The following is a 103,248-nucleotide window of genomic DNA, read 5'->3' as shown; positions in this document are numbered from 1 at the left end:
GCCTCGATCTGGGGCAGGTTGTCAAAGTAGGCTTGGTCGGGCGTTCTGCCGCCATGGCTCGAATGCGGCCTGTGGCCGTTGTAGAAGTCGAAGTAGCGGCCGAGCGAGGCGCGGGCCTCGGTCACGCAGAGCTGGCCGGCCTTGCTGAGCGCGCCGGATAAAAAATCGTTCTCCAGCGTCAACTGCCCGATCTTGGCGTGCAGAACCTTCAGGTCCACCGGCGCTTCGCCCGACGCCTCCCCCGATGTCGCGCCGAACACCCCGGCCGCTCCCTCCAGCAACTGCCCCCGCCAGATCGTGATCTGATTGGGGTGCACGTCATACTGCTGAGCCAGCTCGGCCAGCGTCTTGTCGCCCTTGATGGCCGCAAGGGCCACCTTCGCCTTGAAAGCCGGTGAATGGGTCCGGCGCGCACGTTTCGCCATGGTCCTTCCTCCTGCGCGGCATCGTCGCCGCTTTCAGGCGGGAAATCCACTTATCGTCCTGTCCGAATTTCCCAGGCCGGCTCTATTCCCGCCTCACATACGCTTTCGTCCGTTACCTATGCGTTACCTGTGCCGGAACGGGAACGCGAAAAAGGCGTTAGCCCTGGCAACAGGGGCAAAATCCCGGGCGCTCAGGGTTTGAGGCGGGCGGCGACTAGGGTTGGAAGGCTGGGGACGGGGCTGACGACATCGGCCCCGAGGCGGGTTCCGAGGAACTCCCAGAACGAGACGCCCAGCTTGCGGCAGGTTTTGGCGAGACCGAGAAAGGCGTCGCGGCAATCGCGGCCAGGATCGCTGCGGGTGGTGCCGCTGACCTTGCGGCGGATGACCTGGCAGCGGATGTCGTTTTCCGATCCGTTGGTGTGGAGCGGGATTTCCGGCCGGTCGAGGATGCGCAGCAATTCCGCCTTGTTGGCGTGAAGGCGGGCGAGCAGACGGTCGAGGGAGGCAAAGCCGGTACGACGTTTGAATAGGCGGTCGAAGCGGGGCTTCAGTTCGGCTTTGCGGTGGGGATCCGGTGCGGCGCGGTAGGCCTTGAGGTCGGCATAAAGCCAGCAGATCAGCGCACGGACGATTTCCTTGGCCTTGCGAGCGGCCTCGGTGAAGGTGTCGAGCTTGTAAACCAACCGCTCGGCATGGACCCAGCACAAAGCGTGCTCGCCGACATTGAATTGGCCGGCGTCGTCGGAGACGATCACCGTGCCGTCGATGAAGCGATGGGCGGTGATGGCGCCCCACAAGGCGCCCTCCGTGGCGACCACCACCGGGTTGGGGTGGGCCTTCATGGTGGTGATGCCCAGCGCCGCGAGGTGGGCGTTCCACGCCGCCTGGTCGGCGAAGTGGCGTGCGGGATGGGCCGCCAGCAGGGCGATGACCGGCCCAGCCAGATGGCGGCGGCGCAGATAGGAGAAAGCTTGGTCGTTAAGGACATAGTCGCCGTGGCCGGCGCGCAGCAGGCCGAGGAAATTGGCTCGGCTCTTCGATCCGGTGGTGGCGAAGAAGGTGAAGGCATCGTTGCCGATCTGGGTGCAAAAGCCGTTCTTACCCTGATGGCGGGCCCCGGTATCATCGACCGAAATCCAACGGCCATGGGTCAAGCCAGCGCGTAGCACGTCGCGGGCCTCGGCGATGAAGGCGTCGTTGGCCTCGGTCAGGATGCGCACCACCTGCCGCTTCGAAATATCGACCCCAAGCATCTGCAATAGTTCGACCAAGCGCGGCACCGTGGTCTGGCCCTGGTGATACTGGGCGAGGATGAAGCGCTTGATCTCGGGGCCAAAGTGATCGCTGACCCCGGCCGGCAACGGGGCCAACACCGTGCGCCCGTCGGGCGTCAGCCAGCGCTCGCGACGATAGCGCACCACCTGAGGCTCGATCTTCAGATCCTGGAGGGTGAAATCCTCGTACCCCTTGAACCGCGAGCCGGGGGGAATGTCGACGCCGCTGACCACCCGGTCCTCAATCGGAACCGACGGCTTTTTCGGACCCCGCCGAGGCTTCTCACCGCCCCGGGACCGCTTCTCTGTCGCCGTCTCCATCCCCGACGGCTTTGACGGGGGCTTGATGTCCGGCTTGCCCTTCAGCCCCTTCAACCGCGCGATCTCCTCGCGCAACGACGCGTTTTCCGACGTCAGCCGCGCATTCTCCTCCAACAGCCCAAGCGTCAGCGGCTTCAGCGTGAACGGCGGGAACGCATCAAGATTGAAGGGCGGCTTGACCATGCCTCACAGAATCATGGATTGGACAGCGGGGCAACCGAATGTGAGACAACCCTCCGCCGCCCGGGATTTTGCCTCTGTTGCCAGGGGCTAACGCCTCTTTCGCGTTCTATCCCCGCTGCAGGTAACGCATAGGTAACGGACGAAAGCGTATGTGAGGCGGGAATCCTCCCGCCACCCGCGCTTGACCCCGTCTCATCTCCGCTGCCGCGGCGGTTGATTGGAGCCGCAGAGGAAGAGGGGCAGGGACCGGTCGCCGCCGTCACCGGTGGTGCGGGCCGGATCACTATCGTGAACCCCGCTGCTTGATCAGGCCGTAGAGGGCCGGAATGACGATCAGGGTGAGGATGGTGGACGAAACCATGCCGCCGACCATGGGCATGGCGATGCGGCGCATCACCTCTGATCCCGTGCCGGTGCTCCACATGATGGGCAGCAGGCCGGCCATGATGGCCACGACCGTCATCATTTTGGGCCGCACCCGCTCCACCGCGCCCTCCATGATCGCCGCGTGGAGGTCGGCGCGGGTGAACGGCTCGCCTTCGGCGGTGCGCTTGGCCTTCCGTTCGTTCAAGGCATGGTCGAGGTAGATCAGCATCACCACCCCGGTCTCGGCGGCGACGCCGGCCAGGGCGATGTAGCCTACCGCCACCGCCACGCTCATGGGGTAGCCCAGCCACCATTGCAGCCACAGCCCGCCCACCAGGGCGAAGGGCAGCGACAGCATGACGATCAGTGTCTCGGTCACCCGCTTGAAGTTAAGGTACAGCAGCAGGAAGATGATGCCGACGGTCAGCGGCACCACGATCTTCAGCTTCTCGATGGCACGCTCCAGGTACTCGAACTGGCCGGACCAGGTGATGAAGGTGCCGGGAGGCATCTTGACCGAGTCCTGCACCGCCTTCCTGGCCTCGGCGACGTAGCCGCCGATGTCGCGGTCGCGGATGTCGACGTAGATGTAGGCCGACAGCAGGGCGTTCTCGGTGCGGATGCCGGCGGGGCCCTTGGACAGGCGGACCTTGGCCAACTGCCCCAGCGGCACCTGGGCGCCGTCCATGCCCGCCACCAGCACGCGTTCGGCGATGGCCTGGGGATCGGAGCGGAATTCGCGGGGATAACGGACGTTGACCGAGAAGCGCTCGCGCCCCTCCACCGTGGTGGTCACCGTCTCGCCGCCCAGCGCGGTCAGGATCACGTCCTGGAGATCCCCGATTGTGACGCCGTAGCGGGCCAGTTGGGCGCGGTCGGGCTCGATGTTGAGGTAGAAGCCACCGCCGATGCGCTCGGCGTAGGCCGACGTGGTGCCGGGAACGGTGCGCACCACCGCCTCGATCTGCCGGGCGATCGCCTCCATCTCGTTCAGGTCCTTGCCGAACACCTTGATGCCGATCGGGGTGCGGATGCCGGTGGAAAGCATGTCGATGCGGGCGCGCAGCGGCATGGTCCAGGCGTTGGAGACGCCGGGCATCTGCAAGGCCTTGTCCATCTCGGCTACCAGCCTGTCGGTGGTCATGCCGGGGCGCCACTGGCTTTCCGGTTTCAGGTTGATCACCGTCTCGAACATCTCGGTCGGCGCCGGATCGGTGGCGGTGGCGGCGCGGCCCGCCTTGCCCCACACCGAATCCACCTCGGGGAAGCTCTTGATGATCTTGTCCTGGGTCTGGAGCAGCTCGGCGGCCTTGGTGATCGACAGGCCCGGCAGGGTGGTCGGCATGTAAAGCAGGGTGCCTTCGTTCAGGGTCGGCATGAACTCGCTGCCCAGCGTTGACAGCGGGTACCAGGAGGCCGCCAGGGCCAGCAGCGCCGCGGCGAGGGTGGCGCTCTTGGCCTTCATCACCCCGGTGATCATCGGGCGATAGGCCCAGATCATGGCGCGGTTGATGGGGTTCTTCCGCTCGGGGATGATGTGGCCCCGGATGAACAGCATCATCAGCACCGGGACCAGGGTCACCGACAGGATGGCGGCGCCGGCCATGGAGAAGGTCTTGGTGAAGGCCAGCGGCTTGAACAGCCTCCCTTCCTGCGCCTCCAGGGTGAAGACCGGCAGGAACGACACGGTGATGATGAGGAGGCCGAAGAACAGGCTTGGTCCCACCTCGATCGCGGCGGCGATCAGCGCCTCGGCGCGCGAGTCGCCCGGCTTCATGCGCTCCAGGTGTTTGTGGGCGTTCTCGATCATGACGATGGCGGCATCGACCATGGCCCCCACCGCGATGGCGATGCCGCCGAGCGACATGATGTTCGACGTCATGCCCAGTGCTTCCATCACCATCACGGCGATCAGCACGCCGACCGGCAGCATGACGATGGCCACCAGGGCGGAGCGGACGTGGAGCAGGAACACCACGCAGACCAGGGCGACGATGACGCTTTCCTCGATCAGGGTGTGCTTCAGGGTCTCGACGGCGCGCAGGATCAGGTCGGAGCGGTCATAGACCGCCTTGATGGAGACGCCCTCGGGCAGGCCGGAAGAGAGTTCGGCGATCCTGGTCTTGACCCGCGCGATGACGTCGAGCGCATTCTGGCCGAAGCGTTGCAGCACGATGCCGCTGACCACCTCGCCCTCGCCGTTCAGCTCGGCCAGGCCGCGCCGTTCGTCGGGGCCCAGTTCGACGCGGGCGACGTCACGCAGCAGGACGGGCGTGCCGCGCTCCACCTTCAGCACCAGGTGCTCGATATCGGTCCCGTCGCGCAGATAGCCCCGGCCGCGCACCACGAACTCGGTTTCGGCCAGTTCCACCACCCGGCCGCCGACATCGATATTGCTGTTGCGGATCACCTCGGTGACCTTGGCCAGCGGGATGTTGTAGGCCTGGAGGCGCTGAGGATCGACCACCACCTGATATTGCTGGACGAAGCCGCCCACGCCCGCCACCTCGGCGACCCCCTCGGCCTTGGCCAGTTGGTAGCGCAGGTACCAATCCTGGATGGTGCGCAACTCGGCCAGGGTGCGATCCTTGGCCTGCACCACATACTGGTAGACCCAGCCGACCCCGGTGGCGTCGGGGCCCAGCGTCGGGGTCACGCCCGCCGGCAGGCGCTTGGCGGCGAAGCTCAGATATTCCAGCACGCGCGAACGCGCCCAGTAGATGTCGGTGCCGTCCTCGAAGATGAGGTAGACGAAGCTGACCCCGAAGAACGAGAAGCCGCGCACCGTCCTGGCACGGGGCACGCTCAGCATGGCGGTGGTCAGCGGATAGGTGACCTGATCCTCCACCACCTGCGGCGCCTGGCCGGGAACCTCGGTGTAAAGGATCACCTGCACATCCGAGAGGTCGGGCAGGGCGTCGAGCGGCAGGTGTTTGACCGCCACGAGACCGGTCCCGGCGATGAACAGGGTGGCCAGCACCACCAGGAAGACGTTCCTGGCGGACCAGCGGATGATGGCGGCGATCATGGTCGGATCCTCTCCGCCGTTAGGGATTGTGGAAGCTTTGCAGGGCGGCCCGCAGATTGCTTTCCGCGTCGATCAGGAAGTTGGCGCGGACCACTACCTTCTCGCCCTCGGCCAGCCCGTCCCGGATCTCGATCAGCCCGTTGGCACGAATGCCGGACTTCACGTCGCGCGGCTCGAAGCGGCCCTCGCCCTTCTCCACCAGCACCGTCTGCCTGGTGCCGCTGTCCAGCACCGCCGAGTCGGGCACGGCCAGCACCGGATGGTCAGCCACCGGCGAGGCCAGTTCCACCGCCCCGTAAAGGGCCGGCTTCAGGCGGCCCTCGCGGTTGGGCAGCTCGATGCGCACCTTGGCGGTGCGGGTCTGCTCGGTGACGGTGGGGGAGACGAAGGTGACCTTGCCGGTGAAGGTCTGGCCGGGCAGGGCGTTGAATTTGACCGTGGCAACCTGTCCCAGGCTGACTTGGGCCAGGTCCTGCTCGAACAGCTCGGCCACCACCCAGACGGTGGAAAGGTCGGCGATCTGGTAGAGGATCTCGCCCGGCATGAAACGCATCCCCTGCACGGCGCGCTTCTCCAGGACGATGCCGCCGGCGGGCGAGGCGAAGGAGAGGGTGCGGCTGGGCGGCCCCCCCTGGCGCAGCCGTTCAATCTGGGGGGAGGGGACGTCCCAGTTCCGGAGCCGCGCCAGGGCGCCCTCGGCCAGCGACCGGGCGGCATCCCGGGCCTCCGGGCTGGCGTTGTCGAGCGATTGCGCCCCCTTGGCCGCCACCAGATATTCCTGTTCCGCCAGCACCAGATCGGGGCTGTAGACCTCCATCAGCGTCTGGCCCCGCCTGACCGTCTGACCGGTCTGATTGACGTGGAGACGCTCGATGTAGCCTTCGAACTTCGCGGTCACGACATGCAGGTTGCGCTCGTCCACCTGGACAGAACCGACGGCGCGGATCGACTTGACCAGGGGGGTCATCCGCGCCGCCTCGGTCCGCACCCCCAGCTTCTGCACCTTGTCCGGGCTGACCTTGAGCGTGGCGCCATCATCGTCGCCTGCATAGACCGGCACGTAATCCATCCCCATGCCGTCCTTCTTCGGCACCGGCGAGGTGTCGGCCAGACCCATGGGATTGCGGTAGTAGAGGATCCTGCCCTTGCCCGCCGGCCCGGTGCCCGCCGGTCCGGGTGGTGGCGCCGGTTCGGGTTCGGGGTCGGCATAGACGGGGGTATAGTCGCGGCCGGTGTTGTCCTTCTTCGGGACCGGGGAATAGTCGGGGGTGCCGTCCGGGTTCTGGTAGAACAGGATCTGGCGTTCCCTGGCGACCTGGGCGGCGGCGTCCTGGCCGGCATGGGACGCGGATGCGGTGGCGGCCGGCGCCGCCGGTGGCGCGGGCTGGGTCTGGCCGGTCCGGCCGAGCCAATAGCCGGCGCCCAGGGCGGCGACGATTGCGGCCGCGCCGAACAGGATCGGCCGGGGGGTCACAACGCGCCTCCAACCAGTTTTTCCAATTCAGCCAGGCGTATCTGCTGTTCGAACTGCACCTTGATCAGGTCGATGTTGGACTTCCACAATTGTTGTTCGGTCAGAAGGACGTCGATCAATTCGGTTCGGCCCAGTTCATAGCCTTTGGCGGCGGCCTGGAACCCGATCTCCGCCTGGGGCAGCTGGTTTTCACGCACCAGCGTTTCGACGTCACGGGCCGATTTCAGGCTGATCCAGGCGTCGGCGACCTCGTTGCCCAGTTCAAGCGACCGCAGCTCGCGCCGGGTCCGCGCCGCCCCGGCCAGGGCCTTGGCCTCGCCGATTTCGGAATCGCGCAAGCTCCATTGCAAGGGCACGCTCATGCTGACCATCGCCTCGTAGCCGCGCCAGTCGCCGTCCCTCTTCACCGCGCTGACCCCCACCTCGACGTCGGGATACCAACCTTTCTCCGCCAGGGCGCGGGCCTTGTCGGCGCCTTCGATCGTCGCCTGCTGGGCGACGATGTCGGGGTTGGCGCTCTGGGCCCGCGCGGTCAGGGAGTCGAGGTCCAGCGCCGCCATCGGGGGAAGGGCGCGTGGTGCCGGAGCCTGGACCAGGGGGGCGTCGAGGGGGCGGGTCAGCAAGCGGTTGATCCGGACCCGGGCCTTGCGGCGTTCGGCCTCGGTGCGGACGATCTCGGCATCCATCGACGCCTTCTCCACCTCGGCCCGGGTGACGTCCTGCTGACGGCCCAGGGCCTGGGCATAGCGGGCGCGGGCCAGCCTGGCCAGGGTGTCGAGCCGGGCCCGCAGGTCCCGGGCGACCGTCGCGATCAGATGGGCCGCATGGTATTCGGCATAGGCCACCTTGACCTTGGCCACCAGATCGTTCTCGACCTGACGCTTGAGGATCGTCGCCCTGCGGGCGTTGGCCTCGGCGATCTCGCGTTTCAGATCCCGTTTGCCCCAGAACGGCAGTTCCTGGCTGACCTTCAGCTTCTTGGTGGTGTTGGAGGCCGGATTGGACGGGAAAAAGCCGCCGGTGCGGTTGGTGCCCCAATCCTCCACCGACAGCGACACCTTGGGGTCGGGCAGCGAATCCGAGCCCGCGACCCTGGCCTGGGCGGCGTCGGCCTCCAGCGCGGCGATCTGAAGCTCGGGACTCATCGCCTTGGCGAGGGCGACCAACTCCTCGATGGTCCCGCCCACGGCCGCAGCTTGGGGGCCGTCCTGTGGGGGATCGGCCTCCTCAGCCCGGGCAGCCTGCCCCAGGAGGGCGGTGACGAGCAAGAAGGCCCCCGTGGCGATCCGTCGTGTCATCGCCCAAGCTCCCGTCAGTGGCTATGCCCGTGGTCGGTTGGACTCTGAGCCGCCTTGAGCGCAATCGTCCCGCTGATGGTGGCCGTCTCCCCCTGGACCTTGGCCGACACGGACAGGGTCCACGGCCCCGCCATGGGGATGTCGGCGATGAAGGGATAGAGTCCCTTGCCGTCGGGGGTGCCGGGGGTCACCTTGGTCGGCATCGGGGCCATGCCGCTCATCGGCATTTCCAGCTTCGGCTGGAAGACGATGGCGTCGCCCACGGGTTTGCCGTCAGGCAGGTGGACCAGACGAACCGCCACGGTGGCGGTGGGAGAGACCGCGACCTGAGGCTCCACCGCCTCGAAGCGGTAATCCTTGGGATCGGCCTGGGCCGTGCCGGACAGTCCCAGCAGGATGGTTGTGATCGCCAAACCGGCGATTGGACGGGCCTGTATCCCCATGTCATGCTCCGTGATGAGATTACGCTCGAGTCCGGTATACCTCCCGATCGGCCGCCTCTTGTGTAAATTTATGTAAACAGAGGGACATGATTCTTTACCGAAGGGGCCTCGACGGCCGCCATGCGGAGAGGTATTTCTTCGAAAGAAAGTCTGGGTGGCTTGCGCGCATGAAATCCGTTCTTCCAGATTCCGTTTCCGGGCGAACGATGATCGTCCTGCTGGTTGGCCTGACGCTGTCGCACCTCGCCAGCACCTATTTCCTGTCTTTCGGCAGCCACGACACCACCATCGCAACCAGCGAGCGCCTCTGCGCCGATCATGTCGCGGTGATCGCCCATCTGATCGAGAAGGTGCCTTCGGCCGAGCGGGCTGCCCTGCTGGGCGACTTGGCTGGAACACTCACCGATATCTCGCTCTCGACCCAGCCGAAGGTCGGGCTTACCCCTCAGGATGAGGACGAGTTGTCCCTGGTGCAGGCGGCGCTCCGGCCCCATTTCGGCGCCGTCGGGCCTTCCCGCCTGCATGTGGCGCATGGCCGAACGGCAACCGAGGGCGACGGCAGCTGGTGGCGCAATCTGCTCGGCGGCTTTCCCCATGACCGGATCATGCAGGTGTCTCTCCAGCTCAAGGATGGGCAGTGGGTGAACTTCGACATGGCGATGGTCCGCGGCGTCCCCCTGTGGTCCCCTCATACCGTCCTGTCGACCGTGGCGATGATGGTCGGCGTCCTGGTGTTCGGGGGATGGGCCACCGGTTGGGTTGGCCGTCCGCTGGCCACCTTCGCCGCCGCGGCCGATCGGTTGGGGCGTGACGTCAACGCGCCCAGGCTGCCCGAGAACGGCCCGCGCGAGGTCCGTCGGGCGGTGGTCGCTTTCAACGAGATGCAGGACCGCATCCGCCGCTTCGTCGATGACCGCACGCAGATGCTGGCCGCCATTTCCCACGACCTGCGCAGCCCCATCACCCGCCTTCGCCTGCGGACCGAATTGCTGGCCGAGGGGGAAGGCCGCGACAAGATGCTGCGGGATCTGGACGAGATGGAGGCGATGGTCGCCTCCAGCCTGGACTTCGCCCGCGACGAGGCCGCCGACGAGCCCGGCCAGGATATCGATCTCGCCGCCACGCTGGAGGCCATTTGCGACAACACCAGCGACATCGGCCTGAGGGCGGCATTCGAGTGGGACGGCCGGCTGGTTTGCCATTGCCGTCCGGCGGCCATCAAGCGGGCGCTGTCCAATCTGATCGAGAATGCCGCCCGCTATGGCGGCAAGGCCATGGTCAGAGCCCATCGCCTGGAGCGGATCGTCGCGGTGGTGATCGAGGATTCCGGGCCGGGTATTGCCGAAACCGAACTGGACAAGGTGTTCAACCCGTTCTACCGCGTCGAAGGCTCGCGCAACCGGAAGACCGGCGGAATCGGCCTGGGATTGTCCGTCGCCCGCAGCATCGTCCGCTCCCACGGCGGTGATATCCGGCTGGAGAACCGGGTCGAGGGCGGATTGCGCGCAACCGTGACCATTCCACAGGGGGCATGCCATGACCCACATCCTGATCGTCGATGACGACCCGGAAATCTGCGCCCTGCTCACCCAGTTTCTGACCGCGCAGGGATTTGAGGTCACGGCGGTGGGGGACGGGCAAGCCCTGCGGCACCGCCTGGACGCGGGCGCTGTCGATCTGGTCATCCTCGATCTGATGCTGCCGGGTGAGGACGGCCTGTCGCTTTGTCGCCATCTGCGGACCATCACCGGCACGCCCATCATCATGCTGACCGCGATGGGGAGCGAGACTGACCGGGTGGTGGGGCTGGAAATGGGAGCCGACGATTATCTTGCCAAGCCGTTCAGCACCCGCGAGCTGCTGGCCCGCATCCGGGCGGTGCTGCGGCGAACCGGGCAATCGAACTCTTCGCCCCCAACCGGCCCAACCGATGACTCGGCCCAGGCCGGAGACGTTCTTGATTTCTCGGGATGGACGCTGGACGTGCTTCGGCGCCGCCTCTCCTCACCGGATGGGGTCCTGGTCGAAGTGACCAGTGGTGAATTCGATCTGCTGCTGGCCTTTCTGCGCCACCCTCATCAGGTTCTCAGCCGTGATCAGCTGCTGGACTTGTCCCGAGGCAGGGTGTCCGGTCCCTTCGACCGCACCATCGACGTGCAGGTCGGCCGGCTGCGCCGGAAGATGGAGGCAGATGCCAGGAACCCGGAACTGTTCAAGACGGTGCGCGGCGGGGGATACGTTCTCGCGACCGACGTCCGAGGGCGGCATGACCCCAGGCCGAAAAAATAATGTATGTTGTCAACCAATATCAAAGTCCATGTGTTGTAATGAGATGGATTATACGCAACCTGCGTTGACCGCGACTCATGTATTCGGATTCCCAAGGCGGTCTCAATATGAATCATACCGGCCGCCGGTTGAACCGATCCATTCGGCGGTCGGCCAGCCCGCGCGGCGTTTGAGTCACCATCTCGGCCTGAACGGACCCAACGGGTCAGGTCATGGGCCGGGCGGTATAAGAGACGCGACTCAGGCGGCCGCCTTGGTCGCACTCGTTTGGTCCCGTTTACCCTCAAGCAGGCGGCGGGGCCAGCCTGAGCCATGACGGCAACGGCAACCTGACCGGCGATGGTTGCCAGACCGATGCCGATGACGCGGAGAACCGGCTGGCCGCAGAGGCTCAGTGGATCAAACGTCTCTGCCTCTCCCCATGGTTCAGCGACGTCATTTCATGGGAAGGTCGGCATTAGATCCATATTCCTATAGACTTTTGTGATTGAAATTGGCGAGCGTGGCGCTTTGATTCCTGTCGCGGGAGAGAGCATGTCCCCGTTGCGCCGTCCGGCCGGGCTGATCGGCCGCGCCCTGCTGCTGCTGGCAGGGTTCCAGGTTCTGCTGCTGGGGCTCGCCACCCTGGGCAGCGGCCTGCCGCCCACCACCATCCGGATCCATTCCTGGGCCGACAATGTCCGCATTGTGCTGACCCATACCCCTCGGTTCGGGCTCGCCGTTCCGGTGGCGTTGCGCGAACCGCTGCTTGAGATCCGCCACGTGCCGGTGGATTCGCCGGTGCCGGACTGGAGCCTGCATCTGGTTCCGGCCCACCTCGCCGCCGAGGCCGCCCTGGCCCTGCTGACCGTCGGCTATTTCCGCCGCCGCCGCGCTCCGCTGCCGGCCACCCTGATCGGGGGCGGGATCGCCGCTGCCGCGCTGGCCAGTTCGACCCTGGCCTGGACCGTCTGCTGCGCCAGCCCGAGCTGGGCGGTGGCCCTGGCCCTGGCTGGGCTCGACCCGGCCATCGCCCTGGTCCTGGTGCCGTTCGGTCCGGTCGTGGCCGGCGCCGGCCTCGCCGCGATCGCGATTGGGTTCGGGGTTGATGCGGTTTCGCGGCATAAAAAATACACCAAACCACTATTCTATTGACTCAGTAGATTTATGCGCCGACATAATCCGGCTGATCCGCCGGCCGGTCCCGCCGGGCTGTTTTCGCACGGGAGCCCCCAACCATGACCTCCCCCTTCATTTCGCTGTCCCGCCGCGCCGTCCTGTTCGGCGCCGCTGCTGCCGGTCTGGCGGCAGCCCCCCTCGGTGCCGCCGCCCTGGCCGCTCCGATTCCGCCCGCCGCCGCGGGGTTGAAGCCGTTGCGCTTTGCCTGGAATGCCAATGCCGCTTGCCTCGCCCCGGTGGCGCTGGCCAAAAGCAGCGGCCTGTTCGCCAAATACGGCCTGGATGTCGAGTTGGTGAATTATTCCGGCTCGACCGACCAATTGCTGGAAAGCCTGGCCACCGGCAAGGCCGACGCGGCGGTCGGCATGGCGCTGCGCTGGATCAAGCCGCTGGAGCAGGGATTCGACGTCAAGCTGATCGGCGGCACCCATGGCGGCTGCCTGCGGATGCTGGGGGTGCAGGGCACCGGCGTTACCGCGGACATCACCAGTCTGAAGGGCAAGACGGTCGGCACCCCCGACCTGGGCGGCCCGGACAAGAATTTCTTTTCGCTGCTGGCGCAAAAGCGCGGCCTCGACCCGGTGAAGGACATCGCCTGGCGGCAATATCCCGCCGATCTGCTGCCGGTGGCGGCGGAAAAGGGCGAGATCCAGGCCTTCAGCCATTCCGATCCGCTGACTTGGCTGTTCCTCAAGCGCCATTCCTTCCTGTTCGAGGTGGCGACCAACCTGACCGGCGAATATCTCAACCGGCTGTGCTGCCTGATCGGGGTGCGCGGTTCGCTGCTGCGGCAGGATCGGGCGGCGGCGGAATCGGTCTATCGCGCCCTGCTCGATGCCCAGACCCTGACCCACGCCGAGCCGCGCCTCACCGCCGAGGCGTTCCAGCCCTATTCGCCGAAGGCCAGCGTCGAGGATCTGATCGCGATGCTGAAAAGCCATACCCACGGCCACAGCCCGGTCGGGACCGCCTTCCGTCAGGAAATCGTCGCCTATGCCGAGGAACTGAAGCAGATCAACGTGTTGAAACCGACCACCGACCCGCAGAAATACGCCGACCGGGTCTATGTCAACGTGCTGGCGGGCTGAGACGATGAGCGGCACCGACACGCTGAGCCTGACCGCCTCGGCCGCGCGCGCGCCGGCCCCGGCGGAGCCCTGGTTCGCCAGCCTGTGGGGCGGCGGGATCGCCGCCGGGCTGGCCTGGCTGGGCGCCGCGCTGCTCACCAGCCGGTGGGACGACGTCAATGAATGGACCTACACCGACCGTCTCGCCGGAATCGAGGCGGCGGTGGGCGCCGTCCTGATCGCCCTCGGCCTGATCGGCCCGATCCTGAGCGGCCGGTTCGACCGCCTGCGTGCCGCCGGGGCGTGGCTGGTGGCGCTCGGCCTCGGCCTCGCCGGCTGGGAGGCGGTGACCGCCAAGCTGATGTGGCTGCCGCCGCCCTTCTTCGTTCCGCCGCAGGGTCTGCTCGAATCCTACCTCGACGACTGGCCGCGCCTGATCGAATGCGCCGCCCACTCGGTCGCGCTGCTCGGTACCGGCTTCGTCTTCGGCGCGGTTTCCGGCTTCCTGTTCGGGGTGGCGATCGGCTGGTCGCGTCAAGCCGCCTATTGGGGCCATCCGGTGCTGCGGCTGATCGGCCCGCTGCCGCCGACCGCGTGGCTGCCGGTGGCGTTCTTCCTGTTTCCCAGCAGTTGGAGCGCCAGCGTGTTCCTGATCGCGCTGGCCACCGGCATCCCGGTGGCGATCCTGACCTGGTCGGGCGTGGCCAGCGTCCCCTCCAGCTATTACGACGTCGCCCGCACCCTCGGCGCCAATGCGCGCTTCCTGGTGTGGCGGGTGGCGGTGCCGGCCGCCCTGCCGCATGTCTTCGTCGGCCTGTTCATGGGCCTGACCAGCGCCTTCGTCGTGCTGGTGGTGGCGGAGATGATGGGGGTCAAGGCCGGGCTCGGCTGGTACCTGCAATGGGCCCAGGGCTGGGCCGCCTATGGCAACATGTATGCCGCGCTGCTGGTGATGGCGCTGGTGTGCTCGTCGCTGGTGACGCTGCTGTTCCGCGTGCGCAACCGGCTGCTCTCCTGGCAGAAGGGATTGGTGAGATGGTAGGCGCCGCCACCGCGCTCCGGACCGGGACCGAGCCCTCCCCCGGCATGGCCCTGTCGGTCGAGGCGGTCGATCACGCCTTCGACCTCGACGGCCAGACCCTGCCGGTGCTCGATCAGGTCTCGCTCGATATCGCCCCGGGCGAATTCGTCGCCCTGGTCGGGCCAAGCGGCTGCGGCAAATCAACCCTGCTGCGGCTGGTGGCCGGTCTGGAGCCGCCCCGTTCCGGCCGCATCCTTGCCGATGGGGTGCCGATCGGCGGTCCCGACCCGTCGCGGGTGGTGGTGTTCCAGGATCCGACGCTGTATCCGTGGCGCACGGTGCGCGACAACGTCGCCCTCGGCCTGGAGGCGCGCGGCCTGCTGAAACGCCATCAGGCCCGGATCGGCGACGCGATCAACCGGGTCGGCCTCGCCGGGTTCGAAACCGCCTTCCCGCAGCAATTGTCGGGCGGTATGGCCCAGCGCGCGGCCCTGGCCCGGGCCCTGGTCAACGATCCGCGTCTGCTGATCCTCGACGAACCGCTCGGCAAGCTGGATTCGATCACCCGCCTGTCGATGCAGTCGGAAATCGTTTCGCTGTGGCAGCGTAGCGGCTTCACCACCCTGCTGGTCACCCACGACATCGAGGAAGCACTGTTCCTCGCCACCCGGGTGGTGGTGTTCAGTGCGCGCCCGGCCCGGATCGTCGCCGATTTCCCGGTCGAGCGCCCCTATCCACGCCATCGCGGCGATCCGGTGCTGTCCCAGTTGCGTCACCGCACCTTGGGGCTGCTCGGCCTCGCCGACAGTTGGTGAGGCTCCCTCGATGGTCGGCCGTGGCGTCGTCTTTTCCTCCCGATGCCCCGTGCCGCCAGAGTCCCGGCCCTGTTTTCGAAGAAAGGCCCGTCGGATGATCCGCCGTCTGCTTTCCGTCGCCGTGCTGGCGCTGTTGTCCTTGCCGGCCCATGCCGGCGAGATCGAGATCGTTTCCCCCGTCCTGCGCCTGCCCGCGATCAGCGGCGGCAACGGCGCGGTGTTCCTGACCATCGTCAACCATGGCCCGGCCGACCGCCTGACCGCCGCCAGCCTGCCCAATACCCGGGCGACCGAGCTGCACACCCACCAGCGTGACGGCGCCGTGGTGCGGATGCGCCGGGTCGAATCGATCGAGGTGCCGGCGAACGGTCGCGCCGAGTTGCGCCCCGGGGGCGATCACATCATGGCGATCGGCCTCGATCCCGCCCCGGCGGCGGGGGAGGAGGTCACGCTGACCCTGACCTTCGCCCAGGCCGGCACGATCGAAACCAAGGTCACGGCAAGCCCGGCGGTGCCGCAGGAACACCGGCACGGCGGCAACTGAAACGCCCCCGCCGGCCCCTGTCGGGCTGCCGCCCGAACCCGCCCGGGGCGAGGCCCCGGCCCCCCTTTGTTTTGAAAATAAGGGGGTTTGGGGCATCGCCCCAAGCGGGCGCGGGCGGCAGCCCGCTGGCGAAAGCCAAAATGAGCCAAGCCGCCTGATGTTGATCCGGACGCCGAGGAGGCGTTTCCCGTGTTGCGAGACAACCACGCCATGCATGATTTCGCCATTCCCAGCCGCGATCCGGCTGAATACCTCGCGGAGATCAACCGCCGCCGCTTCGTCCGGCTTCAGGGGCAGATCCGCCGGTTGTGGGGCAACACCGATTATTTCCAGCCGCGCTTCCGCGCCTGCGGCCTGACCAGCCCCGACGATATTCGCAGCCTGGAGGATTTCCGCCGTCTGCCCGCTTTCATGGACAAGGCCAGCCATCGCGCCTCGCAGGAAGAGTCGCTCGAACGCCACGGCCATCCCTTCGGCCTGCATCTGACCGTCCCACTGGAGGAGGTCATTCACCTCGCCGCCACCTCCGGCACCACCGGCCAGCCGACCTGGTACGCCTTCACCCGCCACGACCAGCATTTGACCAACACCGTGCTGGGACGAATGTTCGCGGTGGCGGGGATCCGGCCCGGCGACACCACCTTCCACGCCTTCGGCCTGTCCCTGTGGCTGGCCGGGATCACCTACGTCCAGGCGCTCGAAGCCTACGGCGCCCGGCCGGTGGCGGTGGGAGCCGAGGGCGGCATCACCAAGATCCTGCGCTACATCGCGATGACCCGGCCGCGCGCCCTGTTCGCGACGCCGTCGTTGGCGACCCGGCTGATCGAGCGCGCTCCGGCCGAGATCGGCCGCGAGGTCGGCGACCTGGGGATCGAGATCCTGTTTTGCACCGGCGAGCCGGGGATCGGGATCCCCGCCGTGCGCGAGCGGCTGGCCGATGCCTATCGCGCCCGGGTGTTCGATGCCACCGGCGGGGCATGGCATAACGGCACCATCTCCTGCGGCCAGGGCTGGCACGGGATGCACTACCTCGCCGAGGATCTGTGCTTCCGCTACGACCTGGTCGATCCCGAGACCCGGGCGCCGCTCGAACTGAAGGACGGCGCGGTCGGCGAGGCGCTGCATACCGCGCTCGAGTATCAGGCCGCGCCGGCCTTTCGTTACGCCACCGGCGACATCCTGCGGCTGCATGTCGGCGAATGCCCCGGCTGCGGCCATTTCGGGGTGCGGATGGAGATCATCGGCCGTGCCGACGACATGCTCAACGTCAAGGGGGTCAAGGTTTATCCCTCGGCGATCCAGGATGTCGTCACCGCGTTCCAGCCCCGGGTGTCGGGCCATCTGCGGATCCGCCTCGACGGCCCGCCGCCCCGGGTCGAGCCGCCGCTGAAGGTGGTGGTCGAGGCGGCGGAAGGCGTGCCGGCCGAGGATTGGCCCGGCCTGGCCCGCGCCATCGAACAGCGCAGCCGCGACCTGCTCGCTTTGCGTCCAGCGGTGACGATCGTGCCGTTCGGCGCGCTGGAACGGTCGAGCCAGAAGACCAAGCTGGTCGAAATCGCTCCCGCCAGCGCCGCCTGACCGGAAGGAAGACCGCCATGTCCGCCTCCGGCACGAACCGTCCCGACCGTGGCTTTGCCAGCCGGGCCATCCATCACGGCTACGATCCCGCCAGCGAGCACGGTTCGCTGACCCCGCCGCTGTTCCAGACCTCGACCTATGCCTTCGAATCGGCCGAGGCCGGGCGCGAGATGTTCCTCGGCCAGCGCGAGGGCTACGTCTATGGCCGCACCCGCAATCCCGGCCAGAGCCTGCTGGAGGAACGGCTGGCCTCGCTCGAGGGCGGCGAGGCCGCGCTGGCGGTCGCCTCGGGGATGGCGGCGATCAGTGCGCTGGCCTGGACCCTGCTCGCTGCCGGCGACCGGGTGCTGGTCAACCACACCCTCTACGGCAACAGCTACGCCCTGTTCACCCGGGGGCTGTCCCGGTTCGGGGTGGAGACCACGGTGGCCGACTTCACCCGGCCGGACGAGGTGGCCGAGACGATCGACCGGCTCCGCCCCCGGCTGGTCTATTTCGAAACCCCCGCCAATCCCACCCTGGCGGTGATCGACATCGCCGCGATTGCCGCCCTGGCCCGGGCCGGCGGGGCGCTGACGGTGGTCGACAACACCTTCGCCACCCCGGCACTGCAACGGCCGCTGGGGCTGGGGGCCGATCTGGTGGTTCATTCCGCCACCAAGTTCCTCGGCGGCCATGGCGATCTGATCGCCGGCGCCCTGATCGGCCCGAAAGCGATCGTCGAGCGGGTGCGCGGCCACGGCCTGCGCTATCTCACCGGCGCCACCATCGCGCCGCTCTCGGTGTTCCTGCTGCTGCGCGGCCTCAAGACGCTGGAATTGCGGATGGAGCGCCATTCCGCCTCGGCCCTGGCGCTGGCGCGGCTGTTGCGCGGCCATCCCAAGGTTGCCTCGGTGGCCTATCCCGGCCTGCCCGATCATCCCGGCCATGCCCTGGCCTGCCGGCAGATGGATGGGTTCGGCGGGCTGGTGGCGTTCGAACTGGCCGGCGGGCTGGCCGCCGGGATGCGCTTCATGAACCGGCTGGCGCTGGTGACGCGGGCGGTCAGCCTGGGCGACGCCGAAACCCTGGTCCAGCACCCGGCCAGCATGACCCATTCCCCCTATTCGCCCGAGGAACGGCGCCGCCACGGCATCGGCGAGGGGCTGATTCGCCTTTCGGTCGGTCTGGAAACGCTGGCCGACCTCGAAGATGACATCCTGCAAGCGCTGGAGGAAGCCTGACCCCATGACCGAGCCTGTCGTTCTGACCCGTTCCGAGAACCGGGTGTTCATCATCACCCTCAACCGTCCGGACAAGCGCAATGCCTTGACCAAGGAGGTGGTCGAGCAGCTCAACGCCGCTTGGCGCGCGTTCGAGGCCGGCGACGACCGGGTCGCGGTGCTGACCGCCAGCGGCGACCGCGCCTTCACCGCCGGGGCCGATCTGGAGGATATCCCGCACGATCTGTGGCGGGCGATTCCCGGCATCGGCGTCGAGGTCACCAAGCCGGTGATCGCGGCGGTGTCGGGCTGGGTGGTCGGTGGCGGCCTGCTGTTCGTTCAATATGCTGACCTCGCCGTCGCCAGTACGACCGCCAAATTCGTCTATCCCGAGGCCAAAGTCGGCTTTGCCGGCGGGCTGATCGCCTCGCTGGCGGCGCGGATTCCGCATAAGGCGGTGATGGAACTGGTGTTGCTCGGTGAGCCGATCGATGCCAACCGCGCCTATGAACTGGGGCTGGTCAACAAGGTGGTGCCGGAGGGGCAGCAGCTTCAGGCCGCGCTCGATTACGCGGCCAAACTGGCCGACAATGCGCCCAAGGTGCTGGCGCTGCTGAAGAACTTCATCGGCCAGACCCTGCCGAAAGGCCCATCCGAGGCCGCCGGCATCGCCCGCCGCGCCGTCGATGGCGTCACCTTCTCCGAGGACATCGCCGAGGGGCTGGCCGCGTTCAAGGCCAAGCGGCCACCGCTGTTCGTGGGGCGCTGAGGCGATGACCGCGCGGGTCGGGCTGGCGGCGCTGGCCGCCACGATCGCCCCCGGCAGCCTGCTGGCGATTCCCGCCGATTATGCCGGGCCGGCGATCGCCGCCACCCTGGCGCTGATCCGGCAGGGGACCGGCGGCCTGCGTCTGGTGACGGCGCCGACCGCTGGCTTGCAGGCCGATCTGCTGATCGGGGCCGGGCTGGTGGCGGAAATCGAAACGGCGGGCATCAGTCTGGGGGAATGGGGCTCGGCCGAGCGCTTCCGCGCCGCAGTCGCCGCCGGCCTGACCGTGCGCGACGCCACCTGCCCGGCATTGCACGCCGGCTTTCAGGCGGCGGAAAAGGGAGTGCCGTTCCTGCCGCTGCGCGGCGTGCTCGGCAGCGACCTGCTGAAAGTGCGGCCGGACTGGCGGGTGATCGACAATCCGCTGGCCGATGCGCCCGACCCGATCCTGCTGGTGCCGGCGATCCGGCCCGATGTCGCGCTGTTTCATGCCGCCCTGGCCGACAGCGCCGGCAATGTCTGGATCGGCCTGCGCCGCGAACTGGCGACCCTGGCCCATGCCGCCCGCCGCACCCTGGTGACGGTCGAGGCGCTGCATCCCGGCAATCTGCTCGATGATCCCCTGCGGGCGCCCGGGGTGTTGCCGCATCTCTATGTCGATCAGGTGGCGGTGGTGCAGGGCGGGGCCTGGCCGCTGCCGTTCCCGGGGGTGGAGGGCGATGAGGACGCCCTGGCCCGCTATGCCGAGGCCAGCCGCGACGCCGCCGCCTTCACCCACCTGATCGGAGCATGGCTCGATGGCCGCGATTGAGCTTCTGGTGTCGGCCCTGGCCCGCACCCTGGCCGGGGCCCGCACCATCGCCATCGGCACCAATTCGCCGATTCCCGCCGCCGCCGCCCTGCTGGCCCAGGCCCGTGCCGCCGCTCCGGTCGAGGTGATGATCATCGGCTCGGCCCGGCATTGGCCGTTCACCGATGGCGGCCGGGAATTGTTCGATTTCGCCGCCCAGGGCCGGCTCGACGCCTTCGTGCTCGGCGGCGGCCAGATCGACCGAACCGGCGCGATCAATCTGGTGCGGGCCGGCAAGGCCCGCTTCCCCGGCAGTTTCGGCTCGGCCTATCTCTATCCGCTGGTGCCGCGGATCGTGCTGTTCCGCGCCGAACACACCCCGCGTGTCCTGGTCGAGCGGGTCGAATTCGCCAGCGCCCGGGGCCGGCCGGCGGCGTTGGTGACCGGCAAGGCGGTGTTCGGCTTCGCCGAGGGCGGGTTCACCCTGTCCTCGGTCCATCCCGGCGAAACCGCTGACGGCATCCGGGCCGCCACCGGCTTTGCGCTCCCGGCTGCCGCCGGGCCGGTGCCCGAGACGCCCCCGCCCGACGCGGAGGATCTGGCCCTGCTGCATGGCCCGATCGCCGAGGATCTCGCCGCCCTCTATCCACGTTTCGTCGCCCAGTCGCTGCGGGCGGCATCCCGTTAAGAAAGGTGGGCGCCGCCCCCCAGGAATTCCGCGAGGAGAAGCGTCATGTCGGTCCCCCTCCCCACCGCCATCGAGGCCGATTTGGTGATCGTCGGCGGTGGTTCGGCCGGGTGTGTCCTGGCCAACCGCCTGTCGGCCGATGGACGGCACAAGGTGGTGCTGATCGAGGCGGGCGGCGCCGGGCGCCATCCCTCGTTTCACATTCCGGTCGGTTACGTCTGGAACCGCACCCATCCGCGCGGCAACTGGCTGTATCGGACCGAACCCGAGCCCGGCACCGGCAACCGTCGCCTGACCTGGCCGCGCGGCAAGGTGCTGGGGGGATGCTCGGCGATCAACGGCCTGCTCTACATTCGCGGTCAGGCCGAGGATTACGACGCGTGGCGGGCGCTGGGGCATGACGGCTGGGGCTGGTCGGATCTCCGCCCCTATTTTCTCAAGGCCGAGAACCAAGCCCGGGGCGCCGATGCCCATCATGGCGTCGGCGGGCCGCTGGCGGTCAGCGACATCGTCGAGCCTTATCCGATCTCCCAGGCGATGATCGACGCCGCCCGACAATGGGGGCTGCCCGACAATGCCGATTTCAACGGGGCGGCTCAGACCGGTGCCGGCTGGTTCCAGGTTACCGTTCAGGGCTGGCGGCGCAGCAGCACGGCGGTCGCCTACCTCAATCCGGCGCGGCGGCGGCCGCATCTTGCCATCCTGACCCGCGCCCAGGCCGTCGGTCTGGTGTTCGAGGGCCGTCGCGCGGTGGGGGTGCGGGTTCGCCGCGAGGGGCGGGACGAGGTGATCCGGGCCCGACGCGAGGTGATTCTCTCCGCCGGGGCGGTCAATTCTCCGCATCTGCTGCTGCTGTCGGGTCTCGGTCCGGCCGCCGCCCTGCGCGAGCACGGGATCACGGTGGTGGCCGACCTGCCCGGTGTCGGCGCCAATCTGCGCGACCATTACATCGTCGATCTGAAATACCGGGTCAAAAATGCCGTCACCGTCAACCAGCGCACGCGCGGCTGGCGGCTGGCCTGGGAGGTGGCCAAATACGCGTTCGCCCGTCGGGGTCTGCTGACGATGAGCGCCTCCCAGGTCTGCCTGTTCCTCGACAGCGGCCTGAGCGGCCCGAACCGGCCCGACCTCCAGTATCATTGCATGGCGGCAACGCTCGATCCCGCCACCAACGCGGTCGAACACGCGCCCGGCATCACCCTTGGCCCGTGCCAGCTCCGTCCTGAAAGCGCCGGCACCATCGGCCTCAAATCGGCCGATCCGTTTCAGCCGCCGGCGATCCGGCCCAATTACCTGGCCAGCGCCCTCGACCGCGACGTGACGGTGCGCGGCCTGCGGATCGGTCGCGCCATCGCCCGCCAGCCGGCGCTGGCGCCGTTTCTGGTGTCCGAACTGCAACCGGGTGACGCGCTGCGCTCCGATGAGGATCTGCTCGATTTCGCCCGCCAGTGCGGCCGGACCCTCTATCATCCCGTCGGCACCTGCGCGCTCGGCCATGTGGTCGATTCCCGGCTGCGGGTGATCGGAATCGACGGTTTGCGGGTGGTCGATGCCTCGATCATGCCGACCCTGGTTTCCGGCAACACCAACGCCCCGGTCATCGCCATCGCCGAGCGCGCGGCCGATCTGATTCTCGGGCGGTGATGAATTTTCAAGCCCGGGGCGGTCACCGCTTCCGAACCGGGGGGCTGGAGCGCGTTGACATTCTGATTCCCATGGGCTCGAAAATCTGGTTCAAGGCTCCCTTTCGAGAAGGGGACTTGAATGGACGAAGTTCGCCTGATCCTGAAGGATCCCCAATGGGATCGGCTGTTCACCGCATTTGCCGGGCAAGGATGGTGTGTGCGATCGGCCGCTCACGTCGCGGACTGACCACAAAAATCCACGCCGTCGTCGACGCCTTGGGCAATCCACTCCGCTTTATCCTGACGCCGGGACAAGCGAGCGATTACACCTCAAGCGGAGGCCCTGATTGCCGACATCCCCGCCGGCTATCTCCTGGGCGATAAGGGATATGATTCCAAGGCTTTCCGCGATGCCATCGAGAGCCTGCTTGCGGCCTATCGCGGCCCCCCTCTCTTGCCGTCTGCCCCTGCCCCAAACCGAAGGGTTCCAAGGGCCTTGCGGCCCTTGGCGGGTGCGGGCAGCGCCCGCGTCTTTCTTCTTTTACAACCGCCCCAACCGGTCGAGCAGCCCCTGGAGGATGTAGGCGGCGGCCATTTTATCGACCACCTCGGCGCGGCGGCGGCGCGACGAATCCGCGTCGAGCAGGGTTCGGGTAACGGCGACGGTGGACAGGCGTTCGTCCCACAGCACGATCGGGAGGTCGCGCAGCTTCAGCAGGTTGCTGACGAAGGATCGGGTGGACTGGCAGCGAGGGCCTTCGCTACCATCCATTTCGACCGGAAGGCCAAGCACGAGGCCGCCGACCTCGTGGCGATCGACGATCGCCAGCAGGGCGGTGGCGTCGGCGGTGAATTTGGCGCGGCGGAGGGTCTCGAACGGGGTGGCGACGGTGCGGCTGACGTCGGACAGGGCAAGGCCGATGGTCTTGCTGCCGAGGTCGAGTCCGAGCAGGCGCTGGTCGCGGCCGAGGACCGCCGGCAGCGCCGCCACCTCGATCAGGCTCACAGGCCGTAATCCCGGGCGCGGTCGGGGTCGCGGGCGGCGACGGCGCGGGCGAGATCGACGATCACCTTGGCCTGTTTCCAGGTGGCGTCGTCCTGCATCTTGCCGTCGATCATCACCGCGCCGCTGCCGTCGGGCATCGCTTCGAGGATCTTGAGGGCGAAGCGGACCTCGGCGGCGTCGGGGCTGAACACCCGTTTGGCGATCTCGATCTGGCGGGGGTGGAGGCTCCAGCCGCCGACGCAGCCGAGCAGGAAGGCGTTGCGGAACTGGGCCTCGCAGGCGTCGTCGTCGGAGAAATCCCCGAACGGCCCGTAGAACGGCTTGATCCCGGCCGACTGGCAGGCATCGACCATCTTCGCCACGGTGTAATGCCAGGGGTCCTGCTGGAACAGGGTGCGGTGGGGGCGGTCGGGGGCGGCATCTTCCAGCACGCCGTAGAAGGGATGGCCGCCGCCGACCCGGGTGGTCTTCATCCCGCGCGAGGCGGCGAGGTCGGCCGGGCCGAGGCTCATGCCGTGCATGCGCGGGCTGGCCTGGGCGATGGCGGCGACGTTCTCGACCCCGAGGGCGGTTTCGAGGATGGCGTGGATCAGGATCGGGCGGCGGACGCGGTGGCGCGCCTCCAACTGGGCCAGCAACTGGTCAAGGTAATGGATGTCCCACGGTCCCTCGACCTTGGGCAGCATCACCACATCGACCTTGTCGCCGGCGGCGGCGACGATCTCGGTGACGTCGTCGAGGAACCAGGGCGAATTGAGACAATTGACCCGGGTCCACAGGCCGGTGTCGGGATTGTCCCAGCCGCGCGCGACCTCGATGAAGCCGGCGCGGGCGGCTTCCTTGGCCTCGGCCGGGATGGCGTCCTCGAGGTTGCCGAGCAGCACATCGACCTGCCGGCCGATTTCCGCCGCCTTGGCCCGCATCTTGTCGAGATGGGGCGGGAAGAAGTGGATCATCCGTTCGAGACGGGTGGGCAGGTCGCGCCAGGGCGCCGGGGCGCCGATGGCCAGCGGTTCGAAGAACTTGCGAGGCGGTCTGCTGCTCATGAGGGGATCCCGCGCCGGAGGGCGTCCACGAACGGACGGGGGCGCCGGGGCGGCGCCACCGCTTCCACACATACCCCAGCCGGCGAACGGGCGACAAGCCGGACCAGCCCCGCCTTTTGCGAAAAAAAGGGGGGTCGGGGCTCGCTCCGGGCGGGTTGGCGGGCGGCGGCCCGCCCGAAACGCCGCCCGGATCGCCATTCATCGCCCGCGACGCGCGGACGGGTCAGGCGGTGATGTCGAGCGCCTGTCCCAGGCTGCCCTGGCTGTCCTTGCTGTCGCTCAGCGGCTGGACCGGCTGGCTCTGGGCCTGCTGGGCCTGTTGCAGGGCGGCGGTGGGCAACTGGGTCTGCACCTGGGCCACGGTCTGTTGCAGCTTGTCGGGGCTGTACGGACCCTCGAGCCCCTGCTGGGCCTGGGGGAGGTAAAGCTGGGTGTTGGCGTTACCGGGGGAGGAAACGTCCATGGCGAATGGCCTTCTGGCTACTATGCGATTCGTCATGATACCACCGGTGACGGTTCCGGGTCATCATCTCCCGCTCGTCCCCCGCAACTCTCCGTTTCGTCACGATGGATCCGATCACCAGCCAAGGTTTGCTGTTCACCGCCGCCCTGGCCGCCGGCGCGATCAACGCCGTCGCCGGCGGCGGCTCGTTCCTGACCTTTCCCGCCTTGGTGTTCACCGGGGTGCCGTCGCTGATCGCCAACGCCTCCAGCACGGTGGCGCTGTTTCCGGCCAGCCTCGCCAGCGCCTGGGCCTATCGCCGCCGCTTCACCGGCTTTGACGGGGTGCCGTTCCGGGCGATGCTGGCGGTCAGCCTGCTCGGCGGGCTGTGCGGGGCGCTGCTGCTGCTGTTCACCCCCCAGGCGCTGTTCGACGTGGTGATTCCCTGGCTGCTGGCCTTCGCCACCCTGGTGTTCGCCTGGGGGCACCGGATCACCCCGTTCCTGCAACGGCGGGTCCGGCTCGGGCCGGGCAGCCTGCTGGCGGCGCAATATCTGACCGCCTTGTATGGCGGTTATTTCGGCGGCGCGGTGGGGATCATCCAATTGTCGGTGTGGACCCTGTTCGGCCAGCGCGACATCCACGCGATGAATGCCAGCAAGACCCTGCTGACCGGGTCGATGAACGCGGTGGCGGTGGTCTGCTTCGTCATCGCCGGCAAGGTGTGGTGGGCGCAGACGCTGGTGATGCTGGCCGGGGCGGTGGCGGGGGGCTATCTCGGCGCCCGGCTGGCGCAGCGGCTTGATCCGCGCCGGGTGCGGGCGGCGATCATCCTGCTCAGCGTCGGGATGACGGTGGTGTTCTTCCTGCGGGGCTGAGTCGGGGCGCGGGTAAGGCGGGGGGCTCAGAACACGGCGGTGGCGACCACCACGGCGGCGACCGCCAGCGCGATCAGCAGGCCGACCACCGCCGCGGTCTGGCGGCCGGTGCGGTCGGCTTCGGCGGCGCGTTCCTCGTTGTCGCTCTGGAGCTGGCGGATCTCCTCCTCGGCGGCGTGGTACTGGGTCTGGGCCCAGAGGAATTCCTTCTCGTCCTTGACCCGCTCGTCGGCGTTCTCGACCTGATTGTACAGTTCGACGATCGAGCCCTTGCGCACCAGCTTGGGCAGTTCGCGTTCGAGATCCTTGCGCTTCTCGCGGCTGTGGTAGGAGGCGATCACCGGGGCCAGCGCCGAGGCGATCCAGCCGGTCAGCGCCGGCAGCGATTCCGGCCCCAGCCGGTATTGCAGCACGGCGTAGAGATTGACCACCGCCATCAGCATCACCGCCGGGTCGGGGTCGTTGAACAGGGCCAGATTGCGGTCGATGTCGGTGCGCATCCGCGCGCCGAGGAAGGCGGCGATGTGGCGGTCGAGCGGCATCTCCTTGTTGCCCTCGGCGCGGTGGGCGGCGGCGCGGTTGAGCGCCGGCAGCAATTCGCGCACCTCGACCACGTAATCCTCGGCGGTCAGCGGGCTCTGCAACGGCAGGGCGTCGTTCAGCTCGTAGAGGCAGCGTTCCAGGCCGAAGCCGATCCCCGGCTGGGCGAGATAGCCGCGCAGCTCGCGGAAATTCGACTTCATCAGCGAGGTGTCGGGCTGATAATCGTCGCCGCGGCATTCGAACCACAGCTTGGGGATCTCGCGCAGGATCATCTCGGCCAGCAGGCGGGTGTCGCCGTGGTTGGCCATCACCGCCGCCAGCGCCGAGCCGACCCCGTCCGGCATCGCGGCGAAGCCCTTGTAGCGGATCGGGGCGGCGGTATCGATGGTGATCAGCACCTTGCAGAGCATCACGTCGGTGGCGCTCTTGCGGTCGGTGGTGGCGTTGAGGGCGTAGCGGACGGCATCGGCCACCGCCGCCGCCTTGTTCTTGTCCTCGACGGCGCGGCGCAGCCACAGTTCGAGCTTGCCGTCGATCACCGGCGGGATCGCCTGCTCCCAGTTGCGGGCCATCGCCTGGCCCAGTTCGCGGCAGTTGAAATATTCCTTGCCGAGGAAGGGGAAGCCGCGCGCGGCGCGATGCTCGCCGCGCGGCTGGAGCGGCGACATCCGCCGCCCCGAGATCCACAAATCGAGATCCTCGGTGGTCCAGCGCTGCTCGCCGTCATCGCACAGCAGGCCGCGCAGCAGCTCGATCATCGCCATCGGCAGGCGTTCGTCACCGATCAGGGTGTTGTAGCTGCCGAACTGGATCTTGGCGGTGAGGATCGCCTCGTCGGGCATGTTGGCGACCGGGTTGCGCCCCATCAGCAGGATCGCCACCGTCACGCCGAGCGAATAGAGGTCGTCGGCATAGGTGCCGCTGCCCCGGGCGATCGGGTTGGACATGCCGGATTCGATCGTCTCGAACAGCGCCGGCTGGTCGAAGGCGGGGGGGGCGGTGACGCCGTCGCCGAAGGCGAGCCGTTCGCCGTTGGCGTCCATCGCGAACAGGTTGGTCGGGCGGATCGAGCGGTGGGTGACGCCGCGCGCGGTCATTTCGCGGATCGCGGCGGCCAGCGGCTCGACCACCTTGCGGCCGATCTCGTATTCGTCGATGCGGCGGACCTCGCCGCGGATGCTGGTCATGATCCGGCGCCCGGCCGGGCGTTCGTAAATCACCGCCATGCATTGGCGGCCGGCCGGGGCCCAGTTGACCGCCCCCCATTCGACCAGTTGCTGCAAGCCGGGCGAGGACACGCCCTTCAGCGCCCGCATCACGGTGACGCGCGGCGGCAGTTCGGGCTTGCAGATCAGGGCGTAGAGCGAGCGGTTGGGGTCGCGCTTGTCCTCGGCGAGGTAGGCGTCGGCCGAGGGGGTGGACAGATCGGGCAGGGGATGGGTCGAACGGATCAGGTAGCGGTCGCGCAGGGTGCCGGGCGGTCCGGCCGGCCGGGCCTCGTCCTTGGTCGGCGCGGGGGCCGCTTCGGCCACTCCGCTCGCTTTGTCGCCCTCCGCCATCGTCCCCACCCGGTTGTCGTCCGCTCGCAGCCCGGGCGGCCTCGGCAGTGTAAAGGCGTTGCCGGCGCCTTCAAACCGGAAACCGATCCGCCCCTTTCCCCATCAGAACCGCACTCTGCTTTACAAAACGTTTCGCGGCCGGGGCCGGAGCGGCAGCTTTTTGCCGCTCCGGGCGAAATTCCGGGTTCCGCCCCGGGGTCAGGCCGCGAACGGATCCTGGACCAGGATGGTGTCCTCGCGCTCCGGGCTGGTGGAGAGCAGGGCGACCGGGGCCTCGATCAGTTCCTCGATGCGGCGGATGTACTTGATCGCGGCGGCGGGCAGGTCCTTCCACGAGCGGGCGCCGTTGGTGCTCTCGCTCCAGCCGGGCAGGGTCTCGTAGATCGGCTCGACCCGGGCCTGGGCATCGATCGCGGCCGGCAGGTGGCTCAGCTCCTCGCCGTCAAGGCGATAGCCGATGCCGATCTTGAGGGTCTCGAGCCCGTCCAGCACGTCGAGCTTGGTCAGGGCGATGCCGTTGATGCCGCCGACCTTGACCGCCTGACGCACCATCACCGCGTCGAACCAGCCGCAGCGCCGCCGCCGGCCGGTGACGGTGCCGAACTCGCGACCGCGATCGCCGATCCGCTCGCCGATCGAATCGAACAGCTCGGTCGGGAACGGCCCGGCGCCGACCCGGGTGGTGTAGGCCTTGCAGATCCCCAGCACGTAGCCGACCTGACCCGGCCCGACCCCCGAGCCGGTGCCGGCATTGCCCGACACGGTCGAGGAGGAGGTGACGAACGGATAGGTGCCGTGATCGACGTCGAGCATCGCCCCCTGGGCGCCCTCGAACAGGATGCGCTTGCGGGTGTGGCGCAATTCGTCGAGCCGGCGCCACACCACGTCGGCGTAGGGCAGGATCCGCGGCGCCACCGCCAGCAGCTGGTCGAGCAGGCCCTGGCCGTCGATCTCGGCGGCACCGAGGCCGCGCAGCAGGGCGTTGTGGTGGCGCAGCAGCACCTCGATCCGCGCTTCCAGCGTCGGGCGGTGGGCGAGGTCGCAGACGCGGATGGCGCGACGGCCGACCCGGTCCTCATAGGCCGGGCCGATGCCGCGTCCGGTGGTGCCGATCTTGGCCGCGCCGCTCGCTTCCTCGCGGGCGCGGTCGATCTGGGCGTGCAGCGGCAGGATCAGGCAGGCGTTTTCCGCCACCTTCAGCAGATCGGGGGTGACGGCGATGCCCTGGGCGCCGAGGCGGTCGATCTCGTCGAGCAGGGCCCAGGGATCGACCACCACGCCGTTGCCGATCAGGCTGAGCTTGCCGCGCACCACCCCGGAGGGCAGCAGCGACAGTTTGTAGGTGGTCCCATTGATCACCAGGGTATGGCCGGCATTGTGGCCGCCCTGGAACCGCACCACCACGTCGGCGCGTTCGGACAGCCAGTCAACGACCTTGCCCTTGCCCTCGTCGCCCCACTGGGCGCCGACCACCGCGACGTTCGCCATCGTTCTTTTCCGCCTTGCTTGCTTTGCTTAAACCACGTCGATCAGGCCGGCCGGCCCGAGCCGGCGCCCGCAGCCGAGCCGCTTCGCCTCGGCCGCCTCGTCGGCGACCGGATCGAGTCCGGCAACGGTGACCAGCCCCTCGGCCCGCAGCCGCTCGGCCTCGGCCCGCGCCGTGCCGGCCGGGACGAACACCCGGGCGGGGCGCGGCGCCGACGGCACCGCCGCGATCACCGAATCGAGGAACAGGGTGGCGCCGACCGCCGGCTCGGTGCCGCCGGCGCGATAGCGCCCGCCCCGGCCCAGCTCGGCGCCCAGGGCGCGGGCATAGAGGGTGAAGCCCACCCCGCAATGATATTCGAAGCCCCGGCTTTCGACCGGATCGACCGTCAGCGGCAGGCCGGGCAGGGCGGCGGCGACCTGCGCCACCACGGCGGCGAGGCGGTCGCGCTCGGCGGCGGCGGCGGGCGGCAGATCGAGCGCGGCCAGCGCGGCCAGGGCGCGGTCGGCCGGGCCGGCGGCGGCGATCAGCGCCTGCAACAGCGGCGCGGCCGGGCCGTCCAGCGCGGCGACGGCGGCGGAATCCTTGTGGTCGAGGGCGTGACGCAGCCGCTCGGCGGTGTCGCCCTCGATCCCGAAGGCGGCGAACAGGGTGGCGGCCAGGGTCGGCAGGGCCAGATCGGCGGTGACGCCGTCGATCCCCAGCCCGATCAGCCCCTCGGCGGCCAGGGTCAGCACCTCGGCGTCGGCGGCGGCGGACTCGGAGCCGATCAGCTCGATCCCGGCCTGGGCGAACTGGCGGTCGGCGCGCAGCTGGCTGCCCTTCACCCGCAGCACCTGACCGGAATAGGACAGCCGCAGCGGGCGCGGCCGGGTCGCCAGCCGGGTGGTGGCGATGCGGGCGACCTGGGGGGTGATGTCGGCGCGCAGGCCCATCAGCCGCTGGCTCAACGGATCGAGCACGCGGAAGGTCTGGCCGGCGGCGGCGGCGCCGGGGCCGTCGAGCAGGCTTTCCTCGAATTCGATCAGCGGCGGCTTGACCCGCTCGAACCCATGGGCGGCGAAGGTGCGCAGCAGGCGTTCGATCACGCCGGCTTCCTCGGCGGCATCGGGCGGGAGCATGTCGCGCAGGCCGGCGGGCAGCAGGGCCCGGTTGGCGAAATCGGTCATCGACGCGGTCATAACCTGGAACGGGGGCGGCCAAGCGGCATCGCCCGGCCACCCGTTGGTCGGGTGATGCCCGATGTACCGCTTTTACCCCGGCGCGGCAAACGGGAAATGCGCCGGCGGCGGCAAAACCCCCCGCCACCCCCGCGCCGGAGCCCGTCCGCGCCCGTTCCGGCCCGGCCGGCGGCGGCGGCGGGCGGTGCCTGCCTCCGGTTTATGTCTTTAGGTCTGGTTCGACTTGGGCTAAGGTAACAAATCCCCCAAACGGGAGGCGATCGATGACCCTGCAACGGTCGGTTACGGCGGTGCTGGCGGTGATGCTGGCGGGGATTCTGTTGTGCGGCGGGGTGATCTTCGCCGCCTTGTCGGCGCAGCGGCCGCGGCTGGCCGAGGCCGAGGCCGGCGCCCGTCATACCGGCGAGGTGATCGTGCCGCTGCTGCGCGCCACCACCGCGATCCGGCTCGACGTCACCCAGGTGCAGCAGTACCTCACCGACGTCGCCGCCACCCATCACGCCGACAGCTATGACGACGCCGAACGCTGGGCCCAGGCCTTCGCCAAGGACATGACCGAGGCCCGGGCGCTGGCCGCCCGGCTGGGCCAGGCCGACATCGCGGCCGAACTCGACGCCATCGCCACCCGCTTCCCGTCCTATTACCAGTCGGGGCGGGCGATGGCCGCGCTCTACGTCTCGGACGGAATCGAACGCGGCAACGAGGCGATGGAGGATTTCGACCAGGTCACCGACGACATCTCCAATCGCTGCGCCGCCCTCAGCGACCATATCGCCGCCCTGTCCAATCGCGAGACCGCCGCCACCCTGACCGCCGCCGCCGCCGCGCGCAGCGGTGCCGACGGCGCCTTCGTCGCCATCGCCGCGATCTTCGTCGCGGTGCTGGTGCTGACCCTGGTGGTGGCGCAGTGGCTGCGTCGCGCGATCGGCGGGGCGTTCGCCCTGCTCGAGGGGGATCTCGACGTCATCGCCGGCGGCGAGGACGCGCCGCTGCGCCTCAGCCCCGACCGGCGCGACGAATTCGGCCGCATCGCCCGCACCCTCGCCTTGTTCCGTGACGAACAGGCCCAACTGGGCGAGGCGACCGCCAGCCGCCGCCGCGACGAGGAGGAGCGCCGCCACAAGGCCGAACGGATCGAGCGGCTGGCGCGCGATTTCTCCGGGGTGGCCGATGACGGGCTGGGCGGGATCGCCCTGTCGCTGCGCGGGCTGCGCAGCGCCGCCGACGGGATGGAGGGCAATGCCCGCGCCACCGCCGGGATGGTCGGCGAGGCGGCGATCGCCGCCGAGCGCGCCGCCGCCAATGTCGAGGCGGTCGCCACCGCCGCCGAGGAACTGACCGCCTCGATCGACGAGATCAAGCGGCAGGTCGGCGAATCCTCGCGCATCGCCGCCGCCGCCGAGGCCGAGGCGGAGCAGACCAACGGCAAGGTGCGCGGGCTGGCCGAGGCGGCCGAGCGGATCGGCACGGTGGTGGCGCTGATCAGCGACATCGCCAGCCAGACCAACCTGCTGGCCTTGAACGCCACCATCGAGGCGGCGCGGGCGGGCGAGGCCGGCAAGGGCTTCGCGGTGGTGGCGGGCGAGGTCAAGGGGCTGGCCAGCCAGACCGCGCGGGCCACCGAGGAGATCACCCGCCAGATCGCGGCGGTGCAGGCCGCCACCGGCGAGACGGTGGGGGCGATCGACCATATCGGCGCGATCATCCGCGAGATCAACGCGATCGGCGGTCAGGTCTCCGCCGCGGTGGACGGCCAGGGCAGCGCCACCGCCGAGATCGCCCGCAACGTGCTGGAGGCGGCCGGCGGCACCCGGGCGGTGACCCGCAATGTCGGGGGCGTGTCCGAGGCGGCCGATCAGACCGGCCGTTCGGCGCGCGAGATGCTCGACGCGGTGCTGGCGCTGGCCGAACGCTGCGACTCGCTGCGCGGCGAGGTCGATCGTTTCGTCGCCGACATCCGGCAGGCCTGATCCGGCGCCCTCTGGTCAAGCGGGCCGAAATGGCTTAGCACCATCCGGGCAATGCCAGCGAAGGGGAGGGCGAGGATGCATTTCGGCCGGGTCCTGATCATCGCCGGTTCGGATTCCGGCGGCGGTGCCGGCATCCAGGCCGACATCAAGGCGGTGACCTGCCTGGGCGGCTATGCCGCCACCGCGCTGACCGCACTGACCGCCCAGAACACCCTCGGCGTGTTCGGGGTCGAACCGGTGCCGCCGGCCTTCGTCCGCCGCCAGATCGAGGTGGTGCTGGGCGACATCGGCGCCGATTGTCTCAAGACCGGGATGCTGGTGTCGGCCCCGATCATTGAGGCGGTGGCCGACGCCCTGGCCGCCGCGCCTTCGGTGCCGCTGGTGCTCGATCCGGTGATGGTCGCCAAGGGCGGCGCCGCCCTGCTCGATCCGGCGGCGGTGGCCACCCTGACCGCGCGGCTGATCCCGCGCGCCCGGCTGCTGACCCCCAATCTGCCCGAGGCCGAGGCCCTGCTCGGCCGCGCCATCCCCGACGCCACCGCGATGGAGGCGGCGGCGCGCGACCTGCTGCGGCTGGGGGCGCGGGCGGTGCTGCTGAAGGGCGGCCACCTGCCCGGCGACGATCTGGTCGATCTGCTGGTCGATGCCGACGGGGTGCGCCGGTTCGCCGATCGCCGCCTGCCGACCCGGGCCACCCACGGCACCGGCTGCACCCTGGCCTCGGCGATCGCCGCCGGGCTGGCCCAGGGGCTCGATCTCGACGCGGCGGTGGCCCGCGCCCGCGCCTATCTGCGCCGCGCCATCGCCGCCGCGCCCGGCTTCGGCGCCGGCCACGGCCCGCTCGGTCACGGCCACACCGTTACCCCGTTCGGCGGCGACTGACCCCTTCCCGATGCGATTATGCGCTTTGGGAGGAGCCGTCTCTGGGCTATAGTCATAGGAGTAGGGGTGGCGCCTCCTCTCGCTTCGGTACCAACCATCACCATGGCTCGCGGTCGCTTGTCCTCACGGGAGGCAGGGACAGCGGCGTGGCAAGCGGGAGAGACAGGATGCGCAAGATGCTGCTGGGGGCCGCCCTGATCGGGGCGGTGGCGGGGCTGCTGGCGACGCCGTCGGCCTGGGCCGGCGATACCTACAAATTCAATCTCCACAACAAATCGTCCGAATACACCATCATCGGGTTCTATACCTACGAGGATGGCAAGTGGAGCAAGAACTGGATCAACTTCACCCTCAAGCCGGGCGAAGAGGCCGAAATGGATTGGGGCAGCGACGAAGGAAACTGTGTCGTGCCCTTCAAGGTCGGCTGGCAGGGCTACGAAGCCGAAAAGTTCTCGGTTGATTTCTGTAAGGTACATAACCTGTACATGAAGGACCAGGGCTTCAGCTTCGACTGAAGTCTCTCGGTGGGGTCCCGGCCACGCCGTGGGCGCGAGAGCGCGATGTTGCGCGGGCTCCGCCCACGGACCCGGCCGGGGCGATGCCCCGGACCCCCTTTGTTTTCATCGATAAAGACAGGAGGGGGGCGGGGAACTTTGCTCCCCGCGCGGGGCGGCAGCCCGCCTAATCGAGCGGCCGGGTGGCCTGGTCGAGCCAAGCGGCGGTGGCGGGATCGAGGTCGGGTCCGATCTCGGCCCGTACCCGGGCGTGGTAGGCGTCGAGCCAGGCCCGTTCGCTCGGGTCGAGCCCGGCCGGGTCGATCAGGGCGCGGTCGATCGGCACCAGGGTCAGGGTGTCGAAGCCGAGCAGCGGCCGTTCCGCTCCGGGCGGGGCGGGCAGTTCGACCACCTGGACCAGATTTTCGATGCGGATGCCGTAGGCCCCGGCCTTGTAATAGCCGGGTTCGTTCGAGACGATCATCCCCGGCTGGAGGGCGATGGTGTTGCCGAGCTTGGAGATCCGCTGCGGCCCCTCATGCACCGACAGGAAGCTGCCGACGCCGTGGCCGGTGCCGTGGTCGTAATCGAGCCCTTCCTCCCATAGCGGCCGCCGCGCCAGCACGTCGAGCTGGCTGCCGGTGGTGCCGACGGGGAAGCGGGCGCGGGCCAGGGCGATATGTCCCTTCAGCACCAGGGTGAAGCGGGCGCGGGCCTCGGCCTCGACCGGGCCGATCGCCACGGTGCGGGTGACGTCGGTGGTGCCGTCCTGGTACTGGCCACCGGAATCGACCAGATACAGCTCGCCCGGGGCGAGGCGGCGGTTGCTGGCCGGGCTCGCATGGTAATGCACCACCGCGCCGTTGGGGCCGGCGGCGGAGATGGTGGCGAAGGAGAGGCCGCGATAGAGCGCGCCCTCGGCGCGGCAGCGTTCCAGCATCGCGGCGGCGCCGATCTCGTCGGTGGCGCCGGCCGGGCCGGCCTGGGCCAGCCACGCCAGGAACCGGGCCATCGCCACCCCGTCGCGGCGGTGGGCGGCGCGGGTGCCGGCGCTTTCCGCCGCGTTCTTGCAGGCCTTGGGGCCGAGGCAGGGATCGGCGCCGCGTTCGATCCGCGCCCCGGCCTGCCGCAGCCGTTCGACCACCGCGCAGGCGGTGGCGGCGGGATCGATCCGCACCCGCAGCCCGGCGGCGCCGAGCCGGTCGAGTGCCGCGTCGAGATGCTCGGGCGGGGCGGTCCGCACCGCCGGGCCGAGATGGTCGGCCAGCCCGGGGGCGCCGAGCTTGGCCGGGTCGATCAGCCATTCGACGGTCGCGTCGGCGGCGACGATAGCGAAGGACAGCGCCAGCGGAGTGTGTTCGACGTCGCCGCCCCGGATGTTGAGCAGCCACGCGATCGAGTCCGGCGCGGTCAGCACCAGCGCGTCGCAGCCGGCCTCGCGCAGGGCCTGGGCGATCCGCGCCCGCTTGTCGGCCGAGCTGGCCCCGGCCAAGGCCTCGGGGTGGATCTCGACCGGGGCGCAGGGCGGGGCGGGGCGGTTGGTGGTCCAGATCGCGTCGAGCGGATTGGCGGGGCAGGGCAGCAGCAGCGCGCCGGCCCGTTCGCAGGCGGCGCGCAGCGGCTCGATCTGTTCCGGGGTGTGCAGGCGCGGATCGAAGCCGAGCCGGTCGCCCGCCGCCAGCGCCCCGGCCAGCCAGCGCGCCGGCGGGGTTTCGGTCTGGTGCAGCGGCTCGATCCGGCTGGTGTCGATTTCGGCCCGCATCTGCAGGGTGTAGCGTCCGTCGCTGAACAGGGCGGCGCGGTCGCGCAGCACCACGGCGAGCCCGGCCGAGCCGGTGAAGCCGGTCAGCCAGGCCAGACGCTGGGCCGAGGGCGGGACATATTCGCCGAGATGCTCATCGGCGCGGGGAATCAGGAAGCCGGTCAGGCCGCGCCGGGCCAGTTCGGCGCGCAGGGCGTCAAGCCGGTCCGCCGCCGCCGGATCCGGCGCGACGGGGCGGAGGTCGGTCATCGTCACACCAGCAGGTCGATATAGGTTCCGCGCGGGGCGTGCCGGTCGAGGCTGTCGATCGGGGTGTCGGCGGCCAGCATCCGCCGGCCGCGCGGGCCGTTGGGACTGGGGCCGGCATTGGCGCGGCCGCGGCTCTGGGTCGAGCCGGCGGCGCGGGGCCGGCGCGGACTGGTCGGGGTCACCCCGGTCAGGCGGGACCCGATCGCGGAAAGCAGGTCGTTGGATTCGTCAGCCATGGCTTTCTGCCGTCGCTAGGAGGAATACGACCTTCAGCCTAACATGCTGGTTGGGGCGGAGCGACTCTTTCCAGCACGACGAAGGCGAAGGGCGGGTCGCCCGCCTGCGGTTCGCGGCTGACCTCGCGCCACGCCGTCCGGTCGAACGGCGGAAAGCTTGTGTCGCCGTCATAGGCGCTGCCGATCTCGGTCAGATAGATCCGCCCGGCGCAAGGCAGGGCCTCGGCATAAAGGGTGGCGCCGCCGATCACCATCGCCTCGGCCCCGGGGGCGGCCTGTTCGGCCAGCGCCAGCGCCGCGTCGAGCGAGGCGGCCACCAGCGCGCCCTCGGCGCTCCAGCCCGGCTGGCGGGTCAGCACGATGTTGGTTCGCCCCGGCAGCGGCCGGCCGAGTGAGTCCCAGGTGCGCCGCCCCATGATGACCGGCTTGCCCAGGGTCTGGCGCTTGAACCATTTGAGGTCGGCCGGGATGTGCCAGGGCAGGGCATTGTCGCGGCCGATCATTCCGTTGGCGGCGACGGCGACGATCAGGGCGACGCTCATACCGCCACCTCGGCCTTGATCGCCGGATGGGGATCGTAACCCTCGATCGCGATGTCGTCATAGCCGAAGGCGAACAGGTCGTCGATCGCCGGATTGAGCCGCAGCCGGGGCAGCGGACGCGGCGTCCGGCTCAGTTGCAGGTCGGCCTGCTCCAGGTGGTTGAGGTAAAGGTGGGCGTCGCCCAGGGTGTGGACGAACACGCCCGGCCGCAGCCCGCAGACCTGGGCGATCATCGCCGTCAGCAAGGCATAGGAGGCGATGTTGAACGGCACGCCGAGGAACAGGTCGGCCGAACGCTGATAGAGCTGGCAGGACAGCCGCCCCTCGGCGACATAGAACTGGAACAGGCAGTGGCAGGGCGGCAGGGCCATCTCGGGCAGATCGGCGACGTTCCAGGCCGAGACGATCAGCCGGCGCGAATCCGGCTCGCGCTTGATCCGCGCCACCAGATCGACGATCTGGTCGATGGTGCCGCCGTCGCGCGCCGGCCACGCCCGCCATTGCCGGCCATAGATCGGCCCAAGCTCGCCGTTCTCGTCGGCCCATTCGTCCCAGATCGACACCCCTTCCGCCTTCAGCGAGGCGATGTTGGTCTCGCCGCGCAGGAACCACAGCAGCTCGTGAAAGATCGAACGGGTGTGCAGCTTCTTGGTGGTCACCAGCGGGAAGCCGTCGGCGAGGTCGAACCGCATCTGCGCCCCGAACAGCGACAGCGTGCCGGTGCCGGTGCGGTCGCCCTTGCGCACCCCCTCGGTGCGGACCTGACGCAGCAGATCGAGATATTGTTTCACGCGAACGGGCTCCCCTGACGACGGACCGCCGTGTTTTAGCAATCTCGCGCCGCCGACGCCATGGTTACGCGGGCTCTGCCCGCACCCGCCAAGGGCCGGGGGCCCTTGGAACCCTTTGGGGGTCGCGCGAAGGATAAGGCAAGGGATCCAAGGGCCTGCGGCCCTTGGCGGGCGCGGGCGGAGCCCGCATCAACCGTAGGTGACGCCGGTCAGGGTCAGCCCGGCGGCGGGGGCGGTCGGCCCGGCCTTGGTGCGGTCGCGGGCCTCCAGCGCGCGGGCGAGGTCGTCGGGGGACCATTTGCCCTCGCCGACCAGTTTGAGGCTGCCGACCATGTTGCGGACCTGATGGTGCAGGAACGAGCGGGCCTCGGCGATCACCTGGATCTCGGCGCCGACCCGGACCACGTCGAGGCGGTCGAGGGTCTTGAGCGGGCTTTTGGCCTGACAGCAGGCGGCGCGGAAGCTGGTGAAATCATGGTGGCCGAGCAGGCGGGGCGCCGCCTCGGCCATCCGGTCGGGGTCGAGCGGGACCGGCACCCACCACACCCGGTGGCGGTCGAGCGCGGGCGGGGCGCGGCGGGGAAGGATGCGGTAGAGATAGGCCCGGCCGGTGGCGGAGAAGCGGGCGTGGAAATCCTCGTCCACCTCTTCGGCGGCGAGGATGCTGACCGGCAGCGGCTTGAGGTGGAAGTTGATCGCGTCGCGCACCCGGTCGGCCGGCACCGGGCGCGGCAGGTCGAGATGGCCGACCTGACCGCTGGCATGGACCCCGGCATCGGTGCGGCCGGCGGCGAACAGGGTCACCGCCGCGCCGCAGAAGCGGGCGGCGGCGTCCTCGATCGCCCCCTGGACCGAGACGCCCCGCTCCTGGCGCTGCCAGCCGACGAACGGGGTGCCGTCATACTCGATCAGCAGGCGGTAGCGTGCCATCAGCCCAGCACGGTGCCGGCGGGCAGGGGATGGCCGCGCAGCATGTCGGCGGCGGGCATCGCCGCCTTGCCCGGCCGCTGCACCTCGATCAGCCGCAGCGCGCCCTCGCCGCAGGCCACCAGCAGCCGGTCGTCGAGCACCGCGCCGGGCTCGCCCTGGCCGGGCTCGATCACGGCCTTCAGCACCTTGACCCGGACGTCGCCGACCTCGAACCACACCCCCGGCCAGGGGGTGAGGGCGCGCACCTGACGATCGAGCTGGCGGGCGGGCAGGGCCCAGTCGATCCGGCCCTCGTCGCGGCGCAGCTTGGCGGCGTAGACCACCCCTTCCTCGGGCTGGGCCTCGGCGGTCAGGCCGCCATCGGCCAGCTTGGCCAGCGCCTCGACGATCAGCCCGGCGCCGAGTTCGGCCAGACGGTCATGCAGCCAGGGGGCGGTGGCGTCGGGCGGCAGCGGCAGCGATTGCCGCAGCAGGATCGGCCCGGTGTCGAGCCCGGCCTCCATCTGCATGATGGTGACGCCGCTTTCATGGTCGCCGGCCAGGATCGCCCGCTGGATCGGCGCCGCGCCGCGCCAGCGCGGCAGCAGCGAGGCATGGACGTTGAGGCAGCCGTGGCGCGGCGCGTCGAGCACCGCCTGGGGCAGGATCAGCCCGTAGGCCGCCACCACCGCGACGTCGGCGCCGAGCGCGGCGAAGGCGGCCTGTTCGGCCGGGTCGCGCAGGGAGAGCGGCGTGCGCACCGGCAGGCCGCGCGCGGCGGCGAAGGCGTGGACCGGGCTGGGCTGTTCCTTGTGGCCCCGTCCGGCCGGACGGGGCGGCTGGGAATAGACCGCCACCACCTCGTGCCCGGTCGCCAGCAGCGAATCGAGGATCGCCACCGCGAAATCGGGCGTGCCCATGAACACCAGCCTCATGACGCGACGGCGTCCTTGCGGGCCTTGGCGAGGCGACGCAGAATCATGTGCTTTTTCAGCGACGACAGGTGATCGACGAACAGCACCCCGTCGAGATGGTCGATCTCGTGCTGGATCACCGTGGCGAGCAGGCCGTCGGCCTCGATCTCGCGTTCGGCGCCGGTCTCGTCGCGATAGCGCGCCCGCACCTGCTTCGGCCGCACCACCTTGGCGTACTGCTCGGGCACCGACAGGCAACCCTCCTCGTAGGTGTTGCGCTCGTCCGAGGCCCAGACGATCTCGGGATTGACCATCCGCATCGGCGCGCGCGGCTGGTCGGCCTTGGCGATGTCGAGCACGATGATCCGCCGCGACACCCCCACCTGCGGCGCGGCGAGGCCGATCCCCGGGGCGGCGTACATCGTCTCCAGCATGTCGTCGAGCAGGGTGACGATGGCCTGATCGACCGTCTCGACCGGCTGGGCCTTCTTCTTGAGGATCGGATCGGGGGCGACGAAGATGGGCAATACGGCCATGGGGCGGGGTCTCTCGCTCGGTAGGATCACCCGCCGGACATAAGCCCGGGGACGGGGCGCGTCAAGCGGCCCCGAAGCGGGATTGTGCCGCGCCGGCCCGCCACCGGGGGCCTCAGTGGCGGATGCCGGCGAGGAAGCGGCCGACCGTCTCGCGCAGGGTGGCGGCGTCGCGGGCCAGGGTGCCGGCCTGATCGCTGACCGCGCGGGCGGAACGGCCGGCGCTGGCCACCGCGTCGGCCACCGCGCCGACGGTGCGGGTGACGGTTTCGGTGCCGTTGGCGGCCTGCTGGGTGTTGCGGCTGATTTCCTCGGTCGCCGCGCCCTGCTGCTCGACCGCGCTGGCGATGGCGGCGCCGATCCGGTTCAGTTCCTCGATGGTGCTGGCGATGCCGGCGATCGCCTCGACCGCGTCGCGGGTGGCGCCCTGCACCGCGCCGATCTGGCCGGCGATCTCGTCGGTGGCGCGGCCGGTCTGGCTGGCGAGGTTCTTGACCTCGCCCGCCACCACGGCGAAGCCCTTGCCGGCCTCGCCGGCGCGGGCCGCCTCGATGGTGGCGTTGAGGGCCAACAGGTTGGTCTGCGCCGCGATGTCGGTGATCAGCCCGACCACGTCGCCGATCTTCTGGGCAGCGTCGGACAGGCCGCGCACGATGGTGTCGGTGCGCTGGGCCGCCTCGACCGCGGCGCGGGAGATGCCGGCCGACTGGTTGACCTGCCGCGCGATTTCGGCGATCGAAGAACTCAGTTCCTCGGTGGCGGCGGCGACGGTCTGGACGTTGGTCGAGGCCTCGGTGGTGGCGGCGGCGACGGTGTCGGACTGGCGGGCGGCGTTGCCGGTGACCTCGGCCATCGTGCCGGCGGTGGCCGACAATTGGGCGGCGGCGCCGGACAGATCCTTGACCACCTGATCGACCGAGCCCTCGAATTCGTCGGCCAGCGACAGCAGCAGGCGGCGGCGCTCGGCCTCGGCCCGGGCGCTGTCCTCGCCCTGGGCCCGGGTCAGCCGCGCGACTTCGACCGCATTGGTCTTGAACACCTCGACCGCGGCCTGCATCGCCCCGATCTCGCCGCCCTGGTCGCGCGGGATGGCGACGTCGAGCCGGCCGCCGGCCAGATCGCCCATCCGCGCGGTCAGGTCGCGCAGCGGCCGGGCGATGGCGCGGCCGATCAACCAGGCCAGCAGGGCGAGCAGGGCCAGTTCGGCCAGACCGCGTCCGGCCTGGGCCAGCGCCGCCTCGCGCACCGCGCGGGCGATGTCGTCGGTATAGACCCCGGTGCCGAGCACCCAGCCCCATTGCGGCAGGCCCTTGACGAAGGTCAGCTTGGGCTCGGGCACGTTCGAGCCGGGCTTGGGCCAGACATACTCGAGCGCGCCGCCGCCCTGGGCGCGCACCAGCCGCACCGCCTCGGCGATGAAGGCGACGCCGTTGGCGTCCTTGATCCCCATCAGGTTCTTGCCGACATGCTGGGGAAAAGCCGGCTGGAGCAGGATCACGCCGTCGAGGTCGGTGATGAAGACATATTCGCCGCCGGCGTAGCGCAGGTCCTCGATCGCCGCCTTGGCCCCGTTTTCGGCCTCGGCGCGGCTGATCTCGCCGCGCCCGGCCCGTTCGGCGAAGCTGGCGGCGATCGACTGCGCCGCCTCGATCGCGGTGCGGACCCGTTCCAGCCGCTGCTGGTGGATCTGCTCGGAATATTGGCGGAACCCGTCGATCAGGTTGAACAGGGTCAGCGCCACCGCCAGCGCGATCAGCAGGCCCAACCGGAACGAAATCGACATCTTGCGCAAGCTTGGCACCGGCGGAGCACTCCCAGGCGGACCGCCCCGCCCGCCGCGATCGCGGGCCGGAGGGCGAGGCCACCAGAGTCAGGATGACGGCGTGGCGCAAGACAAATCCATCATACAATCGTTATTATTGACCAAGGTCGGGGGTTTCATTTCAGTGAAATCAAATAAATCATTTTTTAATCTTTTAGCGAGGGCGATTGGCCTTGATGGCGGCGGTGGCGGTTGAACCAAGCCGACGGCGCTGCTATCCTCACCGATCCGGAGGGTGGCGGCCGCGTACCGCCGTTCCGGCTGACGGGCACCTTCGGGTGCCCGCTTTCGTTGGCGCCGGCGGCGCGGCGGCGGGCTCCGGCCCGGCCGGGCCGTTTCCGGCTGACACAGAGGCTCCTCCCGATGACCGATCCCGCTCTTTCCTCTCGCCCGCGGCTGTTCGTCGCGACGACGCTGGCCGCCGCCCAGGCGGTGGCGCTGGCGCCGGAGCAGGGCCATTACCTCGGCACGGTGATGCGGATGCAGCCGGGCGAGACGGTGCTGCTGTTCAACGGCGCCGACGGCGAATGGCTGGCGCGGATCGAACGGATCGGCCGCGCCGGCGCGGTGGCGGTGCCCGAGCGCCAGACCCGGCCGCAGGCGGCCGAACCGGCGGCGCGGTTCGATCCCTGGCTGCTGGCGGCGCCGCTGAAGCGCGACCGCACCGATCTGGTGGCGGAAAAGGTCGCCGAACTGGGCGCCACCCGTTTCCAGCCGGTGTTCACCCGCCGCACCGTCGCCAGCCGGGTCAATGCCGACCGGCTGACGGCGCGGATGATCGAGGCGGCCGAGCAATGCGAGCGGCTGACCGTGCCGGTGCTGGCCGAGCCGGCCCGGCTCGAGGCGGTGCTGGCGGCGTGGCCGGACGGGCGCACCCTGCTGTTCCTCGACGAGACCGGCGGCGGTACGCCGCTGGCCGAGGTCGCCGCCGGCTGGGATCATGGCCCGGTGGCGCTGCTGATCGGTCCCGAGGGCGGCTTCGCCCCCGAGGAGCGGGCGGCTCTGGTGGCCCGCCCGTTCGTGCGGCCGGTCGGGGTCGGGCCGCGCATCCTGCGCGCCGAGACCGCGACCATCGCCGCCCTGTCGCTGTGGCAGGCGCTGGCCGGCGACGGCGCCCGGCCGCCGCGCGGCTGAGGCGGGAGCGCGGCGATGGCCTACCGGGTGCGCGAGATCTTCGCCTCGATCCAGGGCGAGGGAATCCAGGCCGGCCGGGTCGCGGTGTTCCTGCGCTTCGCCGGCTGCAATCTGTGGAGCGGGCGCGAGGAAGACCGCGCCACCGCCCGCTGCCGTTTCTGCGACACCGATTTCGTCGGCGGCGACCGCCATGACGATGCCGAGGCGCTGGCGGCGGCGGTGGCGGCGGCCTGGCCGGGCGGGGCGGAGGGGCGGCTGGTGGTGGTCACCGGCGGCGAACCGGCGCTCCAGCTCGATCCGCCGCTGCTGGCGGCGCTGCACCGCGCCGGTTTTTCCGTCGCGATCGAAACCAACGGCACCCTGCCGCTGCCGGACGGGATCGACTGGGTCTGCGTCAGCCCCAAGGCCGGCGCGCCGCTGGCGGTGACCCGGGGCGACGAGCTGAAACTGGTCCATCCCCAGCCCGGGCTCGACCCCGCCAGCCTGGAAGGGCTGGCCTTCCCCCATTTCCTGCTCCAGCCGCTCGACGGGCCGGAGCGCGCCGCCAACCTCGCCGCCGCGCTGGCCTATTGCTTCGATCACCCGCGCTGGCGGCTCGGCCTGCAACTGCACAAGGTTCTCGGACTCCGCTGATGGCCCAGTTCCACATTCGCCGCCGGCTCGAAATCGACGCCGGCCACCGCATCGCCACCCACGCCTCGAAATGCCGCAACCTGCACGGCCACCGCTACGCGATCGAGGCGGTGTGCGCCGCCGCCGCGCTGCATCCCGACGGCGAGCAGACCGACATGGCGCTCGATTTCGCCTTCCTCAAGGAGGAGATGGTGGCGCGGATCGACGTCCCCTGCGATCACGGCCTGATCGTCGCTTTGTCCGACGCGGCGTTGCTCGATCTGTTCGCCCCCGCCGACCGCGATCCGGCGGCGTGGCGGGCCGGGCTGGCCGAGCGGGTTGCCCGCGACGGCGCCGCCCTGACCAGCGAGACCCGGCTGGCCACCAAGCTGTACGTGGTGCCGTTCCACCCCACCGCCGAGGCGCTGGCCCGCCACTGGTTCGAGCTGCTGGCGGTGCCGGTGCGGGTCCGCTCCGGCGGCGCGGCGCGGCTGGTGGCGCTGCGGGTGTGGGAAACCCCCAACTGCATGGCCGAATACGCTCCCGAGCCGGTCTGATGCCGCCCGGCCGATGACCTGACCCGTTGGGTCGGGTCAGGCCGAGACGGTGACGCTCAGGCGCCGCGGAGGCTTGGTCAGTGCCGCTCAAGCGCCGCGGAGGCTTGTCAGTGCCGCTCAGGCGCCGCGGAGGCTGGCCGGCCGCCGGGTCAATCCTCGTTTTCGGCGGGTGCCCGGCAGAAGAAATCGGGGTCGGACAGAGTCGACGCCGAAACCGTGATCATCGTCTTGGGATGGGCACGGTTGTAGAGGCGGGCATGCAGGATCCCATCGACGTGCTCGAAGATCTTCTCGACGACCCACACGGTATTCTTATTGTCATTGGCCTTAACGAACTTGTCTCCGACCTGTGCGTCGACCGATTTGCGCTTGAACATTCCTGCTCTCACCCTTGGGGACAATCACGATAATCATCGGCCAGGGGGAGGGTGTCCCGGCCGCGGCTTAGCCTATATGACCCGGCGGCGGAGGTGAAGGGGAGACCATCCCCCGGTGGGGCAAAGATGAATCCTATCCTTCGGGATAAAGCATCCGGCGGCCGGGGCTGGGGCTGAATGTCGTCCCGAGTGGCGCAAGGGCGCGGTTCGTTCAACCATCGCGCCGCAACTTGGCGACACGGCATATATCTTTGTGGCTAATTGTTTCCGCCAGGGCGATCGGCCGGGACAGACCTTTTTTTTGTTCTTAACGGACCCCCGGTATGGTATAAGCAAAAGTCCCCCGAGTTAGGTCGTGGGGCAGGTTGCCGAAAGGCGCGTCCGAGCGGGAGTTCGCTCACCAAAACAAGCCACGATGCCGTGATCAGCCGCGTTTCAACACGCGGGCACTCCCTTTTGCGTTCTCGACAGAACGAAGGGCGGTGTGATCGCGGTGCCACTGGTCCTCATTCTTAGGGAATCCGAAGAGATGACGGTCGTTTCTTTTGCCCAGGGCGATTATGTGGTCTATCCCACCCACGGTGTCGGTCAGGTGATTTCCATCGAGACCCAGGAAATCGCTGGGATGAAAATCCAGTTGTTCGTCATTACTTTCGATCGCGACCGCATGACTCTTCGCGTCCCGGTGACCAAGGCCCAGAAGTCCGGCCTGCGCAAGCTGTCCTCCCGTTCGGTGATGGAGACCGCGCTGACCACCCTCAAGGGCCGCGCCAAGGTCAAGCGGACGATGTGGAGCCGTCGCGCCCAGGAATACGAGGCCAAGATCAATTCCGGCGACCCGGTCTCGATCGCCGAGGTGGTGCGCGACCTGCACCGCAACGCCAACCAGCCCGACCAGTCCTACAGCGAGCGTCAGATCTATGAAGCCGCGCTCGAGCGCCTCGCCGCCGAGCTGGCCGCGGTCGAGCGGATCGACACCGACGCCGCCACCGCCCGGCTGGAAAGCCTGCTCGAAGCCGCCTGAGACGACCCGGCGGGCAGGAAAACGGACCAGGAAAACCGAGGGGGGCGCCAACCGGCGTCCCCCTTTTTCATTGTCCGGGCCGCTATCAGGCCTGATCGAACAGCGCGGTCGACAGATAGCGTTCGGCGAAGGAGGGGATGATCGCGACGATCAGCTTGCCCTCATTTTCCGGCCGCGCCCCCAGTTCCAGCGCCGCCGCCAGCGCCGCACCCGAGGAGATGCCGACCGGGATGCCTTCGGTCTTGGCCGCGCGCCGGGCGGTGCCGAGGGCGGTCTCGTTGCCGATCTGGAGGATTTCGTCGAGCACCGAACGGTCGAGGATGTCGGGGACGAAGCCGGCGCCGATGCCCTGGATCTTGTGCGGGCCGGGGGCGCCACCCGACAGCACCGGGCTGTCCTCGGGCTCGACCGCGACCACCCGCAGGCCGGGCTTGCGGGCCTTCAGCGCCTTGCCGACGCCGGTGATGGTGCCGCCGGTGCCGACGCCGGCAACCAGGATGTCGATCTTGCCGTCGGTGTCGGCCCAGATTTCCTCGGCGGTGGTGCGGGCATGCACCGCCGGGTTGGCCGGGTTCTTGAACTGCTGGGGAATGATCGCGCCCGGGGTGGCCGCCGCCAGTTCCTCGGCCTGGCGCACCGCGCCGGTCATGCCCTTCGAGGCCGGGGTCAGCACGATTTCGGCCCCCAGCAATTGCAGCATCTTGCGGCGCTCGATCGACATGCTTTCCGGCATGGTCAGGATCAGCTTGTAGCCCTTGGCGGCGGCGACGAAGGCCAGCGCGATGCCGGTGTTGCCCGAGGTCGGCTCGATGATGGTGCCGCCCGGCTGCAACGCGCCGGCCGCCTCGGCCGCCTCGATCAGGGCGACGCCGATGCGGTCCTTGACCGAGGCCAGCGGGTTGAAGAATTCGAGCTTGCCGACGATGTCGGCCTTGACCCCCGCCTCGGCGGCGAGTCGCTTGAAGCGCACCAGCGGGGTGGCGCCGATCGTGTCGATGATGCTGTCGTAAATCTTGCCGCGGAAGCTGGCCGGGGCACCCTGCTCGCTGCTCATTCCCAAAAACTCCAGAAAAATAGTGTACAACGTCTTTTATATACACTAGCGCATTTGCGGGAGCGAGGGAAGCGCGGCGCGCGAGGAGAGAAGAGGGATATGACCACGACCGATCCGCGTCCGGCGGCGGGGGCGCGGAACGTGGGGGACGACGAAGGGGGAGGGAGGCCGGGGGGCGGACCCCCGGCCGGTCGCGGCGGCCGTCACCGGCCGCCGTGGGGCGGCCGGGCGGCGCGGCAAATCACCAGTAGGGCGGCAGGCGGCCGGGGATCGGACCGGTGGCGGCGTCGTCGGCCTCCTCGTCCTGACGGCGGACCTCGTCGCGGAACAGCAGCAGGAAGAACCCGCCCTGCATCCCCGCCATCCAGCCGAACGACAGGAAGCAGATTACCGAGGCGTCGGTCTTGACCTCGTTGGTGACCAAGGCGGGGGCGGCGCAGGCCAGCGCCGCCAGGGTGGCCGAGCCGAGGCAGAACGGCACCACCCGGCGCAGCCATTTCTTCTGATCCTGGCCCTCGTGGCGCTCCGCCACCGCGCCGACGATCAGCAGCGGCAGGCACAGGATCGCGAAAATGAACACGTTGCGCCAGGGGCTGGCCGGCACCATGCCGACCGAGGCGATGAACATGTACATCGGGGCGATCGAGGCCGCTCCGATCAGGGCGCCGATGCAGCCGCCGACGACCATGCGGGACATCTTGTCGAACGTCATCTTCCCCCTCCGAACCGAACGCGCGCCGCCGCAGCGGCCAGGCCGGTGCGGGGCGAACCTCAGTTCTGCGGGCACGCGGCCAGCGCGTCAATCATTTCCTGCGGCGGCCGGCGTGGCCTCAGCCATTGGCCAGGGCGCCGGGCTGGTCCCGGTCGGGGTGCGGCCGGTCCGCTCGGACGGTGGCAGCACCCGGGCGGGGGGCAGCAGGATCTCGACCCGGGTGCCGGCCCCCGGGCGGCTGTGCAGGGTCAGCCGGCCGTCATGCAGGGCGCACAGCCCGGCGGCGAGCGGCAGGCCGAGCCCGGTGCCCTCGATGCCGCGGCTGCCGTCGGCGCGGCCGAACGGGGTCAGCGCCATCGCCATCTCGTCCTCGCTCATTCCCGGCCCGGAATCGGTCACCTCGATCCGGCAGCCCTGGTCGGGGGTGAGGCGGGCCGAGATCTCGATCCGGCAGTCGCGCCCGCCATATTTGACCGCGTTGGTGCCGAGATTGAGCAGCACCTGGAGCAGCCGGCGGCGGTCGGCCGACAGCCGCAAACCGGCCGGTTCGATCCGGCTGGAGACGGTGCTGCCGTGGGCGGCGGCCTGCTGGCCGATCATCGTCGTCGCCTCGCCGACCAGATCGGCCAGATCGACCGGGGCGAAATCGAGCCGCAGCCCGCCGGCCTCCATCGCCGCGCCGTCGAGCAGGTCGTTGACCAGCGCCAGCATCAGCTTGCCGGAGCGGTGGATGTCGGTCAGGTAGCCGCGCGCGCCGGCCCCGAGCGGGCCGTGCAGCCCGGCCAGCAGCGCCTCGGAAAAGCCGAGGATGACGTTGAGCGGCGAGCGCAGCTCGTGCGACAGCGAGGCGAGGAACACCCGGCGGCGGTCGATCATCCGCCGCAGTTCGGCGGTGCGGGCCTCGACCCGGCGCTCCAGCCCGTGGGCCTCGCCCGCCAGCCGGCGCAGCAGGCCGAGGATCAATGTCGCCCCGCCCAGCACCACCAGGGTGGCGCCGCCGAGGAAGGCGAGGACGAGGCGGACCCGTCCCCACCACGGCGCCAGCAGTTCCTCGTCGGTCATCGACACCGCCGCCGCCACCGGATAGGGCTCGGCCATGGTGAAGGCCACCACCCGCTCGCTGCCATCGACCGGCGATACCGTGGTCACGGTCAGTTGCCGGGCGCGGCCGGCATGGCGCTGGAACAGCGGATGGTCGCGCAGCGACAGGCCGAGCGTGCCCGGCCAGGGCGGCGAGCGCACCAGCAGGGCGCCGTCGAGATTGAACAGGGTGATCGCCCCGCCCTGGTGACGGCGGAACCCGTCATACATCCGCTCCAGCGCGGCGACATCGATCGCCGCCACCAGCAGCGCGACCGGATGGTTGGGGGTGTTCACCCGCCGCACCAGCGGAATCATCCAGCGCCCCTCGCCCGGGGTGCGGATCGGCGCGCCGACGCTGATCCGGTTGCCGGACGCCCGCGCGGTCAGCGCGGCGGGCAGCGGCAGCGCCTCGCCCTCGTTGCTCCCGGACAGGCGGATGGTGTGGCCCTGGTGGTCGATCGCCGCCACCAGCGACAGGCAGTCGGCGTCGCCGACCACCCCGACGAAGCGCAGGGCGACCTCCCACGCCGCGCCGGGCGGCTGGCCGGCGGCCAGCGCCGGTTCGAGATTGTCGAGGGCGAGATCGGCCACCGACAGCAGTCGGCGCAGATGTTCGGCGGTGAGCTGGCTGGTGCGGACCAGATGGTCGAGACCGTCCTGGCGGGTTTCCTGATAGTCGCGCCGCAGCCACAGCCCGGCCGCCAGCCAGGCCGCCACCACCACCGCCAGCGACAGGGCGGCAATCAAACGCCGTGCGGACCGATATCCCATGACCGCATCCACAATGAACCCCAACCCCAAATTCTTGTGGAGAAATCTAAATCCCGGGCCGGTCCGTGGGCAAGGGAAACACGCGCGGATCCGGCGATGCGGCGAAGACGGCGCGATAATCCCGCGCGCATGGGGTGATCACCCGGGGCTCCACCGCCCGTGGAGAAAATGAGATGTTCTCAGCCAGTCTTGCTATTTGAAAACGAAAACTTTGGTCTTCCCAAGAAGGACTGGTGTGGAGGGAAATGAGGGCGTGCGCGGGTTGCCCTTTTGCCGTGTATCCTCTCAGTCGTGGGAAAACCATCGCGCGGCGAGGACGGCGCCGGACTGGGCCGGCTTGTTGCCCCGGTCCCTGTCGTCGGGGCGGTTGTCGCCGGAGGGGCGGCGACGATTGTCGCCTCACCCGGGCTGACCTTGCCGTTCGGTGGGGACGCGCCCCACCCGTCGGGCCGGGGATGGCCCACCCGGCCTCGGTCCGGTCCCGCCGTTGGACCGGCCCTAATTGAGCTTGCGCTTGAGGAACAGCTTGATGTTGTCGTCGATGATCTGCTCGGCCCCCTGCACCAGCGCCTCGAACAGCCGGACCTCGTCGGTGTCGATGTCGAGGCCCCGGATCATCCGCACCGCTTCCCACAGCCGGGTGCGGGCGGATTCGAGCATGATCTCGCTTCCGGTCGATTCGCGTTCATTCTTCATCTCTCGGATCCCGTCTTCAGAAAATGCCGGCAACATTGGTTTTGGCGGATTGGGTGGCGGTGTCGATCGAACGCGACAGGCTCTGGGCCAGATCGTCGAGGCCGACGGCGATCGCCTCGCCGCGCAGGAAGATCAGCGCCTCCCCGATCGACAGCGCGACCTCGTCGCGGCGCCCGGTGTCGCGCCGGCTGTGGCTTTTCTTCTTCATGCGGCGATCCTTCCCTGGCCGGCGGTGAGGGACAGCGGGCTGATGATCGGCCCGGACAGACGCTTGCGGCGGCGGATTTCGTCGATCGAGGCCTGGCTGACATTGACCCGGATCGGCGCCGCCGGCGGACAGCCGCCGATCGCGCGGGGCCGGCCGAGGATCTCGACATCGACCCCCGAGGCGATCAGCGAGCGTTTGATCAGCGGATAGGTCAGCACCGCGACGAACCAGGAGACGCCCTGTTGCAGGCCGAAGGCGATTACCCCGCACAGCAATTCGCCCAGGTAGCGGTCGCGGGTTTCCGGGTCGAGCTCGTTGTCGACGCCGAAGCGGCTGCTTTCCCACACCGCCCAGTCGGCCGGCACCGGTCCGGTCTCGATCAGGTCGGGCCACAGATCCTTGATCATGTAGGGCAGCGGGGTGGGGATCAGCCGGTTGACGGCGCGGACCACCCCCTGCTCGTCCCGCCGCACCACATAGGTCGCGGCCGGGGTGTCGTACTGGTCGTATTCGAGGTCGCGATAGACGGGAACGGTGTAGTTCTGCCGCTCGATGAACAGTTTGCGGCGCAGGCGATGCTGGCTCGGCAGGGCATCGCCGAACAGGTGAGCATTTTCCCAGGTAAAGATATCGACCGACATGACCACTCCCCCAGTGCTGAACGCCGGGGAAGCAAGCCCGATTTTCGGGCGCGGGACATCCTAGCGACTCTGCTAGGGGAAGGCCCCGATGCCGGTCGGGCCGGGCGGTATCACAGCGCGATCAGGCCCCAGCGGATGCCGCGCACGATGGCGTTGATCCGGTTCTGGGCTCCCAGCTTGACGAAGGCGTTGGCGAGGTGGAAACGGACGGTGGCTTCGGAGATGTGCAGGATGGCGCCGATCTCCCAGGCGCTCTTGCCGTGGGCGGTCCATTGCAGGCATTCCCGTTCGCGCGCGGTCAGGTGGGGGATCGCCCCGCGCGCCGCCGCCCCCTTGCGCCACAGATCGTTGAACACCAGGAAGAACTGGGCCGAGATCAGCCGCAGATAGGGGTAGTGGCGGCGCAGCATCAGGCTGCCGGGGGTCAGGTCGCTGGCCATGCTGATGATGAAATTGTCGCCGTCGGGGCCGTGCAACGGGAAGCTGACGCCGTTGCCGAGGCCGGCCTCGCGCGCCTCGTGCATCATTTTCTTCTCGGCGGCGCCGATCTTGCGGGTGGCGAGGTCGTCCCAGATCACCGGCTCCCACTGCCGCTTGATGCGGGCGAACACCGGGTCGATCTCGATGTAGTTCTGCTCGAGATAATGGCTGGTCCAGGCGTCGGGATAGTGGTTGAGGATGATCGGCGTGGCGGATTCGATGTTGTAGCGGGTGCGGAACATCAGGTCGGTGCTGCCGCCGGCGAACAGGCAGCTGCCGAATCCGAACTCTCCGATCGTTTTCTTGAATTGCAGGAAAAGATCGTCGGGGCTGTCGAGGTCGTTGGTCCGTTCGATGAAGTCCGAAACGTCCACGCTGATCTCCCGTCTGCGGAATGAACGGCGTCGGCACGCATCCCGTCGCGCCCGGCGGGACCGGAAGCCCGGGCCGGGAGCGGATCACCGCCGCTTTCCCGGCCGGCGTGGGGTAAATTGTACCCGGCCCCGTCGGCGGAGCAACCGTAACGATGATTTTTCCATTTTAGCGGGGTTCGATGCCACGGATAAATCCTGTTGGGCGGCTATCGCCCCCGACATCGCCGCGATCGCGGATCGCCGGCGGCGGAAGAGCGGAGGGACCATCATGATCGGACTGAACCGGCGCGGCTTTCTGCTGGCCACCGGGGCCGGCCTCGTCGGCGGCGCCGGCCGGGCGCGGGCGGCGGGCGAGTCGATGCGGGCGGCCTGGGCCCGGATCGAGGCCGGCAGCGGCGGCCGGCTCGGGGTGGCGCGGCGCGATCTCGCCGACGGCACCAGCCTCGGCCACCGTGCCGACGAGCGCTTTCCGCTGTGCAGTCTGGCCAAGCTGCTGATCTGCGCCGCGATCCTGGCCCGGGTCGATCAGGGGCGGGAGGATCCGGCCCGGCGGATCCGCTTCGGGAGCGAGGCGCTGGTGGCTTATTCGCCGGTGACCGGGCCCCAGGCCGGCGGCGACGGTGTCACGCTCGACGCCCTGTGCGCGGCGGCGATGATCGACAGCGACAACACCGCCGCCAACCTGCTGGTGGCGGCGCTGGGCGGGCCGGCGGCGGTGACCGATTTCGCCCGCGGCCTCGGCGACGGGGTGACCCGGCTCGACCGCTGGGAACCGGACCTCAATCAGGCCGGGCGCGACGACCCGCGCGACACCACCAGCCCGGCGGCGCTGGCGGCCGATCTCGAACGGCTGGCGTTCGGTGCCGAGACCCTGTCCGCGTCCTCGCGCGCCCGGCTGCTCGATTGGATGCGGGCCTGTCGCACCGGCGGTGCCCGCATCCGCGCCGGCCTGCCCACCGGCTGGAGCGCCGGTGACAAGACCGGCAGCGGCGAGAACGGCACCAGCAACGACATCGCGGTGATCTTTCCGCCCGGCCGCGCCCCGATCATCCTGGCGGTGACCCTGACCGGCAGTCCGCTGCCGCCCGAGGGGCGCGACGCGGTCCTCGCGGCGGTGGCGGCGGCGGCCACCGCCTGATCCCCCCCTGCCAAAGTCAGGGCTTGGCGGGTCTTCGCCGCCGCTCCCATCTGGGGGAGAGGGCGCCGCGCGGCGGCGCGATGGTGCGGAGGAGACCCGGCATGATCCGTTTCGCTGCTTCCGTTTCCGGCCTCGGCCTGCTGGCCGGCCTGGCCCTGGCCCCGCTGCTGGTGCCGCCCCCGGCCTGGGCGGCGGCCGAGATCGTGATCCCGATCCGTGGGGTCAGCCCCGAGGGCGTCGGCGCCCCGCTCGGCACCCTGACCGCCAGCGACGGCCCGGACGGGCTGGTGCTGGTCCCGGCGCTGCGCGGCCTGCCGCCCGGGCCGCACGGCCTGCACCTGCACCAGTTCCCGAGCTGCGCGCCGGCGGTCAAGGACGGGCACAGCGGTGCCGCCCTGGCCGCCGGGGGCCATTTCGACCCCGACGCCAGCGGGGCCCATCGCGGCCCGGAGCAACCGGGCCATCGTGGCGACCTGCCCCGGCTGGAGGTGGCGGCCGATGGCACCGCCACCGCGCCACTGCGGGCGCCGCGCCTGCATCTGGCCGACCTGCCCGGCCATGCCGTGGTGATCCACCAGGGCGGCGATACCTACGCCGACGCCCCTCAGCCGCTCGGCGGCGGCGGCGCCCGCATCGCCTGCGGGGTGGTGCCGTAAGCCACTCCTCGCGCGACCGCTGCCCGCGCCCAAGCTGACCGGCCTTTCCGTGCCCGACCATCGAAGGGTTCCAAGGGCCTTGCGGCCCTTGGCGGGCGTGGGCGGAGCCCACATCACAAAGAAGAGATGGCCACCCCCGCTCCGGCCCCGAGGGCGCGGTCGAGCGGCGAGGGCGCCGGCAGCGGCCCCAGCACTTCGTCGCCATACCCGGCCAGGGTGACGGGGAACGGTGCGGCGGCGAGGTCGCCGACCAGCACGCTGCCGACCGGGCAGCAGCGCCGCAGCGCGGCGAGATCGCCGAGCGACAGCAGCGGCAGTTCCAGCCAGCCCTCGGCCCAGGCGAGGGTGATGGCGAAGCCCAGCCCGCGCCGGGTGACGCTGGCCAGCGGCCGCCCGGCCTCACTCGCGGCGGCGAGACGCTCGCGCAGGGCCGCCCCGGGGCTGTCGGCGCCGCTGAGGGTGAGCAGGGCGCCGTCGGGATGGGCGCGGGCGGCGAGCAGGAAGGCGGCGAAGCGGCGCCAGCCCAGGCCGGGATCGGCCAGGATGTGGTCGCGCACCGCGCCGGGGTAATCGGGATAGCGTTCGCTCAGGATCGCCAGATTGCGTTCGATCTGGCGCCGTTTGAGCTCGGACGGGAACGAGGCGCCGTGCTGGTGGTAGACGAACAGGTTGGGCACCAGCACGTTGCGCAGGCCGAGGGCGGCGGCCCTGCGGCACCAGTCGTTTTCCTCGCCATAGCCGGCGCCGAAGGTGCCGCGCTCGAAAAAGCCGATCCGGGCCAAGGCGTGGCGGCTCATCGCCATGCAGAACCCGACCCCGGTCGGCAGGTCGATCAGCATTCCCTCGGCGTCGAGCCCGGCGAAGACGGCGTCGATCGCCGCGGCGTCGAGGCCAAGATAAAGCGGATTGTCGCCCGGCATGGCGGGGAAGCCGCAGATCTGGGCGGCATTGGCGTAAGGGGTGGCCGAGGCGAGGGCGGGATCGCGGTCGAGCGGCCCGACCAGCCGTTCCAGCCAGCCGGGCGGCAGCACGGTGTCGCTGTTGGCCAGCACCACATGCTCGCCGCGCCAGGATTCGAATCCGCGCGACACCGCCTCGACGAAGCCGCCATTGCGTTCCAGCGTCATCACCTCGACCCGGTCGTCGCGGGCGCGGGCCTTGGCCAGCAGCGCGGTCACCGCCGGATCCGCGCCGCCATCGTCGATCAGCACCAGCCGGAACGGCGAGGTGGTGTGGGCGAACAGCGAGTCGAGGAACGGCGCCAGCAGGTCGGCGCGGCGGTAGATCGCCACCAGGATCAGCACCGGCCGCGACAGGGACGGCGCGGCGGGCCGGTCGGGGCGGTAGCGGGCGAGGAGGTGGCCGAGCGACGGGGTCAGCCCCCGGGGCGCCAGCCGGGTCAGCGGCGGGCCGCTCCCGCCGTCGAGCCGCTCGCAGACGATTTCGCCCCGCCGCTCGGCGAGTCGCAGCAGCGGCCGCGACCAGCGCCGGCCCGAGGCCAGAAGCGCCGACAGGCGGTAGACCCGCCCCGGCACCGCCGGCACCCCGGCGATGCGGAAGCCGCAGGCGGGATCGCCGCCCCGGGCGGTGGCGACGTCGGGGCGGGGCTGGCCGTATTCGCCCGGGATCCAGGCATCGGGCCGGTCGTCCCAGGCGAGGCCGAGGCGGAGGATCGGGTCGGCGGGGGAAACCGCCCAGCCAACCAGGGTCAGCCAGTCGCCCAGACCGAGGATGTCGAGATGAAAGCGGCAGGCCAAGCGGGTCTCCGGATCAGACGGGGGCCGGCAGGGGGGACAGGGCGTAATAATCGCCGAGCAGCGAGGGATAGTCCCGCCCGATCCGCAGGTGGGATTCGGGCAGCGGCTGCGACAGGCCCGACCGCAGCAGCAGGCGGTTGATCGCCTCGGGCGGGGCGTCCGGCGCGATCACCGCCCCCCAGCCGAGGGCGCGCACCCGCCGGGCCGGGGCGCCGAGATCGGTCACCACCGGGAACAGCCCCGCCTCCAGCGCCTCGGACAGGGTGTAGCAATAGGTTTCCGGCCAGATCGACAGGAAGGCGGCGACCTGACAGCGGATCCGCCGCAGCAGCCCGGCCAGTTCCTCCTGGCGGTAGGCGCCGTGCACCGTCAGGTTGGGCAGGGCGCGGGCGCGGCCGGCCTCGGACAGGGTGCCGATCACCTCGAACGCCAGCGGCAGCCGGTCCCGCTCGGCCGCCTCGGCGCAGGCCAGCAGCAGGTCGCGGCCCTTGTCGCGGCTGATCCCGCCGATCACCGCGACGCGGATCCGCTCGCCCTCGACCGGCAGGTGGGGAACGATCCGGCGCGGCGGCTCGGGGTGGGGGCGCACGGTGGCGGCCGGCAGCCCGGGGGCGAGGGCGGCGACCCGGGCGGCGACGTCGGGATCGGGCACGAACAGGCGCCGCGCCCCGGCCAGCACCGCCAGCCGCTCCGCCCGCCACGCCGGCAGCGCGGCGGGGTCGAGCGGGATCGCCGCGTGCGGCCCGGCGGCGGCGAGGCAGGCGGCGCAATCGGCCTCCCCCGTCTCGGCGCGGCGGCAATAGCGCCCGTCCGCGCCGACCATCGTCACCCGGGGGCAGAACCAGGCGTAATCATGCAGGGTGACGTCCCACTCAAGGCCGAGCGCCGCCGGCAGGGTCAGCAGTTCGGGCGGGAAGCCGATGAAATGGTGCAGGTGGAGATGGTCGAGCCGCAGCGCGCCCAGATCGGCGACCAGCGCCGCCCATTCGCCCGGCTCGGCGGCGTGGTAGAGCCGGGGGGGGCCGTCGAGCCCCTCGCTCAGCGCCATCCGCTCGCTCCGCTCGGCGCGCAGCAGCCAGGGCTCGGCCCCTTCCGCCGCCAGCAGCGCCGCCATGTCGCGGCAATGGCGCTCGGTGCCGCCGCCCAGCCCGTGCAGGATCAGCAGCAGGCGCGGCCCCCGCGCGGCGGGCGGGGCCAGCGGCGGGCGCGGCGGGCGGGTCGGCCGTCCCTCGGCCCGGCCGACCCGCAGGTAATGGGCCAGCGCCCCGGCGCGGTCGGTTTCCCCCCGGTTGGCCTCGGCATAGAACCTGGTGTCGAACAGCGGATGGGGATCGCGCCCCTCGGCCGCGCCGTGGCGCAGGTAATGCAGCAGCGGATTGACCCCGGCGGCGCGGACGTCGGGATGACGGTCGAGATACCACGCGGTGTCGAACATCGGGTTGGGATCGCGCCCCTCGCGCCAGCCATGGCGCAGATAATGGCGCCAGGGGTCGGTGCCGGCGCCGCCGACGTCGGGATTGTGGGCGAGGTACCAGTCGGCGGCGAAGGTCGCGGGCGGGCGCAGGGCGTCGCCGAAGGTCGCCACCGCGTCGAGGAAGGCGTCGAGGCGGAGCAGCAGGTTGGCCTCCGGGCCGAGGGTGCGGCGGATCGGGGCGAGGTCGATTCCGGGAGCGCAGGCCCGGCCCTCCGCCCAGCCCCGGGTGAGGAAGTGCCAGACCGGGTCGATCCGGCCCCGGGCGACGTCGGGATAGTGTCGCAGATAGAAGGCGCGGTCGAAGCAGCCCGAGGCGGCGAGGCGGTCGCGGCAGGCGCGCAGATGGTGCAGCAGCGGATTGATTCCGGCCGGCAGGCGGTGGGCCGCGGCATGGGCGGCGCAGGCGAAGGCGGGGGAGGGGTCGCGTCCCTCCGCCCCGCCCCGGCGCAGGAAATGGTCGAGCGGGTCGCCCTCGACGTCGGGATTGGCGGCGAGATAGGCGGCGGGGTCGAACAGGCCGCTGTCGATCACCATCCGCGCGTCGCGCGCGGCCCCGCCTTGCCGGCCGAGCCGCCGCGCCAGCCGGCCGGCCAGCGGCAGCAGCCGGCCGGCTCGTTGCAGCAGGCGGGCGAGCCGCCAACCGGTCGAGGCCAGCATCGCCTGCCGGTCCGCCAGCAGGGCGGCGAAGCGGCGGTCGAGCGCCGCGTGGCTGGCGGCGAGGGTGGCGTGGGCGGCGGTGGCGGTGGCGAGGTCGGCCCGCAGCCGGGTCAGCAGCGCGTGGTCCTCGGCATGGCGCGCGCGGCTTGCCGCGAGGTCGCCGGCCTGCTGGTCCAGCCGGTCGAGCAGGGCGGCCCGCTCGTCCTCGGCGGCGGCCCGCGCCGCCTCCAGCCCGGCCTGGGCGGCGGCGAGGCGGTCGCGTTCGGCGGCCAGCGCCGCGATCCGCTGCCCGGCCTCGTGCCGCTCGACCGACAGCAGGGCCTCGAACCGCGCGGCGAGGCTGCGATCGGCCTGCGGCGTCCAGTCGAGCGGGCCGAGCGGCTCGCCGCCGGCGCCGAACGCGATCATCCGGGCGTTGCAGCTCGAGAGCTCGCCCGCCTTTGCCGCCGACAGGAACAGGGTGAAGCCGGGCCGGCGGTCGAAGCGGTCGCTTTCGTCCTCGCCGGCCAGGACGATGTCGGCGCGCTCGCGATCGACCGGGGCCACCGCCACCGCCGCGCCGTTGATCAGCAGCGCCACCGCCGAGGCGGCGCGGCCGAGGCGGCGGTCGATCGCCCAGCCACCGATCTCGATTGTGCCGCCGGGATGCAGGCGGATGGTGTCGATGAAGCCGCCGGCGCGGTTGATCTCCTGGCCTTCCACCAGCCGCGCCGCCAGCTGGGCCGACAGGTCGGTCAGCGCGGCCATCTGCTGGCCCAGCCGGCGTTCGAGCGCGCCGGGGTCGGCGGTCTCGGTGAACAGGCCATAGGCCTGATCGAGGAAGCGGCCGGCCTGATCCATCGCCTCGGTGTCGAGCGGCGCGCCGCGCGCGGCGTCGCGGGCGGCGCGATAGGCCGCCGCCGCCGGCTCCGGCAGGGACTCGACGCCGTCGCCGCCCTGGTGGTGACGGTGGCGGGGCTGGATCACGGCGGCGATCGAGTCGAGCCGCCGCGCCGCCGGCTCGCCCGGCAGGCCGAGGAAGCGGTGCAGCCGCCGCGCCCCCTGGCGGGGATCATCGACGAAATCGGCATAATCGACCAGCAGGCGGGGCAGGCCCCGGCTGTAGCGTTCGGCCAGCACCAGATGGCTGAGCCACAGCCGCAGCGCGCGGGCGCGGGCGAAGTGGTTGCGTTCGGCCAGCGAGGCGGCGATGTCGAACGGATGGCGCACCGGCAGCACCACCACCGGGGCGATGCCGAGCTGGTCGAGCAGATCGAGCCACAGCGGCGCCAGCCGGCACATCCGCGGATCCTTGATCGCGAACAGCGGCGCGCGGGCCAGATCGCGGGCCAGGACCCGCTCCAGCCGCTCGCGGCACAGCCGCGCCGGGGGACCCTGGAACAGCGCCGGCGGCAGCGGAGTCGGATCGTCCCAGTCCGAGCCGGCGGCGGCGAGGAAGTCCTGGTGGGCGGCGACGATGTCGGCGGATTCCCAGAACCCGGTCGGGTTCTCGCGCGGGTTGGCCGGGATCAGGTTGTCGGGCACCGCCAGCCCGAGCAGGTGCAGCGCCTGGGTCACCGCCGAGGTGCCGCTGCGATGCATGCCGAGAACCAGCACCGCCCGGCGCAGGGCGGTGGAAGACAGCGGGGACAGAGAGGTCATGATCGGCGACGCGGACACTTCCCAGGCGGGAGGGGCGGGGGAAACACACCCAATCGAGATTATCCCATCCGTCGCCTTCTCGGCAAACGGACTTGCCCTTATCCCCTGGGTTGAGAAAAAGAAAGACGCGGGCTCTGCCCGCACCCGCCAAGGGCCGCAGGCCCTTGGATCCCCTCGATGGTCGGGCGCGCAGGATCGGGAACGGGGTCCAGGGGCCTGCGGCCCCTGGCGGGCGTGGGCGGAGCCCACATCACAGCAGGCCGGGCCGACCCTGGCGCCAGCGGGCGAATTCGGTGCGCAGCAGGGCGATGTGTTCCTGCTCCTCGGCGGCCAGTTCGCGATAGAGCTGGCGCTCGGCCGGATCGGCGCCGTCGCGCTCGGCGTTCTTGGCGAAGAAGGTGGCGGTGCGCTCCTCGAAGGCGATGGCGTGGCGGAACAGGGCGGCGGGATCCTCGGCCGAGATGTCGGGGGCCAGGGTCGGCGCGGTGCCGGCATCGAGATCGACCTCGACGTGATAGCGCCGGGTCAGCAGGGCGATATGCTCGTTTTCCATCGCGGCGAGGCGGCCGAACAGCTCGATCAGCACCGGATCGTTGGCCAGGGCGCTGGCGCCGAGATAAAAGGCGTGGCCGCTCAGCTCGATCTCGAACGCGGTGCGGATCGCCTCGTGGGCGGCGTCGGGGGCGGCGCTGGACTCGATCCGCTCCAGTTTGCCGCCGCACAGCGGGCAGGCGCCATGGGGAAAGGCGAAGCCCTCGCTGACCTTGGCGCAGGCGGTGCAGCGCCAGCGCAGCACGTCGCCGGCGCAGCAGATGTAGGCCTCGCCCTCGTCTTCGAGCGGGCGGTGGCATTTCGGGCACAGCATCGGCGGGTCTCCCTCAGTGCGGGGCGGGGGCGGCGGCGTCCGCGACCGGCACGGCAGGCGGCCAGTCGCGCTTGCCGCCGTCGAGCCAGGCCAGGATCGCGCGGGCGGCGCGGCGGCCGGCGCCCATCGCCAGGATCACGGTGGCGCCGCCGGTGACGATGTCGCCGCCGGCGAACAGGCCGGGCAGGTTGGTGGCCTGGGTGGATTCGTCGGCGAGGATGTGGCCGCGCCGGCTCAGCGCCAGGCCGGGGGTCGATTTCGGCACGATCGGGTTGGCGTTGGTGCCGAGGGCGTAGATCACCGTGTCGCAGGCCAGTTCGGTGATCTCGTCGGTCGGCAGCGGGGTCGAGCGTCCCTTGTCGTCGGGTTCGCCCAGCACCATCGTCTGCACCCGCATCCCCCGCACATTGCCGTGCTCGTCGAGCAGGATCTCGACCGGATTGTGCAGGAACAGGAACTCGATCCCCTCTTCCTTGGCGTGGCGCAGTTCCTCGATCCGGGCCGGGGCCTCGGCCTCGCTGCGGCGGTAGACGCAGCGCACCCGGCCGGCGCCGAGGCGGCGCGCGACCCGCAGGCAGTCCATCGCGGTGTTGCCGGCGCCGATCACCACCACGCTGGCCCCGGCGCCGACCGGGGTGTCGGCATAGGGGAAGGCGTTGCCCCCCATCAGATTGACCCGGGTCAGGAACTCGTTGGCGGAATAGACCTGACCGGCCGCCTCGCCCGGGATCCCCATGAAGCTGGGGGCGCCGGCCCCGGCGGCGATGAACACCGCGTCGGCGCCCTGCTCCTCCAGCAATTGCGGCACGGTGTAGGTCTTGCCGATCACCACGTCGGTCTCGAACCGCACTCCCATGTCGCGCAGGCGCTGGATCTCGCGCTCGATGATCGGGCGGGGCAGGCGGAACGACGGGATGCCGTATTGCAGCACCCCGCCCAGCACATGCAGCGCCTCGTAGACGGTGACCTCGCAGCCGGCGCGGATCAGGTCGGCGGCGGCGGCCAGCCCGCCCGGGCCGGAGCCGACGATCGCCACCCGGCCGCGTCCGCCGGCCTGGGCCGGCAGCGGCGCCGGCGGGGCGAAATCACCGACGAAGCGTTCCAGCCGGCCGATCGCCACCGCGTCGAGCTTCTTGCCGCGCACCAGGATGCATTGCGCCTCGCACTGATGCTCCTGCGGGCAGACCCGGCCGCAGATCGAGGGGAAGATGCTCGATTCGGCGATCGCCGCCCGCGCCCCGGCAAGGTCGCGCACCAGCAGATGGCGGATGAAGCGGGGGATGTCGATCCCCACCGGACAGCCGGCGATGCAGGTCGGCTTGACGCATTGCAGGCAGCGTTCGGCCTCGGCCAGCGCCTCGGCGATGCCGTAGCCGAGATTGACTTCAAGGAAATTGGCGGCGCGCTCGGCCGGGTCGCGCTCGGGCATCGGCGTCGCGCGCGGGGCGATCTCGGCCATCTTCTTGTAGGTGCGCTTGCCCTCGACGAACAGCTTCTGGTCAAGCTGGCAGACATGGTCGAAGGCGGCGTTGGCCTCGGACTCCTCGCGGCGGAAGCGGCCCTGGCGGGTGATCAGTTCGGTGAAATCGACCTGATGGCCATCGAAATCCGGCCCCTCGACGCAGGCGAAGCGGACCTCGCCGCCGACGGTGACCCGGCACGAGCCGCACATCCCGGTGCCATCGACCATGATGGTGTTGAGCGACACCATCGTCTTGATCCCATGCTTGCGGGTGGTCTCGGCGCAGGCCCGCATCATCACCAGCGGCCCGATCGCCACCACCAGATCGGGCGGGTCGGTGGCGATCAGCTCCTCCAGCGCGGCGGTGACCAGCCCGGGCCGGCCATAGCTGCCATCGTCGGTGCAGATCTCGAGGCGGTCGCATTCGGCGGCGAAGCGGTCCTCCCAGAACACCAGATCCTTGCTGCGGAAGCCCATGATCCCGGTGGTGCGGTTGCCCGCCGCCTTGAAGGCGCGCAATTGCGGATAGACCGGGGCCACCCCCAGCCCGCCGCCGATCAGGGCGACATGGCCGACCCGCTCGACATGCTGGGCGAGGCCGAGCGGCCCGACGAAATCGGCGAAGCTGTCGCCTGCGCGGTAATGGTCGCGCATCTCGCGGGTGGTCTTGCCCAGTGCCTGGACCACCACCGTCACCGTGCCGGCGTCGCGGTCGTAATCGGCCACCGTCAGCGGTACCCGTTCGCTGCCGTCATGCAGCCGGACCATCACGAACTGGCCGGGCTGGGCGGCGCGGGCCACCGCCGGGGCCTCGACCTCCCACAGGAAGGTGACGTCGGAAAAACGCTGGTGCCGAACGATCCTGACCATGCCGGAACCCCCCCGGGCCGTCGCAGGGATGAAGGCGCGCCGTCGGGATCGGGATCCCGTGGGCCTTCCCCAGGCAGGGTAGCCGAACTCGGCGGGAAGGCAAAACGGCAAAACCGTGTCGCCGCCCCGGCCGGCGGCGCGGAATCAGTCCGGCTCGGCGCGCGGACAGGCGGCGTCGAGCAGCAGGCGGGCGATGTCGGTCGGCTTGACCTTGATCACGTCGGGCTCGGCCCCGGTTTCGAGGGCGAGGCGGACCCGCATCACGTTCTCGATCGCCGCCGGGTTGACCTTGACGATTCCGCGCTCCCCCCGCAGCCGGGGATAATAGGCCGGATCGACCAGCTTCTCCCGCGTGGCCAGCCGGGTCAGCAGTTCGTCCTCGTCGGCCGGATCGGCCGCCCGGCTGGCGACCACGCTCCAGTCGCTCGCCCCGGCCAGCCCGGCGGCCAGCGCCTCGGCCGGGCTGCCCTCGGCGACATAGCCGACCTTGTAGAGATTCTTGCCCAGGCCGACATCCGAGCCCCAGGCCTGGAGCGTCTTGCTTCTGGCGACGTAAGCAATCCCCATTCCCCATCCCCTCATGCCGGGCCGGCCGTCCGGCCCCTGTCGCGGCCAGACTAGAGCCGTTTCCCGGCAAAGGGAACCCGGGGGGCTCGGCCCCATTGCGGAAGCCCGCCCCGGCGAAAATGCCCCCTGGGCGAGGTTTTCGCGCTCAGGCATGATGCGGCGGGGTACCGCCGCGCTGGCACGGCGGCGCCCGGGGCAGAAAAGGCGGTCGCGTGGCGCAGGAGAACGCGGAAACGGCGCCGCGCCCGGCCCGGCGCTGGCGGTTCGGCATCCGGGCCAAGCTGGTGGTGGCGGTCGGCGCGGTGGCGGCGATGATGCTGGTCGCGGCCGGCCTGACCTGGGTCGGCTACAGCGACATCGAACGGCTGCTGGCCGGGATGACCCGCACCAACCTGCCGAGCGTCACCCATGCCCTCAAGCTGTCCGAGGCGACGGCGCGGCTGGCCGCCGCCGCCCCGGCGCTCGATTCCTCGTCCAGCCAGTTCCAGCGCCAGAACAATTTTGTCGCTCTCCAGCAGCAGATCGGCCATCTGCTCGACCTGATCGACGGGCTGGCCGGGGCGGCGACCGACCGGGGCCGGGTCGAGGAACTGCGCTCGTTGGTCGCGACCTTCGCCGACAATCTGATCGACCGCAACATCCAGGTCGATCGCCGGCTGCAACTGGCCGAGCGCGCCCGCGCCCAGGCGGCGGCGGTGATCCAGCTCGATCACGACCTGCGCGGCGCGTTCGACCGCCCGGGCGGGCCGCCGGCGCCGGCGGTGATGCTGGCCGCCACCCTGCTGCGCGAGGCGGCCGGCGCCGCCGACCTCGACAAGCTGGCCGAACTGCGCGCCGCCTATGCCGCCGAGGCGCGGCGGCTGGTGCTGCTGTCGGAACGCGCCGCCGGGCCGGATGGCGGGCTGGCGCGGCGGGTGATCGCGCTCGGCAGCGGCGCCGGCAACGTGTTCGAACTGCGCATGCTCCAGATGCAGACCGACGCCCGTCTCGCCGCCGCCGCCGAGGAGGGGCGCGATCTGGTGGCGCGCACCGCGGCGACGGTCGGGCGGCTGGTGTCGGCGGCCGAGGCGGTCGCCGCCGACGACGAGCGCCGGGCCGAGGCGGCGGTGGCCAATGGCCGCCGCACCCTGCTGGTGGTCGGGGTGCTGACCCTGTTCGGGCCGCTGCTGTTCGTCTGGTTCTATCTCGGCCGCAATCTGGTCGGGCGGCTGTCGGGGCTGGCCGAGGCGATGCACCGCATCGTCGAGGGCGATTTCCACGCCCTGATCCCGCGCGGCGGCAAGGACGAGATCGCCGACATGGCGGCCGAACTGGGGGTGTTCCGCGACGCGATGGCCCGGCTGCGCGAATCGAGCCAGGCCCTGGTCGAGAGCGAGACCCGGCTGCGCCGCATCCTCGACACCTCGCCGCTGGCGCTGGCGATCTGGCGGGTGCGCGACAGCCGGCTGGTCCAGGTCAATCCGCGCTGGACCGAGCTGTACCGCGTGCCCGACGAGCAGGCGATCGGGCTCGATGTCGGCGCCTTCTACACCGATCCGGCCGACCGGCTGCGGCTGGTCGAGCTGGTGTTGAAGACCGGCTACGTCACCGCGTTCGAATGCCGGCTGCGCCGCAGCGACGGCCATCAGTTCTGGGCGATCCTGTCGGCGGCGCGGATCGAGATGGACGGCGAGGCGGCGGCGATCGTCTCCTCGATCGACATCACCCGCCACAAGCAGGAGGAAGCGGCGCTGGCCGAGGCCAAGCGGATGGCCGAGGAGGCCAATCAGGCCAAGTCGCTGTTCCTCGCCACCATGAGCCACGAGATCCGCACCCCGATGAACGGGGTGCTGACGATGGCCCATCTGCTCCAGGACATGCCGCTGCCGTCCGAGCCGCGCGAGATGGCCCGGGTGATCAGCGATTCCGCCGCCGCTTTGCTGACCATCCTCGACGACGTGCTCGATTTCTCGAAGATCGAGGCCGGGCGGCTGCCGCTCGAACTGACCGACCTCGCCCCGCTCGACCTGATCGAGGACGTCGCCGAGCTGCTCGCCCCGCGCGCCCGCGAAAAGGGGATCGGCCTGATCACCTATGTCGATCCGGCCCTGCCGGCGCGCGGGCGGGGCGACCCGCTGCGGCTCAGGCAGATCATCACCAACCTCGCCGGCAACGCGATCAAATTCACCGAATCCGGCTATGTCCGCATCGCCGCCACCACCGGGGATCCCCGGGTGCGGCCGCTGCGCCTGACCGTCGCGGTCAGCGACACCGGCATCGGCCTCGATGCCGAGCAGCAGGCCCGGCTGTTCGAGCCGTTCATGCAGGCCGACGCCTCGATCTCGCGCCGCTATGGCGGCACCGGGCTCGGCCTGTCGATCTGCCGCCGGCTGGTCGAGATGATGCGCGGCGAGATCGGGGTGGAAAGCCAGCCCGGCCGGGGCGCCACCTTCCATTTCACCGTGCCGCTGCCGGTCGAGGAGCCGACCCCCGAGCCCGGCCCCGATCTGTCCGGGGTGGCGGTGCTGGTGCTGGCCGAGGGCCCGGTCGCCGCCGAGGGCCTGCGGCTCTATCTCGGCGCGCTGGGGGCCCAGGTGGCGGTGGTGGTGTCGGACGAGGGGGCGCTGGCGGCGGTGCGGGCGGCGGCGCTGGCCGGCTGGAGCTACGAGGTGCTGCTGCTCGACGGCGGCGAGGATCCGCGCCAGCGTTTCGGGCTGGCCCAGGAACTGATGCGGCGGGCCGAGGGCGCCGGCGGCACCCGGGTGGTGGTGATGACCTCCTCGGCCGGGCTGGCGCTGGCCGCCGCCGAGGCCGAGGCGGCCGGGCTGTTCGCCCTGCTGCCCAAGCCGGTGCGCCGCCGCGTCCTGTGGCGCACCGTCGCCGCCGCCGCCGGCCGGGTCGAGCTGGAAGACGACCCGCTCGCCCCCGGCGCGGCCGAGCCGGCGCTGGCGGTGTGGTCGCCGCCCTTGGCGGCCGAGGCCGAGGCGGCCGGCGCCCTGGTGCTGGTGGCCGAGGACAATCCGACCAACCGGGTGGTGATCCGCCACCTGATGGAACGGCTCGGCTATGCGATCGAACTGGTCGGCAACGGCGCCGAGGCGTGGGAGCGGCTTCAGGCCGGCCGCTACGGCCTGCTGCTGACCGACTGCCACATGCCGGAGATGGACGGCTACGACCTGACCCAGCGGATCCGCGCCGCCGAGGCCGACGGTGCGGCGGACGGGGAGGGCGGCGACGGGACGGCGCTGCCGATCATCGCCCTGACCGCCGACGCCCTGTCCGGCACCGCCCGCCGCTGCCGCGAATGCGGGATGGACGATTTCATCGCCAAGCCGATCGACATCGCCCGGCTCGATGCCGCGCTGCGGCGCTGGCTGCCGGCGGCGACCCCGCTGCGCCGCCGCCGCCCTCCCGCGTCGCCGATCTCGCCGCTGACCCTGGCGGCGGTCGATCCGGTGCCGCAGGTGCTCGATCCCGCGCCGATGCTGGCTTTGTTCGGCGGGATCGGGGCCGAGGCGCGCGAGATGCTCGAGCTGTTCCTCGATTCGACCCGGCCGCTGCTGTCGGAGCTGGAAAACGCGCTGGGGGCGGGGGAGGCCCTGGCGGCGCGCGAGGCGGCCCATTCGGCCAAGGGCGCCGCCTACAGCGCCGGGGCGATGCGGCTGGGCCGGCTGTGCGCGGCGATCGAGATCGCCAGCGCCGAGGAGGATCCGGCGGTGGCCGCGATCCTGCCGGCGGTGCGGATCGCCTTCGCCGAGGTCGAGCGCGCCGTCGCCGCGATCGGCGCGGCGGAACGCTGAGCTACCCCCCGGAAACGACGAAGGCCGCGCTCCCGGCAGGGAGACGCGGCCGCGGGCTCGCCGTGACGGCGGGCGCGTTCAGCCCTGGCGGGCCTTGTAGCGCGGGTTGGTCTTGTTGATGATGTAGACGCGGCCCTTGCGACGAACGATGCGGCAGTTCTTGTCGCGCAGCTTGGCCGACTTCAGCGAGTTGCGGATCTTCATGAGTGCTCTTCCTGGAAAAACGACATGGTCGCCCGTAACGGCGTCACCGGGGGTGCGCGACCGGAGGGTCGGGACAATACGGAAAGCCCCCAGGCCTGTCAACCTCCGCCATGCTTCTGCCTGGGGCGCCCCGCTTTTTCGGGGCCTCCCGGATCGTGTCCGCCCCCTGCGGGGCTGCCGCTCTTTGATTCCGTCATGCGCGGACTTGATCCGCGCATCCCCGGGAGCCGCCTGGCGCCTTGCCCCGCGCTGACACGGGGAGGACCGGCCTCTGCCGACCCCCGAGTTCCTTTTTCTTCCGGCTCCGTCACAGAAAAACCCGATAGGGGGGCTATGGGTCGAGCCGCCGTCGGCAGGGTCGGTCCCTCCCGGCGCGGCAGGAAAGGAGACTGGATGAAGGAGTGCGGCATGAGGATTCGTGTTCTCGTCCCGGGAGTGCTGGCGGCGCTGCTGCTCGCCGGCTGCGGGGTTTCGACCCAGAACCGTTATTCCTACCAGGATGTCGGCAAGCTCACGCCGGTCGAGTTCGGCACGGTGCTGGCCAAACGCGAGATTCGGATTCAGGGCGAAAATACCGGAATCGGGGCGTTGCTGGGGGGCGGCACCCAATCGATGGTGGGGGCGCAGTTCGGCGATGGCGCGACCAGCGTCGCCTCCTCGCTCAGCGGCGCGGTGACCGGGATCGCCAGCGGGTCGATTACCGAACAGATTCTCGCCAATCGCGACGGGCTCGAATATCTGATTACCCTGTCGAGCGGCAAGACGGTGACGATCGTCCAGAACATCGACGATGACGACCGCCCGATCGAGGTCGGCGACCGGGTGATGGTCCAGACCAGCGGTCATTATCAACGGGTGCTGCCCGCCAAGGACCTGCCCGAGACGGTGGTCAAGCCGAAGGGGATCGAGGTCGGCGAGGCGCCCGCTCCCGCCGCGCCGCCCCCCGCCGTGCCGCAACCCGCCGCCTCACACCCCGCCGCGCCGCCTCCCGCCGGGGAGACGGCCTCCTGAGGGCGGGCCGGACTCCATTACAGCGGCTTGAGGCCGAGCCGGTCGAACAGGCCGAGCGCCTGACCGACCGGGGCGTTGGGGGCGGTCAGCAGCTTGCGGCCGCAGAACACCGAATTGGCCCCGGCGAAGAAACAGAGGGTCTGCATCTCGTCGTTCATCCCCTCGCGCCCGGCCGACAGGCGGACGAACGAGCGCGGCATCAGGATGCGGGCGACGGCGATGACGCGGATGAAGTCGAACGGGTCGGGCCGCTCGACCTTGGCCTCGGCCAGCGGGGTGCCCTCGATCGGTACCAGCAGGTTGATCGGCACGCTGTCGGGATGCTTGGGCAGGTTGGCCAGGGTCAGCAGCATGCCGGCGCGGTCGGTCGGGGTCTCGCCCAGCCCGACGATGCCGCCGGTGCAGACATGCAGCCCTTCCTCCTGGACGTTCTGGATCGTCTCCAGCCGGTCCTCGAAGCTGCGGGTGGTGACGATGTTGGGGTAATGCTCGGGGCTGGTGTCGATGTTGTGGTTGTAATAATCGAGCCCGGCCGCCTTCAGCTGGCGGGCCTGTTCGCGGGTCAGGGCGCCGAAGCTGGCGCAGGTTTCCATCCCCAGCGCCTTGACCCCCTCGATCATCGCCATCGCGACCTGGAAATCGTCGCCGTGCGGGCCGCGCCACGCCGCGCCCATGCAGAAGCGCGAGGCGCCTTCCGCCTTGGCCTTGGCCGCCGCCGCCACCACTTCCTCGACCGCCAGCAGCTTCTCGCGCTCCAGGCCGGTGTGGTGATGGGCGCTCTGGGCGCAATAGGTGCAGTCCTCGGGGCAGGCGCCGGTCTTGATCGACAGCAGGCTGCTGATCTGGATCCGGTTGGGATCGAAATGGGCGCGGTGGACGGTCTGGGCCTGGAACAGCAGGTCGATGAAGGGCTGCGCGAACAGCGCCTCGACCTCGTCCTTGCTCCAGTCGTGGCGCAGTCCGTCATCGGCCGCGCCGATGGTGCCGCCCGCCGTGCTGATCTTTGCCGTGTCGATGGTCACGTCGCTCCCCTGTGCCTTTCTGTCTGACGGGGGCGGAGAGTAGAGCGGCGCATGCGGGCTTTGCAACAGGCGCGAAAACGATCTATGACCAAGCCCTGATGCACGGTCTGGACGCCCTCGCCGCCGCCGCCCTGGACAGGCTCGCCGCCGCCGGACGGAAGCGCTCCCTCACTCCGGTCGAACGCCTGCCCGGCGGCCGGGTGCGCCGCCATGGCCGCGAACTGGTCGATTTCTCCTCCAACGACTATCTCGGCCTGTCCCACCATCCCGCTTTGATCGAGCGAGCCCGCGCCTGGGCGGCCGAATACGGCACCGGGGCCGGCGCCTCGCGGCTGGTCAGCGGCCATCTCGCCGCCTATCAGGCGGTCGAGGCGCGGATCGCCCGGGCCAAGGGCAGCGAGGCGGCGCTGGTGCTGGTCAGCGGCTGGCAGGCCAACGCCTCGGTGCTGGCGGCGCTGCTCGACCGCGCGCTGTGGGAGGCCGAGCCGCTGGTGTTCGCCGACCGGCTGATCCATGCCAGCCTGCATGCCGGGCTGACCCTGGCCGGGGCGCGGGCGCGGCGCTACCGCCACGACGATCTCGACCATCTCGAAACCCTGCTGGCCGCCGCCGCGGCTGAATCCCCCGGCGCGCCCCGGGTGATCGTGTCCGAGACGGTGTTCAGCATGGATGGCGACGTCAGCGACGTCGGCCGCCTCGCCGCGATCGCCGCGCGCTGGAACGCCCTGCTTTATCTCGACGAGGCCCACGCCACCGGGGTGATGGGGGCGGGCGGCTTCGGCCTCACCCCCGGCCACGGCGTTGATCTGGCGATGGGCACCTTCTCGAAGGGGATGGGCTCGTTCGGCGCCTATGTCGGCTGCTCGGCGGTGCTGGCCGATTATCTGGTCAACCGCGCCTCCGGCCTGATCTATGCCACCGCGCTGCCGCCGCCGGTGCTGGGGGCGATCGACGCGGCGGTCGAGCTGGTGCCGACGCTCGGGCCCGAGCGGGCGCGTCTGGCCGCCCATGCCGCTCGGCTGCGGGCCGGGTTGCAGGCGGCCGGGCTGGATACCGGGCCGTCGGCCAGCCAGATCGTGCCGGTGATCCTGGGCGACGAGGCCCGCACCCTGGCGGTGGCGGCGGCGCTGGAGCGCGAAGGCGTGCTGGCGGTGGCGATCCGGCCGCCGACGGTGCCGCCCGGCACCAGCCGGATCCGCTTCGCGTTGTCGGCGGCGCACACGACGGACGATATCGACCGCCTGATCGATCTGGTCCCCCGGGCGGTGGAGGAGACGCGGTGATTCCCCTGTTGATGGTGCATGGCTGGGCGTTCGACGCCAGCTTCTGGGATCCGATGCGCGAGCGTCTGACCGATTTCCCGATCCGCTGCATCGATCTCGGCTTCAGCGGCCGGGCCGACCGCCCCGGCCTGCGCCGGCCGCTGGTGGTGGCGCATTCGATGGGGCTGGCCTGGGCGCTGGCGACCGTGCCGCGCCCGTGGGCCGGGCTGCTGGCGATCAACGCCTTTCCCGCCTTCACCCGCACCGCCAGCTTCGTCGATGGCGTCTCGCCCCGGGTGGTCGAGCGGATGCGCGCCCGCTTCGGCGAGGATCCGCACGGGGTCACCGCCGAGTTCCTTGCCCGCTGCGGCCTGCCCCAGGCCGATCTGTCCGGGCTGCGGGCCAAGCCGCTGGGCGAGGCGCTCGACTGGCTGGCGGTGTGCGACGAGCGCGCCGCCTTGGCCGAACTCGATTGCCCGGTGCGCGCCCTGGCCGGCACCGCCGACGTGATCGTGCCGCAATCGATGAGCCGCGCCCTCTATGCCCGCCATGACCTCTATCTGCTGGAGCGGGCCGGCCACCTGCTGCCGCTGACCCATCCCGATTGGGTCGAGGCCCATCTGCGCGACTTCGCCGCCCAGGTGGCGCCGCCGATGGCGCTGGAGGAGCCGTGACCGCGATGAGCCCGCGCAAGCGGCGGATCCGCGCCGCCTTTTCCGCCGCCGCCACCGGCTATGACGCGGTGGCCGGGATGCAGGAACGGGTGGCCGACGGGCTGGCGGCGCGGCTGGCCGGGCTGACGCTGCCGCCGGGGCCGGTGCTGGAGATCGGCTGCGGCACCGGGCTGCTGACCCGCCGCCTGCCCGCGCTGGTCGGGCCGGGCCGGGCGCTGCTGGCGACCGACCTCAGCCCGGCGATGCTGGCCCAGGCCCGCGCCCGCCTGCCCGACGCCGGGATTGCCTTCGCGGCGATGGACGGCGAGGCTCCGGCACTGGCCGAGGGAAGTTGCGCCCTGGTGGTGTCGTCGCTGGCGGCGCAGTGGTTCGGCGATCTCGGCGCCGCGCTGGCCCGGCTGGCCCGGCTGCTGGTGCCGGGCGGGCGGCTGGTGCTGACCCTGCCGGGGGCCGGCAGTTTCGCCGAATGGACCGCCGCCCATCGCCGGCTCGGCTATCAGCCCGGTACCCCCGATTTCCCCGCCGCCGACCGGTTGCGGGCGCTGCTGCCGCCGGGCGGGGCCGGGCGGATCGACAGCGAGACCCTGATCGAGACCCATGCCGACGGGCTGGCCTTCGTCCGCGCCGTCGCCGCGCTGGGGGCGGCGGTGCCGCGCCCCGGCCACCGCCCGCTGGCCCCCGGCGCGTTGCGGCGGGTGATCGCGACATTGGGCGCGCCCTGCCGGCTGAGCTGGGTGATCCATACCCTGACCTTCACCCGCGCGGGAGACCCGGCATGAGGGGCGTGTTCGTCACCGGCACCGACACCGGCATCGGCAAGACCCTGGTTTCGGCCTGGCTGGCCCGGTCCTGGCGGGCGTCCTACTGGAAGCCGATCCAGTCCGGCACGGTCGAGGGCACCGACCCGGCCTGGGTCGGGCGGATGGCGCCGGGGATCGAGATCATCCCGCCCGCGGTCGAGTTGCAGGCGCCGCTGTCGCCGCACGAGGCGGCCCGGCGCGAACGCCGCCGCATCGATCTGTCCACCCTGGTGCTGCCCGAGCGCGAGCGGCTGGTGGTCGAGGGTGCCGGCGGCGCGATGGTGCCGATCAACGATACCGCGCTGATGGTCGATCTGATGGTCCGCTTCGGCCTGCCGGCGGTGGTGGTGGCCCGCTCCGGGCTCGGCACCATCAACCATACCCTGATGACGCTGGAGGTGCTGCGCCGCCGCCGGGTGCCGCTGCTCGGCGTGGTGCTCAACGGCCAGCGCAACCCGGCCAACCGCGAGGCGATCGAGCATTTCGGCGGCGTGCCGGTGCTGGCCGAGATCCAGCCGCTGCCGGCGGTGACCCCGGCGATGCTGGAAAGCCTGCCGGCGCCGTCTTTCGCCTGTCCCTAGATTAAGCGGGCTGCCGCCCGCTGGCCCGCCCGGGGCGATGCCCCGGACCCCCTTTGTTTCTGAAAAAGAAGGGGGTTTGGGGCATCGCCCCAAGCGGGTTTGGGCGGCAGCCCAACAAGGAGAGGATCCCCCCGATGTCCGCCGATCTGCTCGCCCTCGACGCCCGCCATGTCTGGCATCCCTTCACCCAGTCGGCCACCGCCGGGGTGCCGCTGGTGGCGGCATCGGGGCATGGCGCGACCCTGGTGACCGAGGACGGGCGCGAGCTGCTCGATCTGGTGTCGTCCTGGTGGGTCAATCTGCACGGCCATGCCCATCCCGCCATCGTCGAAGCGGTGGCGCGGCAGGCCGCGACGCTGGAACAGGTGATCTTCGCCGACTTCACCCACCGTCCGGCGGTGGAACTGGCGGCGCGGCTGGCCGGGCATCTGCCGGGCGATCTCGACCGGGTGTTCTTTTCCGACGACGGCTCGACCGCGGTCGAGGTGGCGCTGAAGATGGCGCTGCAATACTGGCGCAATGTCGGTCAGCCCGGCCGTGACCGCTTCATCGGCTTCGAGGGCGGCTATCACGGCGACACGGTGGGGGCGATGTCGGCCGGGCGGGCCTCGGGCTTCTTCTCCGCCTGGGAAGGGCTGCTGTTCCCGGTTGAAACCGTGCCGTTCCCGGCCACCTGGGACGGCGACGACCAGGTGGCGGCGCGCGAGGCGGCGGCGCTCGACGCGCTCGACCGCGCCTTCGCCGCCCAGCCCGGCCGGGTCGCGGCGGTGATCGCCGAGCCGCTGATCCAGGGCGCAGGCGGGATGCGGATGTGCCGCCCGTCGTTCCTCGCCGCCGTGGCCGAGCGGGTGCGGGCGGAAGGCGCGCTGCTGATCCTCGACGAGGTGATGACCGGGTTCGGCCGCACCGGCCCGCTGTTCGCCTGCCTCAAGGCCGGGATCACTCCCGATCTGGTCTGCCTGTCGAAGGGGATCACCGGCGGCTTCCTGCCGATGGCGGCGACGGTGGCGCGCGAGTCGATCCATCAGGCCTTCCTCGGCGCCAGCCTCGACGTCGCCTTCCTGCACGGCCATTCCTACACCGCCAACCCGCTCGGCTGCGCTGCCGGGCTGGCCTCGCTCGATCTGCTGGAGGGCGCCGACTGCACCGCCCGCCGCGCCGCGATCGAGGCGATCCACCGCGACCGGCTCGACGATCTGGCCCGGCGCGGCCGGGTCGGCCGCACCCGGCTGTGCGGTACCGTCGCCGCCTGCACCGTCGGCGATGGCGGCGCGGGTTACGGCGCAGCGATCGGCCCCAAAATCAAGGCGGCGGCGCTGGGGCGCGGCCTGCTGTTGCGTCCGCTGGGCGACGTGCTGTATCTGCTGCCGCCTTACTGCGTCACCGATGCCGAGCTGCACCGGGCCTGGGACGGGATCGACGCGATCCTGGCCGAACTGGCCGGATAGACCACCACCTCCCCCCAGAAGGGCTCCCCCCGATGCCGCGCCTTCTCCTCCGCCCGCTGATGCTCCTGCTGCTGCTCGCTTTGGCGGGGGGCGGGGTGTGGGCATGGCAACGTGGCGGCACCCCCGAGGTCGAGACCATCCGGCTGCGGCGCGGCCCGGCGGTCGAGGCGGTCTACGCCACCGGCACGGTCGAGGCCGAGGTGTGGGCGCGGATCCCGCCGGTGGTGTCCGGCCGCATCGCCGAGGTGCTGGCCCACGAGGGCGAGCGGGTGCGTGCCGGCCAGCCGCTGGCTCGGCTCGACGACCGCCAGGCCCACGCCAGGGTGGCCGAACTGGAGGCCAAGGCCGCCTATCTGCGCGAGGAGGCGGAACGCTCGGCGATCCTGGTGGCGCGCGGGGTGCGGGCGCGCGAGGCGCTCGACAAGGACCGCAGCGAGTTCGATCAGGTCACCGCCACCATCCGCGCCGCCCGCCAGCAACGCTCCGACCTGCTGGTGACCTCGCCGATCGACGGGGTGGTGCTGCGCCGTGACGGCGAGCCGGGCGAACTGGCCGAGACCAAGGACGCGCTGTTCTGGGTCGGCGCGCTGAAACCGTTGCGGATCACCGCCGAGGTTGACGAGGAGGACATCCCCCGGGTCAAGGTCGGCCAGAAGATCCTGATCAAGGCCGACGCCTTCCCCGGCAAGGTGCTGGAGGCCCGGGTCGATCGGATCACTCCCAAGGGCGATCCGGTCAACAAGACCTTCCGCGTCCGCGCCCTGCTGCCCGAGGACAGCCCGCTGCTGATCGGGATGACCACCGAGATCAACATCGTCGTCGCCGAACATCCCGAGGCGTGGCTGATGCCGTCGAGCGCCCTGGTCGAGGACAAGGTGCTGGCGGTCGAGGATGGATTGGTGGTGGCCAAGCCGGTCAAACTCGGCATTCGCGGCCGCAGTCAGGTCGAGGTGCTGGACGGGATCGGCCCCGACCTGCCGTTCCTGGCCGCGCCGCCGCCCGGGCTGAAGCCCGGCACCCGGGTGCGGGTCAAATAGCGATGGCGCTGGCGCTCGAACTCGACATCGCGCTGCGCCATCTGTCGCATCGGCGGCGCCAGACGGTGATGTCGCTGCTGGGGGTGATGCTGGGGGTGGCGTTCTTCATCGCCATCGCCGCGATGCTGCAAGGCTTCCAGCAGGATTTCATCGCCCGCATCATCGACATCCAGCCGCACATCGTGGTGATGGACGAGCACCGCACCCCGCCATTGCAGCCGGTCGAGCGGCTCTATCCCGATGGCGCGGTCGATCTGCGCGGGGTCAAGCCGCGCGACGAAAACCGGGGCCTGCGCGGCGCCCGCAACATCCTGGCCGAACTGGAGACGCTGCCCGGAGTCCGGGTCGCCCCGGCCTTGTCCGGCAACGCCCTGATCCATTTCGGCGGCAAGGATCTGCCGGTCAACCTGATCGGCATCGTCCCCGAGCAGGAACGCAAGGTCACCCACATCGAGAAGGACCTGCTGTCGGGCACGCTCGACGCGCTCTATTCCCATTCCAACGCGATCATCCTGGGCGAGGGGCTGGCGCAGAAGGCGGCGATCAAGAAGGACGACCTGATCTCGGTCGCCTCGCCGACCGGGACGCTGCTGAAGATGAAGGTGGTCGGGCTGTTCTCCAGCGGCATCACCGGGATGGACAATTTCAACGGCTATGTGCTGCTGAAAAAGGCCCAGGTGTTGCAGGAACGGCTCAACATCGTCAACCGGATCAACCTGCGCCTCGACGATGTCGAACAGGCCCGCCCGCTGGCGGCGCGGATCGAGCGCGAATACGGCTACCGCGCCGAATCCTGGCAGGAACAGTCGCGCAACGTGCTCAGCCTCTACGTGATCCAGAACGCGACGATGTACCCCACTGTCAGCGCGATCCTGGTGGTGGCCTGCTTCGGCATCTTCAACGTGATCTCGACCATGGTGTTCGAGAAGACCCGCGACATCGGCATCCTCAAATCGATGGGCTTCCGCGATCGTGACATCAGCCGGATCTTCCTGCTCGAAGGCCTGATCGTCGGCGTGATCGGCACCCTGCTCGGCTGGGCGCTGGGCTGGGCCCTGGTCGAATTCATGGGCTCGCTGAAGTTCGAGATGGAAGGCTTCGTCAAGACCCACGGCCTGATCCTGCTGCGCAGCCCGCGCCCCTATCTGATCGGCGGCGGCATGGCGATCCTGTCCGCCACCTTCGCCGCCTGGCTGCCCGCCCGCCGCGCCGCCCGGCTCAACCCGGTCGATATCGTGCGCGGCGCCGGCTGAGGCGGGCTGCCGCCCTGCGCGCAACATAGGCAAGTTAGGCGGGCTGCCGCCCGCCGGCCCGCTTGGGGAGCAAAGCTCCCCAAACCCCTCATTTTTTATCGATGAAATCAAAGGAGGTCCGGGGCATCGCCCCGGGCGGGTCCGGGCGGCAGCCCGGCGTCAGCGTCCGCGATTGTCGGGCTGGGCGCGGACGGCGAGACGGCCCTGGCGGGCGAGGCGGTAGGGGCCGCCGTTGTGCGAGACGATCAGCCGCTTGCGCCGCAGCGACTGAAAGGCGGCCAGGGTGCAGTCGGCCAGCACCATCCCGTCATGGGTGGTGCAGGTGACGGCGACGACCTTGCCGTTGGCGCCGCGCTGATGGCGAATCGCGCCGCCCTGGGCGAGCACATGCAGCACCCGCTGTTCGGTTCTCGATAAATTCATGAGGAACAAGCCTGAAATCGGGAGGAATCCGGGCACAACCCATCGTTCCGCTCTCCGCGACGGAGAACGGCGGGTCGGCATCATCGGCGCCGCCCCGCTGGGGCGACGCGGTCCTCACACGGATTCCAGCATCCAGGCTCCCTGGCCGGCGGGAGACCTCCCGACCGGTTCGGGGTGAATCATAGCGCCGCCGCCGGCGCGCGCCAAGGGCCTCAGCCGAGGATCGGCTCGCTTTGCCATTGCGCCTGCCGGGCGGCGATGGTCATCGGCGTCGGCGGGATGGTGGGATCGAACCGGCCGTCGTCGCGGTGGGGGAAGGCGTTGGCCTCGAACCAGGGCAGGCCGGGCTGGCCCGGATCGAGCAGCCGGCGCAGCAGGGCGCGGTTGCCCGGGTCCATCGACCCGATCCAGTGGTTCATCCCGGCGAGGCGGTGGAGCGCCGTGTCGCCGGGCGGGGCGCGGCCGGTGACGGACAGGCCGAGATGGGTCCGGATCCAGTCCTGCCCCTCGGCGCGGTCGAGCGGGAGGTCGAGCCAGCCCGGGGCGGTCTTCAGGCCGTGATACCCGATCACCCGGGCGGCGTCGCTGCGGTTCCAGCGCACCGGATGGCTGCCGTCGGCGACCAGCCAGGACAGCACCGCGTCACTGCGGTTGACCAGGTTGAACACCTCGAAGCCGAGCCCGGCACCGAGCAGGGTCCGGTTGGCATCGACCACATATTCGCTGCCGGCCAGCAGCAGGATCCGCGCCAGCACGCCGGCCGGCCAGGGGCGGGGCGCCTCCCGCAGATACCCGATCGCCTGCGACACCACCCGGGTGCCGAGGCCATGGGCGAGGATCGAGAACGGCGCGCCGATCTGCTGCAACGCCGCGATCAAAGCCGCCAGCGCCTGGGCGGCGAGCGGGGCGAGGTCGAACGCCGGGAACAAATACGGGTTGTTCCAGCCGGCCCCGGCCCAGTGCCGCAGCGCGCCGCGCGACAGCCAGCCGAAGGCGATCGCCGCCCCGGGTCCCGGGCGGCCGGCCTCGTCACAGACCCCGACGATCGGCAGCCAGCTCAGCCGGGCCGGATTGGTGGGGGAGGGTGGGGCATAGATCCGCTCGAACGGGTCGTCGCTGTCGGTGGCGCCGTCGCGCGGATCGAACGCGCCGCCATGCACCATCAGGGTCAGCGGCCGGCCGCCCTGGCGGCCGACCCAGGCGGTCAGGGCGGCGAGCAGCGCCTCGCCCGGAGGGACGAAGCCGCGCGGGCGGGGGAAGCGTTGCAACGCGGCCCCGTCGCGGTGGGCCAGCAGGTCGGTCGCCCGCTGGTAATCCGGGTCGGTCGGGTTGGTGGTGGCGCTGAAATCGGGCTGCCAGATCAGGCTCAGCATCGCGGTCCCCCCCCCTCGGCCGGCACACCCATCCCGGGTTGTTCTGGTCCATCATGATGTCATGGATTGCGCCCGGCCTCCAGCCGGGCAGGACGGGGGATGCGGGGAAGGGAAGGGTGTGTTAGAAGTCTACTAGATTTATGATGATAATGGAGCGTTCCAATGGGAGTGAGTTCGCTGCGGAGGGGCCTTGCCCTGCTGTTGGTCCTGCTGGCGCTGCCGGTGGTGGCGGGGGCGGAGACGCTGCGGGTCGGGGTCACCGGCGGGCCGCATGCCGCGATCCTCGAACAGGTCGCCGCCCTCGCCGCGCGCGAGGGGCTGACCATCAAGGTGGTCGAGTTCGACGATTACCAATTGCCCAATGCCGCGCTGGCCCAGGGCGATCTCGACGCCAATTCGTTCCAGCACCAGCCGTTCCTCGACGAGCAGATCCGCGCCCATGGCTATCCCCTCGCGGTGATCGGCAGGACGGTGGTGTTTCCGATCGGGCTCTATTCGAAGCGGATCCGGTCGCTCGACGCGCTGGGGCGGGGCGACAAGGTGGCGATCCCGGCCGATCCGACCAATGGCGGCCGGGTCCTGCTGCTGCTGGAGGCGCAGGGGCTGATCCGGCTGCGGCCGGGGGTGGGGATCGCCGCCACCCCGTTTGACGTGATCGACAATCCGCGCGGGCTCAAACTGGTCGAACTGCCGGCGGCGCAATTGCCGCGCGCGCTCGACGACGTCGCCGTCGCCGCGATCAATTCCAATTATGCGCTGGAGGTCGGGCTGGTGCCGCACCGCGACGCCCTGGTGCTGGAATCCGCCGATTCGCCCTACGCCAACGTCATCGCCGTCCGCGCCGCCGAGCGCGACCGGCCGGCGCTGGCGCAGCTGGTCCGCTTTTATCACGCCCCCGAGATCCGCCGCTTCATCACCGAACATTACGGCGCCTCGGTGGTGCCGGCGTGGTGATTGGGCTGCCGCCCAAACCCGCCCGGGGCGATGCCCCGGACCCCCCTTCTTTTTTGAAAATAAAGGGGGTTTGGGGCATCGCCCCAAGCGGGTGCGGGCGGCAGCCCGCCAGATCTTTCGCCGTGGCGGCCGACGCTTTAGGATGCGGCGGCGACAAGCGGGGGAGAAAAATGGCGAACGAGGTGGCGCTCGCGGCGCGTGGGCTGACCCGGGAGCTGCCCGGTCCGGTGCCGGTGACGCTGGTGCGCGGGGTCGATCTGACGGTGGCCCCGGGCGAGTTCGTCGCCATCACCGGGCCGTCCGGTTCGGGCAAATCCTCGCTGCTTTATCTGCTCGGCCTGCTCGACCGCCCCACCGCCGGCACGGTGTGGCTGGCGGGGGAGGACACCTCCGGCCTGTCGTCCGATCAACTGGCGGAGCGGCGGCTGGCGCGGATCGGCTTCGTCTTCCAGTTCCATTTCCTGCTGCCGGAATTCAGCTGCCTCGCCAATGTCGAGATCCCGATCCGCCGGCTCGGCCGGCTCGATCCCGCCGCCGCCCGCCGCCGCGCCCAGGGGCTGCTGGAGGCACTGGAGTTGGGCGAGCATGCCCGCAAGCTGCCGGAGCAATTGTCGGGCGGCCAGCGTCAGCGGGTGGCGATTGCCCGTGCCCTGGCCAACGATCCGCCGCTGATCCTGGCCGACGAGCCGACCGGCAACCTCGATTCCCGCACCGCCGCGCTGGTGTTCGCCACCTTCCGCCGGCTGGCGCGCGAGGAGGGGCGCAGCGTGCTGGTGGTCACCCACGATACCGGGCTGGCCGACACCGCCGACCGGCGGATCCATCTGGTCGATGGGCGGGTGGTTGGCCGGGAATAGGCCGGATTGGCCGATGCATTGCCCCGCCGGCCGCCCTATAGTGAGCCGTCGATGATCTGACGGGCGACGGACGGGAATGGAAAGCGAAGCCAAGGTCGAGGCCGTGCTGTCGCTGGGCGGCGGCCGGCGGTCGATGGTCGGGCGGGAGCGGATCGCCCTGCTTGAGGCGGTCGGCGTGCATGGCAGCATCACCCGCGCCGCCCAGGCGGTCGGCCTCAGCTACAAGGCGGCATGGGACGCGCTCGACGCGATCAATAACCTGATGCCGCGCCCGGCGGTGCTCGGCCGCACCGGCGGCGCCAAGGGTGGCGGCGCCACCCTGACCGAGGACGGTCAGGCCCTGATCGCCGCCTTCCGCCTGATCGAGGGCAAGCTCGGCCGCGCCGCCGCGCGGTTGTCGGCCGGCGAGGTCGGCGATCTGGCCGATCCCTTTTCCCTGCTGTGGAGTCTCGGCATGAAGACCAGCGCCCGCAACGCCTATCGCTGCCGGGTCCGCGCCGTCCATCCCGGCGCGGTCAGCACCGAGGTCGAGCTTGACCTGACCGAATCCACCTCGCTGACCGCGCTGGTGACGCGGGAAAGTGTCGCCGATCTCGGCATCGTCCCCGGCCGCGAGGTGATGGCGCTGATCAAGGCCTCGTTCGTGATCCTCGCCGTCGGCGAGGAGTGTCCGGCGGTGTCGGCCCGCAACCGGATCAAGGGGGTGGTGGCGGCGCGCGAGGACGGCCCGGTCAGCAGCGAGATCGTGCTCGACATCGGCGCCGGCCGCTCGCTGACGGCGGTGATCACCCGCGACGGCGCCGAGGAACTGGCCCTGGCTCCCGGCCGCACCGCCTGGGCCCTGATCAAGGCCAGCCACGTCATCCTGCTGGTCGATTAAGCCGGAGCGGGGGCGGTTTCCGCCTGGAGGGAGCCTCCAGGCGGATCGTCCGATCAGGGAATCATTCCCTTCAGCAGATAGGCCTGCGCGGTGGTGATCGCCCCGACCACCGCGCACAGCAGCAGGCTGTGCTTGAGGGTGAAGCGGAACAGGTCGGATTCCTTGCCGACCAGCCCGACCGAGGCGGTGGCCACCGCGATCGATTGCGGCGAGATCATCTTGCCGGTGACGCCGCCGGCCGAGTTGGCCGCCACCAGCAGGGTATCCGACACCCCGATCTGACGGGCGGCGGTGCCTTGCAGGTTGCAGAACAGCGCGTTCGACGAGGTGTCGGAGCCGGTCAGGAACACCCCGAGCCAGCCCAGGAACGGCGAGAAGAAGGTGAAGGCGGCCCCGGTTCCCGCCAGCAGCAGGGCCAGCGTCGCCGACAGGCCGGAATAATTGGCGACATAGGCGAAGGCCAGCACCATCCCGATCGAGAAGATCGGCTTCAGCAGTTCGGACAAGGTGTCGCGGAACGCGCCCGCCGCCGCCGCCACCGGCATCCGTAACAGCGCCGCCGACAGCAGTGCCGCCAGCAGGATCGCGGTTCCGGTCGCCGACAGCCAGTTGAGCGAATAGACCGCGCCATAGGGGGTGGCCGCCGCGACGATCGGCGGCATTTTCGTCACCAGCTTGTCGAGCAGCGGCACCGGCAGGGTCAGCACCGTCCAGGCCAGCTCGCCGCCCTTGGCGAACAGCGCCTTGAACGGCTTCAGCGACCATACCGTGACGATCACCGTCAGGATCAGGAACGGCGACCAGGCCCGCACCACCTCGGCCAGGGTGTGACGTTCCCGCCGCACCGAGATGTGGGCGTTGTCGAACACGGTGTGGTGTTGCGTGTCGAACGGGGCCGGATGCTGGGTCTCGAAGCGGAACGGCCGCCGCGGCCGCCAGACCTTGAGGAACAGGCCGAGGCTGATCAGGCTGACCAGTGCCGAGGTGATGTCCGGCAGTTCCGGGCCGATGTAATTGGCGGTGAGGAACTGGGTGACGGCGAAGCTGCCGCCGCACACCAGGATCGCCGGCCAGGTTTCCTTCACCCCGCGCCAGCCGTCCATGATCAGGATCACCCAGAACGGCACCAGCAGCGACAGGAACGGCAATTGCCGTCCGGCCATCTGGCTGATCTTCATCACGTCGATGCCGGTGACCTGGCTGGCGACGATGATCGGGATCCCCATCGCCCCGAACGCCACCGGGGCGGTGTTGGTGATCAGGCACAGGCCGGCGGCGTAAAGCGGGTTGAAGCCCAGGCCGACCAGCAGGGCGGCGGTGATCGCCACCGGAGCGCCGAAGCCGGCCGCGCCTTCGAGGAAGGCTCCGAACGAGAAGCCGACCAGCAGCATCTGGAGACGTTGGTCGTCGGTCAGCGACACCACCGAGGCGCGGATCACCTCGAACTGGCCGGTCTTGACCGTGATCTTGTACAGGAACACCGCGCTGATGATGATCCAGGCGATCGGCCACAGCCCGAACACGAAGCCGTTGCCCGCCGCCGCCAGCGCCATTTCGGCCGGCATGCCGTAGAAGAAGATCGCCACCAGCAGCGACAGGGCGACCGTGATCGTGCCGGCGACATGGCCCTTCAGGCGCAGGAACGCCAGCGCGACGAAGAAGAAAATGATCGGAATCGCCGCGATCAGCGACGATAGCCAGATGTTGCCCAAGGGGTCGTAAACCTGACTCCAGGTCTGCATTTCGGTGTCTCCCTATTTCTCTATTTTTATTTTTTAGTGATCGGGGGGGGTGTTTCGGGGCTGCCGCCCCGATCCCCGCTTGGGGACCGATGTCCCCAAACCCCTCTTCTTTTTTGGGAAAGGAGAGGCGGCTAAAGCGGCCTCTCCTCCATGTCGCGGCTGCATTCCTCCAGCAGGTGGGCGACCGAGCGGAACGGCTGGCCGGTGGTGGCGGTCAGGCCGATCTCGCAGGTCCGGTTGGTCGAAACCCCCTGGCCGCAGCCTGCCGGCAAGGTCCCGTCCAGCGTCCGCAGCGCGTGGGCATTGAGGGCGGGGACCGAAAAGCCCCGGTCGCCGCCGAAGCCGCAGCAGCCGACCCCGGCGAGATCGACCACCCGTTCGGCGCAGGCCGCTACCAGCGCCCGCAATCCCGCCTCGCCGCCGCTGCGGCGCAGGCTGCAATTGACGTGCAGCGCCACCGCCTCCGGCTTGCGGGTCAGGCGCAGGCGCGGCAGCAGCGCGTCCAGGGCGAAGTCGGGGAAATCCCACACCGGCAGCCGGTCGCGCAGCCGGGCGGCGCAGGGGCTGGCGTCGATCACGATCGCCACCAGCCCGCCCCGGCCGTCATCGGCGGCGGCCCGCAGGGCCGCGACCATCGTCTCGGCCATTCGCTCCGCCTCCGCCGCCAGTCCCTTGCTGGCCAGCATCTGGCCGCAACACAGCGTGTCGAGCCGCTCGGGCAGGCGCGGGCGATAGCCGGCCCGGCGCAGCAGGGTCAGCACCACCTCGGGCTGTGACGCGGTGCCGTCCTCGCTCGGGCCGAAGATCCGGCTGCCGCAGGCGGGGACATAGACCACCGGATCGCCCGCCCCCTCGGCCGGGGCGGCGGGGCAGCGGCCCGGCCGGGGCATCGGCGCCCGCCAGCGCCCGCCCGACAGGCGGGACAGCGCGCTCTGGCCGACCAGCCGGCCGGCGCCATGGCCGAGGCCGAGGCCGAGGCGGGACAGGGCGGCGACCCCGCCGAAATGCGCCGCCGCCCAGCCGCCGAGGGCATGGCCGAGCTTGCCCTGGCGCCGGCCGCGCAGGCGGCGGGCGAGGGCGCCGGTATCGATCCCGACCGGGCAGGCGGTGGCGCACAGGCCGCAATCGGCGCAGGTATCGAGGCCGAAATACGGGTAGGTGCGGGCCAGCATCCCGGCCGGCGCGCCGGCGGCATCGCGGCGGCTGATCTCGCGCCAGCCGGCGATCCGCTGGCGCGGGCTGAGGGTCAGGCGGTGCGACGGGCACAGCGGCTCGCAGAACCCGCATTCGATGCAGCGATCGACCAGATCGTCGGCCGGCGGCAGCGGCTTGAGATGATGAAGGTGGGCGTGGGGATCGTCGGTCAGGATCACCCCGGGATTGAGCACGCCGTGGGGATCGAACAGCTGCTTGATCCGCCGCATCAGCTCGGTGGCCTGGCGTCCCCATTCCAGTTCGACGAACGGGGCCATGTTGCGGCCGGTGCCGTGCTCGGCCTTCAGCGAGCCGTCATATTTGTCCACCACCAGCCGGCAGACCGCATCCATGAAGCCGGCATAGCGTTCGATCTCGGCGGGGGTGGAGAAATCCTGGGTGAAGACGAAATGCAGGTTTCCTTCCAGGGCGTGGCCGAAAATGATCCCCTCATGGTAGCCGTGGCCGACCAGCAGGGCCTGAAGATCGAGCGTCGCTTCCGCCAGCGACTCGACCGGGAAGGCGACGTCCTCGATGATCACCGTGGTGCCGGTGCGCCGCATCGCCCCGACCGAGGGGAAGGTACCCTTGCGCACCTTCCAGAAGGTCTCGCACACCGCCGGATCGGTGGCGAACGCCACCGGGCCGACCGTTTCCACCCCGCCCAGCAGCGCCGCCACCCGCACCGCCCGCTGTTCGAGCTGCTCGCGGTCGGGGGCGCGGACCTCGATCAGCAGCGCGGCGGCACCGTCGGCGAGGCCCCGGATCTCCGCCGGCAGGCCCGGCTTGTCCTCGACCGAGCGCAACGCGGCGCGGTCGAGCAGTTCCACCGCCGCCACCGCCTCGGGCTTGAGCAGCAGCACCGCCTGACAGGCGGCGGCGATCGAGGGGAAGAACACCAGCGCGCTGGCCTTGAACGGATCCTCGGCCACGGTGTGGTAGGTGATGCTGGACAGGAACCCCAGCGTGCCTTCCGAGCCGATCATCAGATGGGCCAGGATGTCGATCGGGTCGGTGAAATCGACCAGGGCGTTGAGGCTGTAGCCGGTGGTGTTCTTGATTCTGAACTTGCGCCGGATCCGCTCGGCCAGGGCGGGGTCGGCCCGCACCGTTTCCGCGAGCCGCGCCAGTTCCGCCAGCAGGCCGCCATGGGAGGCCCGGAACAGCGCGACGCTGGCCGGATCGAGCGTGTCGAGCCGGGTGCCGTCGGCCAGCAGCACCCGCAGCCCGGCCAGGGTGCGGTAGCTGTTCTGGGCGGTGCCGCAGCACATCCCCGAGGCGTTGTTGGCGGCGATGCCGCCAATCTTGCAGGCGCCGATCGAGGCCGGGTCGGGGCCGATCTTGCGGCCGAACCGGGCGAGGCGGGCGTTGACCTCGCCGCCGACCATGCCGGGGCCGAGCCGGACCCGCCCGCCGTCCGGCGCGATCTCGCAGGTGGCGAAGCCCTCGCCGATCAGCATCAGCACCCCGTCGGTGACCGCCTGACCGGACAGGCTGGTGCCGGCGGCGCGGATCGTCACCGGCCGTCCGGCGGCGGCGGCGGCGGCGATCACGTCGCGCGCCTCGCTTTCGCTCTCGACCACCGCCACCACTTCGGGCACCAGCCGGTAGAAACTGGCGTCGGTGCCATAGGCCAGCCGGCGCAGATCGTCGGTGATGACCTGTCCGGCGGGCAGCACCCGGCGCAGGGCCCGGATCAGCCGGCTCATCGCCGCGCCGGGACGGTGTTGATCGCGGTCATTGCCATCTCTCCCTGGAGTGTGGTCCAGTGGTTGGACCAATTATTTTTTGCGGGACTCTCCCGAAATCGGCGAAAATTGTCAATGGCAATCGCCGGGAGGGCCGCTTAAGCTGCCCTCCCTGGTCTACGCTCTCCCCCGATCCCCCCGATGCCGATGCCGCCGCCGCCCCTGACCGCCTCCCGCGTTTCCGATGTTGTCGCCGAGGCATTGGAACGCCGCATTCTCGACGGCACCTTTCCGCCGGGAACGCGGCTGCCGGCCGAGCGCGCCCTGGCGCTTGAACTGGGGGTGTCGCGCACCTCCCTGCGTCAGGCGATCCAGACCCTGGTCGCCCGCCATCTGCTCAGCACCCGCCATGGCGGCGGCCATTACGTCACCGACTCGCTGGAAGCGCCGTTCGTCAATCCGTGGCAGGAGATGCTGGAGGGCCATCCCAGCCTCCAGGTCGATATGCTGGAATTCCGCGACATGCTCGACAGCCGCTCCGCCGCCCTGGCCGCCGAGCGGGCGACCCCGGCCGATCTCGACCGGCTCGACCACGCCTTCGCCGCGATGGAACGGGCCTACGAGGAGGACGACCTGTCCCGCACCATCGTCACCGACGTCGCCTTTCACCAGGAGATCGCCGATTGCGCCCACAACGTGGTGATCCGCCAGTTGACCGCCGGCCTGATGCGGGTGATCCACAAGCATGTCAGCCGCAATCTCAGCCATCTGCACCAACGGCCGGCGCGCTGGAGCCTGCTGCGCGGCCAGCACCGGGCGATCTGGCAGGCGATCCACGAGCACGATCCGGCCAAGGCGGCCGCGGCGGCGCGCGCCCACATCACCTTCGTGCAGGACAGCATGGCTGAATCCGCCCGTGACGAGGAATACCGGCTCGGCGTCCTGCGTCACAAGCGGATGGGGACGCCCTGACCGGCCTCTTGCGCCGGCCAGCGCAGGCGAGCCATGCCGCGATGGCGGTACTCGCCGGCCGCGCCGCGTCGCACCATGAGGGTGGTTCCCTCCCCCCGGGGCCGACGATGAGACCGGCCATGTCCGCCACCCTTCCGATTCTGTTCGCGCTGATCGCAGCACTCGGCAACGCCCTGTTCGCCTATGGCCAGAAGGCCTCGGCCGGCAGCGGCAACGGCCTGCTGTTCGTCGCCGCCAGCGCCCTGGTCGCGACGCTGCTGGCGCTGGCCGCCGCGCCGCTGCTCGGCCGGTTCGACCCGCTGGCGGTGTGGCGCGATGACGGGCCGGCGGTGCTGATCGGCGGATTCGGGCTGTTTCTGACCTATCTCGGCTTCAACCTGCTCTACAGCCGGTTCGGCGCCACCCCATATGCGTTGTATGCCGTGCTGTCGATTCTCACCACCACGGTCGGGGTCGGCCTGCTGATCCTGCGCGAGCCGGTCACCCCCTGGCACCTCGGCGCGGTGGCGGCGGCGCTGGTGTCGGTGGTGCTGTTCTCGCTCGGACAGGCACGGTCCTGACGGGATCCTTTCGCCCTGGCGGCGAAAAGGAGTTGACACTTATTGCGAATGCGGCGCAGAAGCTTTCTCTTGGCCGCAGGCGGGCGCGAGGATGAAACGAATGAACGGACAACGGATCGGGGCGACGGACGTCTCGCTGGCGGTGTTGGGCAAGGGAGCGGCGGCGGAGATCATCGCCCTCGACGAGGCCGCCGCCGCCATCGCCCTCGGCGCGGGCGAACTCGAACGCCGGCTGATCGAGATGGGGCTGGTCGAAGGGGCGCGGATCGAGGTGCTGCACGAGGGCTTCCCCCGCCGCGACCCGATCGCGGTGCGGGTCGGCGACCACACCATCGCCCTGCGCCGGTCCGAGGCCAACGCGGTGCGGGTCCGCTGTCTGGAGAATCCGGCCGATGCCCGACGCTGACGGCGCCGGCCCGCGCCGCGACGCCGCCCCCAGCATCGCGCTGGTCGGCAATCCCAATTGCGGCAAGACCGCCTTGTTCAACGCCCTGACCGGGGCGCGGCAGAAGGTCGCCAACTATGCCGGCGTCACCGTCGAGCGCAAGGAGGGGATGTTCGTCAGCCCCGCCGGCACCCGCGTCACGGTGATCGATCTGCCCGGCACCTATTCGCTGCGGGCCCGCTCGCCCGACGAGGCGGTGACCCGCGACGTGGTGCTGGGCCGGCGCGGCGACGCCGAGATCCCCGACGCCATCGTCTGCGTCGCCGACGCCACCCGGCTGCAACTGACCCTGCGGCTGGTGCTGGAGATCAAGAAGCTCGGTTTGCCGGTGGTGCTGGCCCTCAACATGATCGACGAGGCCGAGCAGCAGGGCATCGCCGTCGATGCCGCCGAACTGTCGGCCGCGCTCGGCCTGCCGGTGGTGCCGACGGTGGCGATCCGCAAGGACGGCATCACCCCGCTGCTGGCCCAGCTCGACCGCACCCTGCGCCTCGCCGAGGCCGAGGGCCTGGCGCCCACCCCGTCGCGCTGCGGCTGGAGCGAGCCCAGCGCCCACGATCTGCGCGACTATCACCGCGAGGTCGAGGCGATCCTGGCCCGCTCGGTCGCCCGCCCGCCCGGGGCGCACGCCGCCACCCGCCGGATCGACCGGATCCTGCTCCATCCCGCCGCCGGGTTGCCGATCCTGCTGGCCCTGCTGTTCGTGATGTTCCAGGCGGTGTTCTCCTGGGCGCGGCTGCCGATGGAGGGGATCGACGCCCTGCTGTCGCTGCTGAAGGGGGCGATCGAGGCCGGCCTCGCCGATGGCCCGTTGCGCAGCCTGCTGACCGACGGGGTGATCGGCGGCGTCGGCAGCGTGGTGATCTTCCTGCCCCAGATCCTGGTGCTGTTCCTGTTCATCCAGATCCTGGAGGATTCGGGCTACATGGCCCGCGCTGCCTTTCTGCTCGACAAGATGATGGGCGGCGTCGGGCTGCATGGCCGCGCCTTCATCCCGCTGCTGTCGAGCTTCGCCTGCGCGGTGCCGGGGATCATGGCCGCCCGCACCATCGAGAACCGCACCGACCGCATCGCCACCATCATGATCGCGCCGCTGATGACCTGTTCGGCCCGGCTGCCGGTCTATACCCTGATCATCGCCGCCTTCGTGCCGCACCGCGCCGTGCTGGGCGGCTGGGTCGGCCTGCCCGGGCTGGTGCTGTTCGCCCTCTACGCCGTCGGCATCCTGTCCGGCCTGCTGATCGCCTTCGTTCTCAAGCATACCGTGCTGACCGGCGCGCGCGAGCCGCTGCTGATGGAACTGCCGGCCTATCGCTGGCCGCGCCCGCGCAACGTCCTGCTCGGGCTCTACGAGCGTGGCCGCGCCTTCCTCACCCGCGCCGGCACCACCATCTTCGCCCTGATGGTGGTGGTGTGGGCGCTGGCGAGCTTCCCCGCCGCCCCCGACGGCGCGACGATGCCGGCGATTCATTATTCGATCGCCGGGATGATCGGCCATGCCCTCGAACCGCTGCTGGCCCCGATCGGCTTCACCTGGCAGATCGCGGTGGCCCTGGTCCCCGGCATGGCGGCGCGCGAGGTCGCGGTCGGCGTGCTCGGCACCATCTACGCCCTCAGCGACAGCGGCGGCGGCGAGGGGCTGCGCGCCTCGCTGGCCGGGGTGCTGGCCCAGTCCTGGGGCCTGCCCACCGCCTTGTCGTTCCTGATGTGGTACGTGTTCGCGCCGCAATGCATCGCCACCCTCGGCGTGGTGCGGCGGGAGCTGAATTCGGTGTGGTGGCCGGTGGCGATGTTCGCCGGGCTGATCAGCCTCGCCTACGCGGCGTCGTTCGTCACCTTCCGCGCCGCCACCCTGCTGCTGGGAGGCTGAGGCGATGCTCCAGACCCTGTTGGCCGGTGCCGTGGTCGCCGCCGCCGGGCTGTGGCTCGGCTGGCGGGTACTGGCCCGGGGCCGCCGCCGCGCCTGCCCCGGCTGCGGTCGCTGCGGCGGCAAGTAAGAGCGGGCTCTGCCCGCACCCGCCAAGGGCCGGGGGCCCTTGGAACCCGGCACGGGTCGTGGGCGGATCGGTCAGGCCGGGATGCCCAGCAGGCCGGGGGCGTCGAGCGGCTCAAGCGTGACGATCTTCGCCATCTCGACCCGGATCGCCTTCTCGCTTCTGGCGCCGGACAGCGCGGCGCGCAGCTTGGCGCCGCTTTTGCCGTCGTAATAGGACAGGGCCATCAGCAGGCAACGTGTCGCCGCCCGAAACCGTTCCTGCTGTAGCGGAGTCATCGCTCGTATCGCTTGCAGGACCGGGGCGCGCCGTGCCGACGGCGTCGGCGGCTCGGTCGAGAAGACGTATTGCGCCGTCTTGGGGCTGTCGATGATCCGGGCCGAGAAGCGCAGAAACTTCTTCACCGCCTCGGGGACGGTCGGGTCATCCTCCAGGGCGCGGCGCGCGTCGGCGAATTGCCGCACGAATTCAAGTTGTTCCTGGAGGGCATGCAAGCGTCTGGTCCGCCAGCCGATCAACCCGACCAGCAGGCTGGCGGTCGTGCCGACGAGGATTTCCTCGATCATGATCCGCCTCCCAACAATGCTCTGATCAAGGCTCTGACGATCGGGAACAGCGCGTTTTCGGTGGCCCGTTGCCGTCCAAGCGCCTCGTCCCGTTTCCGCCGGTAGCGTACATCATCCATCGCGGCGATAAAAAGGACCAGCAGGACGGCGGTGCCGAACAGCACCAGATACACGACCACCCACGGATCAACGTCCTGCAACAAGATGGTCACCCGACAGGCTGTCGTAAAGAGCGGTGGTCCAGATAGCCCATCACGGCAGGATGCGCAATCGGCGCATTTCTTCGGGGCGTGATCTTATAAGGGTTGGGAGGGGCCGCCTCCAGCCTATCCCTGCGGTCGGGGATGGCGGCGGCCGTGCCGGTCGGTGACCTCGCGCGTCTGCTCGTCCCAGTAATCCGGCCCGACCGGGACCTTGCCGTAGCCGCCCGGGATGTCGAGCACGTAGGTCGGCAAGGCGAAGCCGCTGATCCGGCCGCGCAGCGCCCGCATCAGGGCGCGGCCCTCGGCCAGGGTCGGGCGGAAATGGGCGGTGCCGGGGGCGAGGTCGGGATGGTGCAGGTAATAGGGTCGCACCCGCCGCCGCACCAGGGCGCGGAACAGGGTTTCCAGCGTCTCCGTCTGGTCGTTGACCCCCTTCAGCAGCACGGTCTGGGCCAGCAGCGGCAGGCCGGCTTCGGTGAGGCGGGCCAGCGCGGCGTCGGTCGCCGGGCTCAGTTCGCGCGGATGGTTGACATGGACCGCCACCCACACCGCGAGGTCGGCGCCATCGGGCGGGGTCAGCGCGGCGACCAGTGCCGGGGTAAGCCGCTCGGGCGCCGCCACCGGCAGGCGGGTGTGGATCCGGATCAGCTCGAGTTGGGGCAGGGCGGCGAGGCGGCCGAGCAGGGCGGCCAGGGCGTCGGCGCCGAGGGTCAGCGGGTCGCCGCCGGTCAGCACCACCTCGCGCAGTTCGGGATGGGCGGCGACGTAGTCGAGCGCGGCGTCGAGTTCGGCCGGGCTCATCCGCACCGGGCCGGCGCCGACCCGGACCCGGCGGAAACAGAAGCGGCAATGGGCGGCGCAGGCCAGGGTCGGGGTCAGCAGCACCCGGTCGGGGTAGCGGTGGACGAGCCCCGGCAGCGGGCTGTAGGCTGCGTCGCCGATCGGGTCGGCGCGGTCCTCCGGGCGCAGGTCGGCTTCCTCGGCGCGGGGGACGAACTGACGGGCGATCGGGTCGGCGGGATCGGCGGGATCGATCAGCGCCGCCAGCCCGGCCGGCAGCAGCAGCGGAAACGGCGCCGCCGCCGCCTCGGCCCCGGGCAGATCGGCGGCGGCCAGCAGGCCGGCCGCGACCAGCTCGGCCGGGCGGCGCATCGGGGGGTGCGGTTCGGACATCGCAACGGCATAGGGGAAAAGATGGGCACAGGCAAGGATCGGCTGGGGCAACCCTGGTGGCACCCGGACCAACTGGCGGCGCGGCGGGGCTTCCTGCGCGCCCGGGGGCAGGCGGTGGCGGCGCTGCGCGGCTTCTTCGCCCTGCGCGATTTCGTCGAGGTCGAAACCCCCTGTCTCCAGGTCTCGCCGGGGATGGAGCCGCATCTCAAATGGTTCGCCACCGCGCTGACCGACCCTTATGGCGGGCCGGACCGGCCGCTCTGTCTGCATACCAGCCCCGAATTCGCGATGAAGAAGCTGCTGGCCGGCGGGATGGAGCGGATCTGGCAGATGGCGCGGGTGTTCCGCAACGCCGAGCGGTCCGCCACCCACGCCCCCGAATTCACCATGGTCGAATGGTATCGCGCCGGGGCCGGGATCGAGGCGCTGATGGCCGACACCGAGGCACTGGTGCGGACCTGCGCCGAGGCGGTCGGGGTCGAGCAATTGCGGCGGGGCGGGCTGGTCTGCGATCCGTTCCTGCCCTGGCAACGGCTGTCGGTGGCCGAGGCCTTCGCCACCTATGCCGGGATCGACCTGCTCGCCACCGCGCCCGACCCGTTGCGGCCCGAGCGCGCCCTGATCGCGGCCGAGGCGGCGCGGATCGGAGTCTCGGTCAGCCCGTCCGACCGCTGGGACGACATCGTCTTCCGCATCATGTTCGACCGGATCGAACCCCATCTCGGTTTCGACCGGCCGACCATCCTCCATTCCTGGCCGCTGGCGATGGCGGCGCTGGCCCGGCCCGACCCGGACGACCCCCGCGTCGCCCAGCGTTTCGAGGTCTATGCCCTCGGGCTCGAACTCGCCAACGCCTTCGGTGAACTGATCGATCCGGTCGAGCAGCGCCGCCGCTTCGGCGAGGATCGGGCGCTGGCGACCGAATTGTATGGCGCCGCGCCGCCGCTCGACGAGGATTTCCTCGCCGCGCTGGCATTCGGCCTGCCGGATTCGGCCGGGATCGCCCTTGGCTTCGACCGGCTGGTGATGCTGTTGACCGGGGCGGAGCGGATCGATCAGGTGCTGTGGGCCCCGGTCGATGGCCCGGCGCCGCCGACCGTCTGACGAAAAATCCGGGGTGGGGGCTTCCCACCCCGGGCCGGGCGGGCTACATCTCGGACGGGCGTTGTTTCCCCCCGGCCCGGAGTGTCCCCCCGATGATCATTCGCGACCGTCCGCCCGGCTGGCGGCTGTTCTTCGCGGTGCGCGGCTCGATCCTGCACCGCATCAAGTGGGAGGTGCTGACCACCGTCACCATCGCCACCATCGTCACCCTGGTCCATGGACGGGTGTTCGAGATCAAGGTGACGCTGACTCCGATCCCGTTCAGCCTGATCGGGCTGGCGCTGGCGATCTTCCTCGGCTTCCGCAACAGCGCGACCTATGACCGCTGGTGGGAAGGCCGGCGCCACTGGGGCGACCTGACCATTCAGTGCCGTTCGCTGGCCCGGCTGATCCTGGCCCATCTCGGCCGGGCCGATCCGGTGCTGGCGGCGGTGCAGGTGCGGCGGCTGATCGCCTTCGCCCATCTGCTGCGCCACGCCCTGCGCGAGACGCCGGATCAGGACAGCGCCGCCTTCCTCTCTCCGGCCGATCAGGTGATGCTGGCCGACTCGGCCAACCGGACCGATGCGCTGCTGCGGGCGATCAGCCGCGATCTGGCCGAGGCTTCGGCGGCGCGGCGGATCGAGCCGATCCAATGCGCCCGGATCGAGGACGCCCTGACCGCCCTGGCCCGGGTCCAGGCCGGCTGCGAGCGGATCAAGGGCACGCCGCTGCCGTTTTCCTATACCCTGCTGCTGCACCGCACCGCGCATCTGTATTGCCTGCTGCTGCCGTTTGGGCTGATCGACAGCATCGGCTACACCACGCCGCTGGTGGTCGGGCTGATCTCCTATACCTTCTTCGGCCTCGACACGATCGCCGACGAGATCGAGAACCCGTTCGGCCTGCTGCCCAACCATCTGCCGCTGGAGGCGATCTGCCGGCGGATCGAGATCGACCTGCGCGACGCCCTGGGCGAGACCGACCTGCCGCCGCCCTTGGCCCCGGTCGAGTCCTGCCTGATGTAAAGGGACCGGGGTCCAGGGGCCTTCCGGCCCCTGGCGGGTGCGGGCGGCGCCCGCGCCTGTTTTTCCTTCCTTGACAGCGCCGGGCCCTTTCCCTTTCCTTCGCCCACCGGTTTTCGCGGGGGAAGGAGCACCAGAGATGACGCGCGCATTCGTTTTTCCGGGCCAGGGGTCGCAGGCGGTGGGGATGGGCCGCGAACTGGCCGAGGCCTTTCCGGTCGCCCGCGAGCTGTTCCAGGAGGTCGATGACGCGCTGTCGCAGAAGCTGTCGCTGCTGATGGCCGAGGGCCCCGAGGACGAACTGACCCTGACCGAGAACGCCCAGCCGGCGCTGATGGCGGTGTCGCTGGCGGTGGTGCGGGTGCTGGAGCGCGAGGGCGGGGTCGATCTGGCCCAGGCCGCGCGCTTCGTCGCCGGCCATTCGCTCGGGGAATATTCGGCGCTGGCCGCCGCCGGCACCTTCTCGGTCGCCGACGCGGCGCGGCTGCTGAAGATCCGTGGCCGGGCGATGCAGAAGGCGGTGCCGGTCGGAATCGGCGCGATGGCGGCGCTGATCGGGGTCGAACTCGACGCCGCGCGCGAGATCGCCGCGGCCGCCGCCGAGGGCGAGGTGTGCGAGGCGGCCAACGACAATGGCGGCGCCCAGGTGGTGGTGTCGGGTCACAAGGGCGCGGTCGAGCGGGCGATGAAGATCGCCGGCGAGCGCGGCGTCAAGCGCGCGGTGCCGCTGCCGGTGTCCGCCCCGTTCCATTGCGCCCTGATGCAGCCGGCGGCCGAGGCGATGGCCGAGGCGCTGGCGGGCGTGACGATGAACGCGCCGAAGGTGCCGGTGGTCGCCAACGTCACCGCCGCCCCGGTGACCGATCCGGCCGAGATCCGCGACCTGCTGGTGCGGCAGGTCACCGGCACGGTGCGCTGGCGCGAATGCGTGCTGACGATGCGCGACGCCGGAATCACCACCCTGGTCGAGCTGGGCTCGGGCAAGGTGCTGAGCGGGCTGGCGCGGCGGATCGACAAGAGCCTGTCGGGCAGCGCGGTCGGCACCCCGGCCGAGGTCGAGGCGTTCCTCGCCGGGCTGTGATCCCGGCGGGCAGACAACCAACGTAGGGGGGAATCCATGTTCGATCTCAACGGCAAGACCGCGCTGGTCACCGGCGCCTCGGGCGGCATCGGCGGGGCGATCGCCCGCGCCCTGCACGCCCAGGGGGCGGTGGTCGGCCTGCACGGCACAAGGCGCGAGGCGCTCGACACCCTGGCGGCCGAACTGGGCGAGCGGGTCCATGTCCTGCCGGCCAACCTGTCCGACCCGGCGGCGGTCGAGGCGCTGGCCAAGCAGGCCGAGGCGACGCTGGGCTCGCTCGACATCCTGGTCAACAATGCCGGGCTGACCCGCGACGGGCTGGTGCTGCGGATGAAGGACGAGGACTGGCAGACGGTGCTCGACGTCAACCTGACCGCCGCCTTCCGCCTGTGTCGCGCGGTGGTCAAGGGGCAGATGAAGCGCCGCTTCGGCCGCATCATCAACATCACCTCGATCGTCGGCGTCACCGGCAATCCGGGCCAGGTCAATTACGCCGCCTCCAAGGCCGGCCTGATCGGGATGAGCAAGGCGCTGGCCCAGGAAGTGGCCAGCCGCGGCATCACCGTCAACTGCATCGCCCCGGGCTTCATCACCTCGGCGATGACCGATGCCCTCAACGACGAGCAGAAGGCCAAGCTGCTGGCCGGCATTCCGCTCGGGCGGATGGGCGAGGTCGGCGAGATCGCCGCCGCGGCGGTCTATCTGGCCTCGGCCGAGGCCGGCTACGTCACCGGCCAGACCCTCCATGTCAATGGCGGGATGGCGATGATCTGAGCCGGCCGACCCGGGCGGCGAGGCTGGTCAAGGGGGGAAAAGTGTGCTACGAAACGGCACTTTTCGCCTGACAGGGGGCTGCGCCGCCCAGGCGCATAAGACGGTTTTTCCATCGGAACATGACTTTTTGAGGGATCACACATGAGTGACGTGGCCGAACGGGTTAAGAAGATTGTCGTCGAGCATCTGGGCGTCGAGGAAGCCAAGGTGACCGAGAACGCCAGCTTCATCGACGACCTGGGCGCCGACAGCCTGGACACCGTCGAGCTGGTGATGGCGTTCGAAGAAGAGTTCTCGGTCGAGATTCCGGACGATGCCGCCGAGAAGATCCTGACCGTCAAGGACGCGATCGACTTCATCACCAAGCAGCAGTCCGCGTAAGGGGAAGCCGGGCGCCGGCCGCCGCTCTCGGAGGGGAGGGCGGCGCCCCCGTATTCCTTTTTCCCGCGACTTTCGGAAAGCCAGGGTTTTCATGAGACGTGTCGTCGTCACCGGCATCGGCCTGACCACTCCGCTGGGCAACGGAGTCCAGACCACTTGGGAGCGGCTGCTGGCCGCCCAGTCCGGCATTCGTCGGATCGAGAGCTTCGATGTCTCCGATCTGCCTGCCCAGATTGCCGGTGTGGTGCCGCGCGGCACCGATCCGGGCCAACTCGATCTCGATTCCGTGGCTCCGGCCAAGGATCGCCGCCGCATGGACGATTTCATCGTCTACGGCCTCGCCGCCACCGCCGAGGCGGTCGCGGATTCCGGTTGGGTTCCGCCCGACGATGAATCCCGCGAACGCACCGGGGTGATGATCGGCTCCGGCATCGGCGGCCTGCCCAACATCGCCGACGGGGCGCTGACGCTCGAAAAGTCCGGCCCGCGCCGGATCAGCCCCTTCTTCATTCCCGCCGCCCTGATCAATCTGGTCTCCGGCCACGTTTCGATCCGTTACGGCTTCAAGGGTCCGAATCACGCGGTGGTGACGGCCTGCGCCACCGGCGCCCACGCCATCGGTGACGCCGCCCGCCTGATCGCCCTCGACGATGCCGACGTGATGGTCGCCGGCGGCGCCGAGGCCGCCGTCAGCCGCCTGGGCATCGCCGGCTTCGCCGCCGCCAAGGCGCTGTGCACCTCCTACAACGACCGCCCGACCGAGGCCTCCCGTCCGTGGGACCGCGACCGCGACGGCTTCGTGATGGGCGAGGGCGCCGGCATCGTCGTGCTCGAGGAACTCGAACACGCCAAGAAGCGCGGCGCCAAGATCTATGGCGAACTGATCGGCTACGGCATGTCGGGCGACGCCTATCACATCACCGCTCCGGCCGAGGACGGCAACGGCGCGGTGCGGGCGATGAAGGCCGCGCTGAAGCGCACCGGCCTGCCGCTCGAGGCGATCGACTACATCAACGCCCACGGCACCGCGACGATGGGCGACACCATCGAACTCGGCGCGGTCAAGCGGGTGTTCGGCGATCACGCCGCCCGGCTCAGCATGTCCTCGACCAAGTCGGCGATCGGCCATCTGCTCGGCGCGGCCGGCGCGGCCGAGGCGATCTTCTCGCTGCTGGCGCTGCGCGATCAGGTGGTGCCGCCGACCCTCAACCTGCACAATCCGGCCGAGGGCTGTGACGGCGTCGATCTGGTGCCGCTCGCCGCCAAGGAACGGCCGGTCAAGGTGGTGCTGTCGAACTCGTTCGGGTTCGGGGGCACCAACGCCTCGCTGGTGTTCCGCGCCGCGCCCTGACGTCGCGTCGCCCCGGAACAGGTGTTGTGGAAGGCTCCCGCCCCCGGCGGGAGCCTTCGTCACGTCGGCAGGGGAAAACAAAGTGACCCGGCGTTCGATTCTGCTCTCTCTGCTGGTTTTCGTGCTGCTGCTGGCGGTGGCCGGCGGCGGGCTGGCGTGGCGCGGCCATGTCGCCTTCGTCTCGCCCGGCCCGGCCCCGGCCCCGGTGACGGTGATCCTGCCCAAGGGGGCCGGCAGCGAGGCGATCGCCGCCCAGCTCGAACAGCAGGGGGTGATCGCCGACCGGCTGGTGTTCCTGATCGGGGCCAAGCTGCGCCGGGCCAACCTGCGCGCCGGCGAATACGCCTTTCCCGCCCATGTCTCGCCCGAGGAGGCGCTGCGCCAGATCGTCGAGGGGCGGGTGGTGGTGCACAAGCTGACGGTGGCCGAGGGGCTGACGGTGCGGCAGGTGCTGGACCTGGTCGAGGAGGCCGATTTCCTCGCCGGCCCGATCACCCGCCAGCCGGCCGAGGGCTCGCTGATGCCGGAAACCTGGCACATGCTGCGCGACGAGCCGCGCGACGAGGTTCTGGCGCGGATGGAAAAGGCGATGAAGCGCACCCTCGACGGGCTGTGGGCCGGGCGCGATCCCGCCGTGCCGCTGAAGAGCCCGCAGGAGGCGTTGATCCTGGCCTCGATCGTCGAGCGCGAGACCGCGCTGCCGGCCGAGCGGCCGCACGTCGCCCAGGTGTTCTACAACCGCCTCGCCCGGGGGATGCGGCTGCAATCGGATCCGACGGTGATCTATGGCGCCTCGGACCGGCTCGGCGTGCTCGACCGGCCGCTGACCCGGGCCGACCTCGACCGCGCCCATCCCTGGAACACCTACCAGATCGACGGTCTGCCGTCCGGCCCGATCGCCAATCCCGGCCGCGCCTCGCTCGAGGCGGTGCTGCACCCGCTGCCCGGCGACGATCTCTATTTCGTCGCCGACGGCAGCGGCGGCCATGCCTTCGCCCGCAGCCTCGACGACCACAACGCCAACGTCGCCCGCTGGCGCCAGATCGAACGCGTCCGGGCGCGCTGACCGGGGCTTGCGCGGGCGCTGCCCGCACCCGCCAGGAGCCAGCGGCTCCTGGACCAGCTTCGATGCAAGGGGTCCAAGGGGCCCCGGCCCTTGGCGGCACGAAACACCCCTTTATAGGGAAAAGGTCGCAGAACCTTTCCCTGTCGGAGGGGGAAAGCGTTGCCTTTCGGCAACGGTCCGCTTCGTTTTGTATCGCGGCCATGGTTTCGTCACACTTCGGGATTGCCTGCCCAACAATCCACCATGTATGAGTCGGGCTGCACAGCAAAGCGGCAGGGCCTCCCGGTCCGTCGCCAGACAAGTCCGGGAAGTTCGGCGGTGCCCGGGTGGCATGTGCCTTGCTGAACGCCGGATTGGTTCGACAGTTTCAGTTAGGGGGTATCTCTCATGGTTCGACACGATGTCCGCGGCCGGTCCCTGGTCACAGCGGCAATCCTGTCCGCCGTTCTCGGCTGTGGCGCCGCTCCGGCTCTGGCCGACGTTTCGCTGTATGACGCGAACGGCCTGAAGATCGACGGCGCCTTCACCGGCGGCGTTTCGCTGCTCACCTCGCCGGGCGCGCAGTTCGGCGCCGGCACCTACAGCGTGCCCGGGGCGCCCACCCATCGCATTTCCGGCCGCCCGTCCTGGAGCGAGCTGTTCCTGCATCCGGAACTGAAGGCGTCCTATGACACCGGCAGCTTCGGCAGCTTCTACGGCGACGTCAGCGCCCAGTTGACCGCCACCGGCGGTGACGGCGACGCCAGCCTTGTTTCCACCACCTATGGCCATCCGGTCCTGCTCGACGTCGAGAACCTGTATGCCGGCTGGCGGTCGGGCAAGGTGTTCGGCGACCTGCTCGACGAAGACGGCCTCGATCTGTCGGGCGGCCGTCAGAGCTTCCGCGTCGGCGACGGCTTCCTGATCAGCAGCGGCGTCGCCAATGGCGGCCAGCGTGGCGGCTGGTGGAACCAGTCCCGCACCGCCTTCAACCAGACCGGCCTCGCCAAGGTGTCGAAGGGTCCGTTCCGCGCCGACATCTTCTACCTGCAGAACGACACCTCGCAGGACAAGATGTACAATCTCGATCAGGCCAAGACCCAGGTGGTCGGCGGCAATTTCGAGATCTTCGAGAATGCCGACAAGGTCGAGGGCGGGCCGGAGCGTAACGGCGCCACCACCTTTGCCGACCGCAAGTGGTATGTCGGCCTGACCTACTTCAACGTGATCAACGCCAAGAGCGACGGTCAGTTCAGCTACGGCAGCGGCTTCGGCCGGCAGGCCGGCAACGCCTACACCGTCACCAACACCATCACCTCCAACCGCGATGGCATGAACGTCATCTCGGCGCATCTGGGCGGCAACTTCCTCTCGGCGGTGCCGGACTTCTCGCTGTACGGCAACGTCGTTTACGAATCCAACGACAGCGCCGGCAAGAAGGTCGACGCCAATGCCTGGTACATCGAGCCGGGCTACCAGCTGTCGAACGTGGCCTGGACTCCGAAGCTGTCCTATCGCTACGCGCATTTCAGCGGTGACGCCGATCCGAACAACCAGACCAAGACCGCCTACGATCCGTTCTTCTACAACGCGGTCACCCGTGGCTACGGCACCTGGTTCATGGGCGAGATCGTCGGCAACTACATCATCTCCAACAGCAACGTCAACGTGCACATGCTGAACTTCTCGGTCAATCCGCGCGATGACCTGAAGTTGTCGGCGTTGGCCTACATCTACAATTACGACGAGAAGAGCCAGTACAGCACCGGTTCGACCCTGGTGACTTCGGACTCCCTGGCTCGGGAACTCGATCTGGTCGCCGAATGGGCGATCACCGACAACGTGTCGCTGTCCGCTGCCGCCGCCGTGGCGGAATCGGGCCGTGGCTATCGCGATTACCTGAAGACCCAGAACGCCGGCCTCGGCGCGAAGGACGAGCTGTGGTGGCTCGGCGAGACCTCGCTGGTGGTCAAGTTCTAAGTCTTTGACACCATGCGGCGGCTTCGGCCGCCGCCGGGATACCCCCCGATCATTCCGGCTGGAAGACAGGTTCTTCCAGCCGGTTTTTTTTGTTCAGCACGGATTGGGGGGGGAAGGCCCCCTGGTCGGGCATGCGCCCCCCCTTTTTTTCCGGGGGGGCCGTGTCCCGCTCAGCGCGCCGACACGGTGCGCCAGTCGAGGCCGAACCGCGCCAGATATTTGCGCAGCCGGTCGGCGTCGTTGCCGGAGGTGCGGCGGGCCAGCGAAACGGCGAACAGGCGGCGGCCGGCCTCGGACAGCGAGTGGCTGTCGTGGCACACCCGCACTACCTCGGCGAGCTGGATGCGGTCGAAGGGGTCGATTTCGGCCAGGGCGGCGGGGGCGAGCAGGCGGTCGAGCCCGTCGCTGGCCGGTGCCGGCGCCGCGCCGCGCCACAGATGCTTCAGCCGGGCGATTTCCCGTTCGACGCAGGCGAGGTCGATCCGTCCGCGTGGGGCCAGCGTCGCCATCCGGGTGAGCGAAGCGCCGAGGTCGCGGAAATTGCCCGGCCAGGGCGCCCGGGGCGACAGGGCGAAGGCCAGATAGGCCTGCCGGGCCTCCTGATTGAAGGTGACGCGGCTGCCCTCGCCCCGGGCGAAGGCGTCCAGTTCGTAGGCGATGTTCGGCTCGATGTCCTCGCGCCGCTCGGCCAGCCCCGGCAGCGCGAAGGTCCACAGATTGAGCCGGGCGAACAGATCCTCGCGGAACCGGCCGGCGGCGACCGCCGTCATCAGGTCGCGGTTGGTGCCGGCGATCAACTGGAACGCCGATTCCACCTCGCGGTCGGCCCCGACCGGCAGGAAGCGCTTGTCTTCGATCGCCCGCAGGATCATCGCCTGTTCGTCGAGGCCCAGTTCGCCGATCTCGTCGAGGAACAGCATGCCGCCGTCGGCGCTGCGCAGCAGGCCGGGGCGGTCGGCCGCCGCGCCGGTGAAGGCGCCCTTGCGGTGCCCGAACAGGGCCGACATCGCGCCGTCGCCGCGCAAGGTCGCGCAATTGACCTCGACGAACGGCCCCGACACCTGATGCTTGTGCCGTTTCAGCTGGTAGATAAGCCGGGCCAGCCGGCTTTTGCCGGCGCCGGTCGGGCCCATCAGCAGCAGCGGGGCGCGGGAGCGGATCGCCACCTGCTCGATTTCGTCGATCAGGCGGTTGAAGACGGGGGCGCGGGTCTCGATGCCGGATTTGAGGAACGAGGTGCTTTCGCTCGCCTCGGCGGCGAAGCGGGTGGCGATGCCGTCATAGCGCGACAGGTCGAGATCGATCGCGGTCCACTGACCCTTGGGGTTCGCCTTCCCGTCGTGGCTGGGCGAGGTTTGCAGCAGCCGCCCGGGCAGGAAGCGGGCCTCGGTCAGCAGAAACAGGCAGATCTGGGCCACATGGGTGCCGGTGGTGATGTGGATCAGATAATCCTCCGCCTCCGGATCGAACGGGTAGCCGCGCGCGAAATCGAGCAGCTTGCCGTAGACCTCCTCGAACTCCCAGGGATCGGTGAAATCGAGCCGGCACTGCTCCACTTTGGTCGCGGGCGAGACCGCGACGATGTCCCGCGCCACGTAATCGGCGAGGCGGTCGTGCTGGCCTCCATGCAGCAGGACGAAGCGGTCGATCGGCAAATCCTCGTGCTGGCACAGGCCGACCGTCGGGCGCCATTTGCGCCAGCGCGAAGGTCCGAACTTGCTGGAATCCAGGGTCGTGCCGAGCAGGCCGATGACAACGATTGGCTTCATGCTCGAGATGATAGGATAAGATATTATCTTTTACGATAAGAGCCTGGCTCGGACGGTTCGGCTCCGTTCCCCGGCGGTGTCAAAAATAGTTGTTTTGTATCAGATGTAAGGCCGGCATCGGCCTCGCCTCGGCGGCAGCTGGCACGAGGTTTGCTTCTCGACAGACGCCGACGCGGTGCCGTCGGCGCGGGGCAACCAGGGGTGGCCGGACAGGGCAGGGCGCCCCACCGCGACTAGGGAGGACGGGATGGCCAACAAAAGTCTGTTCGCTTCGGCACTGGCGCGGCTGCTGCCCCGGGCCGACAGCCGCAACGCCGAGGGCGCTCCGGCCTATGCCTATGGTCCCGAGGCCCGGCTGGCCCACCTGGCCGCCACCGGCACCCTGGCCGACACGTTCTATGGCACCGCCGAGGCCCAACTGGCCGATGTGGTGGCGGCGGCCCGCGCGGTCGATCCGCTGTTCGTCGCCAAGGCGGCCGTCTATGCCCGGCGCTTCGGCGCGATGAAGGACATGCCGGCGCTGCTGGCCGCCTATCTCACCACAATCGATCCGGTGCTGGCGGCGCGGCTGTTCCATCGGGTGATCGACAGCGGGCGCATGCTGCGGACCTACGTCCAGATCCTGCGCTCCGGTCAGGTTGGCCGCAGCTCGCTCGGCACCCGGCCGAAGCGGTTGGTGCAGCACTGGCTGGAGCAGGCCACGATCGAGGATCTGATGGCGGCGGCCACCGGCACCGCGCCATCGCTGAAGGACATCGTGCGGATGGTCCATCCCCGGCCGGCCGATCCCGAGCGGCGGGCGTTCTACGGCTGGCTGCTCGACCGTCCCTACGACGTCGCGGCGCTGCCGGAGCCGATCGCCGCCTTCGAGGCCTGGAAGCCGACACGGGACGGCGCGCTGCCGCCGGTGCCGTTCTCCTGGCTGGTGGGACAGGCGCTGACGCCGGACCAGTGGGGGGAACTCGCCCTCCGGATGGGGGCGCAGGCGCTGCGTCTCAACCTCAACACCCTGGCGCGCCAAGGCGCGTTTCGGGTGCCCGGGGTGGCCGAAGCGGTGGCGGCGCGGCTGGAGGCGGCGGATCGGGCGCTGGGGCAGCCCTATCAGATGATGATGGCGCTGAAGGCGGTCGGTGCCGGCGTTCCGTTGCGGGTCCAGGCGGCGCTGGAAACGGTGCTGGAACGCGCGCTGGCGGTGGTGCCGCGGATCGAGGGCGCGGTCGTGGTCTGCCCCGACGTGTCCGGTTCGATGTCCTCGCCGTTGACCGGTCATCGCCGGGGGGCGACGACGGCGGTGCGCTGCGTCGACGTGGCGGCGCTGATCGCCTCGGCGTTGCTGCGCTCGAACCCGGAGGCGCGGGTGCTGCCGTTCGAACATCGGGTGGTGTCGGTCCGGGTCGAAGCTACGGCGCGGATCGCGGTCAATGCCGCCCGGCTGGCGGCGGTCGGCGGCGGCGGCACCAACGTCTCGGCCCCGCTGGTCCAGCTTGAGCGGGAGCGGGCCCGGGTCGATCTGATCGTCATCGTCTCGGACAACCAGTCCTGGGTCGATGCCCGCACCGACGGCGCCACCGCGACGATGCGGGCGTTTCGCCGGCTCCAGCGGCGCAACCCCGGGCTCCGGCTGGTCTGCATTGATCTGCAGCCCCACGGCTCGACCCAGGCGGCCTCGGGGGCGGACATCCTCAATGTCGGAGGCTTCTCCGACGCGGTGTTCGAGACGATGGCGCGCTTCGCCCGGGGCGAAAGCCGCGATTGGGTCGGGGAGATCGACAGGATGGAGGTGTGACGCAACAGGCCGTGGCGAATGCCGATGGGAATACATCGATCAGGGGCCCAGCCCCGCATGTCCAGCGTAGAGCGCCCGGGTCCCCCGGGAGACGCGGTTCGAATCCGCCCATCCGAGTGGTAGCTCAAGGACGTTCCCATCCCCCTCGTCGCCACGGCCTCCCGCCGGCGTCAGCCGGTGGGGCGGCGGGGCGCGGCGAATGCCGGGAGGACTACATCAGGGACAAGAAGGTTCGACTCCTTCCCGGCTGCGGCCGGAGACGTCCTCCCCCCTCTCGTCGCCGCGCCCTCCGTCCCGGGGAGCCCACATCACTTTGAAAAACAGCGGAGGTCTGGAGGCGCCAGCCTCCCGGCGGGGCGCGGGGCGGCAGCCCCGCCGGGGGCTCAGCCGGCCCGCACCGAGGTCAGGAAGGCATGGACCTCGCCGTCGAGGCGCTGGGCCTCGCTGGCGAGTTGGCGGGCG

At 70.3% G+C, this 103,248-nt stretch carries 93 protein-coding genes and 2 pseudogenes (1 of these 95 running past the window's edge); 50 read left to right on the top strand and 45 right to left on the bottom strand.

All coding sequences use genetic code 11. The features are described from left to right. From ACFSNB_RS04485 to ACFSNB_RS04455, 7 genes and pseudogenes are all read right to left on the bottom strand, one after another. The coding region (locus ACFSNB_RS04485) for an integrase core domain-containing protein (RefSeq protein ID WP_377314841.1) at positions 1-125 on the bottom strand (125 nt) is incomplete at its 3' end. Further along, a pseudogene (locus ACFSNB_RS04480) lies at positions 124-425 on the bottom strand (transposase); the annotation flags it as partial. The gene ACFSNB_RS04485 and the pseudogene ACFSNB_RS04480, both read right to left, overlap by 2 nt. Positions 426-616: 191 nt before the next feature. Next, entirely contained in the window at positions 617-2,206 is a 1,590-nt protein-coding gene (locus ACFSNB_RS04475; RefSeq protein WP_377314838.1) for an IS66 family transposase, read from the bottom strand. A gap of 283 nt (positions 2,207-2,489) precedes the next feature. Further along, positions 2,490-5,600 (bottom strand): efflux RND transporter permease subunit, encoded by a 3,111-nt coding sequence (locus ACFSNB_RS04470; protein WP_377314837.1) that lies wholly within the window; start codon positions 5,598-5,600, stop codon positions 2,490-2,492. A gap of 19 nt (positions 5,601-5,619) precedes the next feature. After that, entirely contained in the window at positions 5,620-7,074 is a 1,455-nt protein-coding gene (locus tag ACFSNB_RS04465) for an efflux RND transporter periplasmic adaptor subunit (RefSeq protein WP_377314836.1), read from the bottom strand. Beyond that, complete coding sequence (locus ACFSNB_RS04460) at positions 7,071-8,261, bottom strand: TolC family protein (protein WP_377314835.1); 1,191 nt, start codon at positions 8,259-8,261, stop codon at positions 7,071-7,073. The genes ACFSNB_RS04465 and ACFSNB_RS04460 overlap by 4 nt, the downstream gene beginning before the upstream one ends. Positions 8,262-8,386: 125 nt before the next feature. Next, positions 8,387-8,815 (bottom strand): FixH family protein, encoded by a 429-nt coding sequence (locus ACFSNB_RS04455; RefSeq protein ID WP_377314834.1) that lies wholly within the window; start codon positions 8,813-8,815, stop codon positions 8,387-8,389. 206 nt (positions 8,816-9,021) lie between these two features. Between ACFSNB_RS04455 and ACFSNB_RS04450 the strand changes: the two genes are divergently transcribed. The 14 genes and pseudogenes from ACFSNB_RS04450 to ACFSNB_RS04385 all read left to right on the top strand — a co-directional run. Then, positions 9,022-10,377: an ATP-binding protein gene (locus ACFSNB_RS04450; RefSeq protein ID WP_377314833.1), complete on the top strand. Its 1,356-nt coding sequence runs from the start codon at positions 9,022-9,024 to the stop codon at positions 10,375-10,377. Then, entirely contained in the window at positions 10,352-11,104 is a 753-nt protein-coding gene (locus ACFSNB_RS04445) for a response regulator (RefSeq protein WP_377314832.1), read from the top strand. The genes ACFSNB_RS04450 and ACFSNB_RS04445 overlap by 26 nt, the downstream gene beginning before the upstream one ends. A gap of 534 nt (positions 11,105-11,638) precedes the next feature. Next, positions 11,639-12,238: a hypothetical protein gene (locus ACFSNB_RS04440; RefSeq protein ID WP_377314831.1), complete on the top strand. Its 600-nt coding sequence runs from the start codon at positions 11,639-11,641 to the stop codon at positions 12,236-12,238. Positions 12,239-12,321: 83 nt separating this feature from the next. Next, positions 12,322-13,350 (top strand): ABC transporter substrate-binding protein, encoded by a 1,029-nt coding sequence (locus tag ACFSNB_RS04435; RefSeq protein ID WP_377314830.1) that lies wholly within the window; start codon positions 12,322-12,324, stop codon positions 13,348-13,350. A 4-nt stretch (positions 13,351-13,354) separates the two neighbouring features. Continuing rightward, positions 13,355-14,371, top strand: a complete 1,017-nt coding sequence (locus ACFSNB_RS04430) for an ABC transporter permease (protein WP_377314829.1) — start codon at positions 13,355-13,357, stop codon at positions 14,369-14,371. Then, complete coding sequence (locus ACFSNB_RS04425) at positions 14,365-15,165, top strand: ABC transporter ATP-binding protein (protein WP_377314828.1); 801 nt, start codon at positions 14,365-14,367, stop codon at positions 15,163-15,165. Before ACFSNB_RS04430 ends, ACFSNB_RS04425 begins: the two co-directional genes overlap by 7 nt. Before the next feature lie 94 nt (positions 15,166-15,259). Then, a complete protein-coding gene (locus ACFSNB_RS04420; protein ID WP_377314827.1) occupies positions 15,260-15,709 on the top strand; it encodes a copper chaperone PCu(A)C in 450 nt (149 codons plus the stop codon). 189 nt (positions 15,710-15,898) lie between these two features. After that, positions 15,899-17,287 (top strand): phenylacetate--CoA ligase family protein, encoded by a 1,389-nt coding sequence (locus ACFSNB_RS04415; RefSeq protein WP_377314826.1) that lies wholly within the window; start codon positions 15,899-15,901, stop codon positions 17,285-17,287. A 17-nt stretch (positions 17,288-17,304) separates the two neighbouring features. After that, positions 17,305-18,510: a trans-sulfuration enzyme family protein gene (locus ACFSNB_RS04410; protein ID WP_377314825.1), complete on the top strand. Its 1,206-nt coding sequence runs from the start codon at positions 17,305-17,307 to the stop codon at positions 18,508-18,510. Positions 18,511-18,514: 4 nt separating this feature from the next. Then, positions 18,515-19,258 (top strand): enoyl-CoA hydratase/isomerase family protein, encoded by a 744-nt coding sequence (locus ACFSNB_RS04405; RefSeq protein ID WP_377314824.1) that lies wholly within the window; start codon positions 18,515-18,517, stop codon positions 19,256-19,258. Positions 19,259-19,262: 4 nt separating this feature from the next. Further along, positions 19,263-20,069, top strand: coding sequence for a CoA transferase subunit A (locus tag ACFSNB_RS04400; protein ID WP_377314823.1), 807 nt, complete (start codon positions 19,263-19,265; stop codon positions 20,067-20,069). Continuing rightward, positions 20,056-20,736 carry a CoA-transferase gene (locus ACFSNB_RS04395; RefSeq protein ID WP_377314822.1) on the top strand — a complete coding sequence of 227 codons (681 nt, stop codon included), beginning with the start codon at positions 20,056-20,058 and terminating at the stop codon, positions 20,734-20,736. Before ACFSNB_RS04400 ends, ACFSNB_RS04395 begins: the two co-directional genes overlap by 14 nt. 45 nt (positions 20,737-20,781) lie before the next feature. After that, the gene (locus ACFSNB_RS04390) at positions 20,782-22,380 is read left to right on the top strand and encodes a GMC family oxidoreductase (protein ID WP_377314821.1); all 1,599 of its coding nucleotides are present in this window, start codon (positions 20,782-20,784) and stop codon (positions 22,378-22,380) included. Positions 22,381-22,583: 203 nt separating this feature from the next. After that, positions 22,584-22,770 (top strand): annotated as a pseudogene (locus tag ACFSNB_RS04385) (transposase); the annotation flags it as partial. Between the two features lie 132 nt (positions 22,771-22,902). Here ACFSNB_RS04385 and ruvX read toward each other — a convergent pair. The 3 genes from ruvX to ACFSNB_RS04370 form a co-directional block, all read right to left on the bottom strand. After that, a complete protein-coding gene (gene ruvX / locus ACFSNB_RS04380) occupies positions 22,903-23,367 on the bottom strand; it encodes a Holliday junction resolvase RuvX (protein ID WP_377314820.1) in 465 nt (154 codons plus the stop codon). Further along, positions 23,364-24,413 carry an HpcH/HpaI aldolase/citrate lyase family protein gene (locus tag ACFSNB_RS04375; protein ID WP_377314819.1) on the bottom strand — a complete coding sequence of 350 codons (1,050 nt, stop codon included), beginning with the start codon at positions 24,411-24,413 and terminating at the stop codon, positions 23,364-23,366. Before ACFSNB_RS04375 ends, ruvX begins: the two co-directional genes overlap by 4 nt. Positions 24,414-24,636: 223 nt before the next feature. Continuing rightward, positions 24,637-24,876, bottom strand: a complete 240-nt coding sequence (locus ACFSNB_RS04370; RefSeq protein ID WP_377314818.1) for a hypothetical protein — start codon at positions 24,874-24,876, stop codon at positions 24,637-24,639. Between the two features lie 104 nt (positions 24,877-24,980). Here ACFSNB_RS04370 and ACFSNB_RS04365 point away from each other — a divergent pair, with 104 nt between their 5' ends. Beyond that, positions 24,981-25,733 (top strand): sulfite exporter TauE/SafE family protein, encoded by a 753-nt coding sequence (locus tag ACFSNB_RS04365; RefSeq protein WP_377314817.1) that lies wholly within the window; start codon positions 24,981-24,983, stop codon positions 25,731-25,733. 26 nt (positions 25,734-25,759) lie between these two features. Here the strand turns inward: ACFSNB_RS04365 and ACFSNB_RS04360 are convergent, their stop codons facing one another. From ACFSNB_RS04360 to ACFSNB_RS04350, 3 genes are all read right to left on the bottom strand, one after another. Then, positions 25,760-27,808, bottom strand: a complete 2,049-nt coding sequence (locus tag ACFSNB_RS04360; RefSeq protein WP_377314816.1) for a protein kinase family protein — start codon at positions 27,806-27,808, stop codon at positions 25,760-25,762. Positions 27,809-28,033: 225 nt separating this feature from the next. Continuing rightward, on the bottom strand, positions 28,034-29,323 hold the full coding sequence (locus ACFSNB_RS04355) for an adenylosuccinate synthase (RefSeq protein ID WP_377314815.1): 1,290 nt from the start codon (positions 29,321-29,323) through the stop codon (positions 28,034-28,036). A 27-nt stretch (positions 29,324-29,350) separates the two neighbouring features. Next, positions 29,351-30,490, bottom strand: a complete 1,140-nt coding sequence (locus tag ACFSNB_RS04350; protein WP_377314814.1) for an ATP phosphoribosyltransferase regulatory subunit — start codon at positions 30,488-30,490, stop codon at positions 29,351-29,353. A 275-nt stretch (positions 30,491-30,765) separates the two neighbouring features. Here ACFSNB_RS04350 and ACFSNB_RS04345 point away from each other — a divergent pair, with 275 nt between their 5' ends. From ACFSNB_RS04345 to ACFSNB_RS04335, 3 genes are all read left to right on the top strand, one after another. Next, positions 30,766-32,472, top strand: coding sequence for a methyl-accepting chemotaxis protein (locus ACFSNB_RS04345; RefSeq protein WP_377314813.1), 1,707 nt, complete (start codon positions 30,766-30,768; stop codon positions 32,470-32,472). A gap of 75 nt (positions 32,473-32,547) precedes the next feature. Then, positions 32,548-33,354, top strand: a complete 807-nt coding sequence (thiD, locus tag ACFSNB_RS04340) for a bifunctional hydroxymethylpyrimidine kinase/phosphomethylpyrimidine kinase (protein WP_377314812.1) — start codon at positions 32,548-32,550, stop codon at positions 33,352-33,354. Positions 33,355-33,521: 167 nt separating this feature from the next. Beyond that, on the top strand, positions 33,522-33,869 hold the full coding sequence (locus ACFSNB_RS04335) for a hypothetical protein (protein ID WP_377314811.1): 348 nt from the start codon (positions 33,522-33,524) through the stop codon (positions 33,867-33,869). Positions 33,870-34,035: 166 nt separating this feature from the next. On the opposite strand, the gene ACFSNB_RS04330 is transcribed toward ACFSNB_RS04335, so the two are convergent. The 8 genes from ACFSNB_RS04330 to ACFSNB_RS04295 form a co-directional block, all read right to left on the bottom strand. Beyond that, positions 34,036-35,859 (bottom strand): aminopeptidase P family protein, encoded by a 1,824-nt coding sequence (locus ACFSNB_RS04330; RefSeq protein WP_377314810.1) that lies wholly within the window; start codon positions 35,857-35,859, stop codon positions 34,036-34,038. Between the two features lie 2 nt (positions 35,860-35,861). After that, on the bottom strand, positions 35,862-36,095 hold the full coding sequence (locus ACFSNB_RS04325; protein ID WP_377314809.1) for a hypothetical protein: 234 nt from the start codon (positions 36,093-36,095) through the stop codon (positions 35,862-35,864). 38 nt (positions 36,096-36,133) lie between these two features. Continuing rightward, positions 36,134-36,637 carry a dihydrofolate reductase gene (locus ACFSNB_RS04320; protein WP_377314808.1) on the bottom strand — a complete coding sequence of 168 codons (504 nt, stop codon included), beginning with the start codon at positions 36,635-36,637 and terminating at the stop codon, positions 36,134-36,136. Further along, positions 36,634-37,428, bottom strand: coding sequence for a thymidylate synthase (locus ACFSNB_RS04315; protein WP_377314807.1), 795 nt, complete (start codon positions 37,426-37,428; stop codon positions 36,634-36,636). Before ACFSNB_RS04315 ends, ACFSNB_RS04320 begins: the two co-directional genes overlap by 4 nt. Positions 37,429-37,617: 189 nt before the next feature. Beyond that, positions 37,618-38,358: a tRNA pseudouridine(38-40) synthase TruA gene (gene truA, locus ACFSNB_RS04310; RefSeq protein WP_377314806.1), complete on the bottom strand. Its 741-nt coding sequence runs from the start codon at positions 38,356-38,358 to the stop codon at positions 37,618-37,620. Further along, a complete protein-coding gene (gene fmt, locus ACFSNB_RS04305; protein WP_377314805.1) occupies positions 38,358-39,272 on the bottom strand; it encodes a methionyl-tRNA formyltransferase in 915 nt (304 codons plus the stop codon). Before fmt ends, truA begins: the two co-directional genes overlap by 1 nt. Continuing rightward, on the bottom strand, positions 39,269-39,787 hold the full coding sequence (gene def / locus ACFSNB_RS04300; protein ID WP_377314804.1) for a peptide deformylase: 519 nt from the start codon (positions 39,785-39,787) through the stop codon (positions 39,269-39,271). The genes fmt and def overlap by 4 nt, the downstream gene beginning before the upstream one ends. Before the next feature lie 112 nt (positions 39,788-39,899). Beyond that, the gene (locus ACFSNB_RS04295; RefSeq protein ID WP_377314803.1) at positions 39,900-41,567 is read right to left on the bottom strand and encodes a methyl-accepting chemotaxis protein; all 1,668 of its coding nucleotides are present in this window, start codon (positions 41,565-41,567) and stop codon (positions 39,900-39,902) included. A 402-nt stretch (positions 41,568-41,969) separates the two neighbouring features. Between ACFSNB_RS04295 and ACFSNB_RS04290 the strand changes: the two genes are divergently transcribed. The 3 genes from ACFSNB_RS04290 to ACFSNB_RS04280 are packed head-to-tail and all read left to right on the top strand — an operon-like array spanning position 41,970 to position 43,909. Further along, a complete protein-coding gene (locus tag ACFSNB_RS04290) occupies positions 41,970-42,740 on the top strand; it encodes a 16S rRNA (uracil(1498)-N(3))-methyltransferase (protein WP_377314802.1) in 771 nt (256 codons plus the stop codon). 15 nt (positions 42,741-42,755) lie between these two features. Further along, positions 42,756-43,373: a 7-carboxy-7-deazaguanine synthase gene (gene queE / locus ACFSNB_RS04285; protein ID WP_377314801.1), complete on the top strand. Its 618-nt coding sequence runs from the start codon at positions 42,756-42,758 to the stop codon at positions 43,371-43,373. After that, positions 43,373-43,909, top strand: a complete 537-nt coding sequence (locus tag ACFSNB_RS04280) for a 6-carboxytetrahydropterin synthase (RefSeq protein ID WP_377314800.1) — start codon at positions 43,373-43,375, stop codon at positions 43,907-43,909. The genes queE and ACFSNB_RS04280 overlap by 1 nt, the downstream gene beginning before the upstream one ends. Positions 43,910-44,058: 149 nt before the next feature. Here the strand turns inward: ACFSNB_RS04280 and ACFSNB_RS04275 are convergent, their stop codons facing one another. Continuing rightward, the gene (locus tag ACFSNB_RS04275; RefSeq protein ID WP_377314799.1) at positions 44,059-44,286 is read right to left on the bottom strand and encodes a hypothetical protein; all 228 of its coding nucleotides are present in this window, start codon (positions 44,284-44,286) and stop codon (positions 44,059-44,061) included. 529 nt (positions 44,287-44,815) lie between these two features. Between ACFSNB_RS04275 and ACFSNB_RS04270 the strand changes: the two genes are divergently transcribed. After that, the gene (locus ACFSNB_RS04270; protein WP_377314798.1) at positions 44,816-45,310 is read left to right on the top strand and encodes a CarD family transcriptional regulator; all 495 of its coding nucleotides are present in this window, start codon (positions 44,816-44,818) and stop codon (positions 45,308-45,310) included. An 85-nt stretch (positions 45,311-45,395) separates the two neighbouring features. Here ACFSNB_RS04270 and cysK read toward each other — a convergent pair whose 3' ends face one another. From cysK to ACFSNB_RS04235, 7 genes are all read right to left on the bottom strand, one after another. Continuing rightward, positions 45,396-46,364 carry a cysteine synthase A gene (cysK, locus tag ACFSNB_RS04265; protein WP_377314797.1) on the bottom strand — a complete coding sequence of 323 codons (969 nt, stop codon included), beginning with the start codon at positions 46,362-46,364 and terminating at the stop codon, positions 45,396-45,398. A gap of 241 nt (positions 46,365-46,605) precedes the next feature. Further along, complete coding sequence (locus ACFSNB_RS04260) at positions 46,606-47,076, bottom strand: hypothetical protein (RefSeq protein WP_377314796.1); 471 nt, start codon at positions 47,074-47,076, stop codon at positions 46,606-46,608. 87 nt (positions 47,077-47,163) lie between these two features. Beyond that, positions 47,164-48,930 carry a sensor histidine kinase gene (locus ACFSNB_RS04255; RefSeq protein ID WP_377314795.1) on the bottom strand — a complete coding sequence of 589 codons (1,767 nt, stop codon included), beginning with the start codon at positions 48,928-48,930 and terminating at the stop codon, positions 47,164-47,166. A 498-nt stretch (positions 48,931-49,428) separates the two neighbouring features. Further along, on the bottom strand, positions 49,429-49,626 hold the full coding sequence (locus ACFSNB_RS04250; RefSeq protein WP_377314794.1) for a hypothetical protein: 198 nt from the start codon (positions 49,624-49,626) through the stop codon (positions 49,429-49,431). Positions 49,627-49,642: 16 nt separating this feature from the next. Then, positions 49,643-49,834, bottom strand: coding sequence for a hypothetical protein (locus tag ACFSNB_RS04245; RefSeq protein ID WP_377314793.1), 192 nt, complete (start codon positions 49,832-49,834; stop codon positions 49,643-49,645). Further along, entirely contained in the window at positions 49,831-50,475 is a 645-nt protein-coding gene (locus tag ACFSNB_RS04240; RefSeq protein WP_377314792.1) for an acyl-homoserine-lactone synthase, read from the bottom strand. The genes ACFSNB_RS04245 and ACFSNB_RS04240 overlap by 4 nt, the downstream gene beginning before the upstream one ends. Before the next feature lie 110 nt (positions 50,476-50,585). Next, a complete protein-coding gene (locus tag ACFSNB_RS04235) occupies positions 50,586-51,329 on the bottom strand; it encodes a LuxR family transcriptional regulator (protein WP_377314791.1) in 744 nt (247 codons plus the stop codon). Between the two features lie 268 nt (positions 51,330-51,597). Between ACFSNB_RS04235 and bla the strand changes: the two genes are divergently transcribed. Further along, positions 51,598-52,467 (top strand): class A beta-lactamase, encoded by an 870-nt coding sequence (gene bla / locus ACFSNB_RS04230; RefSeq protein WP_377314790.1) that lies wholly within the window; start codon positions 51,598-51,600, stop codon positions 52,465-52,467. A 101-nt stretch (positions 52,468-52,568) separates the two neighbouring features. After that, the gene (locus ACFSNB_RS04225) at positions 52,569-53,123 is read left to right on the top strand and encodes a superoxide dismutase family protein (protein ID WP_377314789.1); all 555 of its coding nucleotides are present in this window, start codon (positions 52,569-52,571) and stop codon (positions 53,121-53,123) included. Positions 53,124-53,236: 113 nt separating this feature from the next. Here ACFSNB_RS04225 and ACFSNB_RS04220 read toward each other — a convergent pair whose 3' ends face one another. From ACFSNB_RS04220 to ACFSNB_RS04200, 5 genes are all read right to left on the bottom strand, one after another. Further along, positions 53,237-54,880, bottom strand: coding sequence for a glycosyltransferase family 2 protein (locus tag ACFSNB_RS04220; protein WP_377314788.1), 1,644 nt, complete (start codon positions 54,878-54,880; stop codon positions 53,237-53,239). A gap of 13 nt (positions 54,881-54,893) precedes the next feature. Then, complete coding sequence (locus ACFSNB_RS04215) at positions 54,894-58,652, bottom strand: glycosyltransferase (protein ID WP_377314787.1); 3,759 nt, start codon at positions 58,650-58,652, stop codon at positions 54,894-54,896. A 250-nt stretch (positions 58,653-58,902) separates the two neighbouring features. Further along, on the bottom strand, positions 58,903-59,517 hold the full coding sequence (locus tag ACFSNB_RS04210; RefSeq protein WP_377314786.1) for a ferritin family protein: 615 nt from the start codon (positions 59,515-59,517) through the stop codon (positions 58,903-58,905). A gap of 13 nt (positions 59,518-59,530) precedes the next feature. Further along, positions 59,531-61,849 carry an NADPH-dependent glutamate synthase gene (gltA, locus tag ACFSNB_RS04205; RefSeq protein WP_377314785.1) on the bottom strand — a complete coding sequence of 773 codons (2,319 nt, stop codon included), beginning with the start codon at positions 61,847-61,849 and terminating at the stop codon, positions 59,531-59,533. Positions 61,850-61,993: 144 nt separating this feature from the next. After that, the gene (locus ACFSNB_RS04200) at positions 61,994-62,416 is read right to left on the bottom strand and encodes a hypothetical protein (protein ID WP_377314784.1); all 423 of its coding nucleotides are present in this window, start codon (positions 62,414-62,416) and stop codon (positions 61,994-61,996) included. 212 nt (positions 62,417-62,628) lie between these two features. On the opposite strand from ACFSNB_RS04200, the gene ACFSNB_RS04195 reads away from it, so the two are divergent. Next, positions 62,629-66,195 (top strand): hybrid sensor histidine kinase/response regulator, encoded by a 3,567-nt coding sequence (locus ACFSNB_RS04195; RefSeq protein WP_377314783.1) that lies wholly within the window; start codon positions 62,629-62,631, stop codon positions 66,193-66,195. A 78-nt stretch (positions 66,196-66,273) separates the two neighbouring features. On the opposite strand, the gene ykgO is transcribed toward ACFSNB_RS04195, so the two are convergent. Then, entirely contained in the window at positions 66,274-66,399 is a 126-nt protein-coding gene (gene ykgO, locus ACFSNB_RS04190) for a type B 50S ribosomal protein L36 (protein ID WP_377314782.1), read from the bottom strand. Positions 66,400-66,807: 408 nt separating this feature from the next. On the opposite strand from ykgO, the gene ACFSNB_RS04185 reads away from it, so the two are divergent. Further along, the gene (locus tag ACFSNB_RS04185) at positions 66,808-67,410 is read left to right on the top strand and encodes an outer membrane lipoprotein (RefSeq protein ID WP_377314781.1); all 603 of its coding nucleotides are present in this window, start codon (positions 66,808-66,810) and stop codon (positions 67,408-67,410) included. 17 nt (positions 67,411-67,427) lie between these two features. Here ACFSNB_RS04185 and bioB read toward each other — a convergent pair whose 3' ends face one another. Next, positions 67,428-68,432: a biotin synthase BioB gene (gene bioB, locus ACFSNB_RS04180; RefSeq protein WP_417629361.1), complete on the bottom strand. Its 1,005-nt coding sequence runs from the start codon at positions 68,430-68,432 to the stop codon at positions 67,428-67,430. 98 nt (positions 68,433-68,530) lie between these two features. Here bioB and ACFSNB_RS04175 point away from each other — a divergent pair, with 98 nt between their 5' ends. The 7 genes from ACFSNB_RS04175 to ACFSNB_RS04145 all read left to right on the top strand — a co-directional run bounded on the left by ACFSNB_RS04175 (position 68,531) and on the right by ACFSNB_RS04145 (position 75,487). After that, positions 68,531-69,715: an aminotransferase class I/II-fold pyridoxal phosphate-dependent enzyme gene (locus ACFSNB_RS04175; RefSeq protein WP_377314780.1), complete on the top strand. Its 1,185-nt coding sequence runs from the start codon at positions 68,531-68,533 to the stop codon at positions 69,713-69,715. After that, positions 69,712-70,368: an alpha/beta fold hydrolase gene (locus ACFSNB_RS04170; RefSeq protein WP_377314779.1), complete on the top strand. Its 657-nt coding sequence runs from the start codon at positions 69,712-69,714 to the stop codon at positions 70,366-70,368. Before ACFSNB_RS04175 ends, ACFSNB_RS04170 begins: the two co-directional genes overlap by 4 nt. Before the next feature lie 5 nt (positions 70,369-70,373). After that, complete coding sequence (locus ACFSNB_RS04165; RefSeq protein WP_377314778.1) at positions 70,374-71,147, top strand: methyltransferase domain-containing protein; 774 nt, start codon at positions 70,374-70,376, stop codon at positions 71,145-71,147. Then, positions 71,144-71,749 (top strand): dethiobiotin synthase, encoded by a 606-nt coding sequence (gene bioD, locus ACFSNB_RS04160; protein ID WP_377314776.1) that lies wholly within the window; start codon positions 71,144-71,146, stop codon positions 71,747-71,749. The genes ACFSNB_RS04165 and bioD overlap by 4 nt, the downstream gene beginning before the upstream one ends. Positions 71,750-71,883: 134 nt before the next feature. Next, positions 71,884-73,197, top strand: a complete 1,314-nt coding sequence (gene bioA, locus ACFSNB_RS04155; protein ID WP_377314774.1) for an adenosylmethionine--8-amino-7-oxononanoate transaminase — start codon at positions 71,884-71,886, stop codon at positions 73,195-73,197. Positions 73,198-73,229: 32 nt separating this feature from the next. Further along, positions 73,230-74,234 carry an efflux RND transporter periplasmic adaptor subunit gene (locus tag ACFSNB_RS04150; protein ID WP_377314772.1) on the top strand — a complete coding sequence of 335 codons (1,005 nt, stop codon included), beginning with the start codon at positions 73,230-73,232 and terminating at the stop codon, positions 74,232-74,234. Between the two features lie 2 nt (positions 74,235-74,236). After that, a complete protein-coding gene (locus tag ACFSNB_RS04145; RefSeq protein ID WP_377314770.1) occupies positions 74,237-75,487 on the top strand; it encodes an ABC transporter permease in 1,251 nt (416 codons plus the stop codon). 159 nt (positions 75,488-75,646) lie between these two features. Here ACFSNB_RS04145 and ACFSNB_RS04140 read toward each other — a convergent pair whose 3' ends face one another. Further along, entirely contained in the window at positions 75,647-75,910 is a 264-nt protein-coding gene (locus tag ACFSNB_RS04140; RefSeq protein ID WP_377314768.1) for a YjhX family toxin, read from the bottom strand. A 212-nt stretch (positions 75,911-76,122) separates the two neighbouring features. Then, complete coding sequence (locus ACFSNB_RS04135; RefSeq protein ID WP_377314767.1) at positions 76,123-77,283, bottom strand: hypothetical protein; 1,161 nt, start codon at positions 77,281-77,283, stop codon at positions 76,123-76,125. A gap of 162 nt (positions 77,284-77,445) precedes the next feature. Between ACFSNB_RS04135 and ACFSNB_RS04130 the strand changes: the two genes are divergently transcribed. From ACFSNB_RS04130 to ACFSNB_RS04120, 3 genes are all read left to right on the top strand, one after another. Continuing rightward, on the top strand, positions 77,446-78,237 hold the full coding sequence (locus tag ACFSNB_RS04130; protein WP_377314765.1) for a MetQ/NlpA family ABC transporter substrate-binding protein: 792 nt from the start codon (positions 77,446-77,448) through the stop codon (positions 78,235-78,237). Between the two features lie 170 nt (positions 78,238-78,407). Further along, complete coding sequence (locus tag ACFSNB_RS04125; RefSeq protein ID WP_377314763.1) at positions 78,408-79,094, top strand: ABC transporter ATP-binding protein; 687 nt, start codon at positions 78,408-78,410, stop codon at positions 79,092-79,094. Positions 79,095-79,170: 76 nt separating this feature from the next. Continuing rightward, positions 79,171-79,974, top strand: coding sequence for a TOBE domain-containing protein (locus tag ACFSNB_RS04120; RefSeq protein ID WP_377314762.1), 804 nt, complete (start codon positions 79,171-79,173; stop codon positions 79,972-79,974). A 53-nt stretch (positions 79,975-80,027) separates the two neighbouring features. On the opposite strand, the gene ACFSNB_RS04115 is transcribed toward ACFSNB_RS04120, so the two are convergent. Next, complete coding sequence (locus ACFSNB_RS04115; protein ID WP_377314761.1) at positions 80,028-81,716, bottom strand: lactate permease LctP family transporter; 1,689 nt, start codon at positions 81,714-81,716, stop codon at positions 80,028-80,030. A 131-nt stretch (positions 81,717-81,847) separates the two neighbouring features. Further along, on the bottom strand, positions 81,848-84,619 hold the full coding sequence (locus tag ACFSNB_RS04110; protein WP_377314759.1) for an FAD-binding and (Fe-S)-binding domain-containing protein: 2,772 nt from the start codon (positions 84,617-84,619) through the stop codon (positions 81,848-81,850). A gap of 180 nt (positions 84,620-84,799) precedes the next feature. Between ACFSNB_RS04110 and ACFSNB_RS04105 the strand changes: the two genes are divergently transcribed. From ACFSNB_RS04105 to ACFSNB_RS04085, 5 genes are all read left to right on the top strand, one after another. Further along, complete coding sequence (locus ACFSNB_RS04105; RefSeq protein ID WP_377314757.1) at positions 84,800-85,570, top strand: FadR/GntR family transcriptional regulator; 771 nt, start codon at positions 84,800-84,802, stop codon at positions 85,568-85,570. Positions 85,571-85,689: 119 nt separating this feature from the next. Further along, entirely contained in the window at positions 85,690-86,130 is a 441-nt protein-coding gene (locus ACFSNB_RS04100) for an EamA family transporter (RefSeq protein ID WP_377314755.1), read from the top strand. 100 nt (positions 86,131-86,230) lie between these two features. Next, positions 86,231-86,536 (top strand): FeoA family protein, encoded by a 306-nt coding sequence (locus ACFSNB_RS04095; RefSeq protein ID WP_377314753.1) that lies wholly within the window; start codon positions 86,231-86,233, stop codon positions 86,534-86,536. After that, entirely contained in the window at positions 86,523-88,445 is a 1,923-nt protein-coding gene (feoB, locus tag ACFSNB_RS04090) for a ferrous iron transport protein B (protein WP_377314751.1), read from the top strand. The genes ACFSNB_RS04095 and feoB overlap by 14 nt, the downstream gene beginning before the upstream one ends. Positions 88,446-88,449: 4 nt before the next feature. Further along, positions 88,450-88,572 (top strand): hypothetical protein, encoded by a 123-nt coding sequence (locus ACFSNB_RS04085; RefSeq protein WP_377314749.1) that lies wholly within the window; start codon positions 88,450-88,452, stop codon positions 88,570-88,572. Positions 88,573-88,643: 71 nt separating this feature from the next. On the opposite strand, the gene ACFSNB_RS04080 is transcribed toward ACFSNB_RS04085, so the two are convergent. The 3 genes from ACFSNB_RS04080 to ACFSNB_RS04070 all read right to left on the bottom strand — a co-directional run bounded on the left by ACFSNB_RS04080 (position 88,644) and on the right by ACFSNB_RS04070 (position 90,511). Then, positions 88,644-89,135, bottom strand: a complete 492-nt coding sequence (locus ACFSNB_RS04080) for a hypothetical protein (RefSeq protein WP_377314747.1) — start codon at positions 89,133-89,135, stop codon at positions 88,644-88,646. Further along, positions 89,132-89,347: a hypothetical protein gene (locus ACFSNB_RS04075; protein WP_377314745.1), complete on the bottom strand. Its 216-nt coding sequence runs from the start codon at positions 89,345-89,347 to the stop codon at positions 89,132-89,134. The genes ACFSNB_RS04080 and ACFSNB_RS04075 overlap by 4 nt, the downstream gene beginning before the upstream one ends. Before the next feature lie 114 nt (positions 89,348-89,461). Next, a complete protein-coding gene (locus tag ACFSNB_RS04070; RefSeq protein WP_377314743.1) occupies positions 89,462-90,511 on the bottom strand; it encodes a lysine-2,3-aminomutase-like protein in 1,050 nt (349 codons plus the stop codon). Between the two features lie 21 nt (positions 90,512-90,532). Between ACFSNB_RS04070 and epmA the strand changes: the two genes are divergently transcribed. The 8 genes from epmA to ACFSNB_RS04030 all read left to right on the top strand — a co-directional run bounded on the left by epmA (position 90,533) and on the right by ACFSNB_RS04030 (position 99,231). Next, positions 90,533-91,615, top strand: coding sequence for an EF-P lysine aminoacylase EpmA (gene epmA / locus ACFSNB_RS04065; RefSeq protein ID WP_377314741.1), 1,083 nt, complete (start codon positions 90,533-90,535; stop codon positions 91,613-91,615). Between the two features lie 92 nt (positions 91,616-91,707). Then, complete coding sequence (locus ACFSNB_RS04060) at positions 91,708-92,622, top strand: bestrophin family protein (RefSeq protein WP_377314739.1); 915 nt, start codon at positions 91,708-91,710, stop codon at positions 92,620-92,622. A gap of 136 nt (positions 92,623-92,758) precedes the next feature. Continuing rightward, positions 92,759-93,700, top strand: coding sequence for an ACP S-malonyltransferase (fabD, locus tag ACFSNB_RS04055; RefSeq protein WP_377314737.1), 942 nt, complete (start codon positions 92,759-92,761; stop codon positions 93,698-93,700). Positions 93,701-93,736: 36 nt separating this feature from the next. Continuing rightward, positions 93,737-94,474, top strand: coding sequence for a 3-oxoacyl-[acyl-carrier-protein] reductase (gene fabG, locus ACFSNB_RS04050; protein ID WP_377314736.1), 738 nt, complete (start codon positions 93,737-93,739; stop codon positions 94,472-94,474). Positions 94,475-94,615: 141 nt separating this feature from the next. Beyond that, complete coding sequence (locus tag ACFSNB_RS04045) at positions 94,616-94,855, top strand: acyl carrier protein (protein WP_377314734.1); 240 nt, start codon at positions 94,616-94,618, stop codon at positions 94,853-94,855. A gap of 91 nt (positions 94,856-94,946) precedes the next feature. Next, positions 94,947-96,206: a beta-ketoacyl-ACP synthase II gene (fabF, locus tag ACFSNB_RS04040; RefSeq protein WP_377314732.1), complete on the top strand. Its 1,260-nt coding sequence runs from the start codon at positions 94,947-94,949 to the stop codon at positions 96,204-96,206. Positions 96,207-96,303: 97 nt separating this feature from the next. Next, positions 96,304-97,272 carry an endolytic transglycosylase MltG gene (gene mltG, locus ACFSNB_RS04035; protein ID WP_377314839.1) on the top strand — a complete coding sequence of 323 codons (969 nt, stop codon included), beginning with the start codon at positions 96,304-96,306 and terminating at the stop codon, positions 97,270-97,272. Between the two features lie 387 nt (positions 97,273-97,659). Continuing rightward, positions 97,660-99,231: an alginate export family protein gene (locus ACFSNB_RS04030; protein WP_377314730.1), complete on the top strand. Its 1,572-nt coding sequence runs from the start codon at positions 97,660-97,662 to the stop codon at positions 99,229-99,231. A 170-nt stretch (positions 99,232-99,401) separates the two neighbouring features. On the opposite strand, the gene rtcR is transcribed toward ACFSNB_RS04030, so the two are convergent. Then, positions 99,402-101,000: an RNA repair transcriptional activator RtcR gene (gene rtcR / locus ACFSNB_RS04025; RefSeq protein ID WP_377314728.1), complete on the bottom strand. Its 1,599-nt coding sequence runs from the start codon at positions 100,998-101,000 to the stop codon at positions 99,402-99,404. 247 nt (positions 101,001-101,247) lie between these two features. On the opposite strand from rtcR, the gene ACFSNB_RS04020 reads away from it, so the two are divergent. Continuing rightward, entirely contained in the window at positions 101,248-102,786 is a 1,539-nt protein-coding gene (locus tag ACFSNB_RS04020) for a vWA domain-containing protein (protein WP_377314726.1), read from the top strand. A 383-nt stretch (positions 102,787-103,169) separates the two neighbouring features. Here ACFSNB_RS04020 and ACFSNB_RS04015 read toward each other — a convergent pair whose 3' ends face one another. Continuing rightward, positions 103,170-103,248, bottom strand: the 3' end of a protein-coding gene (locus ACFSNB_RS04015; protein WP_377314725.1) for a methyl-accepting chemotaxis protein. The gene runs 1,616 nt beyond the window's last position; only the last 79 of its 1,695 coding nucleotides appear in the window; the start codon falls outside the window, past its right edge; the stop codon is at positions 103,170-103,172.

Source organism: Phaeospirillum tilakii (assembly GCF_042683125.1).
GTDB lineage: Bacteria > Pseudomonadota > Alphaproteobacteria > Rhodospirillales > Magnetospirillaceae > Phaeospirillum > Phaeospirillum tilakii.
This window is presented reverse-complemented; position numbering and strand designations above follow the sequence as displayed.

What these genes read in the sequence shown, in the direction of transcription:
- ACFSNB_RS04475 (WP_377314838.1), bottom strand. Translation starts at nt 2,206, where the DNA reads ATGGTCAAGCCGCCCTTCAATCTTGATGCGTTCCCGCCGTTCACGCTG.
- ACFSNB_RS04470 (WP_377314837.1), bottom strand. Translation starts at nt 5,600, where the DNA reads ATGATCGCCGCCATCATCCGCTGGTCCGCCAGGAACGTCTTCCTGGTG.
- ACFSNB_RS04455 (WP_377314834.1), bottom strand. Translation starts at nt 8,815, where the DNA reads ATGGGGATACAGGCCCGTCCAATCGCCGGTTTGGCGATCACAACCATC.
- ACFSNB_RS04450 (WP_377314833.1), top strand. Translation starts at nt 9,022, where the DNA reads ATGATCGTCCTGCTGGTTGGCCTGACGCTGTCGCACCTCGCCAGCACC.
- ACFSNB_RS04445 (WP_377314832.1), top strand. Translation starts at nt 10,352, where the DNA reads ATGACCCACATCCTGATCGTCGATGACGACCCGGAAATCTGCGCCCTG.
- ACFSNB_RS04440 (WP_377314831.1), top strand. Translation starts at nt 11,639, where the DNA reads ATGTCCCCGTTGCGCCGTCCGGCCGGGCTGATCGGCCGCGCCCTGCTG.
- ACFSNB_RS04435 (WP_377314830.1), top strand. Translation starts at nt 12,322, where the DNA reads ATGACCTCCCCCTTCATTTCGCTGTCCCGCCGCGCCGTCCTGTTCGGC.
- ACFSNB_RS04430 (WP_377314829.1), top strand. Translation starts at nt 13,355, where the DNA reads ATGAGCGGCACCGACACGCTGAGCCTGACCGCCTCGGCCGCGCGCGCG.
- ACFSNB_RS04425 (WP_377314828.1), top strand. Translation starts at nt 14,365, where the DNA reads ATGGTAGGCGCCGCCACCGCGCTCCGGACCGGGACCGAGCCCTCCCCC.
- ACFSNB_RS04420 (WP_377314827.1), top strand. Translation starts at nt 15,260, where the DNA reads ATGATCCGCCGTCTGCTTTCCGTCGCCGTGCTGGCGCTGTTGTCCTTG.
- ACFSNB_RS04410 (WP_377314825.1), top strand. Translation starts at nt 17,305, where the DNA reads ATGTCCGCCTCCGGCACGAACCGTCCCGACCGTGGCTTTGCCAGCCGG.
- ACFSNB_RS04405 (WP_377314824.1), top strand. Translation starts at nt 18,515, where the DNA reads ATGACCGAGCCTGTCGTTCTGACCCGTTCCGAGAACCGGGTGTTCATC.
- ACFSNB_RS04400 (WP_377314823.1), top strand. Translation starts at nt 19,263, where the DNA reads ATGACCGCGCGGGTCGGGCTGGCGGCGCTGGCCGCCACGATCGCCCCC.
- ACFSNB_RS04395 (WP_377314822.1), top strand. Translation starts at nt 20,056, where the DNA reads ATGGCCGCGATTGAGCTTCTGGTGTCGGCCCTGGCCCGCACCCTGGCC.
- ACFSNB_RS04390 (WP_377314821.1), top strand. Translation starts at nt 20,782, where the DNA reads ATGTCGGTCCCCCTCCCCACCGCCATCGAGGCCGATTTGGTGATCGTC.
- ACFSNB_RS04375 (WP_377314819.1), bottom strand. Translation starts at nt 24,413, where the DNA reads ATGAGCAGCAGACCGCCTCGCAAGTTCTTCGAACCGCTGGCCATCGGC.
- ACFSNB_RS04370 (WP_377314818.1), bottom strand. Translation starts at nt 24,876, where the DNA reads ATGGACGTTTCCTCCCCCGGTAACGCCAACACCCAGCTTTACCTCCCC.
- ACFSNB_RS04365 (WP_377314817.1), top strand. Translation starts at nt 24,981, where the DNA reads ATGGATCCGATCACCAGCCAAGGTTTGCTGTTCACCGCCGCCCTGGCC.
- ACFSNB_RS04355 (WP_377314815.1), bottom strand. Translation starts at nt 29,323, where the DNA reads ATGGCGAACGTCGCGGTGGTCGGCGCCCAGTGGGGCGACGAGGGCAAG.
- ACFSNB_RS04350 (WP_377314814.1), bottom strand. Translation starts at nt 30,490, where the DNA reads ATGACCGATTTCGCCAACCGGGCCCTGCTGCCCGCCGGCCTGCGCGAC.
- ACFSNB_RS04345 (WP_377314813.1), top strand. Translation starts at nt 30,766, where the DNA reads ATGACCCTGCAACGGTCGGTTACGGCGGTGCTGGCGGTGATGCTGGCG.
- thiD (WP_377314812.1), top strand. Translation starts at nt 32,548, where the DNA reads ATGCATTTCGGCCGGGTCCTGATCATCGCCGGTTCGGATTCCGGCGGC.
- ACFSNB_RS04335 (WP_377314811.1), top strand. Translation starts at nt 33,522, where the DNA reads ATGCGCAAGATGCTGCTGGGGGCCGCCCTGATCGGGGCGGTGGCGGGG.
- ACFSNB_RS04330 (WP_377314810.1), bottom strand. Translation starts at nt 35,859, where the DNA reads ATGACCGACCTCCGCCCCGTCGCGCCGGATCCGGCGGCGGCGGACCGG.
- ACFSNB_RS04325 (WP_377314809.1), bottom strand. Translation starts at nt 36,095, where the DNA reads ATGGCTGACGAATCCAACGACCTGCTTTCCGCGATCGGGTCCCGCCTG.
- ACFSNB_RS04320 (WP_377314808.1), bottom strand. Translation starts at nt 36,637, where the DNA reads ATGAGCGTCGCCCTGATCGTCGCCGTCGCCGCCAACGGAATGATCGGC.
- truA (WP_377314806.1), bottom strand. Translation starts at nt 38,358, where the DNA reads ATGGCACGCTACCGCCTGCTGATCGAGTATGACGGCACCCCGTTCGTC.
- fmt (WP_377314805.1), bottom strand. Translation starts at nt 39,272, where the DNA reads ATGAGGCTGGTGTTCATGGGCACGCCCGATTTCGCGGTGGCGATCCTC.
- def (WP_377314804.1), bottom strand. Translation starts at nt 39,787, where the DNA reads ATGGCCGTATTGCCCATCTTCGTCGCCCCCGATCCGATCCTCAAGAAG.
- ACFSNB_RS04295 (WP_377314803.1), bottom strand. Translation starts at nt 41,567, where the DNA reads ATGTCGATTTCGTTCCGGTTGGGCCTGCTGATCGCGCTGGCGGTGGCG.
- ACFSNB_RS04290 (WP_377314802.1), top strand. Translation starts at nt 41,970, where the DNA reads ATGACCGATCCCGCTCTTTCCTCTCGCCCGCGGCTGTTCGTCGCGACG.
- queE (WP_377314801.1), top strand. Translation starts at nt 42,756, where the DNA reads ATGGCCTACCGGGTGCGCGAGATCTTCGCCTCGATCCAGGGCGAGGGA.
- ACFSNB_RS04280 (WP_377314800.1), top strand. Translation starts at nt 43,373, where the DNA reads ATGGCCCAGTTCCACATTCGCCGCCGGCTCGAAATCGACGCCGGCCAC.
- ACFSNB_RS04275 (WP_377314799.1), bottom strand. Translation starts at nt 44,286, where the DNA reads ATGTTCAAGCGCAAATCGGTCGACGCACAGGTCGGAGACAAGTTCGTT.
- ACFSNB_RS04270 (WP_377314798.1), top strand. Translation starts at nt 44,816, where the DNA reads ATGACGGTCGTTTCTTTTGCCCAGGGCGATTATGTGGTCTATCCCACC.
- cysK (WP_377314797.1), bottom strand. Translation starts at nt 46,364, where the DNA reads ATGAGCAGCGAGCAGGGTGCCCCGGCCAGCTTCCGCGGCAAGATTTAC.
- ACFSNB_RS04260 (WP_377314796.1), bottom strand. Translation starts at nt 47,076, where the DNA reads ATGACGTTCGACAAGATGTCCCGCATGGTCGTCGGCGGCTGCATCGGC.
- ACFSNB_RS04255 (WP_377314795.1), bottom strand. Translation starts at nt 48,930, where the DNA reads ATGGGATATCGGTCCGCACGGCGTTTGATTGCCGCCCTGTCGCTGGCG.
- ACFSNB_RS04250 (WP_377314794.1), bottom strand. Translation starts at nt 49,626, where the DNA reads ATGAAGAATGAACGCGAATCGACCGGAAGCGAGATCATGCTCGAATCC.
- ACFSNB_RS04245 (WP_377314793.1), bottom strand. Translation starts at nt 49,834, where the DNA reads ATGAAGAAGAAAAGCCACAGCCGGCGCGACACCGGGCGCCGCGACGAG.
- ACFSNB_RS04240 (WP_377314792.1), bottom strand. Translation starts at nt 50,475, where the DNA reads ATGTCGGTCGATATCTTTACCTGGGAAAATGCTCACCTGTTCGGCGAT.
- bla (WP_377314790.1), top strand. Translation starts at nt 51,598, where the DNA reads ATGATCGGACTGAACCGGCGCGGCTTTCTGCTGGCCACCGGGGCCGGC.
- ACFSNB_RS04225 (WP_377314789.1), top strand. Translation starts at nt 52,569, where the DNA reads ATGATCCGTTTCGCTGCTTCCGTTTCCGGCCTCGGCCTGCTGGCCGGC.
- ACFSNB_RS04215 (WP_377314787.1), bottom strand. Translation starts at nt 58,652, where the DNA reads ATGACCTCTCTGTCCCCGCTGTCTTCCACCGCCCTGCGCCGGGCGGTG.
- ACFSNB_RS04210 (WP_377314786.1), bottom strand. Translation starts at nt 59,517, where the DNA reads ATGCTGTGCCCGAAATGCCACCGCCCGCTCGAAGACGAGGGCGAGGCC.
- gltA (WP_377314785.1), bottom strand. Translation starts at nt 61,849, where the DNA reads ATGGTCAGGATCGTTCGGCACCAGCGTTTTTCCGACGTCACCTTCCTG.
- ACFSNB_RS04200 (WP_377314784.1), bottom strand. Translation starts at nt 62,416, where the DNA reads ATGGGGATTGCTTACGTCGCCAGAAGCAAGACGCTCCAGGCCTGGGGC.
- ykgO (WP_377314782.1), bottom strand. Translation starts at nt 66,399, where the DNA reads ATGAAGATCCGCAACTCGCTGAAGTCGGCCAAGCTGCGCGACAAGAAC.
- ACFSNB_RS04185 (WP_377314781.1), top strand. Translation starts at nt 66,808, where the DNA reads ATGAGGATTCGTGTTCTCGTCCCGGGAGTGCTGGCGGCGCTGCTGCTC.
- ACFSNB_RS04175 (WP_377314780.1), top strand. Translation starts at nt 68,531, where the DNA reads ATGCACGGTCTGGACGCCCTCGCCGCCGCCGCCCTGGACAGGCTCGCC.
- ACFSNB_RS04165 (WP_377314778.1), top strand. Translation starts at nt 70,374, where the DNA reads ATGAGCCCGCGCAAGCGGCGGATCCGCGCCGCCTTTTCCGCCGCCGCC.
- bioD (WP_377314776.1), top strand. Translation starts at nt 71,144, where the DNA reads ATGAGGGGCGTGTTCGTCACCGGCACCGACACCGGCATCGGCAAGACC.
- bioA (WP_377314774.1), top strand. Translation starts at nt 71,884, where the DNA reads ATGTCCGCCGATCTGCTCGCCCTCGACGCCCGCCATGTCTGGCATCCC.
- ACFSNB_RS04150 (WP_377314772.1), top strand. Translation starts at nt 73,230, where the DNA reads ATGCCGCGCCTTCTCCTCCGCCCGCTGATGCTCCTGCTGCTGCTCGCT.
- ACFSNB_RS04145 (WP_377314770.1), top strand. Translation starts at nt 74,237, where the DNA reads ATGGCGCTGGCGCTCGAACTCGACATCGCGCTGCGCCATCTGTCGCAT.
- ACFSNB_RS04140 (WP_377314768.1), bottom strand. Translation starts at nt 75,910, where the DNA reads ATGAATTTATCGAGAACCGAACAGCGGGTGCTGCATGTGCTCGCCCAG.
- ACFSNB_RS04135 (WP_377314767.1), bottom strand. Translation starts at nt 77,283, where the DNA reads ATGCTGAGCCTGATCTGGCAGCCCGATTTCAGCGCCACCACCAACCCG.
- ACFSNB_RS04130 (WP_377314765.1), top strand. Translation starts at nt 77,446, where the DNA reads ATGGGAGTGAGTTCGCTGCGGAGGGGCCTTGCCCTGCTGTTGGTCCTG.
- ACFSNB_RS04125 (WP_377314763.1), top strand. Translation starts at nt 78,408, where the DNA reads ATGGCGAACGAGGTGGCGCTCGCGGCGCGTGGGCTGACCCGGGAGCTG.
- ACFSNB_RS04120 (WP_377314762.1), top strand. Translation starts at nt 79,171, where the DNA reads ATGGAAAGCGAAGCCAAGGTCGAGGCCGTGCTGTCGCTGGGCGGCGGC.
- ACFSNB_RS04115 (WP_377314761.1), bottom strand. Translation starts at nt 81,716, where the DNA reads ATGCAGACCTGGAGTCAGGTTTACGACCCCTTGGGCAACATCTGGCTA.
- ACFSNB_RS04110 (WP_377314759.1), bottom strand. Translation starts at nt 84,619, where the DNA reads ATGAGCCGGCTGATCCGGGCCCTGCGCCGGGTGCTGCCCGCCGGACAG.
- ACFSNB_RS04105 (WP_377314757.1), top strand. Translation starts at nt 84,800, where the DNA reads ATGCCGATGCCGCCGCCGCCCCTGACCGCCTCCCGCGTTTCCGATGTT.
- ACFSNB_RS04100 (WP_377314755.1), top strand. Translation starts at nt 85,690, where the DNA reads ATGTCCGCCACCCTTCCGATTCTGTTCGCGCTGATCGCAGCACTCGGC.
- ACFSNB_RS04095 (WP_377314753.1), top strand. Translation starts at nt 86,231, where the DNA reads ATGAACGGACAACGGATCGGGGCGACGGACGTCTCGCTGGCGGTGTTG.
- feoB (WP_377314751.1), top strand. Translation starts at nt 86,523, where the DNA reads ATGCCCGACGCTGACGGCGCCGGCCCGCGCCGCGACGCCGCCCCCAGC.
- ACFSNB_RS04085 (WP_377314749.1), top strand. Translation starts at nt 88,450, where the DNA reads ATGCTCCAGACCCTGTTGGCCGGTGCCGTGGTCGCCGCCGCCGGGCTG.
- ACFSNB_RS04080 (WP_377314747.1), bottom strand. Translation starts at nt 89,135, where the DNA reads ATGATCGAGGAAATCCTCGTCGGCACGACCGCCAGCCTGCTGGTCGGG.
- ACFSNB_RS04070 (WP_377314743.1), bottom strand. Translation starts at nt 90,511, where the DNA reads ATGTCCGAACCGCACCCCCCGATGCGCCGCCCGGCCGAGCTGGTCGCG.
- epmA (WP_377314741.1), top strand. Translation starts at nt 90,533, where the DNA reads ATGGGCACAGGCAAGGATCGGCTGGGGCAACCCTGGTGGCACCCGGAC.
- ACFSNB_RS04060 (WP_377314739.1), top strand. Translation starts at nt 91,708, where the DNA reads ATGATCATTCGCGACCGTCCGCCCGGCTGGCGGCTGTTCTTCGCGGTG.
- fabD (WP_377314737.1), top strand. Translation starts at nt 92,759, where the DNA reads ATGACGCGCGCATTCGTTTTTCCGGGCCAGGGGTCGCAGGCGGTGGGG.
- fabG (WP_377314736.1), top strand. Translation starts at nt 93,737, where the DNA reads ATGTTCGATCTCAACGGCAAGACCGCGCTGGTCACCGGCGCCTCGGGC.
- ACFSNB_RS04045 (WP_377314734.1), top strand. Translation starts at nt 94,616, where the DNA reads ATGAGTGACGTGGCCGAACGGGTTAAGAAGATTGTCGTCGAGCATCTG.
- fabF (WP_377314732.1), top strand. Translation starts at nt 94,947, where the DNA reads ATGAGACGTGTCGTCGTCACCGGCATCGGCCTGACCACTCCGCTGGGC.
- ACFSNB_RS04030 (WP_377314730.1), top strand. Translation starts at nt 97,660, where the DNA reads ATGGTTCGACACGATGTCCGCGGCCGGTCCCTGGTCACAGCGGCAATC.
- rtcR (WP_377314728.1), bottom strand. Translation starts at nt 101,000, where the DNA reads ATGAAGCCAATCGTTGTCATCGGCCTGCTCGGCACGACCCTGGATTCC.
- ACFSNB_RS04020 (WP_377314726.1), top strand. Translation starts at nt 101,248, where the DNA reads ATGGCCAACAAAAGTCTGTTCGCTTCGGCACTGGCGCGGCTGCTGCCC.